Source organism: Mycobacterium sp. 360MFTsu5.1 (genome assembly GCF_000383495.1).
GTDB lineage: Bacteria > Actinomycetota > Actinomycetes > Mycobacteriales > Mycobacteriaceae > Mycobacterium > Mycobacterium mucogenicum_B.
On record NZ_KB911464.1, the window covers coordinates 170,969 to 282,842 of the forward strand.

Below are 111,874 nucleotides of genomic sequence, written 5' to 3' on the forward strand. Positions count from 1 at the left end.
CGTCGGTGGTCGGCACCGCGACGCAGGTGCCGCTGCTGGCCGGGGTGAGTGAGGCCGACGGTATGCGTCGTGCGCAGGCGGTGCTGGACACCTTTGTCGGGTTCGGTGCGCCGGTGCGCGGACTTGACCGGGTGCAACTGGCAAGGGCTTGCTAATTAGGCAAGCCTTGCCTACTATTCAGGAGTCGAGAGACCAACGGACCGCGCCGGAATCCTGAGGGCTGCAGTGATTCCCGGTCCATTCGAAGAGCAGGCCCCGCACCATTCGGTGCGGGGCCTGCTCGCTTTCATGCGACACGGGTGTGGTGACCGCCGCCCCGGGCGCTCGTGTAGACAGCTATTCGTGACGACATCTGCGCCCGAGGGCCTCGGCAAGGGCTTCGACAACGAAATCGGACTGACCTACCTGGAGGTCACCCCGGACGGCGGCCGCGCCCAGCTGACCATCACCGACAAGATCCTGCAGCCTTGGGGCATCGTGCACGGTGGCGTCTACTGCGCCATCGTCGAGGGCCTGGCCAGCGTGTCGGGCCATGTCTGGCTCGCCGAGCACGGTGGCGGCACCGTCGTCGGCGTCAACAACAACACCGACTTCCTGCGCGCGCTCAAGGGCGGAACCGTCACCGCCACCTCGACGCCGATCCACCGCGGCCGGCGGCAGCAGCTGTGGCTGGTCACCATCACCGACGAGGACGACCGGCCGGTGGCACGGGGCCAGGTGCGGCTGCAGAACCTCGAGGGCTGACCCCTCGGTGCGGTGAGGGGCCGAAAACCAGCGCCCGACATGCCATTCCCAGCGTGCCGTGGCAATATCGCCCCTTATGCGTTTGACGCCGCATGAGCAAGAACGCCTGCTGATTTCGTACGCCGCCGAACTGGCGCGCCGACGGCAGGCCCGAGGACTGCGCCTCAATCACCCCGAGGCGGTCGCGGTGATCACCGATCACCTGTTGGAAGGCGCGCGCGACGGGCGGACCGTCGCGGAGCTGATGGTCAGCGGCCGCGAGGTGCTCGGCCGCGACGATGTCATGGAGGGGGTCCCGGAGATGCTGTCCGACGTCCAGGTCGAGGCCACCTTCCCGGATGGCACCAAACTCGTCACCGTCCACTACCCGATCGCCTGAGGCCCGACGATGTCCGAGCGCGCGACCGTCGAGGGGGCGGGGCTGATCCCGGGTGAAATCCTTTACGGCGACGGCGATATCGCCATCAACGCCGGTGCCGAGCGGCTGACGCTCGACGTGGTCAACGGCGGTGACCGGCCGGTGCAGGTTGGCAGCCATGTGCATTTCCCGCAGGCGAATTCCGCGCTGGAGTTCGACCGCGACGCCGCACACGGGTACCGCCTCGACGTGCCGGCGGGCACCGCCATCAGATTCGAACCCGGTGTCGCGCAGCGGGTTGCCCTGGTTCCGTTGGGCGGTACCCGCGAGGTGTACGGGCTGTCGCTGAACCCGCCCGGAAAGCTGGATGGCTGATGAGCGCTCGCGCGAAGAACGGACGGCACGAATGAGTTCCCTTTCCCGCTCCCGGTATGCGGCGCTCTTCGGGCCGACGACGGGTGACCGGATCCGCCTGGCGGACACCGACCTGCTGATCGAGATCACCGAGGACCTCAGTGGCGGCCCGGGCCTGTCGGGCGACGAGGCGGTCTTCGGCGGCGGCAAGGTGCTGCGCGAGTCGATGGGCCAGGCGCGTACGACGCGGGCCGACGGTGCGCCGGACACCGTGATCACCGGCGCGATCATCATCGACTACTGGGGAATCATCAAGGCCGACATCGGGATTCGGGACGGTCGCATCGTCGCCATCGGCAAGGCCGGCAACCCCGACATCATGTCCGGGGTGCACCCCGACCTCGTGGTGGGGCCGTCCACCGAGATCATCGCCGGCAACGGCCGCATCCTCACCGCGGGCGGCATCGACTGTCACGTGCACTTCATCTGTCCCCAGCTGCTGGAGGAGGCGATCGGCGGCGGCATCACCACCATGATCGGTGGCGGTACCGGGCCGGCCGAGGGCAGCAAGGCCACCACCGTCACGCCCGGCGCCTGGCATCTCGGCCGCATGCTGCAGGCGCTCGACGGCTGGCCGATGAACATCCTGTTGCTCGGCAAGGGCAACACCATCAACCCCGACTCCATGTGGGAGCAATTGCGCGGTGGCGCAGCCGGTTTCAAGCTGCACGAGGACTGGGGCACGACACCGGCCACCATCGACGCGTGCCTGCGGGTGGCCGAGGAGGCCGACGTGCAGGTCGCCCTGCACTCCGACACCCTCAACGAGATGGGTTTCGTCGAGGACACCCTGGCTGCGATCGCCGGCCGGGCCATCCACGCGTACCACACCGAGGGCGCCGGCGGCGGCCACGCGCCCGACATCATCACGGTGGCCAGCCACCCGAACGTGATGCCCAGCTCGACCAACCCGACGCGGCCGCACACCGTCAACACCCTCGACGAACACCTCGACATGCTGATGGTGTGCCATCACCTCAACGCCGCCGTGCCCGAGGATTTGGCGTTCGCGGAGAGCCGGATTCGGCCGTCCACCATCGCCGCCGAGGACCTGCTGCACGACATCGGGGCCATCTCGATGATCGGCAGCGACAGCCAGGCCATGGGCCGCATCGGCGAGGTGGTGATGCGGACGTGGCAGACGGCGCACGTGATGAAGAAGCGTCGCGGGCCGCTCGAAGGTGACCCCGGCGGCGCGAGAGGCAACGACAACAACCGCGTCCGCCGCTACGTGGCGAAGTACACCATCTGCCCGGCGGTGACGCACGGCATCGACCACGAGCTGGGCTCGGTAGAGGTCGGCAAGCTGGCCGACCTGGTGCTCTGGGAGCCGGCGTTCTTCGGCGTCCGCCCACATCTCGTGCTCAAGGGCGGCGCGATCGCCTGGGCGGCCATGGGCGACGCCAACGCTTCCATCCCGACGCCGCAACCCGTCCTGCCGCGGCCGATGTTCGGCGCCCACCCGACGGTGGCAGCCGGTCTCGCGGTGCATTTCGTCTCGCCGACCGCCATCGAGGACGACCTCGCGGCGCGACTCGGCTTGCGGCGCAGGCTCGTTCCGGTCAAGAACGTCCGCGGCCGGGGCAAGGCGGATCTGCCGCTCAACGACGCCATGCCCGACATCCGGGTCGATCCCGACACGTTCACCGTCCGCATCGACGGCGAGGTCTGGCAGGAACAGCCGGCCGCCGAGTTGCCCATGGCGCAGAGATACTTCCTGTTCTGATGGACAGCGGCTGTTCTGATGGATAGTGGCCTGGCCACCCTGCTGGCACTGGCGGATTCACGGTTGCCGACCGGCGGGCACGTGCACTCCGGCGGCGTCGAGGAGGCGGTCACCAGTGGTCTGGTGACCAACGTGGTGACACTGCGGGCCTACCTGCGCCGGCGGATCCGGACCCAGGGGCTCGTCACCGCCTCGATCGCCGCGGCGGTCCACAGCGGCCTCGACCCGGTGGCGGCAGACCGCCAAACCGACGCGCGCACACCGGCTCCCGCGGCCCGGCAGGCATCCCGGGCGCAGGGCCGTGGGCTGGTGCGGCTGGCACGCCGAGTCTGGCCCGAAACCGATTGGGGCAATGTGGGTACCCGGCCACATCTCGCGGTGGCCTCGGGCGTGGTGGGCCGCGTCAGTGGCCTCGACCCCGAACAGACCTGCGCCACAGTCGTTTACACCACCATGACGGGCTCCGCGACGGCAGCGCAACGCCTGCTCGCACTCGATCCGGCCGACGTCGCCGCGCTCACCTTCGAGCTGTCGGGGCTGTGCGACGCCACCGCGGCCGAAGCGGCGAAAGGCATCGCGGACCTGTCCGATCCACTGCTCGACGTCCTGGCCCAGCGACACGCCGGCCGCGACCGCCCCCTGTTCGCCTCCTGAACCGAAAGGTCCACCATGCCACCACATTTCATCGACGGCCAGCCGCACCATCACCACGACCGGCCCAAGCGCGAGCGGCAACCCGGTGAACCGCTGCGCATCGGCGTCGGCGGGCCCGTCGGCTCCGGTAAGACGGCGCTGGTGGCCGCGTTGTGCCGGCAGCTGCGTGACGAGCTGTCGCTGGCAGTGCTGACCAACGACATCTACACCACCGAGGACGCCGACTTCCTGCGCCGGCACGCCGTGCTGCCCGACGAGCGGATCGCCGCGGTGCAGACCGGTGGTTGCCCGCACACCGCGATTCGCGACGACATCACCGCGAACCTCGACGCCATCGACGACCTCATCGAGTCGAACGACAAACTCGACCTCATCCTGGTCGAGTCCGGGGGAGACAACCTGACGGCGACGTTCTCCTCGGGCCTGGTCGACGTACAGATCTTCGTCGTCGACGTAGCCGGCGGCGACAAGGTGCCGCGCAAGGGCGGGCCCGGCGTCACGTACTCGGATCTGTTGGTCGTCAACAAGACCGACCTGGCGCCCATGGTCGGCGCCGACCTCGATGTCATGCGGCGCGACGCCGGCAAGGTGCGCGGTGACCGCCCGACGGTGCTGATCTCGCTCACCGAGGATCCGGCCGCGTCGCTGGTGCAGGCCTGGGTACGTGAACAACTCGCCGGCGCCGAGGTGACGAACGCCTGAGTGATGCACACCCAGGTTCTGATCGTCGCAACCCCCGGCCGGGGGCCGCGCATCGAGTGCGTCGGCGGTGTGGCCGCGCGCCGCACCGCGCCCGACGCCGTCCATCTCGTGTCCACAGCCGCCACACCGCTGGGCGGTGACACCATCGACGTACGCGTCATCGTCGAGGCCGGTGCCCGGCTGCGGGTGCGTAGCGTCGCCGCGATGGTGGTGCTGCCCGGTGCGACGACGACTCAGTCGCGCTCGAGCTGGGAGCTCGAAGTGGCGGGGGAGCTCGACCTGGATCCGGAGCCGACCGTCATCGCGGGCGGCAGCAGCCATCAGGCGACGACGCGGCTGCAGATCGCCGAGGCAGGCCGGGTGCGGCTGCGCGAACGGGTGCAGGTCGGGCGTGCCGGCGAGCAGCACGGCTTCTGGGAGGGGTTGCTGCACGTCGACCACGAGACGGTGCCGGTCGTGCGGCACCGCGTCGAACTCGGCGCCGGTGCGGTCAGCGATGACGAGATCGCCGCCCCGCGCGCCTACGTCAGCGAATTTTCCTACCCCGAAAGCGATCTCGGCGTGATCCGTACCGCAGAGGGGTACGAATCACGCCGAGATCAGGTGGTCATGGCCCTGGCCGACGGGGGTTGCCTGTCGGCCTGGCAGGGACCAAGGCTCTAGTTCAGGAAGCCACCGGGTCGGGGGTGGCCTGAACCGACGACGCGATCTCTTCGAGTTCCCCGATGCGGGTGCGGGCGTAGGCCTGCTGCTCGGTGATGGTCAGCTGACCGCGCTGGCGGCTCAAGAACGTCACCGTCCAGGACAGCAGCGTGGCGATCTTGGTCTTGAAGCCCACCAGGTAGATCAGGTGCAGCCCCAGCCAGGCCAGCCAGGCGATGAAGCCGCCGAATTCGAGCTTGGCCTTGTCGCCGAGCGGAATCTGGGCGACGGCGTTCCACTTGGAGACCGTGGCCATCGAGCCCTTGTCGAAGTACGAGAACGGTTCGCGCGGCTTGGGTTTGGTGCCGTGCGCGCGGGCCTTGGCCTCGTTCTTCAGGATGGCGGCGACGTGCTTGCCGCCCTGGATCGCGCCCTGCGCCATACCCGGGACGCCCTCGACGAACGCCATGTCGCCGACGACGAAAACGTTCGGGTGGCCGGGGATCGACAGGTCAGGGTTCACCTTGACGCGGCCGGCCCGGTCGATCTCGGTGTCGGACTGGTTGGCCAGGTCGCGGCCGAGCGGGCTGGCCTGCACACCGGCGGACCACACCTTGCATGCCGACTCGATACGCCGGATGGTGCCGTCCTTGTCCTTGACAGTGATGCCATTGCGGTCGACGTCGGTCACCATGGCGTTGAGCTGAATCTCGACGCCCATCTTCTCGAGCCGGTTCTTGGCCTTGAGGCCCAGCTTCTCGCCCATGGGCGGCAGCACCGCGGGCGCGGCGTCGAGCAGGATGACCTTGGCCTCGGTCGGGTCGATGTGCCGGAAGCTGCCCTTGAGGGTCTGGTCCGACAGCTCCTGGATCTGGCCGGCCATCTCGACACCCGTCGGGCCGGCGCCGACGACCACGAACGTCAGCAGCTTCTTGCGGCGCTCCGGGTCGCTGGAGCGCTCGGCCTGCTCGAACGCACCGAGGATGCGGCCGCGCAGTTCCAGCGCGTCGTCGATGGTCTTCATGCCGGGCGCCCACTCGGCGAAGTGGTCGTTGCCGAAGTAGGACTGACCGGCGCCGGCGGCGATGATCAGGCTGTCGTACGGCGTGCTGTAGGTGTGGCCCAGCAGGATCGAGTCGACAGTCTGGTTCTCCAGGTCGATGTGCGTCACATCGCCGAGCAGCACCTGGGCGTTCTTCTGGTTGCGCAGGATCAGCCGGGTCGGTGGGGCGATCTCACCTTCGGAGATGATGCCCGTCGCCACCTGGTACAGCAGCGGCTGGAACAGGTGGTGGGTGGTACGGGCGATCAGCTTGATGTCGACATCAGCATGCTTGAGCGCCTGGGCGCTGGTCAGGCCACCGAAGCCCGATCCGATGATGACGACCTTGTGGCGATCCGATGCCGTAGCTCCGGGGTGGACCATGTTGAGGGGCTCCTCGACGTACTACTACAAGACTGTTTACACACACAGGCTAGTCGCAGCTGAATCGATCAATGCAGTGAGATGCCCCACCACGCCCGCTGTTCACCTGACCTGTGGGTTTACTTCGCCAGGAGCGGCTTGAGCAATTCTGCAACGGCGGTGACGCCGCCGGGCCGATACCCGTTGAGGCTCGTAACCGGGCTGATGACGACGCCGTCGATGCCCGCATCGAGCACCTTGGTCTTGATCTGGTCGGCCACCTGCTCCGGGCTGCCGTAGACGGCCTGCTGCTTGAAGTCATCGGGGATGACGTCGGCGGTGACGTTCTCGTCGATGATCGCGATGACGAGGTGGCTGGTCTCCAACGTGGCCGGGTCGCGGTCGATCTTCTCGCAAGCCTCCTTGATGACCTGCACCTTGCGGGGCAGCTCGTCGAAGCCCGCGATGACGTTGAGGTGGTCGAAGTGCTTGGCGGCCAGCGGAATGGTCTTCTTCTCACCGCTGCCGCCGATCATCAGCGGGATGTGGTCGCGGAAACGCGGCTCGGCCATCGCCTCACGCGTCCGGTAGTACTTGCCCTCGAAGGTGGGCCGTTCCCCGGCGAGCATGGGCAGGATGATCTCGAGCGCCTCGTGCAGCTTGTTGAACCGGTCGGTGAACGTCCCGAACTCGTAGCCCAGCGAATCGTGCTCGAGTTCGAACCAGCCGGTGCCGATGCCCAGGATGGCGCGCCCCTGACTGATCACGTCGAGCGTGGTGATGGCCTTGGCCAGCAACGTCGGGTTGCGGTACGTGTTGCCCGTGACCAGCGTGCCCAGCTGCACCTTCTCGGTGGCCACGGCGAGCCCGCCGAGCGCGGTGTAGGCCTCCAGCATGGGCTGGTCGGGGGTACCCAGCCCGGGCAGTTGATAGAAGTGGTCCATCACGAAGACGGAGTCGAAGCCGGCGGCCTCGGCTTCCTGCGCCTGGGCGATGACGGTCGGGAACAGCTCACTGACACCCGTGCCGTAGGAGAAATTGGGGATCTGAAGACCGAGTCGAATCGTCACAAATTCGACCCTAGTCACCAACCGCGTTGCCGCGTCCTGTGTTTCGCCGGACGCGAAGCTGACACAAATCGGGAATAAAACTGGCCGATGAAGTGATGGGTCAGGCGAAGGTCGCGAGCGCACCGGCGCTCACGTGCAGCGTCTCGCCGGTGATGTGGCGAGCGGCCGGCGTGGTCAGGAAGAGCGCGAGCTTGGTCAGCTCGGATCCGACGGTCGCGCCGCTGGTCTCGACGCCGTCGTAGCCCGCCTCGGAGCCGCGGCCGGCGGCGACCACGTTGATCGTGATGCCGCGGATGCCGAAGTGTTCGGCCTGGCCGGCGGTCCAGTTCGACACGGCCGCCTTGATCGCCGCGTCGGCAGTGCCGTCCTTGGGGCATTCCGGGACGACGGTGACGATGGCACCGCCCGAACGCATCTGGTCGCCGAGGATCTGGACGGTCAGCACGGCCGACAGCAGCGACGAATCGAGCGTGTTGCGCCACACGGCGGCGCGCTCGGCCAGGGTGTAGGTGCGCGGGTCGCCGGCGGACCACACGGGTGCCGGGACGTTCACGATGGTGTCGAGGTGCTGCGGCAGCTTGTCGCGCATCTGCTCCAGCGCGGCGCCGTCGGTGTTGTCCAGCACGATCGACTCGACTTCGAGTTCCTTGGCGGCTACTTCGAGCTCGTCGCGGCGGGCGCCGGCGATCGTCACGTTGTGTCCGGCGTCGCGGAATCCTGCGGCGATGACGCGGCCGAGATCGGTATCGCCTCCGGTGACCAGAACGTCCATGAACAGGGCCTCCTCGTGTGCAACGCTGAACGCGGTTGCCGCCATGTTACTGGACAGTAGCTAGCTGACGAAACTCGCCACGCGGAGGAATGGGCCCTAGGGTTTTGCGCATGTGGCTCATGCGCAAGTTGATGCGTGCGGTGGCGGTGTTGGTCCTGCTCGGCGGCGTGAGTGCACTCTCGGCGTGTGATTCGAGCCCGAAACCGTCGGGTCCTGTGATCAACGTGTACGCGGCGGCATCCCTGAAGCAGGCGTTCACCGCGTTCGCCGACCGCTACAAGAAGGAGAACCCGGGCGCGGACGTGCAGTTCAACTTCGCGGGCTCGTCGTCGTTGGTCGAACAGCTGACGCAGGGCGCCAAGGCCGATGTGTTCGCCTCGGCCGACGCCAACAACATGACCAAGGCGGCCAAGGCCGGGTTGCTCGCGGGCACCCCGGTGAACTTCGCCTCCAACACGCTCGTCATCGTGACGCCGCCGGGAAATCCCAAGCATGTCAACAACTTCGGTGATCTGGCCCGGCCCGGGCTGAACGTCGTGGTGTGTGCCCGTCAGGTGCCGTGCGGGACGGCGACGCGCAAGGTCGAGAAGATCGTCGGCGTCGAACTCAAGCCGGTCAGCGAGGAGACGTCGGTGACGGACGTGCTGAACAAGGTCACCAGCGGCCAGGCCGACGCCGGAGTGGTCTATCAGACCGACGCCAAGTCGGCGGGCGACAAGGTCGCCAAGGTCGAGTTCCCGCAGGCGGCGTCGGCGGTGAACATCTACCCGATCGGGGTGCTGAAGTCGGCGGCCGACGCGTCGGCCGCCCAGCGGTTCGTCGACCTGGTCACGAGTGACACGGGACGCCAGATCCTGGCGCAGTTCGGGTTCGCACAGCCTTGAACCCCGGGCTGCCGCGCTGGATCTACGTCCCTGCGGCACTGGGTGCGTTGTTCGTCGTCCTGCCCCTGATCGCGGTCGCGGCGAAGGTCGACTGGTCGCGCTTCCTGGAGCTGATCACCAGCGACTCGTCGGTGACCGCGCTGGTCCTGAGCCTCAAGACCGCCGCGGCCAGCACCGTGCTCTGCGTGGTGCTGGGCGTGCCGATGGCGCTGGTCCTGGCGCGCAGCGGCTCCCGGGTGGTGCGCTGGACCCGCCCGCTGATCCTGCTGCCGTTGGTGCTGCCGCCGGTGGTCGGTGGTATCGCGCTGCTGTACGCCTTCGGCCGGCTCGGGCTGATCGGCAAGTACCTGGACGCGGCGGGCGTGCACATCGCCTTCTCGACGACGGCGGTCGTGCTGGCGCAGACGTTCGTCTCACTGCCGTTTCTCGTGATCGCGCTGGAAGGCGCGGCCCGCACGGCCGGATCGCAGTACGAGGCGGTCGCGGCCACGCTCGGGGCCCGGCCCACCACGGTGTGGCGGCGGGTCACCCTGCCGATGCTGGCCCCGGGCCTGGTGTCCGGTTCGGTGCTGGCCTTCGCGCGGTCGCTGGGCGAGTTCGGCGCGACGCTGACGTTCGCCGGTTCCCGCGAGGGGGTGACGCGGACGCTGCCGCTGGAGATCTATCTGCAGCGCGAGGCCGACGCCGATGCCGCCGTCGCGCTGTCGCTGGTGCTGGTCGTGGTCGCGGCCGTCGTGGTGCTCGTGACGGGCGGCGCCCGGTTCGGTCGCGGGCCGTTCGAAGCGGAGACCAGACCGTGACGGGCGGTCTCGCGGTACGCGCGGTCGTCGAAGGTCGCGGCATCGATGTGGAGTTCGACGTCGCCGCCGGCGAGGTGCTGGCCGTCGTCGGGCCCAACGGCGCGGGGAAATCCAGTGTGCTGCACGTGATCGCCGGCCTGCTGCGGCCCGACGCGGGCACCGTCACGGTGGGTGGACGCCAATTGACGGACACGGCGTCGGGCCGGCACGTCGCGGTCCACAACCGGCGGGTCGGCCTGCTGCTGCAGGACCCGGCGCTGTTTCCCCACCTGACGGTCGCCGGCAACGTGGCCTTCGGGCCACAAGCCCGCCATCTCCACCGCCGGGGCGCACACACCGAGACGCGGCGGACGGCGGACCGCTGGCTGGGTGAGGTCGGCGCCGCCGAACTGGCCGATCGCCGGCCGGGGCAGTTGTCGGGCGGTCAGGCACAGCGGGTCGCGCTGGCCCGGGCACTGGCCGCCGAACCCGACGTGCTGCTGCTCGACGAACCGCTGTCCGGTCTGGACGTCACGGCGGCCTCGGCGATGCGCCGGCTGCTGCGTGGTGTCCTGGCTACCGGCGGACGTAGTTCGGTGCTGGTCAGCCACGACCTTCTCGACGTCGTCACGCTCGCGGATCGGGTGGCGGTCATCGAAGGCGGCCGCATCGTCGAATCGGGCACTGTCGCCGATGTGCTGACCGCGCCGCGGACGGTGTTCGGGGCGCGGTTCGCGGGCGTGAATCTGGTCAGTGGGCGCGCGGGCGACGACGGCGGTTCGGTGCTGGCCGCGGGACAGACGTGGCGCGGTGTCTGGGGGCCCGACGTGACACCGGGCGGTCCGGCGATCGCGGTGTTCGCTCCGGCGGCGGTATCGGTGCGCCGGGAGCCGCCCGGGGCCGACGTCAATGTCGTCGCCGTCGGGGTCGCGGAACTGGATCACCGCGGCCCGGTCATCCGGGTGCGTGCCGAGGCGGCCGACGACGGCGGCGGGGGTCTGGCGGCCGACATCAGTGCGGAGGTGGCGGCAGGTCTGCGGCTGATTCCGGGGGAGCAGGTGTACTTCGGCGTCGATCCGCAGGACGTCGCGATTCGCCCCGCGTGACGGCACGCCCGGCCCGTCCGGGGCCGCATCGGGGCTCAGCAACCGGGTGATCTCGCCGTGGTCTGTCCAGATGTCGCGTGCGAGCTAACAGACTCGTGGAGGAATTAGCCGCAACTCGCACTTGCGTCACGCCGGTAACACTGTATTTTCGTCCCCATGCGACACCCGGATGCGCGGACAAGTGCCCGCAAACGCCTTCCGAAATCCCTGACTGCTGCTGTGGCAGGTGCGGCGGCCGCGGCGATCGCGCTGCCGAGCGCGATCTCGTACGCCGACCCGGTGCCGCCAGCTCCTGCGCCCGCCCCGGCTCCTGCTCCGGCACCCGCCCCGGTCGGCGAACCGGCGCCCGCTCCGGCCCCGGGGGTCGATGTGCCGCCGCCGCCCGCGGCGGACCCGGCCGCACCGCCGGCCGACCCCAACGCACCGCCACCACCGCCTGCTCCCGGTGCGCCGGCGCCGGGTACCGCCGCGGGTGCGGCTCCGGCAGCCGCTCCGGCGCCGCCGGCTGAGCCCGGCCGGGTCAACAACGACGCCGGTGGCTTCAGTTACGTTGTGCCGCAAGGCTGGAAGATCGCCGACGCCACGCAGCTCTCGTACGGCCAGGCGCTGCTGACCAAGGCCCCGGCCGCGGGTTCGGAGCAGGCCCCGAGTGACACTAGCGTGCTGCTGGGCCGTCTGGACCTGAAGCTGTTCGCCGGTGCCGAGTCCGACAACGGCAAGGCCGCCAACCGGTTGGCCTCGGACATGGGTGAGTTCTTCATGCCCTTCCCGGGCACCCGCGTCGGCCAGGAGACCACCGCGCTGACGGCAGGGTCCCTGCCGGGTGCGGCGTCGTTCTACGAGGTCAAGTTCACCGACACCGGTAAGCCCAACGGTCAGATCTGGGCGGGTGTCGTCGGCAACCCGCCGCCGGACGCCACGATCCGCAGCCAGCGCAACCCGCAGCGGTGGTTCGTCGTGTGGCTGGGCTCGGGGAACCACCCGGTCGACAAGGCCGCCGCTGTGACGCTGGCCCAGTCGATCCGCCCGTGGAACCCGCCGCCGCCGCCTCCGGTCGACCCGAACGCTCCGCCCAAGCCTGCGGATCCGGCCCACCCGATGGTCGGCGTTCCGGTGCCGGTGACGAACGCGCCGCCGGAGATGGCCCCCGCCGGATAGTCGCTCAAAAGAATCGAGGACCGTGCCCAACCGGGCGCGGTCCTCGATTCTTTTCGCCGTGAGTTCTACGTAGAACTCTTCGACTTCACGAAGCGGTAGAGCAGGACGAGGATCACCGCGCCGACCAGCGCGCCCCAGAAGGAGTGCTCGATCGGCGGGCGGAAATCGAGCTTGTGCGGCGCGTAGACGACGCTGCTCAGCGTGCCGCCGACATAACCACCCGCGATACCGAGCACGCACGTGAGAATCCACCCCATGTCATCCTTCCCGGGTACGACGAACCGGGCGATGGCTCCGACGACGAGGCCGAGAAGAATCAACCAGACGATGTGCATCATTGTCATGACCTTTCGATTGACTGATACATCTCGAGGCTAGCCCCGTTCGGCGAGCCGCAACGAGGTCTGAAATGCAGCGATCTGGTGACGGTTAGGGGCCAGTCCGCCGGCGCGGTCTCTAGGTGAAGTGCCAGACGGCGGCCGCGGCGAGCGCACCCATGCCGTTGAGTGACCAGTGCAGCGCGATCGGCGCGAGCAGGCTGCCGGACCGGCGCCGCAGCCAGGTGAAGACGAATCCCGCGGCAGCGGTGGCGACGACGGCCATGGCGACGCCGGCGATCATGCCGGCCACCCCGCCACCGAGGACGCGCGTGAACCCGACGTTGCTGCTGGTCAGGCCCAGTGAGGTGGCGACGTGCCAGAGGCCGAACAGCAGCGAGCCCGCGGCGGCGACGCCGCGGAATCCCCAGGCCCGGTCGAGCGTGCCGTGCAGAACGCCGCGGAAGGCCAGTTCCTCGGGGATGACGGTCTGCAGTGGGATGACGATCATCGACGCCAACAGGGCGCCGGAGATGGTCGCGTAGTGGTTGTTGAGGAACATCGGCCGGGTCCAGGGCAGCAGTACACCGACGGCGATCACCGACCCGACGAGCAGAATGGCACCGAGTGCGTAGCGCATGCCGGTCCGCCAGTGCGCGCGGCCGAGTCCGAGTTCGGTCCACCCGAGGCCCCTTTTGCGGACCAGAGCCACCAGCCCGAGCGCGGCGAGGGGCACGACGACGATGTTCGCCCAGGGGGTGGTGAAGTGGGCCAGCAGATTGGTCGCGACCAGGACGGCCACGACCACGGCCACATCGATGTAGACGCGCGGGTGCCGCACGGCTGGTGAGCCGGTCGGTAGGCATGGTGCAGCGGCGGCTGCCGAGGCGTCGATCATCTCTGGCGAGTGTACCGACAGGTGCCAAAGAGCCAGGTCACAACAGTTGGCGACGACCACTAACGTGATGGAGTGCCCCTTGATCCCCGAACCCCGGTGCTCGTCGGCTATGGCCAGGTCAACCAGTACGACGAGAACCCGGGTGGCGAGCCCGTCGACCTGATGGAGGCCGCGGCACGGGAGGCGGCCGATGCGCGCGTGCTCGAGGCGGTCGACGCCGTCCGGATCGTCAACGTCTTCTCCTTGCGGTACCGGGATCCCGGGCTGTTGCTGGCGCAGCGCATCGGCGCGCCCGGCGCCGTCACGCGCTACTCCCCGGTCGGTGGCAACGTGCCGCAGTCGTTGGTGAACCAGGCGTGCCTGGACATCCAGCAGGGCCGCAATGACGTGGTGCTGATCGCCGGCGGCGAGACCTGGCGGACGCGGACCCGGTTGAAGGCGCGCGGTGAGCGCCTGGCCGGAACGGAGCAGGACGAGTCGGTGCCGATGGCGCCCAGCGACCCCGACGTGGACATGGTGGGTCCGGCCGAGCTGCGGATCGGTTTGGTGGCGCCGTCGCATGTGTACCCGATGTTCGAGCAGGCGTTGCGGATCGCGGCGGGGGAGGGCGTCGAGGACCACCGCCGCCGGATCGGGGGGCTGTGGGCGCGGTTCAGTCAAGTGGCAGAAGGCAATCCGCATGCCTGGAGCCGGGAGGCGGTGCCTCCCGCGCAGATTTGGCAGCCCGGTCCGGATAACCGGATGATCAGCTGGCCGTACACCAAGCTGATGAACTCCAACAACATGGTCGACCAGGGCGCCGCCCTGATCCTGACCTCGGTGGGCAAGGCCGAAGAACTGCGGATTCCCAGGGACCGTTGGGTTTTCCCACATGCGGGTACCGATGCGCATGATCCGTACGTGCTGGGTGAACGCGGCAGTTTCTCGGGGTCACCGTCCATTCGCATCGCCGGGCGCCGCGTGCTGGAACTCGCCGGCCTCGGCATCGACGACATCGATGCGGTGGACGTGTACTCGTGCTTCCCGTCGGCAGTGCAGGTCGCGGCGCGTGAGCTGGGTTTGGCGCTCGATGATCCGGCGCGGCCGCTGACGGTGACCGGTGGACTGACCTTCGCGGGCGGGCCGTGGAACAACTACGTCTCGCATTCGATCGCCACCATGGCGGAGCGGCTGGTCGCTAGTCCCGGCCAGATCGGGCTGATCACCGCCAACGGTGGCTACCTGACCAAGCACAGCTTCGGCCTTTACAGCACCGAGCCACCGGTGAACGAATTCCGTTGGGAAGATGTGCAATCCGAGGTCGATGCCGAGCCGACGGTGGTGGCCGAGGACGACTGGTCCGGTACTGGCACCGTCGAGTCCTGGACCACACCGGTGACCCGCGAGGGTACGCCCGAGAAGGTCTTCGTCGCCGTCCGTACACCCAGCGGCAGCCGCGCGCTGGCCGTCATCACCGATTCGTCGCAGGCCGAGGCGAGCACCCGCGAGGACCTCGCGGGTGCCACCGTGACCGTCAAGCCGGACGGCACCGCCGGGCTCGATTGACATCCCGGGCGCGTATCAGTGCCCGTCCTTCCACTGTCGGTACCCCTCGGGCAGACACAGCGCGCAGGGGCGGTATCCCGCAGCGGTGGCAGTGATTTCGTCGGCGAAGAACACCCGATGGGTCACGTAGCCGCCCTTGGCGATGGCGCGCAGCGCCGATGGGCAGTCCAGCCTGCCGTACAGCTTGTTACCCCGATGGCCACCCAAGCGCCCCGGTGTCGCGCTGGCATAGGGGCGGCCGTCGGCATCGACGAGTGTGTACGTCGTCATGCGGCGTCGTGGAAGATCAGGCCGAGCGTCATCCGGTTTCCCGAGCGCAGGGTCGAAACGCCATGGCGCACAGGGCCGACGGCCCACCCGCGTTTCGATGCCACCGGCCGTTCGCGCGTGGTGATGACCAGCCCGTGCCCGAACGGGATGGAGATGGCCGAGCCGCGCGACTGCGCGCGCGGCCGCTGCTCGTACAGCAGGAATTCGCCGCCGGTGTAGTCGACCTCCGGGCGCGTCAGGTTGATGACGACCTGCAGCGGAAAGACCAAGTCCCCGTACAGATCCTGGTGCAGGGCGCACCAGCCGCCGGCGCCGTACTTGAGCAGCAGCGCGGTGGTTCGCGTCTGCCCGGCCCGGTGGCAGGTGTCCAGCCAGTCGTCGAAACTGTCGGGCCACGGCGGCTCGCGTCGCAGCCTCGTCCACCAGTCCCGGGCGATCGGCAGCAGCTGCGGGTACAGCGCGTACTTGAGCTCGGTGACGATCTCGGGGTAGGGCCGGTGGAAGTAGCGGTACTGGCCTTCGCCGAACCGGTAGCGGGCCATGTCGATGGTCGACCGGAATCGGTTCGTATCGGGGTAGATCGCCGCCAGCTCGGCGGCCTCGGCAGCCGTGACGAGAGGTCCGGTCAGCGCGCCGCCGACCGTCTCGAGCTCGGTGCGGACGGCTCCCCAGTCGGTGGCGGCGACGCGCTGCTGCCAGACGCTCATGCTGCGGCCTCCAGCTCCAGCAGGAGACGCTTGGCTTCCGGACCACCGAGGTAGCCGCCCATCGCACCGTCGCTGCGAACCACCCGGTGGCACGGAACTACAACGGGCAGTGGGTTTTTCGCGCATGCTGTGCCGACGGCGCGGACCGCCTTGGGGCTGCCGGCCAGCGCGGCGACAGTGGCATAGCTGGCCGTCTGCCCGTAGCCGATCTCCGGAAGGTGATGCAGCACCGCGGCTCGGAATCCGGCGGACAGCCGCCAATCCAGCGGTACATCGAAGGTTCGGCGGGTCCGGGTGAAGTACTCGTCGAGTTCACGGGCGACCGCGTCGAGCCGGGCCGGGGCCCGCAGGATGCGCGGGCTCACCTTGTCGGCAAGCTGCTGCAGCACGGCGTCGTGGTCTTCGATGGCGTAGGCGACACGGATCAGGCCCTGGTCGGTGGCCGCCAGCAGCAGCGGACCGACGGGACTGTCGACGATGCGGTACGCGACGTCGAGCACCCCGTCGCGCTGGGCAGCGGTGGCCAGCCGATTGTGCAGTTCGGCCAGCCGGTCCGGGCCGATGTCGGTGATGCGCTTCAGGTCGTTGGTGATGACTTCGCCGTTGATCATTGCGGGCTCCCTCCTGCGGTCTGCAGCGGCGCGGTGATCTCGACAAGTTCACCGCGGTAGGTACGTCGTAGCGTGGCGATGCCGTCGCTGGCGGCGCGGCGTGCGGCCGCGGCGGTGCCGCCGAGAATCTCGGCGATCTCGTTGTAGGGCAGGCCCGCGAGGTAGTGGTACGCCACAGCGTGCTTCTGTTTGGGTGGCAGCCCGTCGACGGCGGCCGCCAGATCGTCGAAGTCGCGGACGTCGCCGGGACGTGCCGGCTCGGGTACGACGTCGGTGGGAATCGGCTGGCGTGTCCGGGTTCTGGTGATATCGATGGCCTTGTGGTGCGCGATGGTCACGAGCCATGCCTCGAAATTCGCGTCGATCGGCAGATCGGGATAGGCCTTGAGGGCCGCCAGGAACGTCTCTGACCAGGCGTCGTCGGCGTCGTGTGTACCGACGATGGCGCAACACACCCGAAAGACCGTGGGGCCGTGGTCGCGCACCACGGTCTCGAATGGCGGTTTGTCTTTCACACCCAGTAGACGCTCCGTCGCCGGCATTTGTGAGGTCTCGATCCTCACCGATTTACCGATGCTAGGTGCCGCGGATGGTGCGTCTAGTTGGTCGACGGTGTTGGTGGTGGTTCGAAGGGTTGGTACCACCACCATTGAGCGCGCTCCCCGGTGGGTCCGGGGCACGGCGGAACATCCGGACGGGCTGTGGTGGGTGGTCGCGCGAGGGATCCACCGTCGAGTTGGCGGCCTGCGGCTTCGGTGACGACCAGCCGGTCGGCCGGTCCGGTGATGGTGATGATGCCTCTGTGGTGCAAGCGGTGGTGGTACGGGCACACCAGCACCAGGTTGTGCAGTTCGGTTGCCCCGCCGTTCTCCCAGTGGATGATGTGGTGGGCGTGCAAGCCGCGGGTGGCCCCGCACCCGGGGACGCGGCAGCAGCGGTCGCGATGCTCCAGCGCGCGGCGCAGGCGGCGGCTGATGGTGCGCGTCGACCGTCCGGCGCCGATCGGCTGACCGTGCCTATTGAGCCACACCTCGCAGGTGGCATCGCACAACAGCAGTCGACGTTCCTCATCGGTCAGCACCGACCCCACATGCAGTGCGGCCGTGCGCTGTTCGAGGTTCACGTGCACGACGACGGTGGTGTGCTGACCATGCGGGCGACGTTCCACGTCGGCGTCCCAGCCGGATTCGACCACGCTCATGAACGCGTCCACACCGTTCGGGAACGGTTGAGCCACCTCCGACACAGCTCCTTCGGCGTCGTGGTCGCGTGTCCAGTCCGCGACCAACGCATCCTGATGCGACGCCAGCGCGGCATCGACCTTCGCCGCTTCCAGTTTCGGCAACCGGATTTTGTAGGTGACCGAGCCGTCGTCGTGGCTGGTCTTGGAGATCGACCGCTCGGGTTCGGGCTTCGAATCCGGCTCGGGTTCTGGGCGCGGTTCGAGCTTCACCGCCGTGCGCAGCTGGGTGACGGTGGCGCTTTCGGCGAACTGGGCGTAGTGCTCGTCAGAACCGTCGGCCGCGTGTTCGGCCACCACCCCGACCTGATCCAGCGACAACCGGCCGTCACGCATCGCCTCAGCGCAGCGCGGGAATTCCTCGAGGCGGTGCGCCACCGCCACCATGACTTCCGCATTGCGCGGCGACACACCGGCTTTCCACGCCATCAACGACACCATCGACCGGGCACCGGTGGCACCCCAGAGCCCGTCACGGTCCATCTCGGCCGCAATCTCCACCAGCCGCGCGTCGATCGCATTGCGCTGCCCGGTCAGCTCGCCGATCTCGGCGAAGAACGCATCCATACGCTCACACGGCGACGGCTCGACATCGAAAGCCGTTGCGGTGCTGGACATGACACCATCAAAGCAGAGGGGTACGACAAAAACGGCGACGCGCTATCCGGCCAACGTGGACAACGAAACCGACGGATCGGCGAGCGCTCCGACGTCGACCGGTCGCCGAGACCGGATGAGCTTCTTGATGTCGTCGAGGCCTTCCCAGATGTTGACGTTCATGCCGGCCAGCACGCGATGTCCGCCGTCGAGCCAGAACATGGTGAACTCGCGCGTGCCGAGATCGCCACGCGTGATGGCCATCTGGTACTGCGGCGCGTATCCGACGTATTCCATGCCGAGGTCGAACTGGTCGGTGAAGAAGTACGGCAGTTCGTCGTAAGTTGCTGCCGTGCCGAGCATTCCGTCCACGGCCACCGCCGGCTGCTTGAGGGCGTTGGCCCAGTGCTCGGTACGGATCGGGACGCCGAACAGCGGATGCTCGGCCGCCGCGATGTCGCCGACGGCGAAGATGTCGTCATCGCTGCTCTTGAGGGATTCGTCGACGGCGACGCCACCGTCGGCGATCACCAGTCCAGAGCGTTCCGCGAACTCGATATTCGGCTTGGCGCCCACCGCGATCAGTACCGCATCCGCCTCGACGGTGGCTCCGTCGCCGAGTCTCAGGCCCGTCGCCTTGTGGTCAGCGGTGGTGATCTCGTCGACTGTGGTGCCCAACCGGAGATCGACGCCGTGGTCCCGGTGCAGACCGACGAACACCTCACCGGCTTCCCGGCCTAGGGAGGCCTGCAGCGGTAGCGCCGCGGTCTCCACGACCGTGACGTCGGCGCCCAGTCCACGGGCGCTGGCCGCGACTTCAAGGCCGATCCAGCCGGCTCCGACGATCGCCAGCCGCCGGCCTTCGGTGAGTTGCGACAACAGTTCGGTCGCGTCGTCGATGGTCCGCAGGTAGTACACGCCGTCGGCGTCGGATCCCGGGATCGGAGGCTTGCGGGCGCGGGATCCCGTGGCGAGCAACAACTTGTCGTAGTGCTCGTGATCGCCGTCGTTGAACGCCACCATGTGCGCGGTGCGATCCAGCGTGGTGATCTCGGTGCCGAGCTTCAGGTCGACGTCGTGCTCGGCGTACCAGCTCTTCGGCTGCACGGTGAATTCTTCGACGGTCTTCTTACCGACCATGAATTCCTTGGACAGCGGGGGACGTTCGTAGGGTAGCCGGTCTTCGGCACTGAACAGCACCACCTGCCCGTCAAAATCCTTGCTGCGCAGGGCTTCCGCGGCTTTGGCGCCCGCCAGCCCGCCGCCGATGATCACAAAAGTGGGTGAGCCGGCCATTCGAGATTCCCTTCATCGATCTGAATTGCTGCTTGTGGAGCTACGTTTCGATACGTTCGCGCACGGTGTCGTCGAGCGACGCCCGCACGAGCGCGGCCGCCAGCCGGGCGTTGCGGTTCGGGGCCAGGCTGCTGAGCTTCCGGGCATCGGTCGGCAGGCCCAGGTCCTTCGCCGTGGCGAGCGCACGATCGTCGAAATATGGTTGCGCCCAGGTCCAGACGTCCTGGATCTCGCGCAGGAAGATGTCGGCGCCCGTGCGGCCGATACCGTCGAAACCCTGCAGGGCCTTGCCTGCCGCTTTCACGTCGTGGCGGGCCCTGATCCGCAGGTTGCGTAGGTCGCCGCCGTACTCGTCGTTGACCCGGGCCGCGATGCGGGTCATCCGGGTCGCCGAGCTCTCGTCATATCTGGCGTAGCCGGCGCGTCCGAACGCTCTGATCATCTGGCTGCGGTCGGCGTCGAGCACCGCGGCGGGGGTGCGGAGCCCGGCGCGGAACAATTCTCGCGCGGCGGCGACCGCGGTTTCCGCGGCGATGGGCTTGCTCGCGAGCATGCACAGCGACAGCAGCTTGAACAGGGGCATCGGCTTGTCGCGGAGGGTTATCCCGGCTTCTTCGGCATACGTGGTACCGGCTGCGTCGAGCAACCGCGCGACGATCTGTCGATCCCGTGCCATAACCCCCGCATACCCAACGGCGCGGTGCGCAAACGCTACTTGGGCGGCAGGGTGCCCGCGTAGTCGACGCCCCGGTCGACCCAGGCCTGCAGCTGGCGTTTGGTTTTCAGGCCATCGGGCGCCACGCGCAGCCAACCCCGCATCTCGCGGCCGCCCATCACCATCAGTTCGACGTGCCGGCGTCCCAGCAACTTCTCAGTATCGTCGGGTGCAACCCGGACCAACAGGCCACGGTCGTGGCTCGCGGCCACCGACATGTGGCCGTTCAGCAGGAATGCCAGCCCGCCGAACATCCGCTTTTCCTCGATGCCGCCGACCGGGCCGAGCAGCTCACGGATCCGGTTGGCCAGATCCTCGTCATAGGCCATGTGGTCAGTCTGCACCAATCAGCCGTCGGCTTTGGCTATCTTGCCGCTGCACGGTCAGCGAACACGTTAGATTCCACACGTGCTGATCGCGGCGTTACGGGACCTGCAGTGGCGGCGCCGCCGATTTCTCATCGCGGTGGTCGGCACTTCGTTCGTCTTCGCCATGACGCTGGTGCTCACCGGGCTGGCCAACGGATTCCGGGTGGAGGCCAGCAATACCGTCAATTCGCTGGGCATCGACCACTTCATGATCCAGAACGGGGCGGCCGGGCCGTTCCTGGGATCGTCGCCGTTCGCGCAGACCGAAGTCGAACGCGCGCAAAAGCTTCCGGGCGTGCAGGCCGCCGCCGCGGTGGTCTATGCGGGCACGACGGCACTCGACAACGGGACGCCGCGGACCATGAACCTGTTCGGCGCCCCGACTGCCGGGCCGGGCATGCCGGCGATGTCGCAAGGTCGCCCGCCCGCCACACCCGACGAGATCGCGGTGTCGTCGACGCTGGGCCGCAAGATCGGCGATCAGATGCACATCGCCTCGCACACGCTCCAGGTGGTGGGGATCGTCAACAACTCCACCGTGCTGGCGCAGCAGCCCAACCTGTTCCTGACGACGGTGGGCGCGCAGCGCCTGGTGTACGGCGGACAGCCCGTCATCGCGTCGGTGGGCATCCGGGGTAATCCCACCAAGGCGCTCGACGGCTACCGGCTGGTGGACCGCCACGGTGCCATCGACGACATGATGCGTCCGTTGAAAGTCGCGGTGGACGCCATCAGCATCATGGCCGTCCTGCTGTGGGTGGTGGCCGCGACGATCATCGGCATGTTCATCTACATGTCCGCCATGGAGCGCACCCGCGATTTCGCGGTGTTCAAAGCCGTTGGGGTGAAGACGAAATCGATGATGGCCGGGCTGGCGTTGCAGGCCGTGTTCATCGCCGTGTGCTCCGCGGCGATCGGTGTGCTGCTGGCGATGGTGCTCGGGCCGATGTTTCCGATGCGGGTGGACGTCCCGGCCGGGGCCTACCTGCTGCTGCCGGTGGTGGCCATCACCATCGGGCTGATCGCCAGTCTGGCGGGCATGCGCAGAGCGGTGACGATAGATCCAGCGATGGCATTCGGGGGGCCATAGACCATGAGCGACTTACAGATTCGTGACCTGGTGGTGGAATACGGCAAGTCCGCCGACAAGATCCGGCCGATCGACAATTTCCAGCTCGAGCTGTCGGCGGGGTCGCTCGCGATCCTGTTGGGGCCCAGCGGTTGTGGGAAGACGACGTTGCTGTCGTGCATCGGCGGCATCCTCAAACCGACATCGGGTCAGATCCTGTTCGACGGTATCGACGTGACCACACTCGGGCCCAAGGCGCTGACCGACTACCGCCGCAACACCGTCGGCATCGTGTTCCAGGCGTTCAACCTCGTGCCCAGCCTCACCGCCGCCGAGAACGTCATGGTGCCGATGCGGGCCGCCGGCATGAGCCGCGGCGCGGCCCGGCAGCGTGCCGCCGAACTGCTCGACCGAGTCGGTCTGTCACACCGCATGACGCACCGCCCCGGCGACATGTCGGGCGGTCAGCAGCAGCGCGTCGCGGTGGCGCGGGCCATTGCGCTGGACCCGCCGCTGATCCTGGCCGACGAGCCCACGGCGCACCTGGACTTCATCCAGGTCGAAGAGGTGCTGCGGCTCATCCGGGAACTCGCCGACGACCGCGTCGTGGTGGTCGCCACGCATGACAGCCGCATGCTGCCGCTGGCGGACCGGGTCGTCGAGCTGGTCCCGACCGTCGCGAGCACCGAGCGTGAGCCCGAGGTCTTCGAGCTCGAAGCCGGAGACCTGGTGTTCGAGCAGACGACGATCGGTGACCTGATCTATGTCGTGCGGGAAGGCAGGTTCGAGATCACCCGCGAGATGCCCGACGGCGAGACGATGCTGCTGTTCACCGCCGGCCCCGGCGAGTACTTCGGCGAGATCGGGCCGCTGTTCGGGATTCCGCGCACCGCGACGGTGCGCGCCCTCACCGACGGCGTGGTCGTCGGCTACACCGTCAAGGATTTCCGGGCCCGGCTCGGGCCCGACCGCATCCACGAGCTCATCGAGCATCGCGCCATCCACCTGGCCGACGAACCACCGTCGGCAGACATCGCCTGAGACTCAGTCCAGGTCGACGCGGACCGGCAGCAGGTCGGTACCCATCTAACGCGAGCAGGCCCAAACGTCCCACCACCATGAGGTGAACAGGAACATTTGGGCCTGCGCGTTGGGGTTACGCCGCCGCCGTGACCTCAGCGGCCGGCTCCAGCGCCTGAGCGATGATGTCGGCGACGTCGGTCATGGGCCGCACGTCGAGTGCGTCCAGGACCTCGGCCGGGACCTCGTCCAGATCCGGCTCGTTGCGTGACGGGATGAAAACCGTTGTCAGCCCGGCACGTTGAGCCGCCATCAGCTTCTGCTTGACCCCGCCGATGGGCAGCACCCGCCCGTTCAGCGTGACCTCGCCCGTCATCCCGACGTCGGAACGCACCTGCCGTCCGGTGGCCATGGAGACCAGCGCGGTCACCATCGTCACACCCGCGGACGGACCGTCCTTGGGCACCGCGCCCGCGGGCACGTGGACGTGGATGCGGCGATCCAGCGCCTTCGGATCGACGCCCAGCTCCGCCGCGTGCGACCGCACGTACGACAGCGCGATCTGCGCCGACTCCTTCATCACGTCGCCCAGCTGACCGGTCAATTGCAGACCCGGTTCACCGTCGTTGGCTCCGGCCTCGATGTAGAGCACATCGCCGCCCATACCCGTGACGGCCAGTCCGGTCGCCACGCCCGGCACCGCGGTGCGCTCCGCGGACTCCGGCATGAACCGCGGACGGCCCAGGTAATCAACCAGATCCGGCTCATCCACGGTGACCGACTCGACGCCGCTGGCCAGCTTGGTGGTCACCTTCCGCAGCGCCTTCGCCAGCAGTCGCTCGAACTGCCGCATGCCCGGTTCGCGGGTGTAGTCCGCGGCGATCTTGCGCAGCGCCGCGTCCGTCACCGTCACCTCGTCGGTGGTCAACGCCGCCCGTTCGGCCTGCCGGGGCAGCAGGTAATCCCGGGCGATGGCGACCTTGTCGTCCTCGGTGTAGCCGTCGAGCGTGATCAGTTCCATGCGGTCCAGCAGGGCGCTGGGGATGTTCTCGATGACGTTGGCCGTCGCCAGGAACACCACATCGGACAGGTCCAGATCCAGGTCCAGGTAGTGGTCGCGGAACGTGTGGTTCTGCGCCGGGTCCAGGACCTCCAGCAGCGCCGCCGCCGGATCGCCGCGGTAGTCCGAGCCCACCTTGTCGATCTCGTCGAGCAGCACAACCGGATTCATGGAACCGGCCTCACCGATGGCGCGCACGACGCGGCCCGGCAGTGCACCGACGTAGGTGCGCCGGTGTCCCCGGATCTCGGCCTCGTCGCGCACGCCGCCCAAGGCGACGCGGACGAACTTGCGGCCCAGCGCACGTGCCACCGACTCGCCCAGCGACGTCTTACCGACGCCGGGAGGCCCGGCCAGCACCATGACGGCGCCGGAGCCGCGGCCGCCGACGACCGCCATACCGCGCTGGGCGCGGCGGGCCCGCACCGCCAGGTACTCGACGATGCGATCCTTCACGTCGTCCAGCCCGTGGTGATCGGCGTCCAGGATCTCCCTGGCGGCCTTCAGATCCGTCGAATCCTCGGTGCGCTCGTTCCACGGGAGCTCCAGCACGGTGTCCAGCCAGGACCGGATCCAGCCGCCCTCGGGGGTCTGCTCGCTGGACCGTTCCAGCTTGCCGACCTCGCGCAGCGCCGCCTCCCGCACCTTCTCGGGCAGATCGGCAGCCTCGATGCGGGTCCGGTAGTCCGCGGGCTCCTCGGCCCCGGCGCTACCGTCCAGCTCGCCCAGTTCCTTGCGGATGGCGTCCAGTTGCTGGCGCAGCAGGAATTCCTTCTGCCGCTTGTCCATTCCGGCGCGGACGTCCTCGGCGATCTTGTCGTTCACCTCGACCTCGGCCAGGTGCTCGCCCGTCCACTCGATCAGCCGGCGGAGGCGACGACTCACATCTGAGGTCTCCAGCAGCTCGCGCTTCTGCACGTCGGTCAGGTAGGACGCGTAGCCCGCGGTGTCGGCGAGCGCCGACGGCTGGCTGATCTGGTTGACCGCGTCGACGATCTGCCACGCCTCCCGGCGCTGCAGGATGGCCAGCAGCAGCTTCTTGTATTCGGCTGCCAGGGTGCGGGTTTCCTCGGTCGCCTCGGTCTCGGCGATCTCGTCGACCAGGACCCACAGCGCACTGCCCGGGCCGGATGTGCCGGACCCGATGTGTGCGCGCCGCTCACCGCGGACGACGGCGGCGGTTCCGCCACTGGGCACGCGGCCGACCTGGACGATCGACGCCAGGACGCCGTGGGTGGGGTAGCGGTCGTCGAGGCGGGGCGCGATGAGCAGCTTCCCGGCCTCGCCGGCGGCTGCGGCGGCCTGGGCCGCGTCGACCGCGGCACGCGCGGCCTCATCGAGTTCGATGGGCACGACCATGCCCGGCAGGACGATCGGCTCGGTGACAAACAGGACGGGAACAGCGATGGGCGCTGTTGTGGCGTCAGACATCCGTACCTCCAAAGTTGAATCTCCTGCGCTCAACCTTTGGGGGTCTCGATTTGTTCCGCGCTCGTCGGCTCGCGTTGCCCGCGCTGTTCCCAGCGGTCCGCGGCCCGCCTGCCGACCACGAACGTCGCCGTCATCAGCAGGGCGGTGGTGGCGAGCGACAACACCGAGGTCAGGGCGTTGGCAGCGTCGACCGACATGGAGAAGATGACCGCCAGATGGAGTGCGCTGCCGAGGAGCAACCCGATGCCCCACATCGCTGAGAGCAGAACGTGCACCCGCCGCCGGTAGGCGACCGCGGCCGGGTTGGTGTCCTGTTCTCCGGTCTGAACGCGCTCCGACACGACCTGGGTGAGCGGCGTGCCGACCACGCAGCTGCCGAGGAAGATCAGGCCGCCGAGGCCGCCCACCAACGTGTTGCCCGCCAGCAGCATTCGCGGATCCGACGTGCTGACGCCGACGGCCAGGCTCAGCCCGAAGTTGAGCATGAGAAAGCCCGCGAACGGGTCGAGACGGCGAGCGCTGATCGCGTCGTAGGCGACCTTGCCGCCGGCCAACACCGTGGCGGTGAGCAGGGCCACATATTCGGAGACGCCCGCGGCCCGCAGTCCGTAGTACGCGATCAGTGGCGGAGCGATGTCCAGCAGGACGCCGCGGATGATCGGTCTCATGGACTGTGCCCGGCTCACGGCGACGACAGTATGTGGTGATCCTGAGTGGCCGCCAAAAGCGGGAGCCTGCCGTCTCGGGGGTAACGGCAGGCTCCCGTGATTACAAGTGAAGCACCAGGACGCCGAGGTTCCATGGACCGATGCCGAAGAGAGACATAGCAGTTGGCTAACAGTTGAGACTCGGAACGGCGCTCACGGCCGGAAGCACGCTTCGTACAACCCCTTCATGGTGCCCGCGAGTTCCGCGACGGGGCCGTCGACCGGCACGCCGGGCGCGACGGCCGAGATGGGCAGCGCCGCAACGGGGGCGGGCGCGGCGCCCCACTCGCCGAGCCAGCCGACCAGTTGCGCCGACGACGTCGCGTAGACGATGCGGCCCAGGCCTACCCAGGCGTGCGCGGCCGAGCACATCGGGCAATGTTCACCGGAGGTGTAGGTCACCGCTGCGGCGCGCTGAGCGGGATCGAGATTGGTTGCCGCCCAACGGGCGATGGCGAATTCGGGGTGCTGGGTCTGGTCTCCGCCGGACACCCGGTTTCGGTCTTCGAAGACCACGACACCGTCGGCGTCCACCAGGAGCGAGCCGAACGGTTGGTCGCCGTCCTCCAGCGCCTCACGGGCCAGCTCGACGCAGCGGTTCAGGTGGCGCAGATCATCGGCGGTGACGGTCATGGCACGGAGTTTACGGAGTCACAGATCGTCGATACTGATGATCCGATCCTGGATGGCGCGCGCGACCAGCGCGGCTTTGGTGCCGGCCGGGCGGCCGGCGGCGATGTATTTGGCCCGGATGCGCTGCAGATGGGTGCGCACGGTACTGGGCGCCAGGAACAGCTGCTGGGCGACGAGTTCCTTGCTGTCCGTCCGGAACCACGCCAGCAGTACCTCCTGCTCCCGCGGTGCCAGTACCGGGCGCAGGCAGAAGTCCCGGTCGTCGAGAGCGGCTGCCACGTTCGGGCCCACGTAGGGGAACGGGGTGACGGCGGCCCGGATGGCCTTGAGCAGGTGCCCCCGTCCTGCGGTCTGCATCAGGTAGGTCCGGGCGCCCGAGTCGATCGCAGTGCGGATGACGTCGCGGTCGGTGAGATGCGAGTACACCACGACGTGGTAGCCGCGGTTGGTGAGGTCGCGGACGGCGGCGAGACTGTTCGCTTCGTCCGCCCTCAGTCCCAGTACGACCACCTGGGCGTCGTCTTCGGGAACGGGGTGACGTCGCAGGAACTCCTCGGTGTCGACGTAGTAGGACGTCGGGGTCGCGCAGAGCGCGTGGTCGTCGCGGAGCCAGGCCGCGATGCCGGCATGGACGACTTCATACGAGTCGACGACGGTCACGTGCGAAACCTGATAGCCAGCGAACGGATCGATCCGCATCGTCCTGAACTCCTTTACAACCGGATCCCGCCGGCTCGCCCGCAGTATCCGGGATCGCATTGCCGCGTTGTCCACCGAAATTTGCTACGAGAACACCGGCGGCGCCTGTGTCGAGACTCTAATCGGCGGCTGTGACGATGTACAGCATTCCGGCGCAAGGGGCGGATGTTTGGCAAATGTGCGTCGCGGCGATTCGGCGATGTGATACCGCCCCGGGCTATCTAGCTGCTAGAAGAGTTTCGGCCGGGTTGCTGAGCTGTTAATTTGGGGACCAGTACTGCGCGGTGCGCCGCCGCGTCGCGAGAGTCGAGGGGTGCACCGCCGGTCTCGGTAAATCCGTTCCCGGGGTTCGCGGATTGGATTTGCTGAAATTGTGTTTCGCGGTTGCTGCGGCCGTAGTGATCCGCGGCGGCGATCTGCCCGCCGGGAATCGCCGCCGTCGTGGCGAAAACCGTTGCCGCGCAGGCAATGGGACCCCACTCTCGACAGCCTGATTAGAACGTGTTCTAGTTCAAGGGTGCTCGAGGACACCATGCAGAAGCTGAGCGCCGACGAGGTGGCGCGGATGCGAGCCGTCTACGAACCGCTCACGCAGTCCGTACGCGAGCTCATCGATGCCACGATCCGGACAGAGGTCGGAGCCGCGGCCATCGCCGCCGTGCAGGCCGAGATCGACGCCGCCACCGCCCAGCTCCGCGCGCAGCAGCTCGAGGGTTCGTTCGGCATCAGGTTCGGCGCGCAGGGCAGTGAAATGCCCTGGGGTAATGCGGTGATCGGGGTTCGAAACCCGATCGCGCCGCCTGTCGTCCTCATCCGGGCTGCCGACGGCAGTGTGTCGGCCGACTTCCATCTGGGCGCCGCGTACGAAGGCCCGCCGGGCCACGTTCATGGCGGGGTGTCGGCGATGATCCTCGACCACGTCCTCGGCGAGGGGGCGAGCCTGCCGGGACAACCGCGGCTCACCGGCACCCTCACCATGCGCTATCGGCGCATGACGCGGCTCGGCGATCTGCACACCGAGGCCCGCATCGTGCGGACCGAGGGCATCAAGACCTATGCCGTCGGGCACATCGCCGATGCCGAGGGCATCACGGTGGAGGCCGAGGGCGTATTCATCACGCCGCGCTGGGCGCGGGACTGACGGGGAGATTCGATGGAGAAGGTCATGGTCACGCTGCGGCGTGACACCGCCGATGACGCCTGGTGCGAGCGGCTGCGTACCGAGGTCGCCGAGGAGCTGCTGGCGCTCGGGGTGCCCGGACTGGCGGTCAACGTCAAGGACGGCGCGGTCCGGGACTCGCTGATGCTGCTGACGACGCTCGAGCCGCCGGTCGTCGCGGTGATCAGCGTGTGGACGCAGCAGTACTACGGCGCGCAGATGACCGCGGTGCTGGATCGGCTGCGCGCCGAATGTGCCGAGCTGGCCGCATATCTGGTCACCGAGTCGGTCCCGATGGCCGGCCCGGCGATCTTCGTCGGGGAGCGCACCACGGGCCTTGCCAACGTCGCGTTGCTGCGCCGCCCCGATGGCCTGGACGAGCGAGAGTGGTTCCGCCGCTGGCACATCGACCACACGCAGGTGGCCATCGACACCCAGTCCACGTTCGGTTACACGCAGAACGCGGTGGTGCGTTCGCTGACGCCCGACGCCCCGCAGCTCGGCGCCATCGTCGAGGAGCTGTTCCCCATCGAGGCGACCACGAGCCTGCATGCCTTCTTCGGCGCCGCCGACGATGCCGACCTGGCCGACCGCGCGGGCAAGATGGCCGCCAGCACGTCGGCCTTCGGCGCCAACGTCAACATCGACACCGTGCCCACCAGCCGCTACATCATGCGTAACCCGTTTGGAGACAACCTGTGACCGACCCCGCCGCGCTCGTTGAGATCGACGACACCAACCGGGTCCGGACCCTGACCCTCAACCGGCCCGACGCGCTCAACGCGTTCAGCGAGGCGCTCTACGATGCGACGACGATCGCGTTGAAGGAGGCCGCGGCCGACCCGGAGGTGTCGGTGGTCCTGCTCACCGGCGCCGGCCGGGCATTCAGCGCCGGCAACGACCTGGTCGAAATGCAGGAGATGGTCACCAACCCTGAATATCAGATGGGGGAGTACGGCTTTCCCGGCCTGATCGAGGCGCTGACGGCGTTTCCGAAGCCGCTGATCTGTGCAGTGAACGGGGTCGGCCTGGGTATCGGCACCACGATCCTCGGCTACGCCGATCTGGCGTTCATGTCGACGACGGCGCGGCTCAAATGCCCCTTCACCAGCCTGGGCGTGGCGTCGGAGGCGGCGTCGTCATACCTGTTGCCGCGGTTGATGGGCCGGCAGAACGCCGCCTGGCTGCTGCTGTCCTCGGAGTGGGTGAGCGCCGAGGAAGCCCTGCGCATGGGTCTGGTGTGGCGGGTCTGTGAGCCCGACGACCTGCTGCCCGAGGCCCGTCGTCATGCGGAAATCATTGCGTCGCGGCCGCTTTCGAGCCTCATGGCCGTCAAGCACGCGATGGTGGAACCGACCCGTGAGGCGATCGTCGCGGCGACGCAGCGCGAGTCGGGCCAGTTCGCCGAGTTGCTCGGCGGCGCCGCCAACGCCGACGCGCTGACCGCCTTCGTGGGGCGCAAGGGGTAGCGCTAACCCGCCTTGTGGACCGGGCAGTCGGTGCGGGCCGCTTCGATGATGGCCCGCACGGTGCGGCGGCAGCGGCCGCAGTCGAGGCCGGCGCCGCACTTCTCGGCGATCTGCTTCGACGTGGTCGCTCCACCCTCGACGAGTTCGGTGACGACCTGGCTCGTCACCCCGGTACACAGACAGACGAACATCAGTCGGCCGCCTCGTCGATCGACGTGATGTGGGCCAGGGTTCCGACGAAAACAGTTGGGTAGACGCCGAATCCGGCGGCCGACATCCATTCGGCGGCGGCGTCGGGGTGATCGATCCAACGGCGGGCGGCGGCCTCGTTCTCGATCTGTTGCAGGATCAGCACTTCGTGGCCGTCGTCGAAGGCCCGGTATACCCAGACCTTGCACACGCCGGCGTCCCGGAACCGGGCGGCGGCGTCGTGCACCTTGTCCATCAACGCGGGGACGTCCTCGACCGCGGTCACGACGCCGACGACGACGGACGCGACGGAATGCTGGCCCGGTGGTGGCGTGGCGAGGTCGATCTTCTCGACCACTTCGCCGGCGAAGACCGCGGGGATGTCGTCTACGCCGGAGGTGTCGAAGAATTCGAATATCGCGGGCGAACGCAGAACTTCGCGGACTGAATTCGCATTACGGATGCCCACGGTGGCCAATACCCGTCCCGGTTCCCAAAGTGACGAATACACCACCACGTGGTGTGCGGAGAGTTCGGTGAGAATCGAGCGGTGCGATTTCAGCCGCTCCCACATCGATTCCACATCGTCGACGCGATAATCGGCGGCAAGAATGAGCGAGTGCAGCGGCTGCTCGCTCATCGGGTCCTGCCATTCCATGGGTTCGCTCGGGACCGCGACGGACGTCGCGGGGGTTAGTGCAGTCTAACCTTACTTAGGGCAGCCAGTCCATAGCCGCTGGCCAGCGGCGGAGTCCCGGATCTCGATACCTGGGATGCGGGCCCGAATCGGATGGGAAACGCGGGGGTCAATCCCGTCGCCCCGTGGGTGGCGCTGGACTAGGTTGGGAACCGGCGCGATGTTGTTCCGCGCCCGTGACACTTGACCCAGCCCCGATGGTGTTAAAGGAGCCGAAATGCAAGGCGACCCCGAAATCCTCAAGCTGCTCAACGAGCAATTGACCAGTGAACTCACCGCGATCAACCAATACTTCCTGCATTCGAAAATGCAGGACAATTGGGGCTTCACGGAATTGGCCAAGCACACCCGTGAAGAGTCGTTCGAGGAAATGCGCCACGCGGAGACGCTCACCGACCGCATTCTGCTGCTGGACGGGCTGCCCAATTACCAGCGGTTGTTCTCGCTGCGCGTCGGGCAGACCCTGCGCGAGCAGTTCGAGGCCGACCTGGCCATCGAGTACGAGGTGGTCACCCGGCTGAAGCCGGGCATCATCATGTGCCGCGAGAAGGGCGACGCGACGAGCGCCAACATCTTCGAGGCCATCCTCGCCGACGAGGAAGGCCACATCGACTATCTGGAAACGCAGCTGGAGCTGATGGACAAGCTCGGCGAGCAGCTCTACGCGGCCCAGTGCGTGTCGCGCCCGCCGTCGTAACGAGTCCCGCTCGGACGCGGCCTCGCCCTCCGGGGCGGGGCCGTTGTCGTTCGCGCTGAATTCGTCCGCCAAGAAACTAGAACTTGTTTCAGTTTTGGCGTAGCGTGCGAAAAGTGAGCCGAATCGGAGATTTCACCGACGAAGACGTAACCGCCTGGGTGGTCAAGTCACCCGACATCGGCACGGCCATGGCGGGTTTCACCAACGCCGTCTACACCAAGGGCCGCTTGCCGCTGCGCGTGCGCGAATTGGCCCGCGTGGTGATCGCCCTCGACAACGAGTGCGTGGTGTGTCAGAACACCCGCGATTCGGCGGCCGAGGCGGAGGGCGTCGACGAAGACCTCTACAACCACGCCGGCGTGTGGCAGACCTGGCCCGGCTACTCCGAGCAGGAGCGCATCGCCGCCGAGTTCGCCTACCGGTTCGCCTCCGACCACACCGGGCTGCGCGACGACGAGGACTTCTGGGCCCGTGCCGCAGCGCATTTCAGCGACGAGCTGCTGACCGACCTGGCGCTGTCGTGCGCCATGTGGCTCGGCATGGGCCGCATGCTGCGGACCCTCGACATCGGTCAGGCCTGCAAGATCACCCTCTGAGCGGGGTTTAGACCAGGCCCGTCGCGTCGAAGATCCACGACATGTCGGCGGTCGCGAAGTTCTCCAGCCAGGACGGCGGCGCGAAGTTCGACAGCGCACCCATGTCCCAGTAGTCCTTCCACAGCGTCACCTTGCCGTTCTCGACGCGGTGCACGGTGACGAACTTGAGGATCGCGGATTCCCCGGTCTCCCAATGCCATTCCTCATGGTGCTCGTACATGGCGTCGGCGCCGTTGGTCAGTAACAGGCCGTCGAAGTTCTCATATGAGGCCAGCGGCTCCAGGCCGATCTTGAGCCGCTTGACGATGTCCTCGGGCCCGCGCGCGGCGGCGGCCGGCCCCACCGGCATGTCCAGGTAGATGCAGTCGTCGGACACGAAATCCTTCAGCCGCTCCCAATCGCGCGCCGACAGCGCCTGCCACAGACCGTGGACCGTATCCTCAACCGACACTGGCGAACTCACCTTCCTTGGCGACGGGCAGGGCAGGGGTCTGACGGGCGAACCGCAGGAAGCGGCCCGTGCGGGTGGTGCCGACCAGATCGGTCGGCACGCCGTCGCGGACGACCTGCCGGCCGCCGACGAACACCGCGGCGACGGTGGCGTCGTTGCGGTTGACCATGCGGGACAGCCCGCCGTACTGCTCGACGGGGTCCTCGGCGTAGGCGTCGAGCGAATCGTCCAGCCGCTCGGGGTCGATGACGACGAGGTCGGCGCGGTCGCCGACGCGCAGATGCCCGGCGTCCAGGCGGTACCAGTCGGCGAGTTCACCGGTGAGCCGGTGCACGGCCTGCTCGACGGACAGGAAGGGCGTACCGGCGCGCTCGGCGTCGCGCACGTGCCGCAGCAGGCGCAGGCCCATGTTGTAGAAGGCCATGTTCCGCAGATGCGCACCGGCGTCGGAGAAACCCAGCTGGATGCCGGGGTCGCGGGCCAGCTTCTTCAGCACCTCGGGGCGGTGGTTGGAAATCGTTGTGCGCCAGCGGACATCGCGGCCGTATTCGAGCACCAGATCGAGGAAGGCATCGACCGGATGCAGCCCGCGGTCGACGCCGACCTGGCCGAACGTCTTGCCGACGAGGGATGCGTCGGGGCAGCCGACGATCTCGGCGTCGAAGAAGTCGCGGTGCCACACGCGCACGCCGAACTTGTTCTCGTAGTCCTTGCGGAACTGGCGACGGTACTCGTCGTTGCGCATCAGGTCGTTGCGCTCGACCTCGTCGCGCAGGTGCAAAGCCGCTGCGCCCGAACCGAATTCCTCGAACACCACGAGATCGATGCCGTCGGCGTACACCTCGAACGGCACCGGCAGGTGCTGCCACCGGAAGTTGCCGCCGAGCTTGTTCACCAGCCGGGCGACCGGACCCATGATGGTGATGGCGTACGGGTTGGCCTTGATGTCGGCGGCCGACAGCAGGCTGGTCTTGAGGTTCTCGCGGAACAGGCCGAGCGACTGGGCCAACTGCGACACCAGGTTCAGTGGGTTCTGCAGGTCCGGACCCGACTGCAGGATGCGGCCCGAGCGACGCAGCTGTGTCTTGAGCCGGCGGAGTTCGCGCGCCTTGGCATAGGTCGACGGCAGAGTGCGGGACCGGCAGGTGTCGCCGTCGATCTTGTCGAAAAGCAGCTGTTGCGAAGACATTCCGACGAATCCGGCCTGCAGCGCGGCCGCGAGCATCTGCTCCATCTCGGCCTGCTCGCCGCGGGTGGGACGCACGTCCTTGCGGGTGGCGCGGTCCAGACCCATGACGGCGGTGCGCATGTCGGAGTGGCCGATGAATGCGGCCACGTTCGGCCCGAGCGGCCGGTCCTCGAGCGCGGTGACGTAACCCTCTGCGGTGTCCCAGGTCTTGTTCTCGTCGACGGCGGTGATGACGTGGTCGCGCGGGATGGCCTCCACCCGGCCGAACAGGTCACCGGCGTCCTCACCGCCGACGTGCACCGTGGACAGCGAGCAGGAACCGAGCATCACGGTGGTCACGCCGTGCCGCAGCGACTCGGCCAGGCCGGGGCCGGCCAGCACCTCGACGTCGTAGTGCGTGTGGATGTCCAACAGGCCGGGCGTCACCCATTTGCCGGTGGCGTCGACGACGTTCGGGCACCCGGTGTCGTCCAGGTCCACGCCGATCGCCACGACGTGTCCGTCGCGGATTCCGATGTCCCGGACCGCGGAAGGCGCGCCGGTTCCGTCGAACCAACGGCCGCCCGCGATGATCGTGTCGAACGTCGTTGCAGAGGTCACCTAACTATAGAAGCGTGCCGGTCAGGCCCATGTCAATGAAAAAGTGAACACTTTCCAAAAAATGTCTACTCGTCCTGGGGAAACCTTGTGACGACGCTCAGGATCAGGGCGGATACTGGCTCGGGTGACCCCCTTGCAGCGGTACATCGCCGAGGAAATCGCCACCGACCACGTCGACGGATTGCTGTCCCGTCGTGAGGCGCTGCGCAGGCTCGCGCTGCTGGGCGTTGGCACTGCGGCCGCCAGTGCGCTGATCGCGGCATGCGGTGAGAATCGAGGCCCCACCGCGGCCACCACGTCGAGCACGTCGTCGGGCAAGCCGTCGATCGCGCCCGGCCCACCGCCCGGTATGGAGAACGCAATCCAGCCCGAACCGATCACCTGGGCCGACGGCAAGCTGCAGGGGTCCTGGGCCGCGGCCGCCCAGCCGCGCGGTGCCGTCCTGGTGATCCACGAGAACAAGGGCCTGACCGATTGGGTGCGGTCGGTAGTCGGCCGCTTCGGCGGTATCGGGTACTCGGCGCTGGGCATCGACCTGTTGTCGGCGCAAGGCGGCACCGCGGCCTTCACCGATCCGGCCGAGGCCACCGCGGCGCTGGGCAAGATTCCGCCGGACCAGTTCATCGCCGACCTGCGGTCCGGGCTCGACGAACTGCAGCGGCGGGCGCCCGGCATGAAGCTCGCGGTGCTCGGATTCTGCTTCGGCGGTGGGCTCACGTGGCAGCTCCTGGCCGCCGGCGAGCCGAGGCTGGCGGCGGCGTTGCCGTTCTACGGTCCGCTGCCCGACCCGCACGACTTCGCCGGCTCGAAACAGGCTGCGGTGCTGGCCTTTTACGGCGCCAAGGACGCGCGCGTGACGGCGAGCAAGGACGCCGCGGCAGCCGCGCTCGAGCAGGCCGGCATGGTCCATCAGATCGTCGTCGAGCCCGACGCCGATCATGCGTTCTTCAACGACTCGGGCCAGCGGTACAACCCCACCGCGGCCGCCGACGCCTGGGCACAGACGCAGTCCTGGCTGCAGAGGTACCTGGCATGACGACGACGCGCATCCCGGCTCTGCTCGTGGCAGCGGCACTCGCCGCGGCAGTGACCGCGGCGTGTTCGGCTCCGGCCCCGGCACCCAACAGCACCCCGACAACCAGCGCCGTACCGGTGACCGGTCCGGTGCAGGGGCCGGCCATCACCATCACCGCGCTCAACTTCGGCGACCCGCTGACCGTGCCGCCCGGCGCGAAGATCACCGTCGTGAACAGCGACGACGTCGCTCACACCGTGACGTCAAAGGTGAAGGGACAGTTCGACGTCAAGGTCGGCGGCAATGCGCAAGCCACCTTCACCGCACCCACGGCACCGGGCCGCTATCCGTACTACTGCGTGTATCACCCCGGGATGGTCGGTGTCCTGATCGTCCAGTAACCGGTCAGCGCGGCGGCGTCCAGCTGACCGGCAAGCGCTTGATGCCGTGGATGAACTGCGACCACAGCCGGTCGGGCTCGTCGGTGGCCGCCAGGTCGGGCACCCGCCGGTGAATCTCCTCGAACGCCACGGCGATCTCGCGGCGGGCCAGGTTCGCACCCAGACAGAAGTGTGCGCCACCGCCGCCGAAGCCCAGGTGCGGATTGGGGTTGCGGTGCACGTCGAACAGCCAGGGCCGGTCGAATTTCGCCTCGTCGCGGTTGGCCGAGCCGTACCACAGCGTAACCTTCTGCCCGGCTTGCATTTTCACGCCGCTCAGCTCGAAGTCCTGCGTCAAGGTCCGGCGCATGTAGACGACGGGGGAGGCCCAGCGGATGATCTCCTCGACGGCGGTGGGCGCCACCGCGTCGTAGTCGGCCCACCACTGGTCCCGCTGGTCGGGGAACCGGCTCAGCGTCAGCACCCCGTGGCTGATCGCGTTGCGCGTCGTCTCGTTCCCCGCGACCACCAGCAGGATGAAGAATGACGCCACCTCGCTCGAGGTCAGTCGTTCGCCGTCGACCTCGGCCTGCACCAGGGCAGTGGTCAGGTCGTCGTGGGGATTGCTGCGCCGATCATCGGCCAGGGCGGTGGCGTAGGCGCCGATGTCCATGGCGCACCGGAAGAACTCCTCGTAGTCGGTGGTCAGATCGGGATCGCCGAACCCGAGAATGATGTTGGTCCAGTGGAAGATCCGTTCGTGATCCGGCTCCGGGATGCCCATCATGTCGCAGATGATCTGCAGCGGCAGGGGACCGGCCAGGTCGGCCACGATGTCGCCGTGCCCGTCCGGGTGCCGCTCGATCATGGACTCGACCAGGCCGCGGGCCCGGTTGCGCACCGACGCCTCCGTCCGCGCCACCACTTTCGGGGTGAACGCACTGCGCACGATGTTGCGCAGCCGCGTGTGCCGCGGGTCGTCCATGACGATCATCGAGCCGAAATACTCGGCCAATTCCGGCGTTTGTTCAGGGATCGTGATGCCGTCGGCGGAGCTGAAGATGTGCGGGTGACGGCTGGCGAAGAACACGTCGTCGTACCGCGTCAACGCCCAGTGGCCGGGGCCCGTTTCGAACCCCTCCTGGGCCAGCTCGCCGTGGAAGGCGATGGGTGCCTCGCGCCGCAGCGTGGCGAACGCGCCGTCCCGGATCGCATCGCGCCGGCCCCAGAACTTGATCGAACCGAGGTCGATGTCGGACAGTGCGAGGTCCGCCGGGGGTACGCCGTTCTCGAGTAACGCGATGGCCATCTTCGGAGCGTAAAGCCCGGCTGTACCGCACCGCGGGAGAATCGGCTGCGAACATTCCGTTGGACGTGATAGTTCCTTGTGGTGCGCAACCCACATGCAGGACAACCGTTTACGACCTCCGACGAGGACATCGCCCGTGCTCTGCTGGACGTCAGCATCCCGACGCTGATGCTGTCGCTGGTGCACATGTCCGGTGATCCGGAGCTGATCCGCGGTGCCCTGCGCCCTGCCGGGCTGTTCCTCAACGAGGTCCAGGGCTACATGTCCGAGGACGACAAAGCCGCGGTACGCACCCTGGCTCTGCAGGTGATCGCCGACTACCGTGACCGCGGCTGTCCCGAGCCGGAACCGATCGGCGCGGAGTTGCTCAAGGAGATGATGGAGTGGCTGGTCTGCGAACCGGTGCCCGACGAGTACGTGCCGATGGTGCTGGAGGAGATGGAGCTCGATGGCACGGATGTCCGAGCCGGGGCTGCGGGACGTGACGCCGAATCGGCCGCGGATTTTCCGGTCCTCGTCATCGGCTGCGGCGAATCGGGACTGCTCGCCGGTATCCGACTGAAAGAGGCGGGAATTCCGTTCACCATCATCGAACGCGCTGCCGGGGTCGGCGGCACGTGGTGGCACAACAGCTATCCCGGCGCCCGCGTCGATGTCGGAAATCACTTCTACTGCTACAGCTTCGAACCCAGCGACCACTGGACGCAGTTCTTCGCCGAACAACCCGAACTGCAGGCGTATTTCGAACGCATCCTGGACAAGTACGGCATCCGCCCGCACGTCCGGTTCGAGACCGAGGTCACCGGCGCGACGTGGGACGAGGCCACCGCGACATGGCAGGTGACTGTCCGCACCGCGGACGGAACGGTTGAGACGGTGTCGGCGCGCGCCGTCGTCAGCGCCGTCGGGCAACTCAATCGTCCTTACCTGCCGGCCATCTCGGGACGTGATGATTTCGCGGGCCCGGCATTCCACTCGGCGCAGTGGAATCACGACGTCGACCTCACCGGCAAGCATGTCGCGATGGTCGGCGCCGGCGCCAGCGGCTTCCAGATCGCGCCGTCGATCGCCGGGAAAGTCGCTTCGCTCAACATCTTTCAGCGCACCGCGCAATGGATGTTTCCCAACCCCAACTACCACGCCATGGTCGGCGACGGCGTCAAGTGGGCGCTGAAGCACCTGCCGTTCTACGGCCGCTGGTACCGCTTCCTGCTGTTCTGGCCCGGCTGCGACAAAGGTCTGGCCGCGGCCCGCGTCGACCCGGACTATCCCGATCAGCAACGCGCGGTGAGCGAGATCAACGATGTCACCCGAATCATGTTCACCGAGTGGATCAAAGGCCAGATCGGTGACAACCCGGACCTGCTGGCCAAGGTCATCCCGGACTACCCGGCCACCGGCAAACGCACGTTGCAGGACAACGGAAGTTGGCTCCAGACCCTCACACAGGACCACGTCGAACTGATCCGCACACCCATCGCGCGCATCGAGCACGACGCCGTCGTGACGGCCGACGAGCAGCGCCATCGGGCCGATGTGATCGTGTACGCCACCGGTTTTCACGCCGGCAAGGTGTTGTGGCCCATGACCGTCGTCGGGCGTGACGGCCGCGTGCTGGCCGAGCAGTGGGGTGAACGGCCCACCGCGTATCTCGGTATCACGGTCCCGGGATTCCCGAACTTCTTCTGCATGTACGGTCCCGGCACCAACCTCGCCAGTGGTGGCAGCCTGATCTTCCACTCGGAATGCCAGATGCGTTACATCTCAGAATGTTTGGACCTGCTGCTGGCCGGACACGGGAGGTGGATGGAACCGCGGCCCGAGAAGCTCGACGACTGGGTGCAGCGCAGCCAGGCCGAGATGCGCACCATGGTGTGGTCGCAGCCGTCCATCCGGCACTCGTTCTACAAGAACGCCGACGGCGACATCTACACGCTCAGCCCGTGGCGTCTGGTCGACTACTGGACCTGGACACGGACCGTCGACCCGGAGGACTACGCCTTCGGGTGAGCGGCCGGCCCGGTCAGCTGTTGACGGTCTCGTCGTCCGGCAGATCGTGCCGGACCACCCGCACCCGCCCGTGGGGCAGGCACGCGGCATAGCCGTGGTGCTTGCCGTAGAGCTCCCACGAGGTGTGCTCCTGATCGATGGGCACGTCGATGCGGTGTCCGTCGGCGAACGCCAGGTGCAGGCTGCCGTTGTCATCCCATTCGGCGTGTGTGCACTTCTGGCCGGCGAAATCGAACAACGGCCGCTCTTGCTTGCGCACGTCGGCCGGGTTGATCGCGACGACTTCCTGCGGGTCGGTCTCGGTGGCAGGCAGGGTCAGGGCCAGCGGTGCCGAGATGACGAGCTCGTTGTAGTCCTCCAGGTCCAGCACCAGTCCGTCGCGGAAGGAGATCCGCTGCACTGCGCATCCTTTAATCCACTGTTCGGTCATAACCCACTGTGTTACGACCTGGCCCGCTGCGCAAGATTGCGCCGGGCGGCGCCGGGCGGTGACGCGCTAGCGGTTGACGAGGGGAAAGGCGAGGGCGCAGCCGGATTCGATGGAGTGGGCCCAGGCGTCCTGCTCGGCAGAGGCCCGCAGGTGCCGGGGCCGCGCGGTCCAGCCGCAGGTGCACGTCGCGTAGGAGCAGCCGAGCCCGCGGACATGAACGCCCACCTCGCCATGGGACACCACGGTGGGCTGGGTGAGTGGCGGTGCCGTCATGATGTTGACCTCCTGGCCGGTCTTGTCCACAATTCTCGCGCCGCCCCGTCACAGGATCAGGCAGCGACAGGTCACAACTAGGCCACTGGATTACCTCAGCTGGCTCGCGTCAAACTTCGCGGTGGCGAGCGGGCCACGCCGAGCGGCGGTCGTGAAGATGGCTAATACTGATAACGGTTTGAACACAGCGCCGTGGGCAACTGGCAAATCATCGCAGGTCGGTGGCTTGCGGACGGGTGCATTGTGGCCCAGGTAACGGGTAAGGTCACCGGTCAAAGGGTGGCTTGTCTCACCACGATTCCGGATAGTTCCCGCACGCCGAAGCGCGCGTCATCGCCGGTCGTGCGTCGCCGCCGTGCGTTTTTTGAAGGGGTTGTTTGCGTGGACGCGGTGCTCGGGTTGGCCATGACTCCGTCGTCCATCGGCCTCGTTCTGGTGGAGGGCAACGACGTCGACGGGTTCACCATGGACCACGACGCCGTCGAGATCATGAATTCCGGTGATGCCACCGCCGCCGTGCTGCGCAGCGAGGCCCGGGCGGCGACGCGCGGGTTGCGGCTCAAGTCGATCGGGCTGACGTGGAGCGACGACGCCGATGCCGAGGCCTCGATGCTGATGCAGTCGCTGTCGGACTCGGGGTTCGACAACGTGGTGCCGGTGCGCTTCCCGGAGGCCAACGAGGCCGTGGCCCGCGGCATCGCCGACGCGCTGGGCTGTGGGACCACCGCGGTCTGCACCATCGAGCCCGAATTCGCGATCACCATGATCGTGCACGCGGCCAGCGGCGCCGTTCACACGGCCGTGAACCACTCCATCGGCTCCCGGGCGGGGCTGACCAGCTGGCTCAGCGCAGTTTTCACCCGCGCGGACTGGCAGCCGGAGGCACTCGTGGTCATCGGGTCCGCCGGTAACTTCGAGGCGATCCTGCCGGGGCTGCAGGATGCGCTCTCGGTGCCGGTGTTCACGCCGGAAGAAGCGGATTTGGCCCTTGCCCGCGGCGCGGCGCTGGTGTCGGTACGGTCGGGCGATTCCGAACTGTCCGAGCCGTACTACTTCGGTGACGAGGCGCGCCCCGACGAATGGGCCGGTCAGGATTTCGGCTGGGATCCGACCTTCGACGCGTTCGAGGAGCAGTTCGAGCGACCTGTCTTCGCGCCGGCCGGCCGGCATCGTTCGGGCGGTTCGTCCCGCTGGGAGCAGGTGTCGAGCTCGCCCGCGCTGCCCCTGACGATGCTGGCCGTGGGATCGACGGCGTTCGTGGCATCGGTGTCGATGGCGGTCACGCTGCAGTTCCTGCCCTCGCACGGTGGTACCTCGACGTCCGTCACCAAGAGCCCGCGACCCGCGGCGGCCGAGCAGGCGGTCACGCCGGCCGAGCCTCCGACGGTGCATGTGGCGCCCGCCGCCGAGCCGTCGGCCGAGCTGTCGACGCCCGTCGAGGCGCCGCTGTCCGATGCGCCGGTCGTCGAGCCGCCGGCGGCTCCCGTCGTCGAGCCGGAACCGGCAGCGCACCCCGAAGGCCTGCCGGCAGCCGACGCGCCGCCCGCCGCCACGGACATCCCGCCGGTGGAAATGCCGTCGAATGCGGTCGCCGTCGCAGTACCGGCCGAGGCCCCGGCGCCGCCGGCTCCGGCGCCTGCCGATGTCGCCCCGCCGGCTGAGCCCGTCGCGCCACCGCAGTAAAGCCTGAGGTCGGGACCCACGGCGTGCGGCTAACCGAAGTAACGCCTGGCGCCGAACTACGATATGTAGTGAACGTATCTCGGACCGGAGGATGGACCCCTTGCCCAAAACTGTGCGTTATGCGCTGGCTGTCGCCGCATCTGCGGTGATGATGCTGAGCGGCTCCGTGGGTGCTGCTGTCGCGGCGTTGCCCGAGTCCCTTCCGGTCGTCGCGATCACGCCGAGTGGCGGACCTGCCGTCGGGGTCGGGATGCCCGTCACGGTGACCTTCGGTCGGCCGGTGGCCGACAGGGGCCGCGCCGAGGGGACCATCGAGTTCTCGTCACCGAAGATGACAAAGGCACCCGCCGGGACATTCTCGTGGCTCGCGGACAACAAGGTGCAGTTCACGCCCACCACGTACTGGCCGGCGCACTCGTCCATCACGGTGTCGGTCGGCGGGGTCAAGCAGTCGTTCGAGACCGCCACGGCCACCCTCGGCGTCGCGAGCATCAGCGGACACACCTTCACGGTGAGCATCGACGGCCAGGTCGTGAAGACCATGCCGGCGTCCATGGGCAAGCCCAAGCACCCCACCCCGGTGGGTTCGTTCACCGCCATGTCGAAAGAGAGCCCCGTGGTCATGGACTCGCGGACCATCGGCATCCCGCTGAACGACCCGGAGGGCTACAAGTTGACGGTCTACTACGCGGTGCGGGTCACCTCGGGTGGCGTCTACGTCCACGCGGCCCCGTGGTCCGTTGCGCAGCAGGGCAATTCGAATGTGAGCCACGGCTGCATCAACCTGAGCACCGACAACGCGTCGTGGTACTACAACCAGGTGAACATCGGCGACCCGATCGTCATCAACGCGTAGCGGTTTCGCGGATTGCCTGCGCCGTCGCGTCGTCGGCGGGCAGGAACGCCTCGATGCTCAACTCCGCGGCGGTCAGGTCGAGCGCTGTGCCGAAAGTGGTGACGGTGCTGAGGAATGTCAGCACCTCGCCGTCGGGACCGTCGATCTCCAGCGGCACCGCGACGCCGCCGAGGTCGGACGATTCGACGTCGCCGCCGGGGTAGGCCTCGATCTCGGTGAGCAGATCGTGAAGCTCGGTCGAGGCGCTGCCGGCCACCTCGCGGCGCAGGCGACCGATCACGTGGTGCCGCCACTGCCCGAGATTGCGGATGCGGGGTGCCAGCCCGTCCGGGTGCAGTGAAATGCGCAGGGCGTTGGGTGGATTCAGCAGCTCGGGTGCGACGCCCTGGAGCAGCACCGCGATGCCGGCGTTGGCCGCGACGATGTTCCACAGATGGTCGACGGCCAGGCACGGGAACGGCTCGTATGCTGCGAGCACGCGATCGATCCCGGTGCGCACGGCGCTCATCTCCGGGTCGTCGAGCGACCGCTCGGCGTACACCGGCGCATGACCCGCGGCCAGGAGCAGCCGGTTCTGTTCTCGTGCAGGAACATTCAGCACGCTGCCGAGCTTGAGCACCATGGCGCGGCTCGGTGTCGACCGGCCGGTCTCGATGAAGCTGAGGTGGCGGGCCGACACGTCGGCCTCGATCGCCAGGTCGAGCTGGCTGATGCGTCGCCGCTGGCGCCACTGCCGCATGAGCGCTCCGAACGGTTGCGGCGAATGTGTCGGGGCGGCGCTGGTGACGGTCACGAATCAAGTGTCGCGGCTGCACGACCCGGTGGCGACTACCTGCGAGGTAATTGCGGCAATTACCTGACGGGGACAGTCTCGAATCGTCCGACAACGCAGCAGGAGGCGATCGAGATGCGCACCACCCACCCCGCAACCGAGCCGTCGACACCGGCGCCGCCGGTCTGGCTGCGGGCGGTCATGGCCGCCGACCGAACCGGATCGGCCTGGTACGTCGGTACCGGTTTCTTCTTCGCACCCGTGTTGATACTGGTATCGCCGTGGCCCGCGCTGACGACCGTGCTGTGGGTGGTCATCGCCGTCACCGGCTTGTGGCTCGGCCTGCTCGGCGTTGCGATGGCGACCGGCCTGGCGATGGTGCTGCACTCGGGCCAGGAGCTGTCCGACGACTACTGGCAGTCGCTGCTCGACTATCCCGACCGGTCGAAGGTCAGTGCGCGACAGCCGGTTTCGCGTTAGCGCCGGTGTAGTCGACCTGCCAGTGCTTGATGCCGTTGAGCCAGCCGGACCGCAGGCGCTCGGGCTCACCGAGCGGACGCAGGTCCGGCATGTGGTCGGCGATCGCGTTGAACATGAGGTCGATGGTCATGCGGGCCAGGTTCGCCCCGATGCAGTAGTGGGCGCCGGTCCCGCCGAAGCCGACGTGCGGATTGGGGTCGCGCATGATGTTGAACGTGTACGGGTCCTCGAAAACCTCTTCGTCGAAGTTGGCCGACCGGTAGAACATCACCACCCGTTCGCCCTTCTTGATCGGCACGCCGCCGAGTTCGGTGTCCTCCGTCGCGGTGCGCTGGAACGAGGTGACCGGCGTGGCCCAGCGGACGATCTCGTCGGCTGCCGTCGCCGGACGTTCCCGCTTGAAGAGTTCCCATTGGTCGGGGTGTTCCGCGAACGCCATCATGCCCTGGGTGATGGTGTTGCGGGTGGTCTCGTTGCCCGCCACCGCCAGCAGGATGACGAAGAACCCGAACTCGTCGTCGGAGAGCTTGTGGCCCTCGACGTCGGCCTGCACCAGGCGGGTCACCAGGTCGTCGCGCGGGTTGGCGCCCCGGTCGGCGGCCATCGCCATGCCGTACATGATCAGTTCGACCGACGCGGTGATGGCGTCGTTGCCGGCGAATTCGGGGTCCATGTCGCCGACCATCTGATTGGACCAGTGGAACAGCTTCTTGCGGTCTTCCTGGGGCACGCCCATCAGCCCGGCGATCGCCTGCAGGGGCAGCTCGCAGGACACCTGCTCGACGAAGTCGCCGTAGCCCGCGGTCGCGGCCTCCTGCACGATTTGTTGTGCGCGCCGGCTCAATTCGTCCCGCAGCAGTTCGATGGCGCGGGGCGTGAACATGCGCGAGATGATCTTGCGCAGGTGGGTGTGGTGCGGTGCGTCCATGTTCAGCAGCACGAACTTGCCGCGCTCGATCTGCTCGGTGACGGTGCCGTCCTGGTACCGGGGGATGGCGGTCTTCGCCTGGCTGGAGAACACGTCGCTGCGGCGGGACACCTCCTTGACATCCTTGTGCCGCGTCACCACCCAGTAGCCACCGTCGTCGAAGCCGCCCTTGCCCATGGGTTGTTCGTTCCACCAGATCGGCGCGACGTGGCGTAGTTCGGCCAGTTCCGCGACCGGGAGCCGCTGGGCGTAGATGTCGGGGTCCGTGAAGTCGAATCCGGCTGGGATGTTGGGTGCCGTCATGTGACGCTCCTCACTCTGCAACGTGTTCCAATTTAGTACCGCGTGCCGGTCGGAGCCGCAAGGTTATGCCGATAATTCGGCTCAGATTCTGGGCGAATGCCGATGCCCGCCGATGAGCGCAGCACTATTCGTCGTAGCTGATGCGCCCGCGGCAGGTGCGTTGTGGTGCCGGCCCCGATGGGGGATTCGTACGGTCGCACCACATTGATCCGGCAAATTCCCAGCAATACCGCAGTCACCTGTAGCACCATTGGTTACCGGAGACGGACGGGAGGGCAACACATGAGAATCCTGGACAGCGTCAAATTCCGCGCCGTGGGTCTGGCCTGCGCAGCGTTGCTGCTGCCGGTCGCGTCGGCAGCGCCCGCGTGGGCCGACGACACGGCGCCGGTCGACCTCTCCGCCGCGCCGATCGATCCGCCGCCACCGCCCGTGGATCCCAAGCCGGCCCCGGTCGGGAAGCCGGTCCCGGTGGCGAACGCCGCTCCGGTGCCGCACCTGTCCAGTCCCGAGAATCTGCCGCCGTACACAACGACCACCGCTGAGGGGTCGCAGGACACCGACCAGCTGTCGTATCTGCGCGATGTCTGGCACGCCGTCCAGGAGCGCGAGATCAGCCCCAAGGAGGCTCTCGTGCTGCTGGCGCAGCGACCCATGGACGCCGATGCGGCACCGCCGCCGGGGATGCCCGCCGGTCCGCAGGCGCCGGTGGCAGCTCCGCCCGCGCCGGACGCTCCGGCCGGTTAGCTCGGCCGGCCCGCGTCGCGCACAGCCGTCAGCGCCTGGTGGACGACGCGGTAGCACTCGCACGCGATCTGCCGGAGCGCGACGCGGTCGACGATCTCGATGTTGCCGCGTCGATAGATGATCAAGCCCTCACGTTGCATCCGTGCCGCCGTGTCGGAGATGGTCGGGCGCTGGACACCCAGCATCTGCGACAGGCTTTCCTGCGTGCTCGAGAACTGTTGGCAGTCGTAGCGGTCGTGGGCGGCCAGCAGCCAGCGCGCCAACCGTGCGCGCACCGAGTGCGCGCTGGTGCACAGCACGTTCTGGGCCGTCTGGATGAGCAGATAGTCGGTGAACCGGTCGATCGCGTCGTGCCACGGGCCACCTTCGGTGGTCACCTGCAGAAACTCCGCGACCGGAACGTAGGCGGTGTCGCCGGCGCACCAGCAGACGACGGTCTGGCGGCTGTTGCGCGCGCCGAGATGGCCTGCGATGCCGACCAGGCCCTCGGATCCGACGGTGCCCACTTCGATCCCGGCGCCGTGCTCGGACTCGGCCAGGACCGAATAGACCGAATCAAGGGGGAAGTGGATGTGGCTCAACGGGTTTCCGGCCCGTTGGGCGACGTGGCCGATGGGGCTGAAGTCGATCTGGATGTGCGGCAGCAGTCGGTCGAGGCGGTCGCTGTCGAGGGTTGCGAGCACCGCGTTGCGGTGCAGATCGCTCAGCTCAACCCCCGTGCCCACCCATGCAAGCTACTCGACGGGTGCGCCGTCCCGATACGGACAAGTCACGGCGCGTCGGTGATTTGTTATGTCAGAGAGCTGACATAACGGCTAGTATTTGCGGGCCCGCCCCTCAACGCGGCCTGGGTGTAGCCCTCATAGAGATCAAACGATTGGTTCCGTATGCCTGATGCACTGGCCGATGACGCCGATGCCGACAACGCGTCCGAGCACTGGGAAGTCGCTGCGGTCCTGGCCGGCGGCGATTCGCCGAAAGCCGGGGGATTCAAGTTCTTCGTCGCCGATCAGCGGTGGGTCTGGTCCGAAGAGGTGGCGCGGATGCACGGCTACTCGGGGCAGGTGGAGCCCACGACCGAGTTGCTGCTGAGTCACAAGCACCCCGACGACCGGGCGAGGGTGGCCGAAATCCTCGAGCGGGTGCGGTCGGGCGGCCTGTTCAGCAGCCGGCACCGGATCATCGACACCGATGGCAAGACCCATTGGATGGTGGTGGTCGGTGACCACATGACCGACGAATCGGGTGAGGTGGTCGGCACGCAGGGCTACTACGTCGACGTCACCGACACCATGCAGGCCGACCTGACGTCGGAGATCAAGCAGGTCGTGAAATCCCGCGCCACCATCGAGCAGGCCAAGGGCATTCTGATGGCGGCCTACGGGATCGACGCCGACCGCGCGTTCGACATCCTGACGTGGCGCTCGCAACTGACGCACGTCAAAGTCAAAACTGTTGCGGCACAGTTTCTCGAGGCGGTCATGCGCGAGGGGCTGTCGCCCGAGAGCGTCAGCACGATCGACCGGCTGCTCCTGCCGGGCGACCCGGTCGCCAGCTGATCAGGCCGTCAGCGCCTCGATCCGGGCCGGCACATGCTTGTGCCACGGGGTACCCGCGAACGCATCGCGCCAGTCCGCCGACGTGAGGTCGTTGGGCGCCACGCCGGGCACCCGCTTCTCGCCGTCGGCTTCGGTGAAGTCCACGCCGAACCCGTTGGGCAGCGAGGCGTGGCCCGGCAGCATGACATCGGTGACCTCCACCGAGGCCTCCGCGGTCCCGGCGGCCGTCGTGATGCGGGCCCGTCCGCCGTCGACGAGTCCCAGCGCCGCGGCGTCCTCCACGCTGACCCGCAGCGCGCCGTCGGCGTCACGTTTGCGCCAGCCCGGATCGCGGATGATGTCGTTGGCGGTGAACGCCCGGCGCTCACCGGCCGACAGCACGATCGGGTATTCGTCGGAGATCAGCGGCGGCCGGTCGGTGGCGAGCGCCGCGAGTTCGGTGAGCATCTCGGGTATCTCGAGGACGAACTTGCGGTCGGGGTGCGTCACCAGCGTCCAGTCGTCCGCGTACTCGTGCTCCGTGAACGTCACCCCGGATCGGCCTTCGAGGATCGCGGTGAACAGCGCGTTGCCGTCCGCATGGCCGGCCCGGCGAACCGCATCCGGGTAGGTCATGGCGGTCTTCTGCGCCAGCCCCCACAACGCGGCCGCACCGGCCAGTCCGTCCGGCAGCGTCGGGCCCAGGGTCTCGTAGAGCACATACGGCAGCACGCGGCCCAGCGCCGGGTTGGCTCCCACCGCGCCGAAGAACGCTCCGAGGTAGGCGTCGAGGCCGTCGCGGGCGGCCCGGCGCAGCGGGTCGAGTTCCGCGTCCTCGACGACGCCGAGCGCGCGCACCAGCCGCGCCCAGATCTCGGGTTCGGGCAGGGTACCGGGCAGCGGCGTCATCAGGGGGTGGCGCAGATGAAAGGTGTTGTGCGGGAACTCGAGATTGAAGAACGTGGCCTCGGGTTTCTCGAACTGGCTCGCCGCCGGCAGCACGTAGTGGGCCAGCCGGGCGGTCTCGGTCATCGCGACGTCGATGACCACCACCAGTTCGAGCGCGCCGAGCGCGTCGCGCACCGCATTCGAGTCGGCGATGGAGTGCGCGGGGTTGCTGCTCTCGACGATCATCGCGCGGAAGCGGTCCGGATGGTCGGTCAGGATCTCCTGCGGCACGACGTTGGACGGCAGCAGCCCGGCGATGATGGGAGCGCCGGTCACCGGAGAGCGGCCGACGCCGCCCGCGGCGAACAGTGGCGCGAACGACGAATGCAGATGCTGCCCACCGCGTTTGGCGAAGTTGCCGGTCATGATCCACAACATCTTGTTCAGGTACGAGCACAAGGTGCTGTTGGGCGCCTGCTGAACACCGAGGTCCTCGAACACCGAAACGCTTGCCGCATCGGCAATCCGGCGTGCCGCGGCGCGCAACAGCTCGGCGTCGACGCCGCAGCGCCGGGCGAACTCGTCGATGTCCACCGCGTACAGCGCCTTCCGTACCGGTTCGACGCCCGTGACATGTTCGGCGAGAAACGCCTCGTCGCACAGGTTCTCCTGGACCAGAACCGCCGCCAGGGCCGACAGGCACCACGCGTCCGTCCCGGGGCGTACCCGCAGGTGGAAGTCCGCCATCTTGGCGGTGTCGGTGAGTACCGGATCGATGACGATCATCGACCGCTGCGGGTCTTTCGCGATGTCCTGCAGCACGGTGCGGGCTCGCGGGAAGCTCTGTGACATCCAGGGGTTCTTCCCGATGAACACCGACACCTCGGCGTGTTCGAACTCGCCGCGGGTATGTCCGCCGTAGAGCTGCGCGTCGACCCAGAACTCGCCGGTCTTCTCCTGCGCCAACGCATTTGACCGATACCGGCTGCCGAGCGCCTTGAGGAACGCGCCGCTGTAGGCGCCGCCCAGGTGGTTACCCTGGCCACCGCCGCCGTAGTAGAAGATCTTGTCGCCACCGTACTCGTCGCGGATCCGCGAGAAGCCCTCGGCGATCTCGGAAATGGCGGTGTCCCAGTCGATTTCCTCGTAGGTGCCGTCAGGGCGCCAGCGCATCGGTGAGGTGAGGCGGTCGCGGTTGTTCTGGTAGTGATCCAGCCGCAGTGCCTTGTTGCAGGTATAGCCCTGCGAGGCCGGATGTGCCTTGTCGCCACGGATTTTCGACAGGGTACGGCCGTCGAGCTGGACGACGATGCCGCAATTGCACTCGCACAGGATGCAGGCGGTCGACTGCCAGCCGGCCTGGGTTTCGGTCATGAAGACGCCTTCCGTTGGGTGATGGCGGCAGTCACGAGGGCGCGCAGCTGCCGATGCACGAGGTCCAAGGGGGTGGTGGAGCCGGTGGTGCGGGCCACCAGCACGGCGCCTTCGATCGCGGTGGTGGCGAGCATGGCCAATTCGGCGGCTTGTTCGGCGGACACGCCGTCGGCCCGCAGCTGCTCTTCGAGCTGTCCGAGCCAGCGGGTGAAGGCGGCTGCGGCGCGTTCGATGACAGGCGGGTTGTCGGCCTCGACGGCGACCGCGACCACCGGGCAGCCGGCCCGGAACTCGGTCTCGGTGAGTTGGGTCCGGAAGCCGTCGACCAGCACGTCGAGTGCCTCGAGCGCGGTGCCGGCCTTGTCGATCCGGCGGGCGATGTACTCGCCGGCGAAATCGATTGCCTCGCAGAGCAGTTGGGTGCGGCCGCCGGGGAAGTGGTGGTATGCCGAGCCGCGCGGTGCCCCGCTGTGGGCGAGCACGTCCGCGATGGCCGTCGACTGTGCGCCCCGCTCGCGGATGAGCAGTGCCGCAGACACGATCATGCGTTCACGAGGACCAGCCATCCGCGCCCTTCCGTCCGATTATGTATGCAACCATACATAATCGGCAGGCGCGGGTGAAGGGGATCGAGTCCGCCAAGACCTCGGATTCCAGCCACCAGGTGACTGCAATCCGAGGTCTTGGCGGTTATCCACAGCCTGCTCACCCGGGATCTGGCGGACGACGGCGCGTTGTGGCGAAGATCGACGTCGTGGACAACGGGGGCGGGGTGGCTGACGCTGAAATTGCTGAGGTGCTCGGCCGTCAGGCTGGTGTCATCGCACGCCGACAAGTCCTCGAAGCCGGCCGACACGACCCGTACATCCGCCGGATGCTCAGGCGAAACGAATGGGCCCGCATCCATGACGGCGTCTACGTCAACCACACTGGACCGCCCACTTGGCAGCAACGCGCTTGGGCTGCAGTCCTTTACGCGGCACCCGCAGCGCTGTGTCTGGAATCGGCGATGTGGCGCGAAGGTCCGCTGATCCACGTCGCCGTGGATGTGAACCGGACTGTGTTGGTAGAGCCCGACGGCGTGCGCATCCACCATCTCGCTCAGTTGGACCAGCGCGCCCTGTGGCACGTCGGACCGCCGAGGGTCCGCTACGAGGAGGCCGCCCTCGATGTCGCTTGCCGGACCACGGAATTCGAGGCGATCGCTGTTCTCGCGGATGCCTGCCAGTCGCGACGCACCACCGCGCAGCGCCTCCTCGCGGCACTGGACGGCCGAGCGCGGATACCTCGTCGACGGTGGCTGCGCGCCGTCCTGGTCGACATCGCCGACGGGACATGTTCGGTCCTCGAACACGGTTACTTGAACCGTGTTGAGCGGGCGCACGGGCTGCCCCGAGCCACTCGGCAGGCCCGGTCGCGTTCGTCGGCGGGAGTGCGCTACCGCGACATCGAGTACGGGCAGCGACTGGTCGTCGAGCTGGATGGCCGGCTGTTCCACGACTCGGCAGCCGCGCGGAACAATGATTTCGAGCGTGATCTGGACGCCGCAGTCGATGGCCGGTTGACGGTCCGACTCAGCTACCAGCAGGTTTTTGACCGGCCATGTCAGACCGCCGGGAAGATCGCCCAGATCTTGAAGCAGCGCGGCGTGGAGGTGTACGGCCACCCGTGCGGACCGGCGTGTGCGTATCCCGCCGTCGATCTCGCGGCCTGATCAGACCCGATTCGCTTAACCCTCGGATCCCAGCCACCAGGTGACTGCAATCCGAGGCGCAAGCGCGTCAGTTCACCAACCAGAGCACCAGAAAAGCGGACATGCCGGCCAAACAGAACAGATGGTCGCGGCACACCGACCGCGCCAGCCGGGACTGTTCGGCGATGGTCCCGCGCCGGTGTCCCAGTGCCACGGCGTGCGGGACGGTGCGCAGCAATGCCAAAAGAACCGGCCCGCCGGCCAGGGCCGCGGCGACCCCGACCAGCCACGCCGGAAGGACGCCGCGAAAAGCGTCAAAAGCGAACGCCGCCAAAAGGATCACCATCACGGCGGCGATCGACAGGCTCATCGGCCGGGACGTGGTGGTGGCCCGGTGGTAGTACGCGGCGATGGACGCCAGCACGGGTTCCGGGAGTTCGGCCGCCCTGCGGTGGGAGAGCACCTGAACATCGAAGATCAGGTCCATCCACAGGACGGCGATCAGGAACCCGCTGCCGGCGGCCTCGATCACACGGACGCGGCTTCGTTCAGCTCCTCGAGCCGGCCGGTGGCCTCCAGGTACTCCTGCACCCAGCGCTCGATCACCGCGGACGTCTTCTCCACCTTGGTGAACTGGCCGACCACCTGGCCGACGGGGTTGAACGCGACGTCGACGCTCTCGTTCGGGTACTTGTGCGTGGCTGCCACCGCCATGCCGGAAACCATGTACTGCAAGGGCATTCCGAGCGGCTTCGGGTTGCCTTCCTTCTCCCAGGCCTCGGTCCAGTCGTTGCGCAGCATCCGTGCCGGCTTGCCGGTGAACGACCGGCTGCGCACGGTGTCCTTGCTGCTGGCCTTGGCGTACGCGGCGTGCTGCTGCTCGGAGTGTTCGCTCTCCTCGACCATCACCCACTGCGAACCGGTCCACGCACCCTGCGTGCCGAGCGCCAGCGCTGCGGCGATCTGCTGGCCGCTGCCGATGCCACCCGCGGCCAGGACCGGGACCGGCGCGACCTCCTTGACCACCTGCGGCCACAGCACGATCGAGCCGATCTCACCGCTGTGCCCGCCGGCCTCGCCGCCCTGGGCGATGATGATGTCGACGCCCGCGTCGGCGTGCTTGCGGGCCTGTGACGGCGAGCCGCACAGCGCGGCGACCTTGCGGCCCTCGGCATGGATGTGGTCGATCATGTCCCTCGGCGGGGTGCCCAGCGCGTTGGCGATCAGCGTGCACTTGGGGTGCTGCAGCGCGACTTCGACCTGCGGGGTGGCGGTGGCCTCGGTCCAGCCCAGCAGCTGCAGGGCATCGTCGTCACTGTGGTCGACGGGCACGCCGTGGTCGGCGAGCAGCTTCTTCGCGAAATCCAGATGCTCCTGCGGCACCAGGGCGTTGAGCTGCTTCTTGAGCACCTCGGGATCGAGGTCGACCTGGTCCATGCCCTCGTACTTGTTGGGGATGACGATGTCGACGCCGTAGGGGTGGTCGCCGATGTTCTCGTCGATCCACTTCAGCTCGATCTCGAGCTGCTCGGGGGAGAAGCCGACCGCGCCCAGGACGCCGAAGCCGCCGGCTTTGCTCACCGCCACGACCACGTCGCGGCAGTGGGTGAAGGCGAAGATGGGGTATTCGATGCCGAGTTGGTCGCAGATAGCGGTGCGCATGGGAAGTCCTTGTGCTGGGGGCCGAGGGCAGAAACGGCAAACTGAAACGTGTTCTAATTTAGTACCGCGTCACCGACCGGCGCGCAAGACTACGCGCGGATTTGGGCCCAGATTCCGGACGACGGCCGTTCCAGAACGTCAGCGGCGCACGAGCCGCCGGAGCCAGCCGGACCGATCGCTGGGCGGGGCCGCCGCGCGGACCACCGTCCAGCCGAGTCGCTCCGCTTCGGCCGCCAGCCCGGGACGTGGATTCACCGGAATCGGGTGCCCCACGACGTGCATCAGCGGCAGGTCCTCGTCGCCGTCGGCGTAGAAGTAACTCTGTTGCAGGTCAACCTGATTGGCCTGGCTGAACGCCTCGACCGCCGCGGCCTTGCGGTGGCCCCAGACGATGGGCCGCACGATGTCACCGGTGAGGGCGCCGTCGGCGTCGACGGTGAAGTGATTGCAGATGACGTGCTCGACCCCGAGGTAGCGGGCCAGCGGCATCACGTGCATGGTCAGGGCCGACGAACTCAGCACGACGGTGTGGCCGGACCGCTGGTGCGCGTGCACGACCTCGCGCATCGTCGGAAAAATCCTGGCCTGTACGTGGCTGCGGAACAGCTGCTCGCCGAGTGCCTCCTGTTCGGCGAGGGACTCACCGCGCAGGTAACCGGCGGCGCGCACCAGCAACCGCTCAAACTCCATGCGGCCCAACTTGTATCGCAACGTCGCTTCGAGAATTCCGGTGAGTTCACCGAAGGCCGCCTGCCGTTGCCGGAACCGGTGGGCCGCATGCACCGTCGCGATGAAACCGGACACCAGCGTGCCGTCGACGTCGAAGAACGCGCCGATGTTCGAGCTGTTCGCACCAGGGGCATCGCCGTCGGCCGCAGTGATCGGCCCGGTGATCGGTCCGGCGTTCGGCGCAGCCATGCTGACCAGTATGCCGGGCTTCCCGGCTACCCATCGGCCGGGCGGTAGCGTGACCGGTCATGGGACGCGTGGACGGAAAAGTTGCACTGATCACTGGCGGCGCACGGGGCATGGGTGCGGCGCACGCCCGGATGCTGGTCGCCGAGGGCGCCAAGGTCGTCATCGGCGACATCCTCGATGAGCCGGGCGAGGCGCTGGCCGCCGAACTCGGGGATGCCGCGCGCTACGTGCACCTCGACGTCACCGACGCCGACCAGTGGGCAGCCGCGGTCGCCACGGCCACCGAACAGTTCGGTCTGCTGAACGTTCTGGTCAACAACGCCGGCATCAGTGCCCTTGGAAAAATCGGCGAGTTCGACATGGCCAAGTGGCAGAAGTGCATCGACGTCAACCTGACCGGCACCTTCCTGGGTATGCAGGCCGTCGTCGCGCCGATGCGGGAGGCAGGCAGCGGCTCGATCATCAACATCTCGTCCATCGAGGGCATGCGCGGTGCGACACTTTTGCACGCGTACGTCGCATCCAAATGGGCGGTGCGCGGCCTCACCAAGTCGGCGGCCATCGACCTGGGCAAGGACAACATCCGGGTCAACACGGTGCTGCCGGGCTTCATCCGCACGCCGATGACGAAATATTTTCCCGACGACATGATGACGGCCCCTCTGGGGCGGCCCGGACAGTCCGATGAGGTAGCGACTTTCGTGGTATTCCTGGCCAGCGACGAATCGTCGTTTGCCACCGGCAGCGAGTTCGTCGTCGACGGCGGTCTGACGACCGACGTGCCGCATAAGTTCTGACCTCAGCGATTCCGGAACTGGCGGTCTGACGGGGCACAATGAGGTGCCCCCACATCGCGCATTCGGTTGTAGAAGCGCGTTCAGATGCTGATGTTCTCGGAGGGAGCAGGGCTATATCAACCGAGTTGCGCCGCGGTGCAGTGCTGGGTGCCGTCGTGTCTCTGGTGCTGCTGTTCGCGTGCACCGGTGATCTGCCGCGCCTGCTGAAGCCCATGAGCGCGGCCGCAGAGGTCGAGCTCGCACAGGGCTGGCAGCTGGCGTCCGCGCAGGGCCTGGTCGCCACCGGAGCGCAGCTCAGCCTCGACGGATTCCCCGCGGCGGGCGCCGGCTGGCACCAGGTGCGGCACATGCCGTCCACCGTGCTGCAGGCGCTGCAGGACGACGGCACCTACCCGGACCTCTACTACGGCGACAACCTGCTGACCAAGGTGCCGCAGGACCTTTACAAGCAGGACTGGTGGTACCGCACGACGTTCGTCGCACCGGCCGGGCACTCGACCTACCGGCTGAACTTTCCCGGCATCAACTACCGCGCCGAGATCTGGCTGAACGGGCATCAGATCGCCGATAACCGGCAGGTCGCGGGCATGTACGTCGACCACACCCTGGACGTGTCGAAGTGGGTCGACCGCGGCCGGACCAACACGCTCGCCGTCAAGGTCACCCCGGAGCGCGCGCTGCAGGACGTCGACGGTGTCGAGCTGGCCGACAGCTGGTTCGACTGGATCAACTGGAACTACCTCGGGTATCAGGGCCCCGGTAAGAACCCGGCCAACGGCAACTCGTTCGTGGCGGACCGCAACGCCGGCATCCTCAAGCCCGTCACCCTCAAGATGTCCGGCGACGTGGCGATCACCGACGCGACCGTGAACAGCCAGCTGCCGTTGCCGCGCACCGACAGCGCGCAGCTGAGCGTCCGGTCGGGCCTGACGAATTACTCCGACCAGCGCGTCAACGGTGTCGTGCGGGCGACCATCACGCGCGCCGGCAAGGCGGACATCGACATCGAGAAGCCGGTCTCGCTCGGGCCGGGGGAGAGCCGCGATGTCACGTTCAGTCCCGGCGACTACGAGGCATTGCGCGTCTCCCATCCGGACCTGTGGTGGCCCTACACCATGGGCCGGCCCGACCTCTACGACCTCCGGATCCAGTTCCTGCAGTACGGCCAGGCCACCGACGAGTTGAAGCAGCGCTTCGGCATCCGCTCCATCGAGCAGGGTCGCGACGGCAGCGAGGAATTCCCGCAACTGGGCTCCGGCGGCAACTTCTACCTCAAGGTCAACGGCCGCGATTTCCTGGCGCGCGGGGCCACGTACACCCCCGACCTGCTGTACCGCGACGACCCCGACCGCGACAACGCGATCCTGCGCTACGTCAAGGATCTGGGTCTGAACATGATCCGGATGGAATCCAAGATTCCCGGCGCGCGCTTCATCGAGCGGGCCGACGAACTGGGTATCCCACTCATGGTGGGCTGGATGTGCTGTAACCAGTGGGAGAAGTGGCCACAGTGGGGCCAGGAGGACCACCGGGTCGCGCAGGACAGCCTCCGCTCGCAGATCATGTTGCTGCGATCGCACGCGTCGGCATTCGTCTGGGCCAACGCGAGCGACGGGCACCCGCCCGCCGACATCCTCGAGCAGTACCACGAGATTCTGCGAAAGCTGCACTGGCAGAACGCCGTTGTCGACACGGTGTCGTCGTACACGACCGATTCGTCGGGCAACCGCCTGTGGGACGGTATCCAGATGGCCGGTCCCTATACGTGGCGGCCCCCGGCGTACTGGTTCGACGGCGACTACGCCGCCGCACGCGGCGCGTCGGCCGAACAGGGCGACAACGAACACATCCCGCCGTTCGCGAGCCTGCGCAAGTTCATCCCGCCGGACAAGCTCTGGCCCATCAACGACATGTGGTACTTCCACGCCGGTTCCAATCCCGGCAACGAGGCGTTGGCCAGCATCCGCGACGCCGTCGTGCAGCGCTACGGATCATCCAGTGGCGCCGAGGAATTCACGCGCAAGGCCCAGCTCGCCCATTACGAGGCGACACGGGCCCAGTTCGAGTCGTTCGCCGCGCTGGGCTGGGCGGACCACAAGATGACGATCTACTGGATGCTCAACAACCACTGGCCGTCGTTCTTCGGCAACATCTTCGACTACTACCTGCGGCCGGGCGGTGCCTATTACGGGGCCAAGAAGGGCCTGCAGCCGCTGTCGGTGACGTTCGATTCGTACGCGACCGGCGACCACAGCACCGCCAAGGTCAGCATCACCAACCAGAGCCCGGAGAACGCGGTGGGCCTGCGCGTGCGCACACGGGTGTACGACATCAACGGGACCCTTCGCGACGACCGCACCAGCGACCCGTACGACGTCGCCTCCGGTGCCGCCGCGGTGGCGCTGACGCTGCCGCGGATGGTGCCCGATTCCCGGGTGTTCTTCGTCCGGTGTGAACTGGTGAACCCGGTCGGCGAGGTCATCGCCGACAACGACTACTGGCAGTCGCAGCAGGACGACATCGGTGACCCCCGCAAGGACGTCGCCTTCGAGCTGCACCAGACCGCGTGGGCCGACATGACGCCGCTGAACTACATGACGAAGGCCCGCCTGGAGGTCAGCGCCGCCGGCACGGTGAACGGTGACGGCCAGCAGGTCGTCGACATCACGCTGCGCAACCCGACCAAGCAGGTCGCGTTCTTCGATCGGGCCGAGCTGACCACCGCGCCGGATGCCGACGAAATCCTGCCCATCGAGTACAGCGACAACTACGTCACCGTGTACCCGGGGGAGACCGCGCACGTCCGGGGGCTGGTGCCGAAACCGGGCGTGAACGCGGGCTGGGTCCGGGTCGGCGGCTACAACACGCCACCCGTGACGGTGCCGGTGACCGGCGGCCGTCCGCCGCAGGACTCGGCAGAGGCCGCCGCGCGGGCCTCGGTGGCCGACCCCGGTCTGGCCGAGCCCGACGTCCGGCCCGCGGCGCCCGACGCGGTACCGCGGGTCCCGAGACCGGGCGCATAGGACATGATGGTGAGTCGACGTGAAGGAGAAACACATGGCTGACGAACGCTCCGCACTGGCCGAGCGCACCGCCGCAAGCGGGTGGCAGCGGCACACGGACGACCGCGTCGACGTCTACCTGCGTGGCGCGTCCCGGGTCCGCGTGATCTGGCGCGGTGACGACGCGATCAGCGGCGGCACGCGGTTCCAGGACGACATCATGGAGCAGTACACGCGCGAGCTCGACACCGTGCGCGCCTGGCTGGCGGTCTGACCCGGCCCGCAGCGCCGTACCCTGATCGCCATGGGCGTGCGTGCGGGCATCGTGGTGACCGGGACCGAAGTTCTCACCGGCCGGGTCCAGGACCTCAACGGGCCGTGGCTGGCCGACCGGCTGCTCGAACTCGGCGTCGAGCTGGCCCACATCACCATCTGCGGTGACCGGCCCGAGGACATCGATGCGCAACTGAATTTCCTTGCCGCACAAGGTGTCGACCTGATCGTCACCAGTGGCGGGCTCGGGCCGACGGCCGACGACATGACCGTCGCCGTGGTGTCGAAGTTCTGTAGTCGCGAGCTGGTGCTCGACGAAGCGCTCGAGGAGCGCATCGCCGAGATCCTGCGGTCCTTCATGGGCCGGTTCCCGGGCGCCGATTTCGAGGCGGTGCGGGCGGCCAACCGTAAACAGGCACTCGTGCCGGCGGGCGACGGCGTCGAGATCCTCGACCCCGTCGGCACGGCACCGGGTGTCGTGGTCACCCGCGGCGGCGGCGCACCGACGGTGATCGTGCTCCCCGGACCGCCCCGCGAGCTACGGCCGATGTGGAGCCGGGCCATCGAGACGCCGACGGCGCAACGTGCGATCGCCGGCCGCACCGTCTACCGCCAGGAGACCATCCGGATGTTCGGGCTACCCGAGTCCGGGCTGGCCGAGACCCTGCGGGAGGCCGAGACCCTGGTGCCCGGCTTCGCGGGGCTGGAGATCACGACGTGTCTGCGTCGCGGCGAGTTGGAGATCGTCACCCGCTACGAACCGGACGCCGCCGACAGCTACCGGCAACTGGCCGCGCTGCTGCGTGCGCGTCATCCGCACGACGTCTTCTCCGAGGACGGCGCACTCGTCGATGACCATGTGGCGCAACTCCTTTCGGGCCGCACCATCGCGACGGCCGAGTCGTGCACGGCGGGTCTGCTGGCGGCGCGCCTGGCCGACCGGCCCGGCTCCTCGGCCTACCTGGCCGGTGGCGTGGTGTCGTATTCGAACGAAGCCAAGGCCGACCTGCTCGGCGTCGATCCCGCGCTGATCGCGGCCCACGGTGCGGTGTCCGAACCGGTGGCCGAGGCCATGGCGGCCGGCGCGCTGCAGCGGTTCGGCGCCGACGTCGCCGTGGGTATCACGGGCATCGCCGGCCCCGGCGGTGGTAGCGACGAAAAGCCGGTCGGCACAGTGTGTTTCAGTGTCGGGCTGGCCGACGGTGCGACCCACACGCGCACGATCCACCTGCCCGGCAACCGGGCCGACATCCGGGAGCGGTCGACGACCGTCGCCATGCACATGCTGCGCCGCGTACTCAGCGGTCAGCCTGTGACGGTCTGACCGGCCTTACTGGTCCGCCAGGTCGGCGTCCCAGACCTCGAGAATCTTGGTCAGGATCTCCTCGGGCACACCGAGACCCGCCAGATGGCTCTCGCCCGGCAGCGTGAACATCTCGGCGTCGGCGATGCGCGCGACCGCGTGCTCGCCGTGGGCGTAGGGCACGATGTGGTCGGCGTCGCCGTGCCACCAGCGCACCGGCACCTTGATGTCCTCGAGTCGGAAGCCCCAGTCGCGGGCGAACACCACAATGTCGGCGAACGGCGCGGCCAGCTGCTTGCGGCTGCCGTTGAGCAGGTCGTCGAGGAACATCGCCTTGAACTCGGGGCGGCTCAGCAGGTTGCGGTCGCCGTCGGGGGAGATGCGCGCGTACAGGTCCAGGGCGGGGGAGCCGAACGGCGCGATCACCTTGATGAGCGACCCCGCCACCCAGCGGATGGGGGTGTCGGCGACCTCGAGGATCGGCCGCACGATCTTGGCCAGCTCCATCAGGCCGCTGCTGATGCCGTCCTCGCCGATCAGCGGAGCGACGCCGCCGAGCACCGCGGCCATGACCACCCGGTCGGGCATGGCGGCCGCCGTGGCCAGCGTGTACGGGCCACCGCCGGACAGGCCGATCACCGCGAACCGGTTGATGCCGAGGGTGTCGGCGATGGTCCGCAGGTCCTCGGTGAACCCGAGCACGTTCTCGTACTGGTACGGCGTCGAGGAACCGATGCCGGGGCGGTCGATGCCGATCAGCCGGATGTTGTTGCGGGAGGCGAAGCTGCGGGCCTCGGTCGGGATCTGGCGGCGCGCGCCGGGCGTCCCGTGCAGCCAGAACACGGCACGCCCCTGCGGGTTCCCGAACTCGGCGAAACCGATCTGGCGGTCCTCGCCGACGGCGATGTTGCCTTCCAGCTTCGGGCGATCGATCGACATGACCATGGCCGAATTGTCGCACGCCGCAACGGGCGGGCTCAGTGGCGCGGGTAGTGGTGCGCCCAGGGCGCGGCTTGCTCCAGCTGCCGGGCCAGTTGCAGCAAGATGGTCTCGTCCGGCGCCATCAGCTGGACGCCGATCGGCAGTCCGTCCGCGGTGCGGCCCAGCGGCAGGGAAATGGCGGCCCAGCCCGTCACGTTGGCCAGCGACGTCCAGCCGGTGGTGGCGAATTCGACGTCGAAGAACTCCCGGGTGCTGGCGCGGGGCTGATCGAGCAGGCCGTACGGCGGCGGTCCCGACAACAGGGTCGGCACCAGCAGGACATCGTGGCCGGCCATGCCGGCGGCGAACCGCCGGGTCTGGTCGTGGACGGCCGCGATCGCTTCGGCGTAGGCCAGACCGGTGGTGGTGAATCCCTCGCGGATCATCATCCACGTGCTCGGTTCGAATTCGTCTTCGCGTGGCGGGCGGCCCAGGTGCGCCGTTGCCAGCTCATGCAGTTGGACGTTGCTGACCCGGTGCAGCACCGCGACGGCGTCGGCGACAGCGTCTGGATCGATGCTCGGCGCCGACGGCTCGACGTGGTGGCCCAGGCCCGCCAGCAGCGCGCCGGTGGCCTCGACAGCGGCGGCGACCTGCGGGTCGGTGCCCGGCCCCGGGAACGGCGAATCCACCGCGATCGCGATGCGTTGCGCCGCCGGCGTCTGCGCGATGGCGTCGAGGAACGACTGGGCGGGCCGGGGCGCAGAGTACGGATCGCCCGGCGCACTACCGGTGACGGCATCGAGCAGCGCCGCGCTGTCGCGGACGGTGCGGGTGAGGGCGTGCTCGTTGACCAGCCCCTCCAGCCCGTGCCCGGCGCTGGGCGCGAACGAGGTGCGGGCGCGGCGCGGTTTGAGGCCGACGACGCCGCAGCATGATGCCGGCACCCGGATCGAGCCGGTGCCGTCGCCACCAGAGGCGGCGGGCACGATGCCGGCCGCGACGGCGGCGGCGGACCCTCCGCTCGATCCGCCTGGGGTGACCTCCGGTGACCACGGATTGACAGTCGGCCCGAACAGGGACGGTTCGGTGGTGCAGTGGTTGCCCCACTCCGGGGTGTTGGTCTTGCCGAAGATCACCAGCCCGGCGTCCAGATACCGATGCACGATCCAGGCGGTCTGGTCGGCGACATGGCTGCGCAGCGCCCGTGACCCCATGGCCTCCGGGGCGCCGGCCAGCGACGCCCCGAGGTCCTTGAGCAGGAACGGCACCCCGGCCAGCGGTCCGGCGGTGCCGGTGCGCAGCACGCCGGACTCATCGAGCCGGCGGGCCTGTTCACGGCCGCGGTCGAACAGATCGGTGACCACGGCGTTGAGCGCGCGCGCCGATTCGAGCCGGGCGATCGCGGCCTCCAGCAGCTCGGCGCTGCTCACCGCCCCGCCGGCCACCAGTTGCGCTTGCCCGACGGCATCGTCCACGAGATCGGTCACCAGGGCATCCTGCTGGCGCGCAAGCGATCTGGCAACCGTGACCGGTTGATTTGGTCAGCCGGCGACGGCCTTGCTGTCGGCGCGGGTCTTCCACAGGCTCGCCACCGTCGTCACGACGAGCGTGACGATGATGACCGCCAGCGACAGCAGCGTGGGAATCTGCGGTACGTGCACGGGCTCACCGCCGTTGATGAACGGCAGCGTGTTCTCGTGCAGTGCGTGCAGGACCAGCTTCACGCCGATGAACGCGAGGATGAAGGCCAGGCCCTGCGACAGGTAGACCAGCCGCTTGAGCATGTCGCCGAGCAGGAAGTACAGCTGGCGCAGACCCATCAGCGCGAACACGTTGGCGGTGAACACCAGGTACGGCTCCTGGGTCAGGCCGTAGATCGCCGGAATCGAGTCGAGCGCGAACAACAGGTCGGTGGTCCCGAGCGCGACGATGACCAGGATCATCGGGGTCAGGACCCGCTTCCCGTTCACCACGGTGTGCAGCTTGCTGCCGTCCCACTGGTCCGAGGCCTTGAGGTACTTGCGGGCGAACCGCACCATCGAGTTCTCGGCGTCGTCGTCGTGCTCGGTGTCGCGGGCCAGCTTGATCGCGGTGTACACAAGGAACGCGCCGAACAGGTAGAAGATCCACGAGAACTTCGAAATGGCAACGGCGCCAAGGGCAATGAAGATGCCACGGAAGATCAGCGCCAGGATGATGCCGATCAGCAACACCTCCTGCTGCAAGATTCGCGGCACTTTGAAGCTGGCCATGATGATCAGGAAGATGAACAGGTTGTCGATCGAGAGGCTGTACTCGGTGAGCCAGCCCGCGAAGTACTCGACACCGTATTGACCGCCGTGGAACTGCCATACCCAGATGCCGAACGCGATCGCGAGGCCGATGTACAGCGCCAGATATCCGGCGGTTTCGCGGGTGGTCGGTTCATGCGGGCGGCGGCCGATCACCACCACGTCGAAGAGAAGTACGGCGATCGTCACCCCGAGGGTGATGGACCATTCCAGCGTCGAAACATTCATATGAGGGTGCCTCCGGGCGTCAGTGAACGACCGAGGTCTCTACCACCGCCGTAGCGGCCCGCAGCACCGGCTGCCCGACATTGGACAACGTGATGACGACACTGCGGCGAAGGAATACTCCCCTCACGAACCATTATCGCAGACCGCCGGCGTCACGCCGTGACCACCACCGTCAACTGCGACCCGTCGCGTTCGACGCGCATCCCGGCACGGCGGGCGACGGCAGCGACGGCGGCGGCGTCGCCCGGTTCGGCGCGGCTGCCGGCGAGCGCTCGGGCCAACCGGCCCTTGTGAGCCTTGTTGAAGTGACTGACGACGGTGCGCCGCCCGTCGGGATGTTCGGTGTAGACGTCGACGGTCACCGCACCGGGAATCTTGCCGAGCGCCTCGTATGAGCCGGACCGCAGATCGACGATGAGCTCCTGCTGCTGCAGCTGCGCCAGCACGGGTTCCAGGACCGGCTTCCAGCGGCTGGCCAGGGTCCCGCCGGCGGGCAGCTTCGACGATGCCGACAGCCGGTAGGCCGGAATCTGGTCGTCGGCGCGCAGCAGCCCGAACAGCGCCGATCCGACTGCCAGCCGTGCGCGGGCACGGGTTGCGGTGGCGCCGCGCAGCGAGCCGATGTCCAGGGCGTCGTACAGCACCCCGGTGTAGCGGTCGATGGCCGGCATCGTCGGGGCGCTGCGCAGTTCCGCGTTCCGCTGGATCTCGGAGTCCTGCGACGCGGAGATGGCGAGGGCCTTGCGGCTGGCTTCCGGGTTGGCTGCGAGCTCGACGAGCTCGTCGAGCAGCGCCGTGCGCAGCGGCGTGAGTTCCGGCACACTGAGCGCCCCGAGCCGCAGCGGCGGTCCGTCGCCACCTGGGCGCTTGGTCTCCGAGGGCGGCAGCAGCACGATCACGGCGAAGACGGTAGCCGACGCCGCTTGGTACGACGCGTACCATCTACCTGTCAATCAGGGGTGTTTGCTTTGCCGCTGTGGTCGCGGTGGCCTAAAGTTCGGTACCTACTGACGTCGGGGCAGAGGTCGGTGGGCCGAGGTTCCGTACCTGCGGTGATTACCAGAAATGCTGGGGTGGTTATGGGTAGGAACGCCAAGTTCGCCGTTGACATGCGGGTTCGCGTAAACCGTGGCGACGCCAAAGACGTGCGTGGTGTGATCGTGGAGGACTACGGCGATCATGCGGGCTATTCGGTCGATGTCGGTGAAGACCATATTGTCGACGCGGCGCGCCGCTGGGCTGTCCTGCTGGACAGTGGCACTCTCGTTTTCGCCGACGACGCACATCTGAAGCCCGAATAGTCCCGGTCAACCGGAAGCGATGAGCAGCGGAACCAGCTGCTCGGCATCTGTCCATGATCCGTGCTGCCCGATGAGGGCAGATTCAAGAGGCTCGACCGTCCGACGTACCAGTCCGGCGTTGTCCCGGGCCGCTGCCACGACATCGCCGATGCGGCTGCGCGCCGCGTCACCGACCCGCGCGCCGAACCAGCCCTCGGCGATGGCATGCTCCTTGGTGCGCACCCAGGCCTTGGCGCCCAACGTTTCTCGCCACGCGTCGGCGACCGCATCGGCTGCTCCCGCCGCGACATAGACGTGCCGCGCCCGGGCCTCCCCGGCGACGGCGACGACGCCGTCCAGCAGCTCGGGACACGCATCGATGTCGACGACGTGGGCTTCGTCGAGGTTGACCATGCCGTGGTCGGCGACGACCGCCAGCAGCCCGCCGGCCGGCAAGGCCTCGACGATCGATTCGACGAGCCGGTCCACCTGCCGCAACTGCATTCGCCACGCCGTCGACCCGGCGCCGTACAGATGGCCGAGCATGTCGAGATCGGCGTGGTAGCCGTAGCAGAAGCCGCCGTCGGCGACGGCCTGCTGCACGCGGGCGGCGAGGTCGCCGAGCCGGTGCACCCCGACGTACTGGCCGCCGCGGAGCACCGCGCGGGTCAGCCCCGAATTGGTGAACTCGGCGCCCGAGATGACGCTCACCGCCACGCCGGCGGCGGTGGCCTGACCGAACGTGGTCGGCAGGGGCTGCACGTCCTCGGGCACCAGCACGTCGCGCAGATCGGCGCCGAAGGGGTGCGGCGTCCAGCGCAGCGCGTTCACCACGCCGTGGTCGGGAATCCGGAACGAGTAACCGACCATGCCGTGTTCGCCGGAGCGCCGGCCGGTTCCCACCGCCGCCAGACCCGCGCTGGTGGTCGACGGATACCCGACGCGCAGGTTCCGTCCACGCAGTCCCGCCAACACCGGAGCGTCGTCGGCGTAGGTGTCGAGGAGTTGCGCACCGAGACCGTCGATCAGCAGGACGCACGCGCCGCGAACACTGCCGGGCAGGTCGATGGGCTGGTGCACGCCGTCGAGCCGGGCACCGGCCACACCCATCGCGGACAGCACGGCCGGCACCACGTCGGCCAGATGTGGCGCGTCGGGTCGCGGGCTCGGGAGATCCATGGCCGCGAGCTTAGGGATTTCCCGGGTGAAGTAAATGCAATTACTGCGTGGGAAGCCCCATCGGCGCCGAGAGCAAATTCCTATTCAGCACCGTGAATAGGGAAAACGCAATGATCGCGCAGTGCGAGCAAATGCGTCGTTATCCGCCCCAGCCCCGGGTGCCGTCCCAGCCGCCACAGATGCCGTTGAAGCAACCGTGTCCGAAGCCGCCGGTGACGGGGTTCCAACCGCCGCAGCCGCGCCAGTTCGCACCGTCGCCGCAGCCACCGCCGCCGCCCTGGCCATCGGGCCCGCCGTAGCCGTTGTCGGCCACCACGGTCCGGTCCGCGCCGATGCTCCCGGTGAGGGTCATCGCTGCGGCCGGAGCGGCAACTATCGCTGCTGTGGCGGCCACCGCGGCGACCGCCGATGTCGTGAATTTCCGCCTAATTAGCATGTCTACAGAATGCTCCTGAGCGGCCGAATATTCCAGCCTCGGGCGCTCCTCATTGGATTTCTGTGAGCAGAGTTACTGCACGGACACGCCATTCTTGGGAAAAGAAAATCGGCCGGGTATCACGCGCTCGGGAGTGTCATCCAAGAAAAGTCACAGGTTTCCCATCGGGACCCGGGTGTTCGCCGCTGTTACCCTTTTCCCGTCATGAGTGTTGTGCCGAGCGGTGAAATCAAGGCACTGTCCGGCCTGCGCATCGTCGCCGCAGTGTGGGTGGTGCTGTTCCATTTCCGTCCGCTGTTGAAGCAGGCGTCACCGCCCCTGAGCGACGCTCTGGCCCCGATACTCGACTGCGGCGCGCAGGGCGTCGATCTGTTCTTCATCCTCAGCGGGTTCGTCCTCACCTGGAACTACCTCGAGCGCATGGGGCCGGCCTGGTCGACACGGGCGACGCTGCATTTCCTGTGGCTCCGCCTGGCCCGGGTCTGGCCCGTCTATCTGGTCACCATGCATCTTGCCGTGGCCTGGATCATCTTCACGCTCAACGTCGGCGACTTCCCGTCGCCGGAGGCGGCCACCCTCACCGGCCCCAACTACCTGCGTCAGCTGTTCCTGGTCCAGCTGTGGGTGGTGCCGTACTTCGACAACTCCAGCTGGGACGGCCCGGCCTGGTCGATCAGCGCCGAATGGCTGGCGTACCTGTTGTTCGGGTTGTTGGTCATCGTGCTGTTCCGGGTGGCCCGGGCGAGCCGGGCGCGCACGCTGCTGTGGCTGGCCTTCGCCGTCACGCTGCCGCCGCTGCTGTTCCTGGCCGCCACGGGCGAGTTCTACACGCCGTGGAGCTGGCTGCCGCGCATCATCCTGCAGTTCACGGCGGGTGCCCTGGCGTGTGCCGCCGTTCGCAAGCTGAACCTGACCGATCGGGGCCGCACGATCGCCGGGGTGCTGTCGGTGGTGCTGCTGGCCCTCATCGTGGGCCTCGTGTACTGGTTCGACGCACATCCGATCCCGACCATCCGCGACGACTTCGGCCTTGTCGACGTCTTCTTCCTGCCGCTGGTGGTGGCCCTGTCGGTCGGCACCGGAACCCTGCCCGCGCTGTTGTCGACCCGCGTGATGGTCTACGGCGGCAAGGTGTCGTTCGGCCTGTACATGGTCCACGAGCTCGTGCACCAGGGCTGGAACTGGGCCGCGGCGCAGTACCGCATCGAGATGTTGCCGAGCTGGAGCACCAAGTTCATCGTCCTGGCGCTGCTGGCCGGCTCGTTCGCCGGTGCGGTCGTGCTGTTCCATTACGTCGAAGAACCGGCGCGGCACTGGATGCGCCGCATGGTCGGTCCGGCGGACGGCTCGAAAGCCGTTGTAACGCAACGCAAGCTGCAGGCGATATCTGACGACGACGAAAAGCGCGCCGAGCGGGCGGGCTGACCGGAATCCGTCCTACCACCGAGTGATCATGGGAGACCAGTGCGCCATCTGACCACCTTGTTGCTGACCGCTGCGCTGTGTGCGGTGTCCGTGGTGGGCGCGCCCGGTCCGGCACACGCGTACCGGAATGTGCGCCCGGGGATGCCCGACCGCGTCGCGGTGATCAGCGATTCGTACACCAACGGCACCAACTTCGGCGGCCAGGGCCCGCACAGCTGGCCGGCGCAGGCCGGCCGCAACCTGGAGGCGTGGGGCGTTCCGATCACCGCCGACGTCGCCGCCGAGGGCCGGGCCGGATACGTCGTGCGCGGCGATCACGGCAGCATCTTCCTGGACCTCACCCGGCGTGCAGTGCGTCCGGACGACGCGCTGGTGGTGTTCTTTGGCTCCCGCAATGACCAGGGCGCCGACCTCGTGCAGCTGTCGGGCATGGCGCACGACGCCTTCGCCCAGGCGCGGGCGACGGCACCCGGCGCCAAGCTGCTGGTGATCGGGCCGCCATGGCCGACGGCCGACGTACCGCCGGGGGTGCTGCAGATCCGCGACATACTCGGCATGCAGGCCGGGATGGCCGGCGCGACGTTCATCGACCCGATCGCCGAGCGGTGGTTCGTCGACCGTCCGGACCTGATCGCGCCCGACGGCGTCCACCCGACCGACGCCGGGCACGATTACCTGGCGGGCCTCATCGCACCGCGGATCCGGGCCGAACTGCCTACTCGTTGATCGGCAGGTCGTCCCGCACGTCGTAGCGGACGTCGTTGCCGCCGTCCTCGCGGGCGCGTTCCATGGCCTCCTCGGCGGCGGCCAGCAGCGCGTCGATGACGATCTCGGGCGGGTGCACCGTAAGCGGAGCCAGCGGCGTGCAGACCACGCCGATACTCGCCGTCACGCGGGACGGTGTGGACTTCATGGCGCCCTGCACGCGGTCGATCAGCGGTGACGCATCGGGGCTGGTGAAGGTGTCCGCGACGATGAAGTCGCTGTCGGAGATGTGCGCGGCGATGGCGTTGCGGCGCACCGTCTCCCGCAGCGCCTGGCTGACGTCGATGCGGGCCCGGTTGGCGCGCCGTTGGCCGGACATCGACGACAGCAGCGGAAAGCTGTCGATGCTGACGACGGCGAGCACCATGTGACGGTCGTCCTGCCGGTTGCGGGCGGCGAGCAGGTTCGCGGCGCGCGAGTACAGGCCGTCGGTGTTGAGCAGCCCGGTCAGCGGTTCGATCTCGCTGTGGTGGATGTCCGTCGAGCTGAGCCCGATCGCGACGCGGCACGTGAAGAACACGAAGACGTTGAGCAGCGCGATGATCAGGACGGCGCACGCCGCCAACGCGGGGTCGTGCGACGCGACCCGGATTCCGAGGTATCCCAGCGTGAGCCCACCGAGGAGCCAGGGGCCGGCCAGCACGCTGGGGCGGTGCAGGAAGGCCACATAGCCGCTGGAGAAGATGAACGCGCTGGTCGCCAGCAGCCCGAGCATCGGATCGGTCATGATCAGGCAGGCCGCGCTCATCGGGATCGCGCCGAGGGTCACCGAGATCGCCGAGAACTGCTGCGAGGGCCAGGAATGGCGCAGCCAGACGGCGCCGACGCCGAGCGCGAAGACCCCCACCGCGACGGCGATCGCCTGGCGCACCGGGCCGTGCGGACCCGCGGGGCTGAGCATCAGCACCACGGGAACCATCCCGAGCACCGCGTTGAGTGCGGCGATCACCCGACAGGTCCTGGTCTGCAGGCCGCGGACGGCGAGCAGCGAGGTGAGCCAGTAATAGTGATTTTGTCCGGCAGCGGTCATGCGGCTACCCGAGGTCTCCCGCGTCAGCCGGCCGGCGAACCGGAGGGCCTGTCACGCTGCATTGCATATGCAGCAGATTAACAATCGCGCGACGCGGTTTAGGCGGCCGTCGGCAAACTCTGTGCATACGTTCAGCCTCAGCTACTACAGCCGGCGGCGAACTGGGCACCCGCGATTCGCCGGTTCGGGCGATTTTCCTGCGCGGGCGCGCCGGGTCGCCTAAAGTGTCTGCGGAACAACGGCTTTGACCTCTGCCAATGACATCGTCGCCGGTTTCCCGCCGCAAATTCTCGTGACACACATCACTCTCAAGTCTTGACTCAGTCCAAAAAAGCGCGTAGAAGTGAACACGTGACGACCGACTACACGGAGCAGCTGCGTTCCGCAGATCTCCGTGTGACACGGCCCCGCCTCGCGGTCCTGGAGGTGGTGGCGGGACGTCCGCATGCCGACACCGAAAGCGTCTTCGACGCGGTCCGCGCGATCCTGCCCGACGTCTCCCGCCAGGCGGTCTACGACGTACTGGCCGCACTGACCACCGCCGGGCTGATCCGCCGGATCCAGCCCTCGGGTTCGGTGGCCCGGTACGAGACCCGCGTGGGAGACAACCACCACCACGTCGTGTGCCGTTCGTGCGGCGCCATCGCCGACATCGACTGTGCCACCGGGGAAGCGCCCTGCCTGACCCCGTCGGACACTCACGGCGTGCTCGACGGTTTTGTCGTCGACGAGGCCGAGGTCATCTACTGGGGCATGTGCCCCGACTGCGCGGCAGCCACAACTTCACGATCACATCCGTGATCGCAGCACAATTCACCACCCTCGAAAGGAAGTGCAGTGCCTGAGGAAACTCACCCTCCGATCGGAGAAGCACAGACCGAGCCCGCCGAAAGCGGTTGCCCGATGCGCATCAAGCCGCCTGTCGAGGGAGGTAGCAACCGGGACTGGTGGCCCAACGCCGTCAACCTCAAGATCTTGCAGAAGAACCCCCCGGCGATCAATCCGCTTGATGAGGGCTTCGACTACCGCGAAGCCGTGCAGACCCTCGACTTCGAGGCCTTCGAGCGCGATTTCGACGAGCTGCTGACCAACTCGCAGGACTGGTGGCCCGCGGACTTCGGCCACTACGGGCCGTTTTTCATCCGGATGTCGTGGCACGCCGCGGGTACCTACCGCGTGCAGGACGGTCGCGGCGGCGGCGGACGCGGCATGCAGCGTTTCGCCCCGCTCAACAGCTGGCCCGACAACGTCAGCCTGGACAAGGCGCGCCGCCTCCTGTGGCCGCTGAAGAAGAAGTACGGCAAGAAGATCTCGTGGTCCGACCTGATCGTCTACGCCGGCAACCGCGCCATGGAGCACATGGGCTTCAAGACCGCCGGCTTCGCCTTCGGCCGTCCCGACTACTGGGAGCCCGAGGAGGACGTCTACTGGGGCGCCGAGCACGAGTGGCTGGGGTCGCAGGACCGCTACGCCGGCGGCAAGGGTGACCGCACCAAGCTGGAGAATCCGCTCGCAGCCAGCCACATGGGTCTGATCTACGTCAATCCCGAAGGCCCCGAAGGCAATCCGGATTACCTGGCCGCCGCCATCGACATCCGCGAGACCTTCGGCCGCATGGCGATGAACGACGTCGAGACCGCGGCCCTGATCGTCGGTGGCCACACCTTCGGTAAGGCCCACGGCGCCACCGACATCGAGAACGGCGTGGAGCCCGAGGCCGCCCCGCTGGAGCAGCTGGGCCTCGGCTGGGCCAACCCCGGCGTCGGCAACGAGACCGTCAGCAGCGGCCTCGAGGTCACATGGACCCACACCCCGACCAAGTGGGACAACTCGTTCCTGGAGATCCTTTACGGCAACGAGTGGGAGCTGACCAAGAGCCCGCAGGGGGCCAACCAGTGGAAGCCCAAGGACGGCGGCTGGGCCAACTCGGTGCCGATGGCACAGGGCACCGGGAAGACCCACCCGTCGATGCTGACCACCGACCTGTCGATGCGGTTCGATCCGGTCTACGGCGAGATCACCCGCCGCTGGCTGGATCACCCGGAGGAGCTCGCCGAGGAATACGCCAAGGCGTGGTTCAAGCTCCTGCACCGTGACCTGGGCCCGGTCAACCGCTACCTCGGGCCGCTGGTGCCCAAGCAGACGTGGATCTGGCAGGACGTCATTCCGGCCGGCACCCCGCTCTCGGATGCCGATGTCGCCACCCTCAAGGCCGCCATCGCCGGCTCGGGTCTGACGGTGCAGCAATTGGTTTCGACGGCGTGGAAGGCGGCCTCGTCGTTCCGCTCCAGCGACTTGCGCGGTGGGGCCAACGGCGGCCGGATCCGACTGCAGCCGCAGGTGGGCTGGGAGGCCAATGAGCCCGACGAACTGCGGCCGGTGATCGCGAAGCTCGAAGAGATCCAGGCCTCGGCCGGTGTGGCGGCGTCGTTCGCCGACCTCGTTGTCCTCGGCGGTGTCGTCGGCCTCGAAAAGGCAATCAAGGACGCCGGTTTCGATGTCGCGGTGCCGTTCACCTCGGGCCGCGGCGATGCCACCCAGGACAGCACCGATGAGGAGTCGTTCGCCTGGCTGGAGACACTGTCCGACGGCTTCCGCAACCACGTCGGCAAGGGCGATCCGCTGCTGCCCGAGTACCGGATCATCGACAAGGCCAACCTCCTCGGTCTGTCCGGTCCGGAGCTGACGGTGCTGATCGGCGGTCTGCGGGTCCTGGATGTGAACTACGGCGGCACCAAGCTCGGCGTGTTCACCGACAAGCCGGGGGCGTTGACGACGGACTTCTTCGTCAACCTGCTCGACATGTCCACCAAGTGGGCCCCGTCGTCGGACGACGACGGCACCTACGTCGGCACCGACCGCGCCAGCGGCGCACCGAAGTGGACCGCCAGCCGCGTCGACCTGCTGTTCGGCTCGAACTCGCAGCTGCGGGCGCTGGCCGAGGTGTACGCCGAGGACGATGCCAAGGAGAAGTTCGTCAAGGACTTCGTCGCGGCGTGGACCAAGGTGATGAACGCCGACCGGTTCGACATCTAGTCAGAACCTGACTCAGTACCCCGTGGGCCTTGGGGCTCACGGGGTACTGTGCTTTTCGTGCTCCTCGACGAACTCCGCTGGTTCGTCGTCCTGGCTGAGGCCGAGCATGTCACCGATGCCGCCGCAGAGTTGGGCGTCGCACAGCCGACCCTGTCCCGGGCCCTGGCCCGGCTGGAAAACCAGGTCGGCACACCGCTTTTCGACCGCACCGGCCGTCGGCTCCGACTGAACGGGTACGGGCAGATCATGCTCGAACACGCCCGCCGCAGCATTGCGGAAATGGATGCGGCGCAGAGCCGCATCGCGGCACTGCTGGATCCGGACAGCGGCCTGGTCCGGTTGGCTTTTCTGCATTCGGCCGCGAATTGGTTTGTGCCGGAGGTGCTTCGGCAGTTCCGGGCGCTGGCCCCGGCGGTGCGCTTCGAGCTGTTCCAGGGTGCGGCACACGACATCGCGGAACGGCTGCGTACCGGGCAGGCCGACGTCGCGATCACGTCGCCGCGGCCGACGCAGGTCCCGTGCATCTGGCGCGTGCTGTACGTCGAACGGTTGTGCCTGGCGGTGCCCGCCGACCACCGATTGGTGGGCCGTGCCCGCGTGCGCCTGAGCGAGGTGGCCGACGAGACCTTCATCGCACTCGGGGCGGATTTCGGACTGCGCCAGCTGACGGATCAGGTGTGGGCCGAGAGCGGCATCACGCCCGAGATCGCGTTCGAAGCCATGGAGATTCCGACGATGGAAGGCTTGGTCGCGGCGGGATTCGGCGTCGCCGTGGTACCGGTGCCGCGGCCCGGTCGCGGTGATCCGGCGGTGATCTACATCCCATTGTCCGATACCCGGGTCAAGCGCGAGATCGGCATGGCGTGGGTCAAGGGCCGCGAATTGTCGCCTGCCGCAGCACGATTCGCCGAGCTGGTGAGCTCGACGGCATCTGATGCACGAAACGCATGAATTTACCCAAACTAATGTATTGGACACATGAACTCGGGCGTTCCTAGCCTGCGTTCGTGACTGTTGATGCGCCCGTCTGGACCGGCCATGTGCGCGGTTCCACGGAGTACCGCAGACTGCTGGGCGCGCTGTTCTGCGCAGGCGTGGCGACGTTCGCGCAGCTGTACTCGCCGCAGGCGGTGCTGCCGCTGATCGCGCGCAGCCTGAATACCGGCGCGGCGGCTTCCGCGCTCATGGTGTCGACGTCGACGATCGGTCTGGCGCTCGGTGTCATCGGCTGGTCGACGCTCGCCGACCGCATCGGCCGGGTGCGCGCGATGTCCTACTCGGTCTGTGTGGCAACGGGTTTGGCGCTGCTGGTGCCGTTCGCCCCGACATTCCAGCTGCTGCTGGCCGGACGATTCGCCGAAGGGTTGGCGCTCGGGGGAGTGCCTGCCATCGCGGTGGCCTACCTGACCGAGGAGATCGAGGCCGGCCACGCCGCCCGGGCCGCGGGCACCTACGTCGCCGGCACCACCATCGGCGGTCTGCTCGGCCGCCTGGTGGCCGCTCCGGTGGCCGAGTTCACCGACTGGCGGTGGGCCATGTTCGTCGTCGGATTGCTCTGCAGCGCAGCAGCTGTCGGCTTCATGCGGCTGGCTCCCGAACCTCAGGGCTTCGTCCCGGCCGACGAGGAAACCGAGGGCCCTCTGGTGCACCGGCTCGCCGCCAACCTGCGCAACCCCAGGCAACTGGTGCTCTACCTGCAGGGCTTCCTGCTCATGGGCGGGTTCGTCGCGATGTACAACTTCCTCGGCTTCCGGCTGAGCGCCGCGCCGTTCGGCTTGCCGCAGACCGTCGTCAGCCTGGTATTCGTGGCCTACCTGGCGGGCACCTGGGCGTCGGCGTGGGCCGGCGCCGCGGCCAGCCGGTACGGCCGGCGCCGGGTCCTGCTGGGCAGTGTCGCGGTGATGGGGATCGGTGTGGTGATCACCTTGAGCCACAACGTGTTCGCGGTCCTCGCCGGTCTGCTGGTCGCCACCGCCGGGTTCTTCGGCGCGCACGCCACGGCCTCGGGCTGGACCGGCCAGTTGGCCACGGTGGGCAAGGCGCAGGCCGGCTCGCTGTACAACCTGGCGTACTACGCCGGGTCGAGTGTCATCGGATGGGTCGGCGGTATCGCCTTCGACACCGCCGGGTGGGCGGCCGTGGCCGCCGTCATCGTGGGGCTGCAGGTCGTCGCCGGACTCGCGGCGGCTGCCGTGCTGCGTGACTAGTGCTGGTTCGCCCGCTGGCGGACCCGGTCCTTGATGGCCTCGGGCAACGCGTCGGCCGGAAGCAGCCGCGGTAGCAGGTCCGGTTCGAGGGTCAGGGCGCGGAACACCATCGCGACGGTGACGTCGTGCGGCGGGCGGGAGACCACCGTGATCGATGCCCCGGCACGGAGCACTCCGGGCGTCACGACCCGCAGGTAGGCGCCGGGCACGGCCCGTGTGGTGAAAGTCTTGACCCAGCCACGGATTTCGAGCCACTCGGCGAAGGTGCGGCACGGGATGCGGGGCCGGCTCACTTCCAGGAGCGGGCCGCCGTCGCCGATCTGCCAGCGCTCGCCGATGAGGGCATTGTTCACCTCGAGCCCCGCGGTGGTCAGGTTCTCGCCGAACGAGCCGTTGGCCAGCTCGCGGTCGAGGTGCACCTGCCAGTCATCGAGGTCTTCGCGGGCATAGGCGTACACCGCCTGGTCGTCACCGCCGTGGAACTGTTGGTCGCCGATGGTGTCGCCGACCAGACCGCTGCCGAGGCCGCCGTGCATGGGGCCGGGGGCGCGGACCGGTACCGGCTCGGACGTCGGGCGCTTGTCGATTCCGGTGCTCAGCTGATCCTTGTCGGGGCTGGGTCGAGGGACCGCCAGATTCACCGTCAGGATCGCTGCCATGGCGCAAGCCTAGAGGTGCGGCCCGGCGCCTTCGACCGGGAGTGGTGCGGGTCACCGGCAGCGCCGAATTTGGCCGCCCTGGATCACCTTTCGATCACATTTTCGATAAAGATCGCGCGCTGACCTGCATTTATGTGGGATAAGACGCGCGCGTGGGGTAAAAGTGACGTTAGTGAAATTTGTGACGAGAGGGACCACCGGGGTCACGACCCCTGCGTAGACCACGCAGCGTCGTGTGCCGGTGGCGCACGACGAGAGGTGGCCGAGATGCGGCGGATCATTGTGACGGTGGCGAGCGCGGCACTGCTGGCGGCGCCCATGGCGGTGGCAGCTCCGCTGGTGTCGGCGCCCCTCGCGTCGGCCGACAGCACCTGGACCGGCGGCACCCACCGGCAGGCCATCGACTTCGTCATCCAGCGCGCGCTGTCGCAGCGCGGGGTGCCGTTCGTCTATGGCGGCGGTAATGCCAACGGCCCCAGCCTGCCGCCGGCCAGCGTCACGACCTCGGCCGCTCCGGTGACCCAGCCGGCGCCTCAGGTCGGCCTGCAGCCGATGGGTGTCGCGCAGCCGGCGGCAGCGCCGCAGACCAACGCGATCATCCCGGGCCTGTCGGGTCTGTTCGGCCCGTCGCCGACCGCGGGCGCCCTCACGCCAGCGCCGACCACGCCGGGCTTCGATGCCTCCGGTCTGGTGCAGTACGCGTTCGCCGGCGTCGGCATCAAGCTGCCGCGGTCGTCGGGCGAGCAGTACAAGGTCGGTCGCAAGATCACCGCGGATCAGGCCTTGCCGGGCGACCTGCTGTTCTACGGGCCGGCCGGCTCGCAGAGCGTCGCGCTGTTCGTCGGCAACGGCCAGATGATCGAGGGCACCGAGCCCTCGGTGACAGTGGGCCCGGTGCGCACCAATGGCATGGACCCGTACCTGAGCCGCATCATCGAGTGGCAGTAGCGGCCGCAGCAGCACCCCAGCGCTGCGGGCGTGACGCAGTCTTGACAGACTGTCGGGTATGGCACAGATAACCCTGCGTGGAAACCCCATCAACACCGTCGGCGAGCTGCCCGCTGTCGGGTCCGCGGCCCCGGCATTCGCCCTGACCGGAGCCGACCTGGGTCCGGTCACCAACGACCAGTTCAGCGGTAAGTCCGTGGTGTTCAACATCTTTCCGTCGGTTGACACCCCGGTGTGTGCCACCAGCGTGCGGACCTTCAACGAGCGGGCGGCGGCCGACGGCGCCACCGTCGTGAACGTGTCCAAGGACCTGCCGTTCGCGCAGAAGCGCTTCTGCGGTGCCGAGGGCATCGAGAACGTCACCACCGCGTCGGCGTTCCGCGACAGCTTCGGTGAGGACTACGGCGTGACCATCGCCGACGGCCCCATGGCCGGCCTGCTCGCCCGCGCCATCGTGGTGATCGGCGCCGACGGCAACGTCGTCTACACCGAACTGGTGCCCGAGATCGCCCAGGAACCGGACTACGACGCGGCGCTGGCTGCCGCCAAGTAACACCAGCTCTTCGACGGACGGGGCGTGTGCCAGGGGCACGCGCCCCGTCCGCATTTCTGCATCGGGCATGATGACTTGGTGCAGCTGCGATTACCGATACCGGCTTTGTCGTTGCGAGCCATCGTCGTCGTCGCCGCGTTGTCGGTGGTCGCGACGGTGCTGATCATCGGAACCTGGGTGTGGATCGGTGTCACCAATGACCAGTACAGCCAGCTCGATCGGCGGCTGGACTCGCTGAGCAGCCTGCCCGACGTCAATACCCTCCTGAGCATCGCCCGGCAGAACCCCACCGGCACGCCGCAGTCCGAGGGCTCACTGGTGCAGACCGTCCGCATCGGCGCCGCCACGGTCTCGATGCCGCCGGAGATCGTGCTGCCGCAGTTCGAGGCCGGGTATGCCACCACCACGATCAATGGCGTCGAGTACCGGGTCCGCACCGTCACCACGGGTTCGGCGTCGATCGCGCTGGGCGCACCGCTGGCGGAGGCACAGCGGCAGATTCGCAACCTGCACATCCGCATTCTGGCCATCTGCAGCGGCATCATCGTCGGCACGTTCGTGGTCGGCGGCTCGATGTGGTTCGTGATGATCAACCCGTTCCGCAAGCTCGCCCAGCAGGCCCGGCAGATCAATTCCCAGTCGAAGCCGGAAGAGGTCCACGTGCGGGGCGTCTCGGAGGCCGTGGAGATCGCCGAGGCGGTCGAGGGCATGCTGGCCCGCATCGGCGAGGAGCAGGAGCGCACCAAGGCCGCGCTGGAATCGGCCCGCGACTTCGCCTCGGTGGCATCGCACGAATTGCGCACACCGCTGACCGCTATGCGCACCAACCTCGAGGTGCTGTCCACGCTGGACCTCGGGGCGGAGCAGCGCGCCGAGGTGATCGGCGACGTCATGCGCACGCAGAGCCGCATCGAGGCGACGCTGACGGCGCTGGAACGGCTCGCGCAGGGAGAGCTCACCACGGCTGACGACCTGGTGCCCGTCGACATCACCGAGCTGCTCGACCGCGCCGCACACGACGCGGTGCGGGTGTACCCCGACCTCAACGTCGCTCTCGTGCCGTCCCCGACGGTGCTGATGCTGGGGCTGCCCGTCGGGCTGCGGCTGGTCGTCGACAACGCAATCGCCAACGCCGTCAAGCATGGTGGCGCGACGCGGGTGCAGTTGTCCGCCGTCAGCTCGCACGACGGGGTGCAGATCGCCATCGACGACAATGGCACCGGCGTACCGGAACACGAGCGTGACGCGGTGTTCCATCGCTTCGCGCGAGGATCCACCGCGTCACATTCGGGTTCGGGTCTCGGTCTGGCATTGGTGGCTCAGCAGGCCGAACTGCACGGTGGCACAGCGTCTTTGACGCAGAGTCCGCTCGGCGGCGCGAGGCTCCTGCTGGAGCTGCCCGCGCCGCGTCCGCAATCGGACTGAGCTAGATGCAGGCGCCGAAGATGCAGAATCCGCCGTCAGGCTCCCAGCCGCCGTTCCAGGTGCCCGGCGGGTTCCAGCCCCAAGCGGGCGGCGGCGGCGGACCCCAGCCGGGTCCGGGTCCCGGACCGTTCCAGCCTGGGCCGTGACCCCAGCGCGCCGGCACCGGGGCCATGCCGGTATCCGCACTCGCGGTACCCGCGCCCAGTCCGACGGCTCCGGCGGCAACGCCGCTGGCGAGAGCCAAACCAACAATGAGTTTTATCGATTTCATGATCTACTCCACTCCTCGACTCAATCGATTGCTACAACAACGTTGCGGCGCTCGCTGTTTCTCGGTCTGTAGCCATTATCGTTAGTCACCCTATGTATGGCCTGTGCTCGCCTTAGGTGGTGGCTTTCGGTTTCCGCGGCCGACTGCACCGCCTAGATGCAGGCGCCGAACAGGCACACTCCGCCGTCCGGTTCCCAGCCGCCGTTCCAGGTGCCCGGTGGGTTTCCAGGTGGCGGTGGCGGTCCCCATGCCGGTGGCGGCGGCGGGCCCCAAGCCGGTGGCGGCGGAGGTCCCCAGTGGTGGTCCGGTGGCGGAGGTCCCCAGCCGGGGCCGGGCGGCGGTGGTGGTGGGCCCCAGTCGGCGCTGGCGACACCGGTGCCCAGCGCGAGCGCGCCGGCGGTCAGGCAGCCCGCGACCGCCAGGCCCGCAATCATTTTCGGTGGTTTCATCGTGAATCGTCTCCGTTCTCGGTTGTCGGCGGAAGCCATCGAGCTCCGGCTTGCCCATGCAACGCCGCCAGGTTGTGGATCAGCTGTGCCCGACGTATGTAGTGGGTCTCGATTTGGGCAAGGGGAGTACGCCCCGGACCTCGTGCGGGCGGGCCGGTCAGGTCGCGCTCCCTACAATTGGCCGATGTCCGTCAATCGTCGGGTCACCCGAGCCGGAGCCGCGCAATGCTGATCGGCGTCCTCGCGGCGCTGGTCGCCTGTTTCAGTTATGGCACCGCGTCGGTCCTGCAGTCCCGTGCCGCACGTCGAGACGGCGAGGCCGCCGAAACCGGTCCGACGTTGCGCTCGACCGTGACGGCGATCCTGACGCCCCTGTTCCTGGTCGGCATGCTGCTGGACGGGTTGGGATTTCTCGGCAGCCTGGTGTCGGCGCGGCTGATCCCACTGTTCCTGTCGCAGACCATCATGAGCGCCAATCTCGCGGTGACCGCCGTCCTGAGTGTGCTGGTGCTCGGAGTGCGGCTGCGCGCGCGGGACTGGGCTGCGATCGCGATAGTCCTTGTGGCACTGTGCATCCTGGGCTTCAGCGCCGGTGAACTCGGCACGGAGGTGCCGGGCCGGCACATGCACTGGAGCGTGCTGGCGGCCGCGGTGCTGATCTTCGTCTTCGGGGTGGTACTCGTCCAGGTGCTCGGCAAGAAGGCGGCGGTTCCGGCCGGGCTGATCGCCGGCGTGCTGTACGGCGCCATGGCGGTGGCGGTCCGGATCGTCCACGGGCTCGACCCGTTCCGGTTGGACGTGCTGATCTCCGACCCGGCGGCGTGGGCGGTCGTGGTCGCCGGCGGCGGTGGCTTCTACCTCTTCACCGTCGCACTGCAGATCGGTTCGGTGAACGGTGTGGCCGCCGCACTCGTCATGGGGGAGACGGTGATTCCCGGCGTGGTCGGCGTCCTGCTGTTGGGTGATGTGGCCAAGCCGGGACTCGGGTGGCTGGTCGGGGTCGCTTTCGCCACCGCGGTCGCCGGTGCGGTAGCGATCGCGATCTTCGGTGCGGCAGAAGAGGAACCGGCGGTCGCCACGGCTCAGGCGTGAACCGTGGCGACCAGACCGTCTAGTCCTCCTTGCGGATCAAGCGGCCCAGGGCCTCACGGTCCGGTGCCAGCAGTTCGTCGATCCGCGCCTTGTTCACATCGGCGACGATGATCTCGCCGACCTCCTGGTAGACGTTGCTGAACAGGCCGTGCGACTTCATCTTCTCGGTCTGATAGATGTTGTCCTCGGTCGGCGTCACGTAGTAGACGATCTCCGACTTGAAGCGGTGGATCAGCCAGACATGGATCAGATCCATCAGGCGCTTCTGCCGCAGCTTCTCGGCGAAGGTGTTCTGGTCGCGCACCGTCAGGATGTTGCGGCCGTAGCGGTCCTTGATCGGGTCGACGACGACGTTGGCCAAGGGCTCGTCGCCGCTGCCGTAGATACCCAGATCCAGGACGTCGGAACCGGCGCGGCGGGGCCGCAGCTGCACGTGCAGCTTCTCTCCGATCTGGTAGTGGTCGCTCCACATGGCCAGCCACTCTTCGAGCAGCTTCTTGGGCACCTCGGTCTGGACGAGGTGCTGGTGTTGCGTGGAGCCGGCACCCATTGCCTTGGTGGTCGCGGTGCGGCCCGACGACGCGGCCAGCGCGGCATCGCTGCGCGGCCCGCCGACGAGCGTCTGCGGTGTGCGGTAAGGAGATTCGACGAGCCGCATCTTGCGTTGCAGCCGGGCCAGCGCCAGCATGCCCTCCTGTCGCAGGGACGTCGCGAACTCCTCGCACGCCACACCGTCCACCTGGTGGCCGCCGTAGGTGATGAAGTTGAAGACGAAGCCCATCTTGCCGAGTTCCTCTGGGAACGCCCGCATCTCGTCATCGGTCATGCCGGTGGTGTCCCAGTTGAACGACGGCGACAGGTTGTACGCCAGCATCTGGTCGGGGAATTCGGCGTGGATGGCTTCCGCGAATTCCCGGGCGTCGGCCAGGTCCGCGGTTTTCGTCTCCATCCACAGGATGTCCGCGAACGGCGCGGCCGCAAGGGATTTCGCGATCGCGTACGGGATGCCGCCGCGCACCTGGTAGTAGCCCTCGGGGGTCTTGGCGAGCTCGCAGTCCCACGCCACGTCGGCGCCCAGTTCACGGGCCTTCTCCCGAGCCGCATACAGCGACGCGCGGGCTGCGAACTTGCGCCACTCCTCGGGGCTCACCGTGGTGGCCTCACCCTCCTTGGCCCGGAACTGCAGCACTTCGGCCACGGCCTCGCAGTAGGTGTTCAGGCCCGAATCCGCCTGCCACGCCTCGACGAACTTCGACTCGACCTTGTCGAACACCGAGTCGACGGACTGCCCGGAGTTCTGGTCCCAGGCGGCGGCCGCCTCGTCGATGAGGCCCGCGATGCCGTGACTGTCCAGCCAGGCGTCGGCGGATGCGTACTGGCCCTCGGGCAACGCGTAGAGCAGGTGCCCGCGCAGGTCGGTGACACCCTTGTCGTGGAAGCGGCGCACCATCGCCAGGAAACAGGACTTGTACGACGGGATGTTGAGATTGGTGGCGCCCAGCAGGAACGGCTGGTCGCGCTCGTCGGCGGCACTGTCGATGAGGTTGGCGGCCTCGGCGTCGGTGCGCGCCACGATGATTCCCGGCACACCCATCATGTCCAGCTGGAAGCGCGCGGTGTTGAGGCGCTTGAGCTGTTCATCCGAGGGCACGAGCACCTTGCCACCCTGGTGGCCGCACTTCTTCGTGCCGGGCCGCTGATCCTCGATGTGGTAGCCGGGGACGCCCGACTCGACAAAACGGCGAATCAGGTTGCGTACGTGGGCATCTCCGCCGTGACCGGTGTCGGCGTCGGCGATGATGAACGGCCGATAGTCGATCGCGGGCGTGGCCGCGCGCTGTTCCTCGGTCATCTGCAGGCGTAGGTACTGCTGGTTGCGGTCCGCGGTCAGCAGGGCACGCACCAGCCCGGCGGCCTCGTCGGGCACCTGGCTCAGCGGGTAGCTGGCCAGGTCGGGCCCGGGGTCCTCACTGATGGAGCCCTTGGCCGACGTGGCCCAGCCACCGAGGTAGATGCCTTCGATGCCGATCCGCTTCATCACCACCGCCTGGCCGGGGGAGTACGGCCCGAACGTCGTGATGCTCTTCTTCTGCGCGAACAGCTCGCGCAGCCGCGGATAGAACGCTTCGGCGGCCTGCCGGGCCACCGGATAGTCGGACGGGATGGTGCCGCGCTGTTCGACGACCTGCCGCGCGGTGTAGAGCCGCGTGATGCCGTCGAAACGGGGGCTGTCGAAATACTCCTGCACGTCGGCGACGTTCTGCTCGAACGACGTCGCAACTGCTTCGAGAGTCATGGACTGCTCCTTGCTGAGCTGGTTTCCGATGAGCTCTCCGAGCCTATCGCCGCGGGGCTGCCGTGAATACGCGATCAGACATTCACATCGAACCCGAGGGCGACGTCGCAGGCGGCCTGTCCGCCGCGGATACCCCAGTTCTCGAGCGCGCTCTCGCGGAGCAGGATCGTGATGTGGTCGGCCGGAATGTCGAAGGCGGCAAGGCGGCCCGTGATCTCGCGGTACAGCGCGCGCTTGGCGTCCACCGACCGCCCGGCGAAACAGTCGACGGTCACCAGGGTGTACCGCTCGGGATGCGCGAGATGCGGCGCGTGCGAAAACCGGTGCGGCTCATGGACGAGGAGCCGGACGTGCTTGTCGCCGACCGGGATCTGGAACGCGGCGACCAGTGCAGCGTGGACGGCATCGATGATGGCGACCTCGTCGGACTGGCTGTACTGACGGCGGACCTCGATCAGTGAACTCGGCATGGCGCTGATCGTCACACCCGGCCGCCGTCAGCGCACCTGAATTTCCGCCGGTGTCGCCGGTTCGAACCGCACCCGGTAGACCGCCGGCCAGTACTTGCCCGTGACCAGGAACTGCCCGTTGCCGCTCGCCCCGCCGAGATGCGCGATGCCGTTGAGCACCCCGATGTCGCCCTGCCAGGCGGCGTCGCGCAGGCCGGTGGCGTATGCCACGGCGGTGACGACGCCCGTGGTGGCGTCGATCTCGATGATCTGGTCGGTGGGGAACACGTTGGCCCAGATCCGGTTTCCGACGCAGTCGAGGCTGTTGAGCCCCGACACCTGAATTCCGTTGTAGGTCACCGCCAGGGTGCCGGTTTCGCGCATGTCGCCGAGACGATGGATGCGCAGAACCGGGGACCCGTCACTGCGGATCAGCCGGTCGCCCGCGCGGCACAGGCCCCAGCCCTGACCGTCGAGCGGCACCTCGCGCAGCATCGTCAGCGTGGCCTTGTCCCACTCGATGGCGACGCCGTTCTCGTACGTCAGCTGCCACAGGTGCGCGCCGGCGTCGGCGATGCCCTCGCCGAAATACGCCGGCGGCAGCGGGACCGCGCGCCGCAGCTGGCCCGTGCCGGCGTCGAGCTCACGCAGTTCGGATTTTCCTTCGAGGCCCGTGCTCTCGTACAGCGTTGCGCCCTCGACGAACATGCCCTCGGTGAAGGCGACGGTGTCGTGGTCGATCCGTTCGAGCACGACGGGCCGCAGCCGGGCGACCTGATCGGCGGCGGCGGTGGGGACCATCGTGAGCCCCACCAGTAGTACCGCGGCCATCAGGTATCTCACAATGACGCCACCACGACCAGGAGCGAGCCGACGGCCGTGAGCGTCACGGCGGTGATCGCGGCGGTATGTTCCTGTACCCAGTGGCGCATCCGCTCCAGGCCCTTGTCGGCGTACCGCGAGGCGACGAGGTGCGCGAGGATCGGCGCGGCAGTGGTGGATCCGGCCAGCACGACGAAAAAGCCGATGGCACCGGCCTTTTCGGCGGGCGCGGTCAGCAGGGCGTCGATGGCCACACCGCCGGCGACGCACGCCAGGATGAACTTCGGGTTCGCGACCGCGAAGACCAGCCCGGTGACACCCGTGACCACTGGCGACGCGGACTGCAGCCGCGTGAGCCAGCCCGTCGCCTGCGCGTAGTGCGCGCGCCGCAGCCACGTGACGACACCGAGCACGATCAGCACGATGCCGATGCCGAGCTGCAACCGGGAACTGGTCGCGGCGGCGTGCGACCGACCGACGGGCGACACCAGCACCACCGCGCTGATGACGGCGGCCATCCCGGCGAGCCACCCGCACAGGTAGGTCAGGCCGGTGCTGCGGGGCCGGTCCGAATACAGCAGGAGCAGCACCGGCGGCAGGACCGCCATGGGGGACAGCGCCACGATGAGCGCGTCGGGGATCAACCACGTCACACGAGCCATCTTGCCTGCGCGCAGCCTGCCCGCCGCAGACGCGCGTCCGGTGATCGGGCAGGCTGGTGTCCACGATGGCACCCCGCATATCCCTCTTGGACGACCCCGCCGACCTGTCCGCGCTGCGCGCGACGGGCGCTGACCCCGACGAACTGCTGGCATCGTTCGCCGTGTGGGCCGAGGCGTCGGGGACCGCGCTGTACCCGGCGCAGGAGGAGGCCCTGATCGAACTGGTCAGCGGCGCCAATGTCGTGCTGGCGACGCCGACCGGTTCCGGCAAGTCGCTGGTCGCCACGGGCGGGGTGTATTTCGCCCTCGCCGCGAACCGCCGCAGTTACTACACCGCGCCGATCAAGGCATTGGTCAGCGAGAAGTTCTTCGCATTGTGTGACGTCTTCGGCGCCGCGAATGTGGGCATGCTCACGGGCGACGCGGCGGTGAACGCGGGGGCGCCGATCATCGCGTGCACCGCCGAGATCCTCGCGAACATCGCGCTGCGGGAAGGCGCCGAGGCGGACATCGGGCTGGTGGTGATGGACGAGTTCCATTTCTACGGCGACCCCGACCGCGGCTGGGCGTGGCAGGTGCCGCTGCTCGAATTGCCCAAGGCCCAGTTCCTGTTGATGTCGGCGACTCTCGGCGACGTGACCGTCCTTCGCGAGGACCTCACCCGGCGTACCGGCCGGCCGACGGCACTGGTCGCCGGCGCCGAACGCCCGGTGCCGCTGTTCTACAGCTATGCGACGACCGCCATGCACGAGACCATCGCCGACCTGCTGCAGACCAAGCAGTCGCCGATCTACGTCGTGCATTTCACGCAGGCCGCCGCGCTCGAGCGGGCGCAGGCGCTGATGAGCGTCAACGTGAGCACCAAGGAGGAGAAGGCCGCCATCGCCGACCACATCGGCGGTTTTCGCTTCACGACGGCGTTCGGCTCGACGCTGTCGCGGCTGGTTCGGCACGGCATCGGCGTGCACCACGCCGGCATGCTGCCCAAGTACCGGCGCCTGGTGGAACAGCTCGCCCAGGCCGGGCTACTGAAGGTCATCTGCGGCACCGACACTCTCGGCGTGGGCATCAACGTGCCGATCCGCACCGTCGTCTTCTCGGCGCTGTCGAAGTACGACGGCACCCGAACCCGGCTGCTCAACGCCCGCGAGTTCCACCAGATCGCCGGCCGCGCCGGACGGGCCGGCTACGACACCGCGGGCACCGTCGTCGTGCAGGCTCCCGAGCACGAGGTCGAGAACCTCAAGCAGTTCGCCAAGGTCGCCGACGATCCGAAGAAGCGGCGGAAGCTGGTGCGCCGCAAAGCTCCCGAGGGCATGGTGCCGTGGGGTGAGAACACCATGAAGCGGCTCGTCGAGGCCGCACCCGAGGCGCTCACGAGCAACATGCGGGTGTCGACGGCGATGATCCTCGACGTCGTCGACCGTCCCGGTGATCCCTGCCTGGCCATGCGCCGGTTGCTCAGCGAGAACCACGAACCACGGAAACGGCAGCTGCGGCACATCCGCGAGGCGGTCGGTATTGCTCGTTCACTACTGCAGGCCGGGGTGCTGGAACGTCTGGCCGAACCGGAACCGGATGGGCGCCGGTACCGCCTCACGGTCGACCTGCCGCCGGATTTCGCCCTCAACCAGCCGCTGTCGACGTTCGCGCTCGCCGCTGTCGAACTGCTCGACCCGGATTCGGATACCTTTGCGCGCGATGTGGTTTCGGTGATCGAGGCGACCCTCGAGGACCCGCGCCAGATCCTGGCGGCGCAATTGAAGAAGGCCCGGGGCGAGGCCGTCGCGGCGATGAAGGCCGAGGGCATCGAGTACGACGAACGCATCGAACTGCTCGACGACATCACCTACCCGCGTCCGCTCGACGATCTGCTGACGCACTGCTTCGAGGTGTATTGCCGGAGCAACCCGTGGGCGGCCGACGGGCACCCGGCGCCGAAGTCCGTCGTGCGCGAGATGTGGGAGCAGGGGCTGACGTTCAAGGAGTACGTCAGCGCCTACGGTCTGACCCGAACCGAGGGCGCGGTGCTGCGCTACCTGTCGGATGCCTTCAAGGCGCTGCGTTCCGGCGTGCCGGCGGCCGCCCGCACCGACGAGCTCACCGACATCGTCGAGTGGCTGGGTGAGCTTGTGCGCCAGGTCGATTCGAGCCTGCTCGATGAATGGGAGCAGTTGACGAGCACCGATCAGGTCGACGAGGTCGCGGTCATGGCGCCGGTGCGGCCGCTGACCGGCAACGAGCGGGCATTCACCGCGATGGTCCGCAACGCGCTGTTCCGGCGCGTGGAGCTGTGGGCCCGGCGCCGCTGGGCGGAACTCGGGGCCTTGGATTCCGGATCGGGGTGGACGGCGCAGCGCTGGGAGGCGGTGGGAGAGCAGTACTTCGCCGAGCACGAGGACATCGGCACCGGGGCCGACGCCCGCGGGCCCGCCATGTTGATCTTCGACCGGGCGCCCGGCGTGTGGCGGGTCCGTCAGATCCTGGACGACCCGGCGCACGATCACGACTGGGGTATCGACGTGGAAGTCGACCTGGCCGCGTCCGACGAGGACGGCGCACCGGTGATCCGGGTCGTCGATGCCGGGCTTTTCGGTAGCTGAGCGCACTTCTCGGGCACACTGGGCGCATGACCGCCCCTGCCCCCGAGCCCGTCAGCGGGACCCGAGGGTTCCTGCCTGCGGTCGAGGGGCTGCGGGCGGCGGCGGCATTGGGTGTCGTGCTCACGCATGTGGCGTTGCAGACGGGCTACACCGACGGTGTCGTCGGCCGGTTGCTGGCCCGCTTCGACCTGTCGGTCGCCGTGTTCTTCGCGTTGTCGGGTTTCCTGCTGTGGCGCGGTCACGCCGCCGCGGCGCACGGGCTGCGGGCCGAACCCGAGGTGGCGCCCTACTACCGCTCCCGGCTGGTCCGCATCATGCCCGCGTACCTGCTGACGGTGGTCACGGTGCTGACCCTGCTGCCGGATGCCCGCAGCGCGGACCGCACGGTGTGGATCGCGAACCTGACGCTGACCCAGGTCTTCGTTCCCAAGACGCTGATCGCCGGGCTCACCCAGATGTGGAGCCTGTCGGTCGAGATGGCCTTCTATCTCGTGGTGCCCCTGCTGGCGCTCCTGGTCGCGAAACTGTCGCTGCGGCTGCGGGTCCCGGTCATCACGGGCGTGGCGCTGCTCAGTTTCGGCTGGGGCTATCTGCCGATCCCGGCGTATCACGGAGCCAATCCGCTGAATTGGCTACCGGCCTACGCGTCGTGGTTCGCCGTCGGGATGTTGTTGGCAGAGTGGATGTTCCGGCCGTACGGCTGGCTGCACCGGTTGGCGCGGCAGCGTTCGATCCTGATGCTCGTGGCGGTCGTCGCGTTCCTGGTCGCGGCTTCGCCGCTGGCGATGCCCGGGGCACACCACCACGCCACCCTCGGACAGTTCATCGTGCGGACCGCGCTGGGCGCCGTGATCGCCGGGGCGCTGCTGGCGCCGCTGGTCCTGGACACCCCGGACGGCCGGCATCGCGTGCTGGCCGGTGCCCCGATGGTGACGCTCGGCCGGTGGTCGTACGGACTGTTCCTGTGGCATCTCGCCGCATTGGACATGGTGCTCGCCATGCTCGGGCAGACGACGTTCCCCGGCGCGCTGCCGGTGGTGATGGTCCTGACGACGACGTTCGGCTTCGCGGTGGCCGCGGTGAGTTACGCGTTGCTCGAGGAGCCGTGCCGGGTGGCGCTGCGGCGCTGGGAAGCCCGGCGACGGGCCACGGTGGCGACAGTCCCGACCTAGAGTTGCAGGGTGCGATTCACGCGTCAGGGGCCGCTGGACCAGATGAACGCCGCGGTGGCGGATCTCGAATTGCCGGACGCGGTGTACAAGACGTGCCCTTGGCAGCCACGGGATCTCGTGACGGAGGGCCTGCGGCAGTGGTTGCGGTGCTGCGGGGCGGCCATGCGCGACGGTCAGGTGATCGGTATGCCGTCGCACGCCGTCGATGAGGCCTGGCACGGCCTGATCCTCTGCACCGCAAGGTATTCGGCGTTCTGCGACGCCGCCTACGGCCAGTTCCTGCACCATCATCCGGAAGGCGGGGCACCCGCCGGTGCGGTGTCGGAGCCGATGCACGAGCAACTCCGGCGGACGGTCATCGCCTGGGAAAAGGTCGCCGGTCCCGGTGAGAATTGCGTGCTGTGGGACCTCGATGAGCGCGTCGGCGTCGAGAAACCGTGGGGGATAGCTGCGGCGCGGGTCGACGAAATCAGGTCGGCGTACCGGGCTTTTCAGGCCCGAACGAGATGACGGGGGCCGGTACACGCGATAGCCTGACCCGTTACGGACGCCGGTGAAAGGACAGACGAGCATTTTGAAGACCGAGCGACAGCGTTTTCGACCGCCGGTGATCGTCGGCGGCATGCTGCTGGCCGGTGCGCTCGCGGCGGCCGGTCCGGCTGCGGCGGACCCGGCCACACCGACGACACCTCCTCCGGGCCAGCCGGTCGTGGAGCCTGCGAGCGGTCCCGGCGGCCCGGTGGCCGCGCCGCCGATCGGCGCTCCGACGGTCCCCGAGATTGAGAACCCGCAGTACGGTGCGGGGAACACACCAGGTCAATTCGGCTACATCCGGGACCTTTGGCACACGTTCCACAGTGGAAATCCGCTGGCAGAGCTGACCATGGTGCCCGAGGACGGCGGGTCCGGGGCTCCGGCGGGTGCCGGCCCTGCGCCCAAACTGCCACCAGGGTTCATCTCACTGACCGATCCGGCGTCGTCGAACCCGATCGTCGACACCGGACCCAAGACCGGTGGACCGGCGCTGCCTCCGGGCTACTACCCGCTGAACGGTCCGCCGCCGCCCGGGTACTACGACGCTCCGGCCACACCGGCACCGGGTGCGCCCGGCGCGCCGCCGCCGGCCGCCGGATTCGCGCCCACCCCATCGCACTGACTCGACGGCGTAATGTGATTACATACGCTAAGTAATCGCAGTCTACGCAGGGGAGCATGTGCATGACCTCGATCAAGAAGACCTTGTCTGCCGCCGCCGTCGCGGGGTCGCTCGCCGCGGCCGCGCTCGGCTTCGGTGTGCCGCTGGCCGCCGCGCAGCCGCCGCCACCGGCGCCCGGGCTGGGCGAGGAGGTCCCGCCGTGGGCCCCGAAGAAGCCGGCTGAGGTCTGGGACGGTCAGCCCGTCGTGTGGACCTCGGCGTGGGGTGGCCGGTGGGGCGTCTGGATCAACGACGGCTTCATCCCGCTGACGTCGAACCCCGTCACCAACGGCGGGTAGCCACCGCCGTCACCATCGTGCCGCGACGTTGGTGCCGATCTGGTTGGCAATCTGGACCGCCGTGTCCGCCGGATCGGGACTGCACGTGTTGATGTCGATGATGACGTTGTTCTTGTGTGCCAAGGCGCGGCCGCACGCCCAACCGGGTGCGGCCGCGTCTTGTTCTGTCGAGACGACGCTGAGGGTGTCGTGCGCGTTGGTGATCGGCCCGACGGACCACTGCGACTGACTCTGCGTGTGCGTGTACTGCTTGCACGCCGGCCACAGCTGCGCTGACGCGTTGAAGAACTCCTGCGCCTTGTCCTGCGTCGGGAACAGGACGACAGCCTGCTTCAGGTAGTGGGTGAACTTGTCCCCGTCGTTCATGCTCTGCTCGCGCTCGGCCCAGAAGCCGCTGTTGGCGTACACCGCCGCTTCGGCGGCGCCGTCGATGACCAGGCACTCGGGCGGCGCCATCGTGGCGCTGTTGTCCGACATGGTGGCCTGGGCGCTGAGCACCGTCATGGCCGCAGACCCCATGGTCGCGTTGACCTGTTCGGGGCTGAGCAGCAGACCGTCCAGTTCCCGTTCGACCAGGGGCCGGGCCACCATCGGCGGCGTGGTCACGGGCACGGCCGTGCCCGTGGTGCTACCACATCCTGCGGTCAGAACCGCGACCATGACGACGGTGACGGTGCCGACTGAGCTGCGCATATATCCTCCCGTCGCGGCAGCGGCGACCAACTGACATGCGGCGCTGTCCTCCCCAGCGCGGCACTCCAACGCTTCCATTGTGGCGTCAGTTGAGGTCGGGGCCACCTTTGCTCGACGGTGTTTCGCGGTAACGATGAACCAAGTTCTTGATAACAGGTTCGCCGCACCGCCGCAGCATGACGGTCAGTTCGACACGTCGAGGATCTTGATCGCAAAGACGAGCGAGTCACCCTTCTCGATGCCCGCGCTCGGCTGGCCGTCGGGGTAGCCGTCGGCCGACGTCATCGCGACGGCGACCGTGGAGCCGACCTTCTGTCCGGCGATGGCCTTCTGGAAGCCGGGCACCACGCGCAGGAGCGAGAAGGTGGCCGGCGCGCCGCGGTCGTAGGCGCTGTCGAACTTCGATCCGTCCCGGCCATTGAAGCCCGCGTAGCAGACCGAGACGGTCGCGGTTTCGGGGACGACGGGGCCGGTGCCGGCCTTCAGCGTCTGCACCTGCGTCTGGTTCACGCTGAACGGGCCCTTGACGGTGACGACCGGGGCCGCGGTATCGGTGGATCCGGTCACGGCAACGCTGCCGGTGGCGCCGTTGAGCGTCCACTCGGGCGATCCGCCCTGTCCTTCTGCCGTCGGGCAGGTGCGCGCAGCTGCGGTCGTGGAGTTGTCGAGGGCGGTCACCGGGCTCGGGGTGGTGGTCACCAACGGTGCCTGAGTCGTGGTCGCCGCCGCCGGCTTTTCGTCGGAGCCACACGCGGTGAGGGCGACGGCGAGAGATGCGGCGCAGGCGGTCAGGGCAACGGAAGAGGACACGCGGGAGAAGTTCACCGGTGCCACGCTACCGGGGCGCAATCGGGATGAGGACCGCGACCAGGAAGTCGGATTTGTCGGTGAAGACCCGCAGATCCCAGGTCGACAGCAGCAGATCCGGGGTGAGACCGGCTTGGCTGGCGTCCTGGAAGAACTGACCGAACTCGTAGTCGCGGCCGGCGCCGAACCCGATCACCACGCGGCCGTCGTCGGCCAGGTGGGCACGGAGTCGGGAGAGCACCTGCACGCGCGTGCTGGGGGCGACGAACGTCATGACGTTGCCGGCCGACACGATCAGGTCGAACGGCTCCGGAATACCGCGGGCCGGCAGGTCGAGTTCGGCGAGGTCGCCCACCAGCCAGCGCGGCCCGGGGTGATCCTGTTCGGCGGCCGCGATGAGAGCGGGATCGACATCCACCCCGACCACGTCGTGCCCGGCCGCGGCGAGGTAACCGCCGATCCGGCCGGGGCCACAGCCGGCGTCGAGAATGCGCGCGCCGCGTGATGCCATCGCGTCGATCAGGCGGGCTTCGCCGACGAGGTCCTCACCGGCGCGGGCGAGCGCCCGGAAGCGTTCGATGTACCACTGCGAGTGGCCGGGATCGGCTTCGACTTTCTGCATCCACAGGCTCTGCTCGACCATGTGTCCCATTGTCGCAAGTCCGATCTTCAGCGCGGCGTGCTGTCGACCACGCTCTTGGCGATCAACATCGTCGCGGCCTCCTGGATGTGGTCCGCGTCGATGCCCGCCCAGGCAAGCAGCTCGCGTGCCGTGCCGGACCCGGGCATCCCGCGGACTGCCAGATGCGCGAGGCGAATCTCGGCACGATCGTGCGCGACGAGGGCGTCGAGCACCGCCGATCCGAGACCGCCCTCGGGGTGGTGGTCCTCGGCGACGACGACGCGCCCACCGGTGGCGCCGACAGCCGCGGCGACGGTGGCGGTGTCCATCGGCTTGATCGAGTAGCAGTCGATGACCCGCGCGGTGATGTTCTCGCTGGCGAGTTGCTCTGCGGCGCTGAGGCATTCGTGCACCGTCACGCCTGCGCCGATCAGGGTGACGTCATCGTGATCGGATGCGCGCAAGAGCTTGGCACCGCCCACCGGGAACTCCTCGGTGGCGTCGTACAGCACCGGGTAGGCGCCGCGCGTGGTGCGCAGGTAACAGATTCCCGGGGTCTCGGCCATCGACTGCACCAGGGCGGCCGTGCTGGTGGCATCGCTCGGGTACAGCACGACGGCGTCGTGGACGGCGCGCATCATCGCCAGGTCCTCAAGTGCCATCTGTGACGGGCCGTCCGCCCCGATCTCGACACCCGCATGGGAACCGACAAGTTTCACGTTCGCATCTGAGATCGCGCCCATTCGAATGAAGTCGTAGGCGCGCGTCAGAAATGCGGCGAACGTGGAGGCGAACGGGATGTATCCGCGGACGCTCAGGCCGGTGGCCGCGGCCACCATCTGCTGTTCGGCGATGAACATCTCGAAGTAGCGGTCGGGGAATGCTCGCGCGAATTCGCCCGCGTGGGTGGAATTTCCGACCTCGCCGTCGAGTGCCACCACATGACGGTTGCGGCTGCCGACCGACACCAGCGCGTCGCCGTAGGCCTTGCGCGTGGCGATGTCGGCACCGAGTTGGTAACCGGAGAGGTCCACGGCTTCGACGGCGTCCCATTCCTCTGCCGGCGCGGGCGTCGGTGGCTCGAGGCCGCGCACGATCAGTCGGCGCCGGCCACCGAGTTCCGCAATCGCCCGTTCGGCCATGTCTTCGGGCAACGGTTTGCCGTGCCAGTCCGGGCTGTCCTCCACCTCCGAAAACCCTTTGCCCTTGATGGTTTTGGCGATGATCACCGTCGGCCGGTCCACGGCATCCGGAGCGGCCACGCCGGCCATCGCGTCGTCGATCGCGGTGAGGTCGTGGCCGTCGATGACGACGGTCCGCGCGCCGAAAGCCTGACAGCGCCGCTCGTAGGCCGCGACGTCCCAGCCGAGGTCCGTCGGGCCCCGCTGTCCCAGCCTGTTCACGTCGATGAGGGCGACCAGGTTGTCGAGCTTGTAGTAGGACGCTTTGTCGAGTGCTTCCCACATGGAGCCTTCGGCCATCTCGCTGTCACCGCACAGTACCCAGACCCGGTAGGGCAGTCCGTCGAGGTATTTCCCGGCCAGCGCGAGTCCGACGCCGTCCGGCAGGCCCTGGCCGAGTGAACCGGTCGCCACGTCCACCCACGGCAGTACCGGTGTCGGATGACCTTGCAGGCGTTGCCCGAACCGGCGGTAGCCGTCGATCAACTCTTCGTCGGTGATCGCACCGACGGCCGCGAAGGCCGAATACAGCAGCGGCGACGCGTGACCTTTCGAGAAGATGAGGTGGTCGTTGGTGACGGCGGCCGGATCGCGCCAGTCATACCGCAGGTGGCGGCTGATCAGTACGGCGACGAGATCCGCGGCCGACATGCTCGACGTGGGATGACCGGAGCCCGCGCTGGTGCTGGATCGAATCGAATCCACGCGCAGACGAGCGGCCACTTCGGCCACGGTGTCCATGGGGGTTGGTGGTGGTGTCGTATTCACACACAGCCCATACCCGGTGTCACCGTCGGTACACGCGCGCTCTAAGCGTCACGGCAGACACCGCGTGGATTCGACGATCTGGGCCGCCATGTTGCGCTGCATCATCTTCAGGGCCGCGTCGCCGAGTTCCGGGTCGATGTGCGCGACCGCGTCCGGTGGGACGATGACGTCGTAGTGCCGCAGGTACCCGTCGAGGGCGCTGTAGAGAATGCACTGTTCGGTGACCTGCCCCGTCAGGATCAGCGTGGTCACGCCACGTTGCCGCAGGAGGTAGTCGAGCGCGGTGGCATAGAAGACGCTGTGCCGCACTTTGGTCAGGAAGGTGCTGCCGTCCGCCGGCACCAGCGGCTTGACGAGCTCGGGGTGGCGCCCGGACAACGCGGCGTCGACGATGCCTTCGCCGCCGACGCTGAAGTCTTCGTGATTGTCGTTGACGTACACGACGTCCACGCCTTCGTGTGCTCGGGCCGCCGTCAGCAGCCGGTGCAACGGATCGAGAATGTCGGCGACGTTCGCCGCGAGTTCGTCGCCGTCCTCGTGCCGGTAGTCGTTGAACATGTCGATGATCAACAGGGCGGTGTCACTCACCGAAGGTGCATACCCGGACGTCACCGCAGGCACACCTGCTGCAGTCACCGTGCCGCGTCGCGCAAGATCTGTTGCAGTCCTTGCAACGGGTCGGCGCCGTCAGGCGGCGGCAGGGGCGGCGGCAGTGTCGACGTGGCATCCCCGGCCGCGGGTGGCGGCGGCGGTGGTGGTGCCGCGGGAGGCGGCGATGGCGATGGCGCGGCCGGCGGCGGACCGGTCTCCGCGAGCTTGGCGTCCAGCCGGGGCAGGGCCTCGGCGCGGATCCGGCGACGCTGCGTATCGGCATCGGCGTTGCCCGCGAAACAGGTGGTGGGCGCATGCGTGACGGCATCCCTGGCCGCGGTGTACTGCCGGACGGCGGCGTCGCGGTCGTCCGCTGCGGCGGCTTGGTCGCCGAGGGTTTCCCGAATCAGCTCGAGGTTGACGCGAACCGGGCACGACTGGTCGGCCGCGGTCTGCGCCAGTGCTCGGCTGAATTCGCGGTCGGCATCGTGGAGCCGGTGCTGCAGCACCGCGAGACTCCCGCCGGCGTACGACGTCCGGTTCGGCTCGATCACGTTGAACTGACGCAGGATTGCGACGTCGTCGGACAGCGCGGCGGTATCGCGGTTCGCATAGTCGGTGACCGCCGAGTCGCCGACGACAGCGACGGATCCCAGCTTCGCGGCGAGGATCAGCACAGCCGCGACGATCGGTGCCGAGCCCAGGAGCAGTCGGCGACGCAGCCTGCGTCGGTCGGTTGTCATAGCCGTACCCGGTCCAGTCGGGTGCGGGCGGCTTCCCGCAACGTCATGAACAGCTCGATGAGAAGCAGCGCGGCGGCGAGCCCCGAGAGCACCCAATAGAGTTCCGTCCCGCTGTACGCGGAGCCGGCGGCCTGTGGGACGGGGCGGGCGACGTCGGTGAGCGCCGTGTCCGGCAGCCCTGCCTCGCCCCGCTGCACGTACGGCACCCCGATCTGCTGGGCCACGGTCCGCAGCGTGGGGGCCGCGTCGTCGCCGTACCCGATCACCGCCCCGCCGGCGACCACACCTTCCGGCAGGTCGAATTCCCTTTGCGGAGTGGCGGATTCCGATGTTCCGGCGCCGAGGTAGTAGACGAGGTTCTTGGCGTCGGGGTATTGCTGGACCGCGCTGAGCAGCTGATAGCGCAGCACCGTACTGGCCGCGCCGGCGTCGACATGCGACAGTTCCGGTGTCTGATACGTGACGGGTGTCGTCACGACCGGTTTCAGACTCCACGCATCGGCTGACAGCGGCCACTCCAGTGCCGGGCCGGAAGCGAATCCGAGTACGGCGAACCGGGCGGTCGGATAGCGGTCGACCAGTTGCGCGATGTCGGCGCTCGCCTCGGCGGCGCGTGAGCGGCCGTCGGGACCCGGTGCCGCCATGTTCGACGAACGGTCGAGGACCAGGAAGACATTCGGCTCGAGCGCGCCTGCGGTCTGGGGCGGTGGCGCTGTCGCGCCGATCGTGGGGCGCGTGGCCGCAGCAATCAGCAGCAGCGCGGCCATGCCGAATCCGGCCCAGCGCCAGGTCCGCCATCCGGCGTGTTCGGTGCTCCGGCGGCGCCACCATGCGGCGCCGCCCGCTGCGAGCAGCGCCACCAGGAGTGCGGCATCCGGTGTCTCTACCGGTTTGGCGGCAACGTTCGTCCGATTCGCCGGAGGCGGATGGCGGGTGATGTCACGCAACGACGCTCCGATGTCGGTGGCCGGGTGTGATCTGCCGCCGGTGTTGTGTACGAGCTCGGAGACCGTGCCCGCGCCGTCACCGATGATGAGTGCGTTTACCTGAATCTTGCTGCTGGTTGCCAGGTCTCGAAGTGCGGCGCCGTCGAACAACCGGCCGGCCTCGCCGCTGGAAGCCTCTGGCCCGACGTAGATGAGCGACCGGCGCGTTGCCGAATCCTTGGCGGCCGGTGGGAAGCCGGTCATGCACAGCGCGAGCAGGTCGCCGATGTTCGGGGTATATCCGGCGTAACGCACCGGCGCGACAAAAGGTCTGGCGTCGCTTCGCTTGATCTGACGACCATAGGCGGTGAACTCCGCGGCAACGTACTGGTAGTCCCGAGTCAACGGGACGACACGGCGATTGGCAGACGTCAGCCCGATCCGCTCCGTACTGAACCTACGAGCGGCGTCGGCGAAGTACTGCAGCGTCGCGGTCACGGGGGCGTCAGAGACCGGGGCGCCGACACAGACCATGATGTCTTGCGGCGCAGCGGCTTCGGACCGGCGGTCCAGCGTCGGCAGCCCGGTCGGTCGCGCCGTGGCCACCAGTGCGGCGCCGAAGCTCACCGCGAGCAGCGCGACAGCGGACCACACCGAGATCGTGTTCCGGCGCTGTGCCCGGCGATATTCGGGAAGCCGCCTCAGGCGGCCGGTGTTGGCGAGCGGTCTCACGTCGCCGGGGCGGTGGCGGTGGGGCCACAGCACCGCGAACGCCACGCACGCCGCCAGCGCGACGCATCCGATGATCGCGGCAATCGGCCAGGTCAACTCCATCGCATGACCAGTCCTTCGGCCGTTGCACAGGCCTCGTCGACATCGACGGTCGAGTATGGATTGAATTGCACGTCAACGAGTTCGGACAGCAGCGGTGCGGCGGCGCCCGCCGGGCCGGCCGCGATGGAACCGACGTGCATGTACTGCACCCGAAGCCCCGTAGCCGCATGCAGGAACCGGCGGAGTTCCCGGCTCAGCGCCGCCCCGGCCGCCGGCGCCGAGAGGTCGCCCGACCGATGGCGCCGGGCGATGCCGCGAATGTCCCGGACCGCGCGCAGCTTGATCAGCTCGTCCCGTACGACGCGGACCAACCGGACGTCACCGATCCGGCGTGACGCCGACGTCGCCAGGAACAGCCAGGCGTACCAGGCGATTACACAGAGGATCAGCGCGGCCGAGGCCCACGGACACCACCCCGAATAGGGCTCGGGGCCGATCACGTAGCGCAGCAGATCGTCATCTGGCACGTGCGTAGACCCCCGTCATCGCCGTCAACGCAGATTTGATGTGGGCGCTCGCACCGATGCGCGCATGTGGTACGCCGGACACGGTCAGAAACTCCGAAAGACTCTGGCGCCGTTCGTCTTCCGATCGCCGGTACGCCTCGGTGACGGCGCGGTCGAGTGCGGACGGCGGTAAGAGGAACTGCCCGTCGGCGGTGTCGTAGCTGCGGCCGGTGCCGGAGTCGACTGGCGGCATGTCGGTCACCAACGCCCACAGCACGTCGTGCCGGGCGGTCAGTGAGCGCAGCACGTCTCGCAACGCGTCACTGATCTCGGGCTCGTCGGACACGATGAACACCAGCAGCCGGTGGCGGTAATGCGTGGCAAGCCAGCGGAGTTGGACCAGCAGGTCGCTGCGGGCGGGTGATTCGCCCGTCAACTGAAGGTAGTGGTGCAGCATCCGCTCGATGTGCGTCTCGCCACGGCGCAGTCGGGTGTCGATACAACCCCGGCGGTCTCCCGTGACCAGGCCGATCTCGTCGGATCGGCGCAACGTCATGAGCCCGATCGCACCGATGACGTGCATGGTGATGTCCTTCTTGAGCTCTCCCGATGGCGCGAGCGCCGACGCATTTCGGCCGGCGTCGGCGACCACCACGATCTTGTGGTGCTTCTCGGACACGAACTGCTTGATCAGGGTGTGGCCGGAGCGCGAACTCGCCTTCCAATCGATGTCCCGGACGTCGTCGCCCGGAACGTAGGGGCGAAGTTCGTCGAACTCGAGGCTCCGGGTGTGAATCAGCGCGTAGCGGCCGCCTTCCAGCAGACTGCCCGGGTCGCGGCCGATGTGAATTTTCGCGGCGTCGAGGTGTTTCCCCATGTCGGCCTCACGGCACCGGGACCGTCTGCAGCACCGCGTCGACCACTGCGTCAGGCGTGATGCGAGCACTCGCGGCTTCGAAGCCGAGAATCAGTCGATGCCGCAGTACACGGTGTGCGAGCATCGAAATATCCTCGGGCACAACGTGTCCGCGGTCGTGGATGACGGCGAGTGCGCGTGCGGACCGACAGAAGGCGATGGTTGCGCGGGGGCTCGCGCCGTATTCGATGAGTCGGGCGAGGTGCGACGGTAGGTGTTGGGCGGGGCTGCGCGTGACGTCGACAAGTCGGCTGGCGTACGCGACGAGCGCACGATCCAGGTGGACCGCGCGGACGATCTCCTGCACGCGGCGCACGTCGTCGAGCGATACCACCGGGGCCGGGTGACGGGCTCGGTCGTATCTCCCGGCGTCCATGCGGTCGATGATCTCGATCTCGTCGGTGATCGACGGGTAGTGCACGAGCTCCTTCAGCATGAACCGGTCTGTCTGGGCCTCCGACAGGGGATAGGTGCCTTCCTGGTCGACGGGGTTCTGGGTGGCGATGACGAGAAATGGCTCGGGTAGCGGGTATTCGACGCCGGCGATGGTGGTCTGACGTTCCTCCATCGCCTCGAGCATGGCGCTCTGCGTCTTGGCGCTCGAGCGGTTGACCTCGTCGAGCAACACGATGTTGGCGTGCACCGGGCCCAGCTGGGTGGTGAACGAGTTGGTGTCGGCCTCGAAGATCTGCGTGCCGATGATGTCGCTGGGCAACAGATCCGGCGTGCACTGAATGCGACGGAAGCTGCCACCGACCGACGCCGCCAGGACGCGCGCCGCGGTGGTCTTCGCAAGACCGGGCACGCTCTCGATCAGCAGGTGACCACCACCGAGCAGCGCAAGGAGCATCGTTTCACGCAGGTGCTCCTGGCCCACGACGTGATGTGAGAACGCCGATGCCACGGCGCCGACGATGTCTCGGGCCTCGGCAATGTCGCGTTGGTCGGGCTGCATTCGGGGTAGCGTCATCGGTCCTTCCGCATATGGCTTGAGCAGCACCTTCACGGCACCGTCCGTTTTCTCCCGACATCGGCCTTCTTCCGGTATCGACCATCGACGGGGCCCGTTGACGGTTTGCAAGAATGAGCAGTGGCTACCCCAACTCCGGTATCCCAAAACCCGAGGCCAGGACCGGTGATGAAACCAGACACCGCATTTGACGATTTCGTCGACGTGCTCGACTACCCGATGTTCGTTGTCACCGTGCAGGCCGACGGCGAGTCCGGCGGATGCCTCGTCGGTTTCGCCACGCAGGCGAGCATCGATCCGCCGAGGTTTCTCGTCGGGCTGTCCACGGAGAATCGCACGACCTCGATCGCACGGACGGCAACCCATCTCGCGGTGCATCTGCTGCCGCGCGAGCAGTTGGAGGTGGCCGAACTGTTCGGCGGTGAGACGGGTGATGCCGTCGACAAATTCGAGCGATGCGACTGGCACGTCGGGCCGGAAGGCACTCCGGTACTCGATTCGGCGCTGGCCTGGTTCGTCGGTGAGATCATCGCGAGGTTCGACATGGGCGACCATGTGGGGCATCTGCTGGCACCTGTCGCCGGCGGTGCCTCCGGCGCCGCGAGCCGCCCGGTGTTCTTCGACGACGTGAAGGATCTCAACCCCGGACACGGCGCGTAGACAGGGCTGAGATGACCGGTATCGCAGGGAAAGTCGTCGCCATCACGGGTGCCAGCAGTGGCATCGGCGAAGCAACAGCCCGGCTGCTCGCCGAACGTGGCTCGGCGGTGGTTCTCGGTGCCCGCCGGGGCGCCCGGCTCGACGATCTCGGCGGCGAGATTCGCGCCGCCGGCGGGCGGGTCGTCACGTGCACGACCGATGTGACACTGCGTGCCGACGTGGACGCCCTGGTGGCTCGCGCGGTGGACGAGTTCGGCCGGCTGGATGTGTTGGTGAGCAATGCGGGGATCGGCAAGATCGGACCCGTCGCCGCGCTGGACACCGACGGCTGGTCGGAGATGATCGACGTGAACCTGCGCGGCGTGCTCCACGGCATCGCCGCGGCGCTACCTGTATTCCAGCAGCAGGGTGCCGGGCATTTCATCACGACGGTGTCGACGGCAGGGCTGAAAATCGTTCCGGGGCAGGCGGTTTACGCCGCCACCAAGAACGCGGTGCGAACGCTGATGGAAGGTCTGCGGCAGGAGTCGACGAGTGGCGTCGTACGAACGACGTCGATATCTCCAGGCTTTGTCCGCACCGAGCTCGATGCCGCGATCGACGATCCCGCCTTTCGCGACCAGATTCGCCGCAAGATGGATGACTTCGGCCTGCCCCCGGAGGCGGTCGCACGTGCGATTGCGTTCGCCATGGAGCAGCCGCACGACGTCGAAATCGGCGACATCACCATCCGCCCGACGGTGCAGGGCTAGCCGGCGCTAGCGCGCCGATAACTGCCGGGCGATCTCGCCGTACCGTTCGAACCGGTCGGTCCCGCCGAGGGCGTTGTAGAGAACGACGCGCGTAGCGACACCCTCGTACTTGGCAATCAGCTTGTCCGCCAGGTCATCCCAGGTGGATTCGGTGGCGAAGGCGGCGATGTGGTCGTCGGTGATCTGCGCCATCATGCCTGCCATATCGCCGGCCTTCTGCTTCTCCCGCAGGCGCGCGGTGGTGCCTTCGAAACCGGCTTCGTCCCAGATGAACGCGTAGTTGGGGGTACTGCCGTAGAAGCTCATGCTGGCGCGGACGAATTCACGTTCGTTGTGGCGTTCTTCGTCGGTGTCGCCGACAATCGTCATGGCCGGGATGATCGTGTCGATATCGGCGGGGGAGCGGCCCGCCTTCTCGGCTCCGGCAGCCACATTGGGCAGCACGTGGCGGGCGACGTAACCCGGCTCGCCGAGTGGGTGGATGTGCACGCCGTCGGCGACCTCGCCGGCCATGCGCAGCATCCACGGATTCACCGCGGCGATGTCGACCTTGGGATCGGGCGCATCGATGGGTCCCGGGCTCCACTGCGGCGTGATGAAGTCCAGGTCGTAGAAATCGCCGTGATGGTCGAGCTTGCCGGTCCGGAAGGCCGTGAAACACGCCTTCACGGCGCGCACGTAGTCGCGCAGCCGCGGGCCCGGCTGTTCGAAGGGCATGCCGTAGCGCCGCACCACATGCGTCCGCACCTGGGTACCGAGACCGAGCCTGAACTTGCCGCCGGTGGCTTCCTGCAGCTCCCACGCCGAGGCCGCCGTGACAAAGGGGCTGCGCGGAAACGCGACCGCGACACCGGTGGAAAGTTCGAGTCCGGGCGCGGCCTGGGACGCGACCGCCGCGCTCAGATATGCGGTCCGGCCGGTCTCGGTCAGGAGAAGACCGGAGAATCCGGCGGCTTGGGCGCGCTGGGCGAGTGCGCCCATCTGAGCGAAGGGCTGCGGAACTGTCATCACGTCGATGTGCACAGCGGCAGCCTACGGTTGTGGCGCCTGACGACGGTCAAATACCACGTACCACCGGGCCCGAAGCACCACGCATCGTCAGACGCGATGTCTACATCGCGCGGATCCACCCTGCGGCGTGATGGCAGGTACTAGCGTCTGGGCAGCGGCAGTTCACTTCGGAGGGGGTAGGCGTCATGCGGGTGCTGGTCACGGGCGGGACCGGGTTCGTCGGTGGTTGGAGTGCGAAAGCCATTGCGGACAAGGGACATTCGGTCCGGTTCCTGGTGCGCAACGCGGCTCGGTTGCAGACCAGTGTGGCCCAATTGGGCGTCGACGTCTCTGACCATGTGGTCGGCGACATCACCGATCGTGACTCGGTGCTGCGCGCGCTGGACGGGTGCGACGCCGTGCTGCACGCCGCGGCGCTGGTCGCCACCGATCCGAACCAGGCGGCGCAGATGCTGAGCACCAACATGGACGGTGCGCGCAACGTGCTGGGCGGCGCCGTGGAACTGGGCCTCGATCCGATCATCCACGTATCGAGCATCACCGCGCTGTTCAATCCCGATGTGGAGAAGCTCGAGGCCGACCTTCCGGTGTTCGGCGGTACGGACGGCTACGGGCGGTCCAAAGCCCAGGTCGAGATCTACGCCCGCGGGATGCAGGACGCCGGGGCGCCGGTGAACATCACCTATCCCGGCATGGTCATGGGTCCGCCGGTCGGCAACCAGTTCGGCGAGGCCGGCGAAGGCGTGGCGCAGGCACTTCAACTCGGGGCGATTCCGGGTCGCAGCGCGGCGTGGACGGTGGTCGACGGTCGGGATCTGGCCGATCTCCACGCGGCATTGCTGGAGCCGGGCAAGGGACCCCGCCGCTACATGGCGGGCGGCCATCGCATTCCGGTGGACGAGCTGGCCCGGCTGTTGAGCGAAGTCGGCGATAAGACCATGCTCTCCGTTCCGATTCCCGACACGGTGCTGCGGATGGCCGGCCAGGTGCTCGATCGGCTGGGACCATTGCTGCCGTTCCAGACACCGTTCACCGAAGCGGCGATGCAGTACTACACCCAGATGCCCGACTCGGATGACACCCCGAGCGAGCGCGAACTCGGTGTCACCTACCGCGATCCGCGAATCACCTTGGCCGACACCGTCGCCGGCCTTCGTAAGCTGAACCGCTGAGGCGAATAATGACTGATGTCAAGAAGTTTCAGGTCACGTTCGACTGCGCGGTACCCGAGCGCGTGGCGCGGTTCTGGTGCGACGTGCTGGGGTACGTCGTCCCGGCGCCGCCGCCGGGATTCGCAACGTGGGACGACTTCGATCGCGCGCTGCCACCCGAACACCGAGGTTCGAAGTTCGCGTGCGTCGATCCCGCAGGGGTCGGCCCGCGACTGTTCTTTCAGCGCGTTCCCGAAGGCAAGACGGTGAAGAACCGGGTGCACCTGGATGTGCGGGTGGCCACCGGGCTGGCCGGGGAGGAACGCCTCGCAGCGCTCGAGGCGGAGTGCGAGCGGCTGGTCGCGCTCGGCGCGGTCCGGGTGCGGCTGCTTCCCGCCGACGACATCAACGAGTCGTGCATCGTCATGCAGGACGTGGAGGGCAACGAGTTCTGCCTCGACTGATCGCAGGCGCCCCTTCAGCGATTGCCAGGAATTGCTGATACTTTCCGGGCCGTGTCCGTGCTGAACCGAAGAGCCTTCTTGGCCGGCCTCGGCGCAGCCATCACCATCCCGCCTGCCGTGGCGACCATCGAGGTGGCGCGAACGGCGCTGGCCACCGCCTTGACGGCGCCCCACGCCGCGGCCTCGCCGCACCCGCGGGAACTGCTGCGCGCAGCCGCGACAACAAAACCGGCGCTGCTGCCACCACCACCGGCCGCGGCCCGCGTCGCACTGCCCGGGACCGGCGTGCTGAGCGTCCTGCCCGGCCACGGCGACCTGCTGGCCCTCACCGTCGACGACGGCGTCGACAGCAACGTCGTGCGGCTGTACGCCCAGTTCGCGAAGGACACCGGCATCAGGCTGACGTTCTTCGTCAACGGCACCTACCGGTCCTGGACCGACAATGCGCCACTGCTGCGGCCGCTGGTCGAATCGGGCCAGATTCAGCTGGGCAACCACACCTGGTCGCATCCGGACCTCACCACGCAGTCGCCGGCGCAGATCGCCGACCAGATTCAGCGCAATCATGCGTTCCTGGCCCACACGTACGGCATCGACGCGCGACCGTATCTGCGGCCGCCGTACGGCCGGCACAACGCTGCCGTCCGGGCCGTCGCCGCCGACCTCGGCTACACCGTCACGACGATGTGGACGGGGTCCTTGGCCGATTCGACGGTCATCACCGAGGACTACATCGTGAAGATGGCCGACATGCATTTCCGTCCGCAGAACATCGTCCTCGGCCACCTCAACCACGCCCCGGTGACGCACGTCTTCGACCGGCTCGCCGATATGGTCCGCACCCGGAACCTGCGCACGGTCACCCTCGACGACGTCTTTCTCCCCAATCACCCGACGCCATAGACCTGGGTCCGTTTATGACTGCCGCCGTGGGGTATTCGCTGATTGCCGGCAGGCTGGCCATCGAGCAGTGGGACTTCTGGTGGTTCGGCAATTTCATGCCGATGTAGGCATGGTGCCGTAGCCACCGGAGAGAGCCGGTCGTCGCATCTCAGAAAAGAAATGCGGCGACCGGTTCAACGGCGTAGATGTGGTCAAGCAGGGTTTGCGACGACGACAAGAGGGGCGCCATGAGGCAACAGGTTGCGATCGGTGTGCTGGGCATGGCAGTCATCGTGGGGGCCGCGGGCTGCAGTTCCGAGAAACCGCCGTCGGAGACGACGAGCTCGACCAGCAGTAGCACCACCACCAAGTCCACGTCCTCGTCGGCATCCACCACGACGGCCTCGCCAACTCAACCGGCGACCGGCAATCCGCCACCGGGCCAAGCCGAGGTGACCGTCGACGGGGTGCGGCAGAACATCACGGGCAATGTGGTCTGTACCAACGCCGTCGGAAACTTCAACATCGCCATCGGACAGAAGGTTTCGGGAGTGGCGGTCGTCCTGACACCCGACGCCGCGACCGTGCACTCGGTGATCCTCGGCAACGTCAATGGCGTCATCCTCGGCTACCAGCAGGGCATGTCGGGCGGTCAGGCCACCGCGTCCAAGGACGGCAACACGTACACCATCAGCGGTAGCGCTACCGGGGTGACGGCAGCGCTACCGCCGGTGATGGTGACCAAACCCTTCGAGATTCGCGTTACCTGCAGCTGAGGGTCACGCCGCGATCTGGGTGACGTTGAGGTGCTTGTGCGCCTCGGCCTTTCGCTGCGCGAGCTTCGAGTGAGACCTGCCGTAGACGAAGTACAGCGCGACGCCGACCACCATCCACACGACGAACCGCAGCCAGGTCTCGACCTCGAGGTTGATCATCAGCCACAGGCACGACAGTGCTGCGAGGATGGGTATCACGGGGACGAAGGGCACCCGGAAGCCGCGCTCGAGATCGGGCCGCGTGCGCCGCAGGATCGGTACGCCGATCGCCACGAGGATGAAGGCGACGAGCGTGCCGATGTTGACCATGCCCGCAAGCGTGCCGAAGTCCACGAACGCTGCCAGTACCGCGCACACCACGCCCACGATGACGGTCAGTCGCACCGGGGTGCCGTGCTTGCCGGTGTGCGAAAGCCGCTTGGGGAGCAGACCGTCGCGGGACATCGCGAACAGGACGCGGGTCTGGCCGAGGAACATCACCATCACGACGGTAGACAGGCCCGCCAACGCGCCGATGGAGATGATGTTCTTGGCCCACGTGTCACCGTGGAGGGCGAATGCCGTTGCGAGGGTGGCATTTTCTCCCTGCAATTCGGTGTACGGCACCATGCCGGTAAGGACGAACGACACCGCGACGTAGCAGACGGTGACGATGGCCAGCGCGCCGAAGATGCCGCGGGGAACGTCGCGTTGCGGGTTGCGGGTCTCTTCCGCAGCGGTGGCGACCACGTCGAAGCCGATGAAGGCGAAGAACGCGATGCTGGCGGCGGTCAGCAGACCCAGCCACCCGAAGCTCGTGCCGCCAGTTCCGGTGAGCCAGGCCAGCATTGACTGGTGTACGCCGTCCGCCTTCGCCGAGGGCTGCGCCGCCGGGATGAACGGCGTGAGGTTCGAGGCCTTGAAGTAGGTGGCACCGACAACGAGGATCAGCACGATCACCGACAGCTTGATCGCCACGGCGACGGCCGAAACTCGCGATGACAGCTTGGTTCCGGTGGCCAGCAGCACGCCGACGATGGCGATGATCACCAGCGCACCCCAGTCGAACTTGACCGACCCGAGGTGCACCACCGGTGACACCGTCCCGCCTAGTACGTGGCCGAGATACTGCGACCAGCCTTTGGCGACAACGGATACCGCGAGCGCGAACTCGAGGATCAGATCCCAGCCGATGATCCACGCGACAAGCTCACCGAAGGTGGCGTACGCGTAGGTGTAGGCGCTGCCGGCGACGGGCACAGTCGAGGCGAACTCGGCGTAGCACAGCGCGGTGAGCCCGCACGTGATCGCCGCGATGACGAAGGCGACCGACACGGCCGGCCCCGCCATGTTGCCCGCGGTCTGAGCGGTAAGGGTGAAGATGCCGGCGCCGATGACGACGGCAACGCCGAAAACAGTGAGATCCCTTGCCGTCAGGTCTTTGCGGAGCTTCGAATCGGGTTCATCGGTGTCCCGGATCGACTGCTCGACCGACTTGGTGCGGAAAAGCCCGCCGCCGGCGCCCATCAGATGGCTCCGTCGAGCCGCTGTTCGGCGAACAGGTTCGCGGCGGCGCCGATGCTGATGCCCGCCTCGCGCGCGGTGGCGATGATGTCGCGGCAGCGGTCGTAGATGCGGGTCACGTCGGCCTCGACGGCAGTGCGGTCCGCGCCGTGCAGCTCACCGGCGACCTGGATGAGGCCGCCGGCGTTGGCGACGTAGTCAGGTACCCAGGTGATCCCGCGACGGCCGAGCAACAGCTCGACGTCCGGGGTCGCGAGCTGGTTGTTTGCGGCACCGCAAACCAGCTTCGCCTCGATGGTGTCAGCGCTCATAGGCGTCAGCGTAGACCCGAGGGCACACGGAGCATAGACATCGACAGGGGCGTCGGCAACCGAATTGAGGAGGCGCAGGGACGGGTGGTCGTTCGACAGGCGCAGCAGTGCCGCGGCGTTCACATCGGTGGCGTACACGTCCGCGCCGTCCGCGAGCAGCAGTGCGATGAGTTCGCGGCCGACCTTGCCGACGCCCTCGACACCGACGGTCCGACCGGCCAACGTCGCTGCGCCCCAAACGGATTCGGCGCCCGCGCGCATCGCGTTGAAGACACCGAGCGCGGTGAGGCGGGCACTGTCACCCGAGCCGCCGGCCACGGCGCTGCGGCCGGTGACGTGCGAGGTGTACTTGCCCATGATGTCGAGATCATCGGTGTTGGTGCCGACGTCGCCCGCGGTGACGTACCGTCCGCCCAGGGTGTTGACGTAGCGCGCGAAGGCCGCGAACAGCGCTTCGCTCTTGTCGCTGGTCGGGTCGCCGATGATCACGGACTTGCCGCCGCCCAGGTTCACCCCGGCCGCCGCGGCCTTGTATGTCATGCCCCACGACAGCCGCAGCACGTCCTCGAGTGCCTCGAATTCGTCGGCGTAGGGGTACATCCGGCAGCCGCCGAGGGCCGGGCCCAGCGCCGTCGAGTGGATGGCGATGATGGCCTTGAGGCCGGACTCGGCGTCCTCGCAGAAGACGACCTGCTCGTGACTGCGGGAGCTCAACTTGTGCGAGCGACCGAAGACTCCGGCGGGGGTGGACACCGGTGAGGTGGACACAGAGGTCACTACTACTTCCTTTCTGGTGCCGCATGTTCGGCGGCATGGGTTGACGCTGCCGCAGGTGTGGCGGCAGGACAGCTGCGGTGGTGGCCGGTCAGGCCGGGATGCCGAGCTCGCGCAGGCGGGCCCAGTACAGTTCGACGTTGCCGAGTTTGATGTCCTCGTAGCCGCGGACGATGTCGGGCAGTCCGGCTGCCTCGACGGCGGTGGCGTAGTTGTCGACGGTCAGCTCGGCCGCCAGGCGCAGCACCATGGCCGTGTAGTGAGACAGCAACTCCCGCTCCACTTTCCGGACGTGGGCATAGCCGAACGGGTCCAGCTTGGTGCCGCGCAGTACCTTGGCCTTGGCCAGCATCTTCAGCGCCACATGCGATTTCGGCCCGAAACCGACCTTCTTCGTGCGGCCCATGGCGCGCAGGACGGGCGGATGCAGCTTGTAGGTGAGGTTCTCCCCACCGGGCACCTGCGCCTGCACGTCCGCCAGGAAGGCCGGATCGACCAGCAGCCGGGCGACCTCGTACTCGTCCTTGTAGGCCGTGAACTTGTGCAGCCCGCGGGCGACGGCCTCGCTGAACGCCGTGTTGCCGGTGATGGTGCGCTCGGACTGCCATACGGCCTGGACCGTTTCGACGTAGCGCCGCGCGACCTTCGCGCTCTGGTAGCGGACCAGCTCACCGGCGCGCAGTTCGACCAGCCGGCGGACCTCACCGTCGAACGTGGTGCTGGCCAACAGCTCCGGGCTCGCCACGGCGGGCGCGGCCTTGGGCCGCACGGAGTCGACGGCGGCGGCGAACGCGGCCGGATCGGCGACCGCGACACGGCCCCAGCGGAACGCTGCCACGTTGGCGGCGACCGCGACACCGTTGATGCCGATGGCCTCTTCGATGCTCGCCTCGGGCAGGCGCAGGCCGCCGTTCTGGAAGGCGGCGCCGACGACCAGGAAGTTGGCCGCTGCGGTGTTGCCGAACAGGGCCTGTGCCGCGGCCAGTGCATCGAAATGAGTCAGCGTGCGGGTGGCGGCGGTCAGCCGGTCCAGCAGCAACTGCGTCTCCGGGTAGGCGACGGACTTGTCGTACACCATGTCGCCGGTCGGGGTCTGGCTCGTCGAGGCGACCGCGACGGTGCGTTCGGCACTGCCGTAGGCCAGGTTCCGGTTGTCGGTCGCGGTGAGCAGGTCGATCGCGATGATGCAGTCGGCGCTGCCCGAGGTGAGCCGGTTGGACGGCTCCAGGGCGGCTGTCGAGAACCGCAGGTGCGACACGACCGGTCCGGCCTTCTGGCTCAGGCCGATCTGGTCGAGGCTCTTCACTTCGTAACCGGCGCGCAGTGCGGCGGTCGCGAGCACCTGGTTGACCGTGACGATGCCGGTGCCACCGATGCCGGCGAGCAGGACGTTCTGGGTGCCGGTCGGGACACCGAACCCTGGATCCGCGACCCGCGGCGGCTCCGGCGCCTTGCGCCGGGATGCCTTGCGGCCCTTCTTGTCCGGGGTCAGCTCGACCGTGACGAACGACGGGCAGTCGCCGTCGAGGCACGTGTAGTCGGTGTTGCACGACGTCTGGTCGATGCGGGTCTTGCGGCCGAATTCGGTGTCGACCGGCTGTACGGACAGGCAGTTCGACTTGGTGCCGCAGTCGCCGCATCCCTCGCAGACGGCTTCGTTGATCACCACGCGGGTGTTGCGGGTGGGCAGTGTGCCGCGCTTGCGCTGACGGCGGGCGTCGGCGGCGCAGTGCTGGTCGTAGATGAGCACGGTGACGCCCGGGATGTCCCGCAGCACCTTCTGCGCCTCGTCGAGCCGGTCGCGGTGCCACAACAGCGTGCCCTTGGCGAGGGCTTTCTTGTTGTGCCGCTTGGGTTCGTCGGCGCAGATGATGATCTGCTTGACGCCTTCGGCCGTCAGTTTGTGGGTGAGGCCCGCCACGACCAGGCCGCCTTCGACGTCCTGCGCGCCGGTCATGGCGACGACCTCGTTGTAGAGCAGCTTGTAGGTGATGTTGACCCCGGCCGCGATGCAGGCCTGCACCGCGAGCTGTCCGGAGTGGAAGAACGTGCCGTCGCCGACGTTCTGGAACAGGTGCGGCACGTCGGTGAACGGCGCCTGCCCGATCCACTGGCTGCCCTCGCCGCCCATCTGCGTCAGACCCACCACGGCGCTGTCACTGCGGCCGGACATGGTGACCAGGGTGTGGCAGCCGATGCCGCCGCCGCCGATGGAGCCTTCCGGGATCGCGGTGGAACGGTTGTGCGGGCAGCCGCTGCAGAAGTAGGCGGTTCGCTTGGCGGACAACACTTCCAGCGACAGCGGTGGGGGCGGGGTGCGCTTGAGCTCGACGTGATCGCGCAGCACCCGGCGCAGCGGGGCGAGCAGGCGCGCGGCGGTCAACTCGCCGCCGAGGGGGAACAGCGGCGCACCGGCCGCGTCGTGCTTGCCGACGATCTGCGGGGCATCGGCGGTGCCGTAGAGGATTTCACGGACCTGGGTTTCGATGAACGCCGTCTTGTCCTCGACGACGATCACCTGCTCGAGACCGCGCGCGAACGTCCGGACAGACTCCTGCCCGACGGGATACGGCATTCCGATGCGCAGCAGGCGGATTCCCGCGCGGTGCAGTGCCGCGTCGTCGACGCCGAGGTCGAGCAGCGCCTGGCGGACGGCGTCGAAGGTGGTGCCGGTGGCGGCGATGCCGACCTTGGCGCGCACCGGATCCACCTCGAGTACGTCCAGCTGGTTGATGTCACCGAAGGCACGGACGGTCGCCCAGCGCGGACCGTAGAGGTCGGCCTCGGCGAGCAGGCTGTCGGCCGGGGCGGCCATCGGCCGCTGGACGTAGGTGAACGGCTTTCCGTCCCAGAGGATTTCGGGTGCGGTGATCGCGAAGTCGGCGACGTCGGCATCGACCGTCCAGGCGCCGTCGGCCACGTCGGCGACAATCTTCATCGCCACGACGCAACCCGAGGCCCGCGACAGCGCGACACCCTGCATGCCCATCGTGATGATCTCTTCGGCGTTGCGCGGGAACAGGACCGGGATACCGAGGGCCGCGAGGGACCGCTCGCTCACGGCGGGCACGGTCGAGGATTTGGAGGCCGGGTCGTCGCCGACCAGCAGCAGCACGCCGCCGCGAGGGTTGACGCCGTACATGTTGGCGTGGCGCAGCGCGTCCGTCGCGCGGTCGACGCCGGGCCCCTTGCCGTACCAGACGCCGATGACGCCGTCGTGGGTTGCCTTGCCGGCAGGCAGGTCGGTCTGGCTGCCCCAGACCGCGGTGGCGGCGAGTTCCTCGTTGAACCCGGGGGTGAAGACGACGTCGTGCTCGGTCAGGACGCTCGGCATGCCCAGCAGCATCTTGTCGACGCCGCCGAGGGGGCTGCCCTGGTAGCCGGAGACGAACGTCGCGACGCGGCGGCCGGCGCGCAGGTCGCGGACGTGCTGCTCGACCATCATCCGCGCGATGGCCTGCACGCCGGTGAGCAGAACCGGGCCGGCGCCGGCGCGGTACCGGTCTTGAAGATAGTAGGGGGCGCCGGGCGCGGCCGGACTGGTCGCGGCGAGTTCGGATCGGGACAGAACACTGGTCACTGACAACCTCCACACTTCCCACAACCCAGATCGTGAGCTGCAAAGCGAGAACTAACTGCAATCGGTGCAGCGAAATCTGCCGTGGAGTGTGTTCTGCGTCAACAGTCGGCGAAAATATTGATCAGACTGCTCAATTGTGACGTGGCGCACTGTGACGCACGCATCATTTTGCTCGACGCCCCGTCACGTACTGCACAAGGGGGAGTGATCGGTATTCGACCGGAGTGGCCATCGCCAGCATGGTCTCGGAGTGCTTGACCCCGTCGATCCGGTGCACTCGCTGAATGACGCTGAGCAGTTCTTCCTGTGTCTGGGCGGCGATCCGGACCAGCAGATCCGCCCGCCCCGTCGTCGCGTGGACTTCCAGCACGTGCGGGACATCCCGCAGCGCCTCGATGATGGCGTCCATCTTGGTCTGGTCGGTCTCGATGAAGACCAGCGCGTGCACGGCGAAGCCGAGTTCGGACAGGTTGATGTTCGGCGGGTAGCCGCGAACGAGGCCGGATTCCTCGAGCCGCTTCATGCGCGCCTGCACGGTGTTGCGGGCGACCTTCAGCCGCGACGCCAGTTCAAGGATCGGGGTGCGCGGGTCGGTCGCCAGCGCCGACAGCAGCGCGGAATCGAGTGCGTCGATCTTGATGGCCATGCGGCATTTTCCCACGGGGTCACCGTGGGTCACGCCGATTCGGCGACGCTCACCTGCGCTTCGCACCGGACGTCGAAGTTGACGGAATTGGCGATGAAACACAGATGATGTGCCCGCTCGTGGACGCTCGTGAGGGCCTCGCGGTGCCGGTCGTCGGTGATCTCGACGACCGGGCGCAGTACCACCTCGGTGAAATGCCCACCGCCGTCCGGGGTTTGGGTCATGGTCCCCGACGGGTGATCGGAGTAACCGGTCACCACGATGCCCTCTTGCGAACACAGGGCCAGCACCCACAGCATGTGGCACTGCGACAGCGAGACCACGAGCAGTTCCTCGGGGTTCCAGCGCTGCGGGTCGCCGCGGAACGACGGATCAGCGCTGCCGAGGATCGTCGGTTTGCCATCCGCGGTCACATCGTGCGCGCGGTCGTACTCGCGGTAGCCCGAGGTTCCGGTGCCGGTGTTGCCGGTCCACGTCACGTCGAGTTCGTAGTGGTGCGTCTTCGCCATGGCGGGCGTCCCCTTCGTCGGTGCGGTCGCGTACCTCCGTTCTAGCGCACGCGCACCGACGCTCAGTGCTTACGGCTCCCGCGGTCGCCCTTCTCCTTGGACGCTTTGGAGGTGTCTGCCTTGGCCGTGTCCGCCTTGCCCGTGTCTGCTTTGGCCGACGAGTCGTCGCTCTTGGCCGCGCGCTTGGACTTCTTGGTGGGCGCGGCCGGCTTGGCATCCTGCGGGTCGGCGGCAGCCGTCGACTGGTCCGCGTCGGACGGCTTCGACTTGGCCGGTGTGGCAGCCGATTTGGGTGCCGTGGCGTGGTCACCTGGCTTCTTGGCTGCCGATTTGCGCTCGGAGGCGGGCGACTCTTCCTGCTTCTCTTGGGATTTGGTGCCCTTT

General features: G+C 67.9%; 118 protein-coding genes (2 of these 118 cut by a window edge). 55 read left to right on the top strand and 63 right to left on the bottom strand.

Annotated features, from left to right (window positions below; translation table 11 throughout):
* From H289_RS0107615 to H289_RS0107650, 8 genes are all read left to right on the top strand, one after another.
* On the top strand, positions 1-155 hold the final stretch of the coding sequence (locus H289_RS0107615; RefSeq protein ID WP_029104911.1) for a hypothetical protein. 616 nt of this gene lie to the left of the window's left edge; 155 of the gene's 771 nt are visible here — the last part of the coding sequence; its start codon lies beyond the left edge, outside the window; the stop codon is at positions 153-155.
* 187 nt (positions 156-342) lie between these two features.
* Complete coding sequence (locus tag H289_RS0107620) at positions 343-744, top strand: PaaI family thioesterase (RefSeq protein WP_020100174.1); 402 nt, start codon at positions 343-345, stop codon at positions 742-744.
* A 76-nt stretch (positions 745-820) separates the two neighbouring features.
* The gene (locus H289_RS0107625) at positions 821-1,123 is read left to right on the top strand and encodes an urease subunit gamma (protein WP_020100175.1); all 303 of its coding nucleotides are present in this window, start codon (positions 821-823) and stop codon (positions 1,121-1,123) included.
* A gap of 42 nt (positions 1,124-1,165) precedes the next feature.
* Entirely contained in the window at positions 1,166-1,477 is a 312-nt protein-coding gene (locus tag H289_RS0107630; protein ID WP_029104912.1) for an urease subunit beta, read from the top strand.
* A gap of 31 nt (positions 1,478-1,508) precedes the next feature.
* Entirely contained in the window at positions 1,509-3,242 is a 1,734-nt protein-coding gene (locus H289_RS0107635; protein ID WP_020100177.1) for an urease subunit alpha, read from the top strand.
* An 18-nt stretch (positions 3,243-3,260) separates the two neighbouring features.
* The gene (locus tag H289_RS0107640) at positions 3,261-3,896 is read left to right on the top strand and encodes an urease accessory protein UreF (RefSeq protein WP_020100178.1); all 636 of its coding nucleotides are present in this window, start codon (positions 3,261-3,263) and stop codon (positions 3,894-3,896) included.
* A gap of 15 nt (positions 3,897-3,911) precedes the next feature.
* Positions 3,912-4,598, top strand: coding sequence for an urease accessory protein UreG (gene ureG / locus H289_RS0107645; protein ID WP_020100179.1), 687 nt, complete (start codon positions 3,912-3,914; stop codon positions 4,596-4,598).
* 3 nt (positions 4,599-4,601) lie between these two features.
* Complete coding sequence (locus H289_RS0107650; protein WP_029104913.1) at positions 4,602-5,261, top strand: urease accessory protein UreD; 660 nt, start codon at positions 4,602-4,604, stop codon at positions 5,259-5,261.
* Between the two features lies 1 nt (position 5,262).
* Here the strand turns inward: H289_RS0107650 and H289_RS0107655 are convergent, their stop codons facing one another.
* The 3 genes from H289_RS0107655 to H289_RS0107665 all read right to left on the bottom strand — a co-directional run bounded on the left by H289_RS0107655 (position 5,263) and on the right by H289_RS0107665 (position 8,487).
* The gene (locus tag H289_RS0107655) at positions 5,263-6,666 is read right to left on the bottom strand and encodes an NAD(P)/FAD-dependent oxidoreductase (protein ID WP_020100181.1); all 1,404 of its coding nucleotides are present in this window, start codon (positions 6,664-6,666) and stop codon (positions 5,263-5,265) included.
* 119 nt (positions 6,667-6,785) lie between these two features.
* Positions 6,786-7,715, bottom strand: a complete 930-nt coding sequence (locus tag H289_RS0107660) for an LLM class F420-dependent oxidoreductase (protein WP_020100182.1) — start codon at positions 7,713-7,715, stop codon at positions 6,786-6,788.
* 100 nt (positions 7,716-7,815) lie between these two features.
* Positions 7,816-8,487 (bottom strand): SDR family oxidoreductase, encoded by a 672-nt coding sequence (locus tag H289_RS0107665; RefSeq protein WP_029104914.1) that lies wholly within the window; start codon positions 8,485-8,487, stop codon positions 7,816-7,818.
* 131 nt (positions 8,488-8,618) lie between these two features.
* On the opposite strand from H289_RS0107665, the gene modA reads away from it, so the two are divergent.
* From modA to H289_RS0107685, 4 genes are all read left to right on the top strand, one after another.
* Positions 8,619-9,371, top strand: a complete 753-nt coding sequence (modA, locus tag H289_RS0107670) for a molybdate ABC transporter substrate-binding protein (protein WP_029104915.1) — start codon at positions 8,619-8,621, stop codon at positions 9,369-9,371.
* Positions 9,368-10,171 (top strand): ABC transporter permease, encoded by an 804-nt coding sequence (locus H289_RS30005; protein ID WP_020100185.1) that lies wholly within the window; start codon positions 9,368-9,370, stop codon positions 10,169-10,171. The genes modA and H289_RS30005 overlap by 4 nt, the downstream gene beginning before the upstream one ends.
* Positions 10,168-11,256, top strand: a complete 1,089-nt coding sequence (locus H289_RS0107680) for a sulfate/molybdate ABC transporter ATP-binding protein (protein WP_020100186.1) — start codon at positions 10,168-10,170, stop codon at positions 11,254-11,256. The genes H289_RS30005 and H289_RS0107680 overlap by 4 nt, the downstream gene beginning before the upstream one ends.
* Positions 11,257-11,412: 156 nt before the next feature.
* On the top strand, positions 11,413-12,414 hold the full coding sequence (locus tag H289_RS0107685; RefSeq protein WP_029104916.1) for an APA family fibronectin-binding glycoprotein: 1,002 nt from the start codon (positions 11,413-11,415) through the stop codon (positions 12,412-12,414).
* A gap of 65 nt (positions 12,415-12,479) precedes the next feature.
* On the opposite strand, the gene H289_RS0107690 is transcribed toward H289_RS0107685, so the two are convergent.
* Positions 12,480-12,752 carry a GlsB/YeaQ/YmgE family stress response membrane protein gene (locus tag H289_RS0107690; RefSeq protein WP_020100188.1) on the bottom strand — a complete coding sequence of 91 codons (273 nt, stop codon included), beginning with the start codon at positions 12,750-12,752 and terminating at the stop codon, positions 12,480-12,482.
* A gap of 118 nt (positions 12,753-12,870) precedes the next feature.
* Positions 12,871-13,629, bottom strand: a complete 759-nt coding sequence (locus tag H289_RS0107695; protein ID WP_029104918.1) for a CPBP family intramembrane glutamic endopeptidase — start codon at positions 13,627-13,629, stop codon at positions 12,871-12,873.
* A gap of 72 nt (positions 13,630-13,701) precedes the next feature.
* Here H289_RS0107695 and H289_RS0107700 point away from each other — a divergent pair, with 72 nt between their 5' ends.
* Complete coding sequence (locus H289_RS0107700; protein ID WP_029104919.1) at positions 13,702-15,174, top strand: acetyl-CoA acetyltransferase; 1,473 nt, start codon at positions 13,702-13,704, stop codon at positions 15,172-15,174.
* Positions 15,175-15,189: 15 nt separating this feature from the next.
* Here the strand turns inward: H289_RS0107700 and H289_RS0107705 are convergent, their stop codons facing one another.
* The 8 genes from H289_RS0107705 to H289_RS0107740 are packed head-to-tail and all read right to left on the bottom strand — an operon-like array spanning position 15,190 to position 20,939.
* Positions 15,190-15,444 (bottom strand): Ada metal-binding domain-containing protein, encoded by a 255-nt coding sequence (locus H289_RS0107705; RefSeq protein WP_020100191.1) that lies wholly within the window; start codon positions 15,442-15,444, stop codon positions 15,190-15,192.
* Entirely contained in the window at positions 15,441-16,151 is a 711-nt protein-coding gene (locus H289_RS0107710; protein ID WP_020100192.1) for a 2OG-Fe(II) oxygenase, read from the bottom strand. Before H289_RS0107710 ends, H289_RS0107705 begins: the two co-directional genes overlap by 4 nt.
* Positions 16,148-16,762 (bottom strand): methylated-DNA--[protein]-cysteine S-methyltransferase, encoded by a 615-nt coding sequence (locus H289_RS0107715; protein WP_020100193.1) that lies wholly within the window; start codon positions 16,760-16,762, stop codon positions 16,148-16,150. Before H289_RS0107715 ends, H289_RS0107710 begins: the two co-directional genes overlap by 4 nt.
* Positions 16,759-17,304, bottom strand: coding sequence for an RNA polymerase sigma factor (locus tag H289_RS0107720; protein WP_020100194.1), 546 nt, complete (start codon positions 17,302-17,304; stop codon positions 16,759-16,761). Before H289_RS0107720 ends, H289_RS0107715 begins: the two co-directional genes overlap by 4 nt.
* Before the next feature lie 56 nt (positions 17,305-17,360).
* Complete coding sequence (locus H289_RS0107725; protein ID WP_029104920.1) at positions 17,361-18,620, bottom strand: HNH endonuclease signature motif containing protein; 1,260 nt, start codon at positions 18,618-18,620, stop codon at positions 17,361-17,363.
* Positions 18,621-18,662: 42 nt separating this feature from the next.
* Positions 18,663-19,895, bottom strand: coding sequence for an NAD(P)/FAD-dependent oxidoreductase (locus H289_RS0107730; protein WP_020100196.1), 1,233 nt, complete (start codon positions 19,893-19,895; stop codon positions 18,663-18,665).
* 40 nt (positions 19,896-19,935) lie between these two features.
* Positions 19,936-20,571, bottom strand: coding sequence for an HhH-GDP family DNA glycosylase (locus tag H289_RS0107735; RefSeq protein WP_020100197.1), 636 nt, complete (start codon positions 20,569-20,571; stop codon positions 19,936-19,938).
* 35 nt (positions 20,572-20,606) lie between these two features.
* Complete coding sequence (locus H289_RS0107740; RefSeq protein WP_020100198.1) at positions 20,607-20,939, bottom strand: TfoX/Sxy family protein; 333 nt, start codon at positions 20,937-20,939, stop codon at positions 20,607-20,609.
* Between the two features lie 79 nt (positions 20,940-21,018).
* On the opposite strand from H289_RS0107740, the gene H289_RS0107745 reads away from it, so the two are divergent.
* Positions 21,019-22,068: an ABC transporter permease gene (locus H289_RS0107745; RefSeq protein ID WP_020100199.1), complete on the top strand. Its 1,050-nt coding sequence runs from the start codon at positions 21,019-21,021 to the stop codon at positions 22,066-22,068.
* Positions 22,069-22,071: 3 nt separating this feature from the next.
* Entirely contained in the window at positions 22,072-23,088 is a 1,017-nt protein-coding gene (locus tag H289_RS0107750) for an ABC transporter ATP-binding protein (RefSeq protein WP_020100200.1), read from the top strand.
* A 115-nt stretch (positions 23,089-23,203) separates the two neighbouring features.
* Here H289_RS0107750 and lon read toward each other — a convergent pair whose 3' ends face one another.
* The 4 genes from lon to H289_RS0107770 all read right to left on the bottom strand — a co-directional run bounded on the left by lon (position 23,204) and on the right by H289_RS0107770 (position 27,597).
* Positions 23,204-25,558 carry an endopeptidase La gene (gene lon, locus H289_RS0107755; RefSeq protein WP_020100201.1) on the bottom strand — a complete coding sequence of 785 codons (2,355 nt, stop codon included), beginning with the start codon at positions 25,556-25,558 and terminating at the stop codon, positions 23,204-23,206.
* Between the two features lie 29 nt (positions 25,559-25,587).
* Entirely contained in the window at positions 25,588-26,244 is a 657-nt protein-coding gene (locus H289_RS0107760) for a VC0807 family protein (RefSeq protein ID WP_155944073.1), read from the bottom strand.
* Positions 26,245-26,418: 174 nt separating this feature from the next.
* Entirely contained in the window at positions 26,419-26,898 is a 480-nt protein-coding gene (locus tag H289_RS0107765) for a nucleoside deaminase (RefSeq protein WP_020100203.1), read from the bottom strand.
* Between the two features lie 18 nt (positions 26,899-26,916).
* The gene (locus H289_RS0107770) at positions 26,917-27,597 is read right to left on the bottom strand and encodes a LuxR C-terminal-related transcriptional regulator (RefSeq protein WP_020100204.1); all 681 of its coding nucleotides are present in this window, start codon (positions 27,595-27,597) and stop codon (positions 26,917-26,919) included.
* 532 nt (positions 27,598-28,129) lie between these two features.
* Here H289_RS0107770 and H289_RS0107775 point away from each other — a divergent pair.
* Genes H289_RS0107775 through H289_RS0107785 form a run of 3 tightly spaced genes read left to right on the top strand, consistent with a single transcriptional unit; the run spans position 28,130 to position 30,225 of the window.
* Positions 28,130-28,738 (top strand): PaaI family thioesterase, encoded by a 609-nt coding sequence (locus tag H289_RS0107775; protein WP_404822247.1) that lies wholly within the window; start codon positions 28,130-28,132, stop codon positions 28,736-28,738.
* Positions 28,739-28,750: 12 nt separating this feature from the next.
* The gene (locus H289_RS0107780; RefSeq protein ID WP_020100206.1) at positions 28,751-29,458 is read left to right on the top strand and encodes an EthD domain-containing protein; all 708 of its coding nucleotides are present in this window, start codon (positions 28,751-28,753) and stop codon (positions 29,456-29,458) included.
* Positions 29,455-30,225, top strand: coding sequence for an enoyl-CoA hydratase/isomerase family protein (locus H289_RS0107785; protein ID WP_020100207.1), 771 nt, complete (start codon positions 29,455-29,457; stop codon positions 30,223-30,225). Before H289_RS0107780 ends, H289_RS0107785 begins: the two co-directional genes overlap by 4 nt.
* A 2-nt stretch (positions 30,226-30,227) precedes the next feature.
* On the opposite strand, the gene H289_RS0107790 is transcribed toward H289_RS0107785, so the two are convergent.
* On the bottom strand, positions 30,228-30,416 hold the full coding sequence (locus H289_RS0107790; RefSeq protein WP_020100208.1) for a (2Fe-2S)-binding protein: 189 nt from the start codon (positions 30,414-30,416) through the stop codon (positions 30,228-30,230).
* A complete protein-coding gene (locus H289_RS0107795) occupies positions 30,416-31,054 on the bottom strand; it encodes a hypothetical protein (protein ID WP_029104922.1) in 639 nt (212 codons plus the stop codon). The genes H289_RS0107790 and H289_RS0107795 overlap by 1 nt, the downstream gene beginning before the upstream one ends.
* Positions 31,055-31,328: 274 nt before the next feature.
* Between H289_RS0107795 and bfr the strand changes: the two genes are divergently transcribed.
* Both bfr and H289_RS0107805 read left to right on the top strand, forming a co-directional pair.
* Entirely contained in the window at positions 31,329-31,808 is a 480-nt protein-coding gene (gene bfr, locus H289_RS0107800) for a bacterioferritin (protein ID WP_020100210.1), read from the top strand.
* Between the two features lie 113 nt (positions 31,809-31,921).
* Entirely contained in the window at positions 31,922-32,404 is a 483-nt protein-coding gene (locus H289_RS0107805) for a carboxymuconolactone decarboxylase family protein (protein WP_020100211.1), read from the top strand.
* 7 nt (positions 32,405-32,411) lie between these two features.
* Here H289_RS0107805 and H289_RS0107810 read toward each other — a convergent pair whose 3' ends face one another.
* Complete coding sequence (locus H289_RS0107810; protein ID WP_020100212.1) at positions 32,412-32,855, bottom strand: nuclear transport factor 2 family protein; 444 nt, start codon at positions 32,853-32,855, stop codon at positions 32,412-32,414.
* The gene (locus tag H289_RS0107815) at positions 32,845-34,644 is read right to left on the bottom strand and encodes an N-acyl-D-amino-acid deacylase family protein (RefSeq protein WP_020100213.1); all 1,800 of its coding nucleotides are present in this window, start codon (positions 34,642-34,644) and stop codon (positions 32,845-32,847) included. Before H289_RS0107815 ends, H289_RS0107810 begins: the two co-directional genes overlap by 11 nt.
* 124 nt (positions 34,645-34,768) lie before the next feature.
* On the opposite strand from H289_RS0107815, the gene H289_RS0107820 reads away from it, so the two are divergent.
* Together H289_RS0107820 and H289_RS0107825 are read left to right on the top strand one after the other, a co-directional pair.
* Entirely contained in the window at positions 34,769-35,680 is a 912-nt protein-coding gene (locus H289_RS0107820; RefSeq protein ID WP_020100214.1) for a dienelactone hydrolase family protein, read from the top strand.
* On the top strand, positions 35,677-36,060 hold the full coding sequence (locus tag H289_RS0107825) for a cupredoxin domain-containing protein (protein ID WP_020100215.1): 384 nt from the start codon (positions 35,677-35,679) through the stop codon (positions 36,058-36,060). Before H289_RS0107820 ends, H289_RS0107825 begins: the two co-directional genes overlap by 4 nt.
* Positions 36,061-36,064: 4 nt before the next feature.
* On the opposite strand, the gene H289_RS0107830 is transcribed toward H289_RS0107825, so the two are convergent.
* The gene (locus tag H289_RS0107830) at positions 36,065-37,348 is read right to left on the bottom strand and encodes a cytochrome P450 (RefSeq protein WP_020100216.1); all 1,284 of its coding nucleotides are present in this window, start codon (positions 37,346-37,348) and stop codon (positions 36,065-36,067) included.
* 81 nt (positions 37,349-37,429) lie between these two features.
* On the opposite strand from H289_RS0107830, the gene H289_RS0107835 reads away from it, so the two are divergent.
* Positions 37,430-39,358 carry a flavin-containing monooxygenase gene (locus tag H289_RS0107835; protein ID WP_029104924.1) on the top strand — a complete coding sequence of 643 codons (1,929 nt, stop codon included), beginning with the start codon at positions 37,430-37,432 and terminating at the stop codon, positions 39,356-39,358.
* A 13-nt stretch (positions 39,359-39,371) separates the two neighbouring features.
* Here the strand turns inward: H289_RS0107835 and H289_RS0107840 are convergent, their stop codons facing one another.
* Together H289_RS0107840 and H289_RS0107845 are read right to left on the bottom strand one after the other, a co-directional pair.
* Positions 39,372-39,788: a DUF6188 family protein gene (locus H289_RS0107840; protein ID WP_029104925.1), complete on the bottom strand. Its 417-nt coding sequence runs from the start codon at positions 39,786-39,788 to the stop codon at positions 39,372-39,374.
* Positions 39,789-39,854: 66 nt separating this feature from the next.
* The gene (locus tag H289_RS0107845) at positions 39,855-40,061 is read right to left on the bottom strand and encodes a hypothetical protein (RefSeq protein ID WP_110772358.1); all 207 of its coding nucleotides are present in this window, start codon (positions 40,059-40,061) and stop codon (positions 39,855-39,857) included.
* 381 nt (positions 40,062-40,442) lie between these two features.
* On the opposite strand from H289_RS0107845, the gene H289_RS0107850 reads away from it, so the two are divergent.
* Positions 40,443-41,744, top strand: coding sequence for a DUF7159 family protein (locus H289_RS0107850; protein WP_020100220.1), 1,302 nt, complete (start codon positions 40,443-40,445; stop codon positions 41,742-41,744).
* 91 nt (positions 41,745-41,835) lie between these two features.
* Positions 41,836-42,600: a L,D-transpeptidase gene (locus H289_RS0107855; RefSeq protein ID WP_036420310.1), complete on the top strand. Its 765-nt coding sequence runs from the start codon at positions 41,836-41,838 to the stop codon at positions 42,598-42,600.
* On the opposite strand, the gene H289_RS0107860 is transcribed toward H289_RS0107855, so the two are convergent.
* Positions 42,590-43,339: a helix-turn-helix domain-containing protein gene (locus tag H289_RS0107860; protein ID WP_051128438.1), complete on the bottom strand. Its 750-nt coding sequence runs from the start codon at positions 43,337-43,339 to the stop codon at positions 42,590-42,592. The genes H289_RS0107855 and H289_RS0107860 overlap by 11 nt on opposite strands.
* A 168-nt stretch (positions 43,340-43,507) precedes the next feature.
* Between H289_RS0107860 and H289_RS0107865 the strand changes: the two genes are divergently transcribed.
* The gene (locus H289_RS0107865) at positions 43,508-43,852 is read left to right on the top strand and encodes a hypothetical protein (protein WP_020100223.1); all 345 of its coding nucleotides are present in this window, start codon (positions 43,508-43,510) and stop codon (positions 43,850-43,852) included.
* Here the strand turns inward: H289_RS0107865 and H289_RS0107870 are convergent.
* Positions 43,824-45,083, bottom strand: coding sequence for a cytochrome P450 (locus H289_RS0107870; protein WP_020100224.1), 1,260 nt, complete (start codon positions 45,081-45,083; stop codon positions 43,824-43,826). The two genes, H289_RS0107865 and H289_RS0107870, sit on opposite strands and share 29 nt — an antisense overlap.
* A 282-nt stretch (positions 45,084-45,365) precedes the next feature.
* On the opposite strand from H289_RS0107870, the gene H289_RS0107875 reads away from it, so the two are divergent.
* A complete protein-coding gene (locus tag H289_RS0107875) occupies positions 45,366-45,830 on the top strand; it encodes a hypothetical protein (protein WP_020100225.1) in 465 nt (154 codons plus the stop codon).
* Here H289_RS0107875 and H289_RS0107880 read toward each other — a convergent pair.
* The gene (locus H289_RS0107880; RefSeq protein WP_020100226.1) at positions 45,827-46,555 is read right to left on the bottom strand and encodes a Crp/Fnr family transcriptional regulator; all 729 of its coding nucleotides are present in this window, start codon (positions 46,553-46,555) and stop codon (positions 45,827-45,829) included. The genes H289_RS0107875 and H289_RS0107880 overlap by 4 nt on opposite strands.
* 162 nt (positions 46,556-46,717) lie before the next feature.
* Here H289_RS0107880 and H289_RS0107885 point away from each other — a divergent pair, with 162 nt between their 5' ends.
* On the top strand, positions 46,718-47,389 hold the full coding sequence (locus H289_RS0107885; RefSeq protein ID WP_020100227.1) for a PAS and ANTAR domain-containing protein: 672 nt from the start codon (positions 46,718-46,720) through the stop codon (positions 47,387-47,389).
* Here the strand turns inward: H289_RS0107885 and H289_RS0107890 are convergent, their stop codons facing one another.
* Together H289_RS0107890 and H289_RS0107895 are read right to left on the bottom strand one after the other, a co-directional pair.
* Positions 47,390-49,630: a molybdopterin-dependent oxidoreductase gene (locus tag H289_RS0107890; protein ID WP_020100228.1), complete on the bottom strand. Its 2,241-nt coding sequence runs from the start codon at positions 49,628-49,630 to the stop codon at positions 47,390-47,392.
* Positions 49,627-50,196: a TetR/AcrR family transcriptional regulator gene (locus tag H289_RS0107895; protein WP_029104929.1), complete on the bottom strand. Its 570-nt coding sequence runs from the start codon at positions 50,194-50,196 to the stop codon at positions 49,627-49,629. The genes H289_RS0107890 and H289_RS0107895 overlap by 4 nt, the downstream gene beginning before the upstream one ends.
* A gap of 206 nt (positions 50,197-50,402) precedes the next feature.
* Here H289_RS0107895 and H289_RS0107900 point away from each other — a divergent pair, with 206 nt between their 5' ends.
* Positions 50,403-51,344 carry a type IV toxin-antitoxin system AbiEi family antitoxin domain-containing protein gene (locus tag H289_RS0107900; RefSeq protein ID WP_036420350.1) on the top strand — a complete coding sequence of 314 codons (942 nt, stop codon included), beginning with the start codon at positions 50,403-50,405 and terminating at the stop codon, positions 51,342-51,344.
* Between the two features lie 67 nt (positions 51,345-51,411).
* On the opposite strand, the gene H289_RS0107905 is transcribed toward H289_RS0107900, so the two are convergent.
* From H289_RS0107905 to H289_RS0107915, 3 genes are all read right to left on the bottom strand, one after another.
* Complete coding sequence (locus H289_RS0107905; protein WP_020100231.1) at positions 51,412-51,855, bottom strand: hypothetical protein; 444 nt, start codon at positions 51,853-51,855, stop codon at positions 51,412-51,414.
* The gene (locus tag H289_RS0107910) at positions 51,852-52,985 is read right to left on the bottom strand and encodes a nitronate monooxygenase (RefSeq protein WP_020100232.1); all 1,134 of its coding nucleotides are present in this window, start codon (positions 52,983-52,985) and stop codon (positions 51,852-51,854) included. The genes H289_RS0107905 and H289_RS0107910 overlap by 4 nt, the downstream gene beginning before the upstream one ends.
* Before the next feature lie 138 nt (positions 52,986-53,123).
* Positions 53,124-53,903, bottom strand: a complete 780-nt coding sequence (locus H289_RS0107915; protein ID WP_020100233.1) for an HAD family hydrolase — start codon at positions 53,901-53,903, stop codon at positions 53,124-53,126.
* A 59-nt stretch (positions 53,904-53,962) separates the two neighbouring features.
* Here H289_RS0107915 and H289_RS0107920 point away from each other — a divergent pair, with 59 nt between their 5' ends.
* The 4 genes from H289_RS0107920 to H289_RS0107935 all read left to right on the top strand — a co-directional run bounded on the left by H289_RS0107920 (position 53,963) and on the right by H289_RS0107935 (position 59,299).
* The gene (locus H289_RS0107920) at positions 53,963-54,700 is read left to right on the top strand and encodes a glucose 1-dehydrogenase (RefSeq protein ID WP_020100234.1); all 738 of its coding nucleotides are present in this window, start codon (positions 53,963-53,965) and stop codon (positions 54,698-54,700) included.
* Positions 54,701-54,912: 212 nt separating this feature from the next.
* The gene (locus H289_RS30010; RefSeq protein WP_502685698.1) at positions 54,913-57,723 is read left to right on the top strand and encodes a glycoside hydrolase family 2 protein; all 2,811 of its coding nucleotides are present in this window, start codon (positions 54,913-54,915) and stop codon (positions 57,721-57,723) included.
* Between the two features lie 34 nt (positions 57,724-57,757).
* Positions 57,758-57,976 (top strand): hypothetical protein, encoded by a 219-nt coding sequence (locus H289_RS0107930; RefSeq protein WP_036420352.1) that lies wholly within the window; start codon positions 57,758-57,760, stop codon positions 57,974-57,976.
* 30 nt (positions 57,977-58,006) lie between these two features.
* Positions 58,007-59,299, top strand: coding sequence for a competence/damage-inducible protein A (locus H289_RS0107935; protein ID WP_020100237.1), 1,293 nt, complete (start codon positions 58,007-58,009; stop codon positions 59,297-59,299).
* 6 nt (positions 59,300-59,305) lie between these two features.
* Here H289_RS0107935 and H289_RS0107940 read toward each other — a convergent pair whose 3' ends face one another.
* From H289_RS0107940 to yaaA, 4 genes are all read right to left on the bottom strand, one after another.
* Complete coding sequence (locus tag H289_RS0107940; protein WP_020100238.1) at positions 59,306-60,223, bottom strand: alpha/beta fold hydrolase; 918 nt, start codon at positions 60,221-60,223, stop codon at positions 59,306-59,308.
* Positions 60,224-60,255: 32 nt separating this feature from the next.
* Positions 60,256-61,689 (bottom strand): amidase, encoded by a 1,434-nt coding sequence (locus H289_RS0107945; protein WP_020100239.1) that lies wholly within the window; start codon positions 61,687-61,689, stop codon positions 60,256-60,258.
* A gap of 54 nt (positions 61,690-61,743) precedes the next feature.
* The gene (locus tag H289_RS0107950; RefSeq protein WP_020100240.1) at positions 61,744-62,721 is read right to left on the bottom strand and encodes a TerC family protein; all 978 of its coding nucleotides are present in this window, start codon (positions 62,719-62,721) and stop codon (positions 61,744-61,746) included.
* A gap of 152 nt (positions 62,722-62,873) precedes the next feature.
* Positions 62,874-63,620, bottom strand: a complete 747-nt coding sequence (gene yaaA / locus H289_RS0107955; RefSeq protein ID WP_020100241.1) for a peroxide stress protein YaaA — start codon at positions 63,618-63,620, stop codon at positions 62,874-62,876.
* Between the two features lie 180 nt (positions 63,621-63,800).
* Between yaaA and H289_RS0107960 the strand changes: the two genes are divergently transcribed.
* Entirely contained in the window at positions 63,801-64,022 is a 222-nt protein-coding gene (locus H289_RS0107960; RefSeq protein ID WP_036420312.1) for a hypothetical protein, read from the top strand.
* A 6-nt stretch (positions 64,023-64,028) separates the two neighbouring features.
* On the opposite strand, the gene H289_RS0107965 is transcribed toward H289_RS0107960, so the two are convergent.
* A complete protein-coding gene (locus H289_RS0107965) occupies positions 64,029-65,180 on the bottom strand; it encodes an alkaline phosphatase family protein (protein ID WP_020100243.1) in 1,152 nt (383 codons plus the stop codon).
* Positions 65,181-65,319: 139 nt separating this feature from the next.
* Positions 65,320-65,616: a hypothetical protein gene (locus tag H289_RS0107970; protein WP_029104933.1), complete on the bottom strand. Its 297-nt coding sequence runs from the start codon at positions 65,614-65,616 to the stop codon at positions 65,320-65,322.
* A gap of 204 nt (positions 65,617-65,820) precedes the next feature.
* Here H289_RS0107970 and H289_RS0107975 point away from each other — a divergent pair, with 204 nt between their 5' ends.
* Together H289_RS0107975 and H289_RS0107980 are read left to right on the top strand one after the other, a co-directional pair.
* Positions 65,821-67,041 (top strand): acyltransferase family protein, encoded by a 1,221-nt coding sequence (locus H289_RS0107975; protein ID WP_020100245.1) that lies wholly within the window; start codon positions 65,821-65,823, stop codon positions 67,039-67,041.
* A gap of 39 nt (positions 67,042-67,080) precedes the next feature.
* Positions 67,081-67,767 (top strand): Rv0518 family GDSL lipase, encoded by a 687-nt coding sequence (locus H289_RS0107980; RefSeq protein WP_020100246.1) that lies wholly within the window; start codon positions 67,081-67,083, stop codon positions 67,765-67,767.
* Here the strand turns inward: H289_RS0107980 and H289_RS0107985 are convergent.
* Positions 67,757-68,836: a GGDEF domain-containing protein gene (locus H289_RS0107985; RefSeq protein ID WP_020100247.1), complete on the bottom strand. Its 1,080-nt coding sequence runs from the start codon at positions 68,834-68,836 to the stop codon at positions 67,757-67,759. The two genes, H289_RS0107980 and H289_RS0107985, sit on opposite strands and share 11 nt — an antisense overlap.
* Positions 68,837-69,187: 351 nt before the next feature.
* Between H289_RS0107985 and H289_RS0107990 the strand changes: the two genes are divergently transcribed.
* The 4 genes from H289_RS0107990 to H289_RS0108005 are packed head-to-tail and all read left to right on the top strand — an operon-like array spanning position 69,188 to position 74,079.
* Complete coding sequence (locus H289_RS0107990; protein WP_020100248.1) at positions 69,188-69,637, top strand: Fur family transcriptional regulator; 450 nt, start codon at positions 69,188-69,190, stop codon at positions 69,635-69,637.
* Between the two features lie 36 nt (positions 69,638-69,673).
* Positions 69,674-71,872, top strand: coding sequence for a catalase/peroxidase HPI (gene katG / locus H289_RS0107995; RefSeq protein WP_029104934.1), 2,199 nt, complete (start codon positions 69,674-69,676; stop codon positions 71,870-71,872).
* A 57-nt stretch (positions 71,873-71,929) separates the two neighbouring features.
* On the top strand, positions 71,930-72,823 hold the full coding sequence (locus H289_RS0108000) for a LysR family transcriptional regulator (RefSeq protein ID WP_029104935.1): 894 nt from the start codon (positions 71,930-71,932) through the stop codon (positions 72,821-72,823).
* A 56-nt stretch (positions 72,824-72,879) separates the two neighbouring features.
* Positions 72,880-74,079, top strand: coding sequence for an MFS transporter (locus tag H289_RS0108005; RefSeq protein ID WP_029104936.1), 1,200 nt, complete (start codon positions 72,880-72,882; stop codon positions 74,077-74,079).
* On the opposite strand, the gene H289_RS0108010 is transcribed toward H289_RS0108005, so the two are convergent.
* Entirely contained in the window at positions 74,076-74,738 is a 663-nt protein-coding gene (locus tag H289_RS0108010) for an MOSC domain-containing protein (protein ID WP_020100252.1), read from the bottom strand. The two genes, H289_RS0108005 and H289_RS0108010, sit on opposite strands and share 4 nt — an antisense overlap.
* 267 nt (positions 74,739-75,005) lie before the next feature.
* Between H289_RS0108010 and ripD the strand changes: the two genes are divergently transcribed.
* From ripD to H289_RS0108025, 3 genes are all read left to right on the top strand, one after another.
* The gene (ripD, locus tag H289_RS0108015) at positions 75,006-75,686 is read left to right on the top strand and encodes an NlpC/P60 family peptidoglycan-binding protein RipD (RefSeq protein ID WP_029104937.1); all 681 of its coding nucleotides are present in this window, start codon (positions 75,006-75,008) and stop codon (positions 75,684-75,686) included.
* A gap of 58 nt (positions 75,687-75,744) precedes the next feature.
* Positions 75,745-76,239, top strand: a complete 495-nt coding sequence (gene tpx, locus H289_RS0108020) for a thiol peroxidase (protein ID WP_020100254.1) — start codon at positions 75,745-75,747, stop codon at positions 76,237-76,239.
* 78 nt (positions 76,240-76,317) lie between these two features.
* Positions 76,318-77,664, top strand: a complete 1,347-nt coding sequence (locus tag H289_RS0108025; protein WP_225433824.1) for a sensor histidine kinase — start codon at positions 76,318-76,320, stop codon at positions 77,662-77,664.
* 1 nt (position 77,665) lies between these two features.
* Here the strand turns inward: H289_RS0108025 and H289_RS30015 are convergent, their stop codons facing one another.
* Complete coding sequence (locus H289_RS30015) at positions 77,666-77,935, bottom strand: hypothetical protein (RefSeq protein WP_036420313.1); 270 nt, start codon at positions 77,933-77,935, stop codon at positions 77,666-77,668.
* A 152-nt stretch (positions 77,936-78,087) separates the two neighbouring features.
* Complete coding sequence (locus tag H289_RS32300) at positions 78,088-78,384, bottom strand: hypothetical protein (protein ID WP_081633345.1); 297 nt, start codon at positions 78,382-78,384, stop codon at positions 78,088-78,090.
* A 225-nt stretch (positions 78,385-78,609) separates the two neighbouring features.
* Here H289_RS32300 and H289_RS0108030 point away from each other — a divergent pair, with 225 nt between their 5' ends.
* The gene (locus tag H289_RS0108030) at positions 78,610-79,476 is read left to right on the top strand and encodes a DMT family transporter (RefSeq protein ID WP_020100256.1); all 867 of its coding nucleotides are present in this window, start codon (positions 78,610-78,612) and stop codon (positions 79,474-79,476) included.
* Between the two features lie 19 nt (positions 79,477-79,495).
* Here the strand turns inward: H289_RS0108030 and aceA are convergent, their stop codons facing one another.
* The 4 genes from aceA to H289_RS0108050 form a co-directional block, all read right to left on the bottom strand.
* Complete coding sequence (gene aceA, locus H289_RS0108035) at positions 79,496-81,772, bottom strand: isocitrate lyase ICL2 (protein ID WP_020100257.1); 2,277 nt, start codon at positions 81,770-81,772, stop codon at positions 79,496-79,498.
* 74 nt (positions 81,773-81,846) lie between these two features.
* The gene (locus H289_RS0108040) at positions 81,847-82,242 is read right to left on the bottom strand and encodes a tautomerase family protein (protein ID WP_029104939.1); all 396 of its coding nucleotides are present in this window, start codon (positions 82,240-82,242) and stop codon (positions 81,847-81,849) included.
* Between the two features lie 27 nt (positions 82,243-82,269).
* Positions 82,270-83,052, bottom strand: coding sequence for a glutaminyl-peptide cyclotransferase (locus tag H289_RS0108045; protein WP_196810000.1), 783 nt, complete (start codon positions 83,050-83,052; stop codon positions 82,270-82,272).
* 8 nt (positions 83,053-83,060) lie between these two features.
* Complete coding sequence (locus tag H289_RS0108050) at positions 83,061-83,696, bottom strand: GAP family protein (RefSeq protein ID WP_020100260.1); 636 nt, start codon at positions 83,694-83,696, stop codon at positions 83,061-83,063.
* A 74-nt stretch (positions 83,697-83,770) separates the two neighbouring features.
* On the opposite strand from H289_RS0108050, the gene H289_RS0108055 reads away from it, so the two are divergent.
* The 5 genes from H289_RS0108055 (at position 83,771) to H289_RS0108075 (ending at position 88,974) form a co-directional block, all read left to right on the top strand.
* On the top strand, positions 83,771-86,308 hold the full coding sequence (locus H289_RS0108055; protein WP_036420315.1) for a DEAD/DEAH box helicase: 2,538 nt from the start codon (positions 83,771-83,773) through the stop codon (positions 86,306-86,308).
* 26 nt (positions 86,309-86,334) lie between these two features.
* Positions 86,335-87,480 carry an acyltransferase family protein gene (locus tag H289_RS0108060; protein ID WP_020100262.1) on the top strand — a complete coding sequence of 382 codons (1,146 nt, stop codon included), beginning with the start codon at positions 86,335-86,337 and terminating at the stop codon, positions 87,478-87,480.
* A gap of 9 nt (positions 87,481-87,489) precedes the next feature.
* Entirely contained in the window at positions 87,490-87,990 is a 501-nt protein-coding gene (locus H289_RS0108065; RefSeq protein WP_020100263.1) for a UCP032817 domain-containing protein, read from the top strand.
* 64 nt (positions 87,991-88,054) lie between these two features.
* On the top strand, positions 88,055-88,636 hold the full coding sequence (locus H289_RS30020; protein WP_231387972.1) for a hypothetical protein: 582 nt from the start codon (positions 88,055-88,057) through the stop codon (positions 88,634-88,636).
* A 62-nt stretch (positions 88,637-88,698) separates the two neighbouring features.
* Complete coding sequence (locus H289_RS0108075) at positions 88,699-88,974, top strand: hypothetical protein (RefSeq protein ID WP_020100265.1); 276 nt, start codon at positions 88,699-88,701, stop codon at positions 88,972-88,974.
* Positions 88,975-88,983: 9 nt separating this feature from the next.
* Here the strand turns inward: H289_RS0108075 and H289_RS0108080 are convergent, their stop codons facing one another.
* From H289_RS0108080 to H289_RS0108130, 10 genes are all read right to left on the bottom strand, one after another.
* Complete coding sequence (locus tag H289_RS0108080) at positions 88,984-89,667, bottom strand: sensor domain-containing protein (protein ID WP_020100266.1); 684 nt, start codon at positions 89,665-89,667, stop codon at positions 88,984-88,986.
* Positions 89,668-89,850: 183 nt separating this feature from the next.
* Complete coding sequence (locus H289_RS0108085; RefSeq protein WP_036420355.1) at positions 89,851-90,477, bottom strand: FKBP-type peptidyl-prolyl cis-trans isomerase; 627 nt, start codon at positions 90,475-90,477, stop codon at positions 89,851-89,853.
* Positions 90,478-90,502: 25 nt separating this feature from the next.
* Positions 90,503-91,117, bottom strand: coding sequence for a class I SAM-dependent methyltransferase (locus H289_RS0108090; protein WP_029104942.1), 615 nt, complete (start codon positions 91,115-91,117; stop codon positions 90,503-90,505).
* 26 nt (positions 91,118-91,143) lie between these two features.
* Positions 91,144-93,000, bottom strand: a complete 1,857-nt coding sequence (locus H289_RS0108095; protein ID WP_231387973.1) for a transketolase — start codon at positions 92,998-93,000, stop codon at positions 91,144-91,146.
* 93 nt (positions 93,001-93,093) lie between these two features.
* Positions 93,094-93,633 (bottom strand): cysteine hydrolase family protein, encoded by a 540-nt coding sequence (locus tag H289_RS0108100; protein WP_020100270.1) that lies wholly within the window; start codon positions 93,631-93,633, stop codon positions 93,094-93,096.
* A gap of 44 nt (positions 93,634-93,677) precedes the next feature.
* Positions 93,678-94,379, bottom strand: coding sequence for a hypothetical protein (locus H289_RS0108105; protein ID WP_020100271.1), 702 nt, complete (start codon positions 94,377-94,379; stop codon positions 93,678-93,680).
* Entirely contained in the window at positions 94,376-96,139 is a 1,764-nt protein-coding gene (locus H289_RS33350; protein WP_020100272.1) for a VWA domain-containing protein, read from the bottom strand. Before H289_RS33350 ends, H289_RS0108105 begins: the two co-directional genes overlap by 4 nt.
* On the bottom strand, positions 96,130-96,606 hold the full coding sequence (locus H289_RS0108120; protein WP_020100273.1) for a hypothetical protein: 477 nt from the start codon (positions 96,604-96,606) through the stop codon (positions 96,130-96,132). Before H289_RS0108120 ends, H289_RS33350 begins: the two co-directional genes overlap by 10 nt.
* Entirely contained in the window at positions 96,596-97,462 is an 867-nt protein-coding gene (locus H289_RS0108125; RefSeq protein ID WP_020100274.1) for a DUF58 domain-containing protein, read from the bottom strand. The genes H289_RS0108120 and H289_RS0108125 overlap by 11 nt, the downstream gene beginning before the upstream one ends.
* Before the next feature lie 7 nt (positions 97,463-97,469).
* A complete protein-coding gene (locus H289_RS0108130) occupies positions 97,470-98,471 on the bottom strand; it encodes an AAA family ATPase (protein WP_029104944.1) in 1,002 nt (333 codons plus the stop codon).
* Positions 98,472-98,636: 165 nt separating this feature from the next.
* Between H289_RS0108130 and H289_RS0108135 the strand changes: the two genes are divergently transcribed.
* Positions 98,637-99,131: a flavin reductase family protein gene (locus tag H289_RS0108135; protein WP_502685697.1), complete on the top strand. Its 495-nt coding sequence runs from the start codon at positions 98,637-98,639 to the stop codon at positions 99,129-99,131.
* An 11-nt stretch (positions 99,132-99,142) separates the two neighbouring features.
* Positions 99,143-99,883, top strand: coding sequence for an SDR family oxidoreductase (locus H289_RS0108140; protein WP_020100277.1), 741 nt, complete (start codon positions 99,143-99,145; stop codon positions 99,881-99,883).
* A gap of 6 nt (positions 99,884-99,889) precedes the next feature.
* Here H289_RS0108140 and H289_RS0108145 read toward each other — a convergent pair whose 3' ends face one another.
* Positions 99,890-100,906, bottom strand: coding sequence for a TIGR03617 family F420-dependent LLM class oxidoreductase (locus H289_RS0108145; protein WP_020100278.1), 1,017 nt, complete (start codon positions 100,904-100,906; stop codon positions 99,890-99,892).
* Between the two features lie 173 nt (positions 100,907-101,079).
* Between H289_RS0108145 and H289_RS0108150 the strand changes: the two genes are divergently transcribed.
* The 4 genes from H289_RS0108150 (at position 101,080) to H289_RS0108170 (ending at position 104,167) form a co-directional block, all read left to right on the top strand.
* Positions 101,080-102,066 carry an NAD-dependent epimerase/dehydratase family protein gene (locus H289_RS0108150; RefSeq protein WP_020100279.1) on the top strand — a complete coding sequence of 329 codons (987 nt, stop codon included), beginning with the start codon at positions 101,080-101,082 and terminating at the stop codon, positions 102,064-102,066.
* Between the two features lie 8 nt (positions 102,067-102,074).
* The gene (locus H289_RS0108155) at positions 102,075-102,509 is read left to right on the top strand and encodes a VOC family protein (protein ID WP_020100280.1); all 435 of its coding nucleotides are present in this window, start codon (positions 102,075-102,077) and stop codon (positions 102,507-102,509) included.
* A gap of 51 nt (positions 102,510-102,560) precedes the next feature.
* Complete coding sequence (locus tag H289_RS30035) at positions 102,561-103,412, top strand: polysaccharide deacetylase family protein (RefSeq protein ID WP_020100281.1); 852 nt, start codon at positions 102,561-102,563, stop codon at positions 103,410-103,412.
* Positions 103,413-103,639: 227 nt separating this feature from the next.
* Positions 103,640-104,167 carry a lipoprotein LpqH gene (locus H289_RS0108170; RefSeq protein ID WP_029104945.1) on the top strand — a complete coding sequence of 176 codons (528 nt, stop codon included), beginning with the start codon at positions 103,640-103,642 and terminating at the stop codon, positions 104,165-104,167.
* Between the two features lie 3 nt (positions 104,168-104,170).
* On the opposite strand, the gene H289_RS0108175 is transcribed toward H289_RS0108170, so the two are convergent.
* The 6 genes from H289_RS0108175 to H289_RS0108200 form a co-directional block, all read right to left on the bottom strand.
* Entirely contained in the window at positions 104,171-105,673 is a 1,503-nt protein-coding gene (locus H289_RS0108175) for an amino acid permease (protein ID WP_020100285.1), read from the bottom strand.
* Entirely contained in the window at positions 105,673-106,758 is a 1,086-nt protein-coding gene (locus H289_RS0108180) for a Glu/Leu/Phe/Val dehydrogenase dimerization domain-containing protein (protein WP_020100286.1), read from the bottom strand. Before H289_RS0108180 ends, H289_RS0108175 begins: the two co-directional genes overlap by 1 nt.
* An 88-nt stretch (positions 106,759-106,846) precedes the next feature.
* Positions 106,847-110,335, bottom strand: a complete 3,489-nt coding sequence (locus H289_RS0108185; protein WP_020100287.1) for an indolepyruvate ferredoxin oxidoreductase family protein — start codon at positions 110,333-110,335, stop codon at positions 106,847-106,849.
* Between the two features lie 163 nt (positions 110,336-110,498).
* Complete coding sequence (locus H289_RS0108190; RefSeq protein WP_020100288.1) at positions 110,499-110,981, bottom strand: Lrp/AsnC family transcriptional regulator; 483 nt, start codon at positions 110,979-110,981, stop codon at positions 110,499-110,501.
* A 29-nt stretch (positions 110,982-111,010) separates the two neighbouring features.
* Positions 111,011-111,490: an OsmC family protein gene (locus H289_RS0108195; RefSeq protein WP_020100289.1), complete on the bottom strand. Its 480-nt coding sequence runs from the start codon at positions 111,488-111,490 to the stop codon at positions 111,011-111,013.
* 62 nt (positions 111,491-111,552) lie between these two features.
* On the bottom strand, positions 111,553-111,874 hold the end of the coding sequence (locus tag H289_RS0108200; protein ID WP_020100290.1) for a hypothetical protein. The gene runs 773 nt beyond the window's last position; only the last 322 of its 1,095 coding nucleotides appear in the window; its start codon lies beyond the right edge, outside the window — the gene reads right to left on this strand; the stop codon is at positions 111,553-111,555.

Coding starts and splice junctions, on each gene's coding strand:
- H289_RS0107640 (WP_020100178.1), top strand. CDS start 3,261: ATGGATAGTGGCCTGGCCACCCTGCTGGCACTGGCGGATTCACGGTTG.
- H289_RS0107840 (WP_029104925.1), bottom strand. CDS start 39,788: ATGACCGAACAGTGGATTAAAGGATGCGCAGTGCAGCGGATCTCCTTC.
- H289_RS32300 (WP_081633345.1), bottom strand. CDS start 78,384: ATGAAACCACCGAAAATGATTGCGGGCCTGGCGGTCGCGGGCTGCCTG.
- lon (WP_020100201.1), bottom strand. CDS start 25,558: ATGTCTGACGCCACAACAGCGCCCATCGCTGTTCCCGTCCTGTTTGTC.
- H289_RS0107920 (WP_020100234.1), top strand. CDS start 53,963: ATGGGACGCGTGGACGGAAAAGTTGCACTGATCACTGGCGGCGCACGG.
- H289_RS0107750 (WP_020100200.1), top strand. CDS start 22,072: ATGAGCGACTTACAGATTCGTGACCTGGTGGTGGAATACGGCAAGTCC.
- H289_RS0107930 (WP_036420352.1), top strand. CDS start 57,758: ATGGCTGACGAACGCTCCGCACTGGCCGAGCGCACCGCCGCAAGCGGG.
- H289_RS0107825 (WP_020100215.1), top strand. CDS start 35,677: ATGACGACGACGCGCATCCCGGCTCTGCTCGTGGCAGCGGCACTCGCC.
- H289_RS0107655 (WP_020100181.1), bottom strand. CDS start 6,666: ATGGTCCACCCCGGAGCTACGGCATCGGATCGCCACAAGGTCGTCATC.
- H289_RS0108060 (WP_020100262.1), top strand. CDS start 86,335: ATGACCGCCCCTGCCCCCGAGCCCGTCAGCGGGACCCGAGGGTTCCTG.
- tpx (WP_020100254.1), top strand. CDS start 75,745: ATGGCACAGATAACCCTGCGTGGAAACCCCATCAACACCGTCGGCGAG.
- H289_RS0107775 (WP_404822247.1), top strand. CDS start 28,130: ATGCAGAAGCTGAGCGCCGACGAGGTGGCGCGGATGCGAGCCGTCTAC.
- H289_RS0107795 (WP_029104922.1), bottom strand. CDS start 31,054: ATGAGCGAGCAGCCGCTGCACTCGCTCATTCTTGCCGCCGATTATCGC.
- H289_RS0108195 (WP_020100289.1), bottom strand. CDS start 111,490: ATGGCGAAGACGCACCACTACGAACTCGACGTGACGTGGACCGGCAAC.
- H289_RS0108130 (WP_029104944.1), bottom strand. CDS start 98,471: ATGACGCTACCCCGAATGCAGCCCGACCAACGCGACATTGCCGAGGCC.
- H289_RS0107885 (WP_020100227.1), top strand. CDS start 46,718: ATGCCTGATGCACTGGCCGATGACGCCGATGCCGACAACGCGTCCGAG.
- H289_RS0107870 (WP_020100224.1), bottom strand. CDS start 45,083: ATGACGGCACCCAACATCCCAGCCGGATTCGACTTCACGGACCCCGAC.
- bfr (WP_020100210.1), top strand. CDS start 31,329: ATGCAAGGCGACCCCGAAATCCTCAAGCTGCTCAACGAGCAATTGACC.
- H289_RS0107890 (WP_020100228.1), bottom strand. CDS start 49,630: ATGACCGAAACCCAGGCCGGCTGGCAGTCGACCGCCTGCATCCTGTGC.
- H289_RS0108090 (WP_029104942.1), bottom strand. CDS start 91,117: ATGGTCGAGCAGAGCCTGTGGATGCAGAAAGTCGAAGCCGATCCCGGC.
- H289_RS0108010 (WP_020100252.1), bottom strand. CDS start 74,738: ATGGCAGCGATCCTGACGGTGAATCTGGCGGTCCCTCGACCCAGCCCC.
- H289_RS0107725 (WP_029104920.1), bottom strand. CDS start 18,620: ATGTCCAGCACCGCAACGGCTTTCGATGTCGAGCCGTCGCCGTGTGAG.
- H289_RS0107765 (WP_020100203.1), bottom strand. CDS start 26,898: ATGACCGTCACCGCCGATGATCTGCGCCACCTGAACCGCTGCGTCGAG.
- H289_RS0107695 (WP_029104918.1), bottom strand. CDS start 13,629: ATGATCGACGCCTCGGCAGCCGCCGCTGCACCATGCCTACCGACCGGC.
- aceA (WP_020100257.1), bottom strand. CDS start 81,772: ATGACTCTCGAAGCAGTTGCGACGTCGTTCGAGCAGAACGTCGCCGAC.
- H289_RS0108190 (WP_020100288.1), bottom strand. CDS start 110,981: ATGGCCATCAAGATCGACGCACTCGATTCCGCGCTGCTGTCGGCGCTG.
- H289_RS0108170 (WP_029104945.1), top strand. CDS start 103,640: ATGAGGCAACAGGTTGCGATCGGTGTGCTGGGCATGGCAGTCATCGTG.
- H289_RS0107985 (WP_020100247.1), bottom strand. CDS start 68,836: ATGACCGCTGCCGGACAAAATCACTATTACTGGCTCACCTCGCTGCTC.
- H289_RS0107935 (WP_020100237.1), top strand. CDS start 58,007: ATGGGCGTGCGTGCGGGCATCGTGGTGACCGGGACCGAAGTTCTCACC.
- H289_RS0108045 (WP_196810000.1), bottom strand. CDS start 83,052: ATGGCCGCGGTACTACTGGTGGGGCTCACGATGGTCCCCACCGCCGCC.
- H289_RS0107710 (WP_020100192.1), bottom strand. CDS start 16,151: ATGAGCGTCTGGCAGCAGCGCGTCGCCGCCACCGACTGGGGAGCCGTC.
- H289_RS0108080 (WP_020100266.1), bottom strand. CDS start 89,667: ATGCGCAGCTCAGTCGGCACCGTCACCGTCGTCATGGTCGCGGTTCTG.
- H289_RS0107865 (WP_020100223.1), top strand. CDS start 43,508: ATGCGCACCACCCACCCCGCAACCGAGCCGTCGACACCGGCGCCGCCG.
- H289_RS0108105 (WP_020100271.1), bottom strand. CDS start 94,379: ATGACAACCGACCGACGCAGGCTGCGTCGCCGACTGCTCCTGGGCTCG.
- H289_RS0108150 (WP_020100279.1), top strand. CDS start 101,080: ATGCGGGTGCTGGTCACGGGCGGGACCGGGTTCGTCGGTGGTTGGAGT.
- H289_RS0107780 (WP_020100206.1), top strand. CDS start 28,751: ATGGAGAAGGTCATGGTCACGCTGCGGCGTGACACCGCCGATGACGCC.
- H289_RS0107705 (WP_020100191.1), bottom strand. CDS start 15,444: ATGACGACGTACACACTCGTCGATGCCGACGGCCGCCCCTATGCCAGC.
- H289_RS0107770 (WP_020100204.1), bottom strand. CDS start 27,597: ATGCGGATCGATCCGTTCGCTGGCTATCAGGTTTCGCACGTGACCGTC.
- H289_RS0107860 (WP_051128438.1), bottom strand. CDS start 43,339: ATGCGGCAGTGGCGCCAGCGGCGACGCATCAGCCAGCTCGACCTGGCG.
- H289_RS0108125 (WP_020100274.1), bottom strand. CDS start 97,462: ATGGGGAAACACCTCGACGCCGCGAAAATTCACATCGGCCGCGACCCG.
- H289_RS0107875 (WP_020100225.1), top strand. CDS start 45,366: ATGAGAATCCTGGACAGCGTCAAATTCCGCGCCGTGGGTCTGGCCTGC.
- H289_RS0107855 (WP_036420310.1), top strand. CDS start 41,836: ATGGACCCCTTGCCCAAAACTGTGCGTTATGCGCTGGCTGTCGCCGCA.
- H289_RS0107685 (WP_029104916.1), top strand. CDS start 11,413: ATGCGACACCCGGATGCGCGGACAAGTGCCCGCAAACGCCTTCCGAAA.
- H289_RS0108055 (WP_036420315.1), top strand. CDS start 83,771: ATGGCACCCCGCATATCCCTCTTGGACGACCCCGCCGACCTGTCCGCG.
- H289_RS0107730 (WP_020100196.1), bottom strand. CDS start 19,895: ATGGCCGGCTCACCCACTTTTGTGATCATCGGCGGCGGGCTGGCGGGC.
- ripD (WP_029104937.1), top strand. CDS start 75,006: ATGCGGCGGATCATTGTGACGGTGGCGAGCGCGGCACTGCTGGCGGCG.
- H289_RS0107970 (WP_029104933.1), bottom strand. CDS start 65,616: ATGCTAATTAGGCGGAAATTCACGACATCGGCGGTCGCCGCGGTGGCC.
- H289_RS0107965 (WP_020100243.1), bottom strand. CDS start 65,180: ATGGATCTCCCGAGCCCGCGACCCGACGCGCCACATCTGGCCGACGTG.
- H289_RS30015 (WP_036420313.1), bottom strand. CDS start 77,935: ATGAAATCGATAAAACTCATTGTTGGTTTGGCTCTCGCCAGCGGCGTT.
- H289_RS0107960 (WP_036420312.1), top strand. CDS start 63,801: ATGGGTAGGAACGCCAAGTTCGCCGTTGACATGCGGGTTCGCGTAAAC.
- H289_RS0107635 (WP_020100177.1), top strand. CDS start 1,509: ATGAGTTCCCTTTCCCGCTCCCGGTATGCGGCGCTCTTCGGGCCGACG.
- H289_RS0107740 (WP_020100198.1), bottom strand. CDS start 20,939: ATGGCCTATGACGAGGATCTGGCCAACCGGATCCGTGAGCTGCTCGGC.
- H289_RS0107665 (WP_029104914.1), bottom strand. CDS start 8,487: ATGGACGTTCTGGTCACCGGAGGCGATACCGATCTCGGCCGCGTCATC.
- H289_RS0107625 (WP_020100175.1), top strand. CDS start 821: ATGCGTTTGACGCCGCATGAGCAAGAACGCCTGCTGATTTCGTACGCC.
- H289_RS0108040 (WP_029104939.1), bottom strand. CDS start 82,242: ATGCCGAGTTCACTGATCGAGGTCCGCCGTCAGTACAGCCAGTCCGAC.
- H289_RS0107940 (WP_020100238.1), bottom strand. CDS start 60,223: ATGGTCATGTCGATCGATCGCCCGAAGCTGGAAGGCAACATCGCCGTC.
- H289_RS0107910 (WP_020100232.1), bottom strand. CDS start 52,985: ATGCGCACCGCTATCTGCGACCAACTCGGCATCGAATACCCCATCTTC.
- H289_RS0108175 (WP_020100285.1), bottom strand. CDS start 105,673: ATGGGCGCCGGCGGCGGGCTTTTCCGCACCAAGTCGGTCGAGCAGTCG.
- H289_RS0107715 (WP_020100193.1), bottom strand. CDS start 16,762: ATGATCAACGGCGAAGTCATCACCAACGACCTGAAGCGCATCACCGAC.
- H289_RS0108030 (WP_020100256.1), top strand. CDS start 78,610: ATGCTGATCGGCGTCCTCGCGGCGCTGGTCGCCTGTTTCAGTTATGGC.
- H289_RS0108075 (WP_020100265.1), top strand. CDS start 88,699: ATGACCTCGATCAAGAAGACCTTGTCTGCCGCCGCCGTCGCGGGGTCG.
- modA (WP_029104915.1), top strand. CDS start 8,619: ATGCGTGCGGTGGCGGTGTTGGTCCTGCTCGGCGGCGTGAGTGCACTC.
- H289_RS30010 (WP_502685698.1), top strand. CDS start 54,913: ATGAGCGCGGCCGCAGAGGTCGAGCTCGCACAGGGCTGGCAGCTGGCG.
- H289_RS0107950 (WP_020100240.1), bottom strand. CDS start 62,721: ATGAATGTTTCGACGCTGGAATGGTCCATCACCCTCGGGGTGACGATC.
- H289_RS0107790 (WP_020100208.1), bottom strand. CDS start 30,416: ATGTTCGTCTGTCTGTGTACCGGGGTGACGAGCCAGGTCGTCACCGAA.
- H289_RS0108155 (WP_020100280.1), top strand. CDS start 102,075: ATGACTGATGTCAAGAAGTTTCAGGTCACGTTCGACTGCGCGGTACCC.
- H289_RS0107915 (WP_020100233.1), bottom strand. CDS start 53,903: ATGGCTGCGCCGAACGCCGGACCGATCACCGGGCCGATCACTGCGGCC.
- ureG (WP_020100179.1), top strand. CDS start 3,912: ATGCCACCACATTTCATCGACGGCCAGCCGCACCATCACCACGACCGG.
- H289_RS0107650 (WP_029104913.1), top strand. CDS start 4,602: ATGCACACCCAGGTTCTGATCGTCGCAACCCCCGGCCGGGGGCCGCGC.
- H289_RS0107720 (WP_020100194.1), bottom strand. CDS start 17,304: ATGCCGGCGACGGAGCGTCTACTGGGTGTGAAAGACAAACCGCCATTC.
- H289_RS0108140 (WP_020100277.1), top strand. CDS start 99,143: ATGACCGGTATCGCAGGGAAAGTCGTCGCCATCACGGGTGCCAGCAGT.
- H289_RS0107975 (WP_020100245.1), top strand. CDS start 65,821: ATGAGTGTTGTGCCGAGCGGTGAAATCAAGGCACTGTCCGGCCTGCGC.
- H289_RS0107845 (WP_110772358.1), bottom strand. CDS start 40,061: ATGACGGCACCGCCACTCACCCAGCCCACCGTGGTGTCCCATGGCGAG.
- H289_RS0107735 (WP_020100197.1), bottom strand. CDS start 20,571: ATGGCACGGGATCGACAGATCGTCGCGCGGTTGCTCGACGCAGCCGGT.
- H289_RS0107690 (WP_020100188.1), bottom strand. CDS start 12,752: ATGATGCACATCGTCTGGTTGATTCTTCTCGGCCTCGTCGTCGGAGCC.
- H289_RS0107895 (WP_029104929.1), bottom strand. CDS start 50,196: ATGGCTGGTCCTCGTGAACGCATGATCGTGTCTGCGGCACTGCTCATC.
- H289_RS33350 (WP_020100272.1), bottom strand. CDS start 96,139: ATGGAGTTGACCTGGCCGATTGCCGCGATCATCGGATGCGTCGCGCTG.
- H289_RS0107830 (WP_020100216.1), bottom strand. CDS start 37,348: ATGGCCATCGCGTTACTCGAGAACGGCGTACCCCCGGCGGACCTCGCA.